Raw genomic sequence first — 114,348 nt, 5'->3', positions numbered from 1 at the left:
GAACCAGTCTTCATCTTCGCCCCGGTCCATCATGACTTGCAGGCAGCCAAGACCGAGGGTGATCAGACTGATACCGATATAATCGACGCTCAGTTTGCCCTTCGCTTTTTTACGTTCCCACGGGGGATCTTCCAGCAGCTGGTAGATCGCCAGCACGCTGAGGATCCCCACCGGAATATTGATAAAGAACACCCAGCGCCAGCTGTAGTTATCCGTGATCCAGCCGCCGAGCGTCGGGCCGAGAACCGGGGCCACGATCACCGCAATCGACGACAGACCGAACGCCTTACCGCGATCTTCGGGCTTAAAGTAGTCCAGCAGCACCGACTGCTGCACGGGCTGTAACCCGCCGCCGAAGAACCCCTGCAATACGCGGAACAGAATGATCTGCCACAGCTCAGTGGCGATGCCGCACAGGAAGGAGCAGACGGTAAACATCACAATACAGATGAGGAAAAACTGTTTACGTCCCAGCAGGCGGCTGAGAAAAGCGGAGATCGGCAGCACAATGCCGTTGGCGACCAGATAGGAGGTCAGCACCCAGGTGGATTCGTCATAACTGGCCGAAAGCGATCCGGCCACATGCGGCAGGGCAACGTTAACGATGGTGGTGTCGAGGATCTCCATAAACACCGCCAGCGTAACGGTCATCGCTACCAGCCAGGGGTTACTGGCCGGTTTCCAGCTCTGGGCGGGATTCATTCCAGCGTGACCTTCGGCTCAACTGACAGGCCAATCGGCAGCGGACGGTTCGGGTCCAGCCCTTTATCAATCACGATTTTCACCGGCACACGCTGAACGATTTTCACGTAGTTGCCGGTGGCATTCTCAGACGGGAAGGCAGAGAAACGTGAGCCGCTACCCATCTGCACGCTATCCACATGCCCTTCCAGCTTCATATCCGGCCAGGCATCCACGCCAATTTCCACTTTGTCACCCGGTTTCATCCGCGCCAGCTGTGACTCTTTAAAGTTAGCCACAATCCATACGTCGGGAGAAACCAGTGAAAACAGTGACGAACCCGCCTGCACCAGCGTGCCGACCTGCACATTACGCTTGGTGACAAAACCATCGTAGGGCGCACGCACCTCGGTGTAGGAAAGATTCAGATTCGCGGTATTGAGCTGTGCCTGCGCTTGTTCCACCTGGCTCTGACGGGCTTCAACATTGGTTTCCTGCTGACGTATTTGCAATGCAACCTGGGAGGCGACTTCAACCTGTGCCTGGGCATTCGCCAGCTCTGCTTTGCCACTGCGCAGCTGCGCATTGGCAGAATCAATATTGCGCTGCGACGTCGCGCGAGGGTCAACGCCGCGCTGGCGTTTATCATCAGCCTGGGCATTGAGGTAATTCGCCTGCGCACGCGCTAACTGCGCCAGTGCCTGGTCTTTCTGAGCCGGATACTGCACTTTGGACAACAATAGCTGCGCCTGCGCCTGATGCAGTTGGGCCTGCGCCAGACCCAGCTGCGCCTGCGCCTGGTCGCGCTGCGCTGCTGCATCACGCGGGTCAATCACCACCAGCAGATCGCCCTTCTTCACCCGCTGGTTGTCTTTGACCCGCAGTTCGGTGACGTAGCCAGACGCTTTCGGCGCGATGGTCACCGCATCGGCTTCAGTAAAGGCATCGTCCGTCGTTTCTATGTTGCGCGTCGTCAGCCAGAACCACAGCGCGACAATCATCATCATGACAACAACGATTGCCAGAATGATCAGCGGCTTTTTGCCGGGGCGTTTACGTGGGGTTTCTTCATTTTGCTCAGCATCAGGCTGATGCAGGGATTCTTCATCGGGTGCAGAAGGGGTTTGATTAGCCATAGTATCCGTCAGTAATGGGCGCCCGGGATCAACGGGCGCAATAATTCAACCTGGTATAACCATAGGGCCAAAATTGACAAATGCCAGGGGTTCCTGACAAATCCAGAATTGCCTGATGTCAGTTCGCATAAATAAACAAGTAGAGCCCCCACCCACTGACTAACGCCCACAGTAGCATCGGCAATGAGTAGAGGTGGAAGTGCCACCAGATGGCGCGATCTTTTGCCATACGCAGCGCAATCAGATTAGCCAGCGAACCGGGCAGCAAACCAAACCCGCCAATATTTACCGCCCACGCCAGCAGCACCGACGGCGGCAGGCTGCTTAACAGCAGGATCGTAGCAGGCACATTACTGATCACCTGCGACAACCCTGCTGCCAGCAAAAACTGCCCGCCAGCCGGAAGCTGCCCGGCCAGATGCAGAGTGGACTGCACCAGCGGAAGCTTCGTCAGCAGGAAGACATCGATAAACATCACGATGAACACCACCAGCAGGCTCCAGTCGATGCTTAACAGGATGCGGCGCGCCAGCACAAGGAAGGTAGCGAAGACCAGCAGCAGCCCCCAAACGGCGAGATCCATCTCCAGCGCCGCAATAAACAGCAGATAAAGCAGTGCGCTGGCAAACAGCAGGCGGCGCTGCCAGGGCGCATCCTCCGACGTCTGGTGCTGTTCAATTTTCTTTGCACGGAAACAGCAGGCGGTCAGTAGCAGCAGGCTGAGCACCAGCCATCCGGCCAGCGGTAACATCTGCCAGATAAAACCAGCAAAACCTGCGTCACCGTGACGCCATAGCAGGATATTTTGCGGATTGCCGATGGGCGTCAGCAGCGAACCGGCGTTCACCGCCAGCGCTTCAAAGATAATTAATCGGGCAATTGGTAACGCGGAATACTTTCGCAGAGAGAGCGTCAGCGGCACCAGAATAAACAGAGCAACATCGTTGGTCAGGAACGTTGAGAGCAACGCCGCCGCAGCCACCAGAAACAGGGCTAACTGGCGCTGATGGCCAAAGCCCTGCACCAGACGACGTCCGAGCACATCAAAATAACCACTGGCCTCTATGCCTTTGGTCAGCATCAACAGGCCGCACAGCGTGATAATGGTGGGCCAGTCGACTGAGCCAGGCAGTTCCGCCAGCCGGAAAGGGACAAAGCAGGCCAGCAACAGCCCCAGAAACACCAACAGATGCAAAAAACGATCGTGCAAAAAAGGTCTGAGCAGAGAGGTCATGCTGGCGCGCCATGTGATACCCCCTTTATCCCTGACGCCGCATCGGCATCAGCCCGATGAACCATCCCCATGTCGGGCAAGGCTCGTCAGGGCTGCCGCAGGCAACGCCCGTGATTGGGGAAAAATAAGGTGATTAACGACTTTCGCTAAATTTTTTGAAGATAGCCAGCGTTTCATCGCTGACGTGATGCTCAATGCCTTCTGCATCGCGACGGGCAGTATCCGGGCTGATACCCAATGCCAGCAGGAAGGTTTCAACAATATGGTGACGCTCGCGGCTCTCTTCTGCCAGCTTTTCCCCTTCCGGTGTGAGGAAAACGCCACGGTAAGGCACCTGCTCCACCAACCCACCAGTGGCGAGACGTTTAAGCATTTTTGCCACCGTTGGCTGCGACACGCCCAGGCGGGCGGCCATGTCCACCTGGCGGGCCTCACCAAACTCGCGGATCAGGTCAGAAATCAGCTCTACATAGTCATCGATTAATTCACGACGGTGCGCTTCACGTACCTGGCGGAAACCCTCGACATGCTCTTCAATTTCTTTCAGTGGCGCGGGCACTGCCACTTTTGCGCGATGACTCATTCAGCTTCCTCTTCTTATCAACCGCAGCATTATAGCGGGACGGCGGTTTGTTGTGTGCCACATTGTAAACGAACCGCAGGCAAGCACAAAATTTAGCGTCTTAGCTATGGCTATAGGGTATAGCCTGTGCTATACCTGATGATAATTCGCGCATATCCTGATTGACCGGAGGGACATCAGATGAAAACACCACTGCTATTAAAACTCTTTTGCCGCTCGCCGTTTACACTCCGGCTGATGCTGCTGGAAATGCTGGTGAATCCGAAGCCTGCCCGTCAGGCTTCTTAATCACTAAACGCTTGTTCCGACTATTTTGTTTGTCACTTCACAGAACTTATTGATGATGCTGGTTGCCTTTCGGCAAAACAGCGATTATCGTGCCAGCCTTTCGTAAAGAGTGCAGGCCGATCGGGCTCCATCCTTCCCCTTCCCCCATGATCTTACGAGTTGTATCAGGCAGTTTGCCATTTCAGCGCCTGGCTGAATGGCCGCTATAGCTTTCCCTAATAAGAACCAATAATGAATCTGACATTAATTAAAACTGCTACAGCAGGCCGTTATCGTGCCTGGATTAGCCCGTACGTTGGGCTGTATTTGCTTTTGTCCGTTCTGATTAACCTGGCATGCGGTTACCCGTTAAGCGGTTTATACAGCCTGGCCTTCACGGCACTGCTGGTACTGCTGGCGGCGGTTGCCCCGAAAACGCAGAAAGTGCTGATTGCCTTCAGTGTACTGATTGCCGGGTTCTATTACCCTTTTGGTCAGGTTTATGGCCCGCCCAATTTTAATACCCTGCTGGCACTGCACGCGACCAACGTTGAAGAAGCCAGTGAAATTATGCTGATCTTCCCGCTGCATGATTATTTTATTGGCCTGGCGATCCTCGCCGTCGGTGTGCTGGCGCTTAAGCGTAAGCCGCTGGCGAAGCAGCGCTGGTGGCATGCGGAAAGTGCCTGTCTTGCCTTTGTGCTGGTGGCATGGATGACACAGCCGGTGATGAACCAGCTGACGGGTGGCGTATTTAATCCGAAGGATACCGGTATCCCGCTGGTGCGCTTTGTGAAAGATACGCTGGAGAGCAAATTGTCGGTCGATAAAGAGATCGACCGAATGAACCAGCTGGCTACGCTGAAAGACAACTGGCATGTATTAAGCGTCAAACCACAGCAGCAGATCTATGTAGTGGTTATCGGGGAAAGCGCGCGACGTGATGCGCTGGGTGCCTTTGGTGGCCAGTGGGATAACACGCCTTTTGCCAGCCAGCTTAACGGGCAGTTTTTCACCCGCTATACCTCAGCGGCCTCTTCCACTCAGAAATCACTGGGCTTGACGCTCAATCAGGTGGTGGACGGTAACCCTGAATATCAGAACAATATTATTACCCTCGCTAACCGCGCCGGGTTTGATACCTGGTGGATGTCGAACCAGGGGCAGATTGGTCAGTACGATACGCCGATTGCCAGCATTGCTCAGCGGGCCAAAAATGTGCACTTCCTGAAAAGCGGGGACTTTGAAGCGGATAAAAACACGCGCGATGAAGACCTGCTGAGTTTTACTCCGGGGGCTTTGGCACGCCCGGTCGATCGTCCGCGCCTGCTGGTGTATCACCTTGTCGGTTCACATCCCAAGGCCTGTGATCGCACGCGTGGTCGCTTCGTCGAACGCGTACACTCGCTGGAAACGTCCTGCTACCTTTACAGCATGACGCAAACTGACGGTTTCCTTCAGCAGCTCTGGCAGCAGTTGCACAGCAGCGGCCTGACCTTTTCGATGATCTATTTTTCCGATCACGGTCTGGCATTTAAAGAGAAAGGGACGCGTAACGAGTATCTGGCTCACGATGATAAATACCGTCAGAACTTTGAAGTGCCGATGTTTATCAGTTCCAGTAATGACAGCCGCCATCAGGTGATGAATACGCCGCGCTCAGCCAATGACTTTCTGATGCTGTTCTCACAGTGGACGGGTATTGAAACGCAGGAAATTAAATCGAACTATCGTTTTGTGTCTGCGGAGAAAGCCCCGCCGATTGAAGTGACTAACTTTGAACTGAAACGCCTGCCGTTCAGCCAACTGCCACAGGATCAATTTGCTAAGTAGATACTCTGGATAAAAAAAATCCGCCCCAGGGGGCGGATTCTTCAACGTCAGTCCGGGTATCCGGACTTGCGGTTAGCAACTTAGAAGCTGTAACCTACGCCAGCAGTCCAGGTGCCAACGTCAACGTTGCGGATACGGCTCTGCTCGTAACCCACGTCCAGAGCGATGTCCTGGATTGGGTTGAACTGCAGGCCAGCACCGTAGGAGAAACCTACGTCGCTAGAATTATAACGCTCACGGTTTGGTTCGTTGTACTGGTATTTGCCGTAGCCGATACCCACAACACCGTAGATGCTCGCCCAGTCATTCAGACGGTAAGCTGGACCACCAGTGATGCCATAGTACTGGCCCTTGATGTAGTCGCCTGCATCGGTACGGTCTTTCTCAGTGTAAGTGAAAGAGCCGATCCAACCCAGAGCATCGCTGCCGTTCTCGTAGCGGTATTTCAAGTTGAAGCCGTTAGCTTTGTTCGCTACGCCCTGGTAGTCGCTCTGAGCGTAACCAGCGGAAACGGTGCTCTGTGCCATTGCTGAACCAGCAGATACTGCCAGTACGCAAGCTAATGCTGAAAGACATGCAATTTTTTTCATAACCACCTCAAATGTGAAAGTACTTCTCTCCTGACAACGCTGAAAATATAACAAAAATCAGCGAGAAACTCTGCCTTGATTTTGTTGTCTAACAGAATGTTTGGTGTAACAGAAAGTTAATGATGCTTTCTATGTCATTCTTTTTTCTTATGATTATTGCCATTCCTATTCTATTTTTACCGACTGTAAAAAAAGCTTCATTGAGATAAATCCTAATCAAATCTGACAATTCTTTACTGAACTGGCCCTGTTTTCTTACAGAGTTTCTGTTTTTTTCACTTATTTTTTTCCCATCTCTGGGTTTAGCAGTGCCTTCCAGTACACTGTCACAGGGCGTTTATCTTCGAAACGGATTAATTAAAGGCTGGAATACAGGATGTCTTCTTCACACGTAAAAAATGCTGTCTGGTTACCCGTACTGGTGCTGCTGATTGCCATGACGTCAATTCAGGGCGGCGCCGCCCTGGCCAAAACACTGTTTCCTGCGGTGGGAGCACCAGGCATTACCGCCCTGCGCCTTGGGCTGGGTACAGTTATTCTCTGCGTGATCTTCAAACCCTGGCGGCTGCGTTTCAACCGTCAGCAGATCCTGCCGCTGGTGATCTACGGTTTGGCGCTGGGGGGAATGAACTATTCCTTCTATTTATCGATACGCACCGTACCGTTGGGTATTGCCGTGGCGCTGGAGTTTACCGGCCCGCTGGTGCTGGCGCTCGCAGGATCACGACGCCCTCTGGATTTTATCTGGGTCGGTCTGGCCGTACTGGGCCTGTTCTTCCTGCTGCCGATCGGGCACAGCATTGACAGTATAGACCCGCTTGGTGCGATGTATGCGCTGATCGCGGGTGCCTTATGGGCGGTGTATATTCTTGCGGGAAAACGTGCTGGCAGCCAACACGGCCCGGCTACCGTGGCGGCAGGCTCCCTGATTGGTGCGCTGGTGTTTGTACCATTGGGCCTGGCGTATGCCAACCCCGGGATCTGGACCTTATCCCTGATCCCCATTGGCCTAGCGATTGCGGTGCTCTCCAGCGCCCTGCCCTATTCACTGGAGATGGTTGCACTGACCCGTCTGCCTGCACGGACTTTTGGCACCTTGATGAGCCTGGAACCGGCGATGGCGGCTATCTCTGGCATGCTGTTTCTGGGTGAAGTGCTGACGCTGGTGCAGTGGCTGGCACTGCTGGCAATTATTGCTGCCTCAGCAGGTTCCACCCTGACAATGCGCCCGGCAAAGCGGGACATTGACCCGGTGGGAGAATTAAGAGAATAAACAGTGCTCTGCCTGCGGGAAATGCACCTCCCGCAGGCGATGGCTTCCCGCCTGATTAATTTCACCGTTCGAATTATGACAATCTGGTTAATTCAATCACCAGAAACATCCAGTTATCATTTTAATAAAAATGAATCATTAAAATGGCAGCAAGAATAATTCACATTTAAAAACAACCAGATAAAACAAAAATCCGAACAACAATCATTCGTATCATTATTTATTTCACACTCCCCAGACTTTATTCAGTCAACAGGCCAGCGCTATCCAATCAATAGGCACTAACTTTCCGGCAGGATGAAAAACCAGTGCTATAATTATTTCCGTATTGAATTTGGACAACCTGACTATCAAGAGGATATTAATGATGAGTACCGCTAAACTGGTTAAAGCAAAATCTTCTGATCTGATTTACACCCGTAACAACGTGGCCGATGACGACAAAAAAGCCACTATTGAGGTGCTTAATCGTCTGGTTATCGAATTTATCGACCTGTCGCTGATCACCAAGCAGGCGCACTGGAACATGCGCGGGGCAAACTTTATTGCCGTGCATGAAATGCTTGATGGCTTCCGTGCCGCGATCACCGACCACCAGGACACCATTGCAGAACGCGTTGTGCAGTTGGGCGGCGTGGCGCTGGGTACCGCGCAGATTGTTACCGACAAAACGCCGCTGAAAAGCTATCCGCTCAATATTCACAGCGTGCAGGAGCACCTGAAAGCGCTGGCTGACCGTTATGCCATCGTTGCCAATGACGTGCGCAAAGCCATCAGTGAAGTGCCGGATGAAGACTCGGCGGACATCTTTACCGCAGCATCACGCGATCTGGATAAATTCCTGTGGTTTATCGAATCTAACATCGAATAACTGTATTAACGCTCGCGCAGATACCTCAGGCAGATGGTTCCCCCCATCTGCTTTTTTTTGCCAGAATGTTGCTAAAGTTAGAAGTCTGTGACATTAAATTAATCCCCTCCGACACTATGTGTTGTTTTTATCCCATAATTTGCTAAAACTGCTGATGCACCACTATAGACACAGCGCACCATAATGGGGCACCAAAATTGTGCACCACCCTGAACCCTGTCAACGAGCTTAAGAAAAATCGTATTTAACTTGCTGTTTTTCATTGTTTTTGCAAAACTGGCACGATTCTTTCATAGGGCTGCGGGCATTTAATCGGAAAAGACCTTTCCCGAGAAGCGATAAGGATAAAATGATGAAGTCAATTTTTAAGGTTTCTCTTGCAGCGCTGACGCTGGCGTTTGCGATGTCTTCCACGGCTGCTGACAAAAAACTGGTTGTTGCTACCGATACCGCTTTCGTGCCTTTTGAATTCAAACAGGGTGATAAATATGTCGGTTTCGATATTGACCTGTGGGATGCGATTGCAAAACAACTGAACATGGAATACACCCTGAAGCCAATGGACTTCAGCGGCATCATTCCTGCACTGCAAACCCGTAACGTAGACCTGGCGCTGGCTGGCATCACCATTACTGAAGAGCGTCAAAAAGCGATCGACTTCTCTGATGGCTACTACAAAAGCGGCCTGTTAGTGATGGTGAAAGCGGGTAACGATGCCATCAAAAGCATCAATGACCTGAACGGCAAAGTGGTTGCAGTGAAGAGCGGCACCGGATCGGTTGACTACGCTAAACAGCACATCAAATTTAAAGATCTGCGTCAGTTCCCGAACATCGACAATGCCTATATGGAACTGGGCACCAACCGTGCTGATGCGGTCCTGCATGACACACCAAACATTCTTTACTTCATCCACACCGCAGGCAAAGGCCAGTTCAAAGCCGTCGGTGAGTCAATTGAAGCACAGCAGTACGGTATCGCTTTCCCGAAAGGCAGCGACGAGCTGCGCGGAAAAGTGAACGGCGCACTGAAAACACTGCGTGAGAACGGCACTTACAATACGCTGTACAAAAAATGGTTCGGCAGCGAACCTAAATAATAATAAATATATAAGATATTTATTAAACGCAGGAGCGTGTTGCTCCTGCGTTTTTTCCACACCAACACAATGTTTTAGATCCGGAGAATAAACATGCAGTTTGACTGGAGCGCCATCTGGCCCGCTATTCCAATCCTGCTTGAAGGTGCCAAAATGACCCTGTGGATTTCGGTCCTCGGTCTGCTTGGCGGCGTGATCATCGGTCTGGCTGCGGGTTTTGCCCGTGCCTACGGTGGCTGGTTTTCACGCAACATCGCGCTGGTTTTCATTGAATTGATCCGTGGCACCCCGATCGTGGTGCAGGTGATGTTTATCTATTTCGCACTGCCAATGGCACTGCCCGATTTCAGAATCGACCCGTTAACCGCTGCGGTGGTGACCATTATGATCAACTCCGGTGCTTACATCGCTGAGATCACGCGTGGTGCCGTGCTGTCGATTAACCGTGGCTTCCGTGAAGCCGGCCTGGCGCTGGGCCTCTCCAGCCGTGAGACGCTGCGCTACGTGATTATGCCGCTGGCGCTGCGCCGTATGCTGCCTCCGCTGGGTAACCAGTGGATCGTCAGCATCAAAGACACCTCACTGTTTATCGTGATTGGTGTGGCAGAACTGACCCGCCAGGGACAGGAAATTATTGCTGGTAACTTCCGCGCACTGGAAATCTGGAGCGCCGTTGCGGTTATCTACCTGATTATTACGCTGGTGCTGAGTTTCGTTCTGCGTCGCCTTGAGAGAAGGATGAAAATCCTGTGATTGAATTTAAAAATGTGTCCAAGCACTTCGGTGCAACTCAGGTTTTGCATGACATCGACCTGAAAATTAACCAGGGCGAAGTGGTGGTGATTATCGGTCCATCAGGTTCCGGTAAATCCACGCTGCTGCGCTGCATCAACAAACTGGAAGAGATCACCAGCGGCGATCTGATTGTTGATGGCAAAAAAGTCAACGACCCGAAAGTGGATGATCGTCTGATCCGCCAGGAAGCCGGCATGGTGTTCCAGCAGTTCCATCTGTTCCCACAGATGAGCGCGCTGGACAACGTTGCCTTCGGTCCTATCCGCGTACGCGGTGCGAAGAAAGCCGATGCGCAGCGTCTGGCGAAGGAACTGCTGGGTAAAGTTGGACTGGCTGAACGTGCTAACCATTTCCCTTCCGAGCTGTCCGGTGGCCAGCAGCAGCGCGTGGCGATTGCCCGTGCGCTGGCCGTGAAGCCGAAAATGATGCTGTTCGATGAGCCGACGTCTGCGCTCGACCCGGAGCTGCGTCACGAAGTGTTAAAAGTGATGCAGGACCTGGCCGAAGAAGGCATGACCATGGTTATCGTCACCCACGAAGTGGGCTTCGCGCGGAAAGTCGCCTCGCGCCTGATCTTTATCGATAAAGGCCGCATTGCGGAAGACGGTAACCCTGACGAGTTGATCTCCAACCCGCCAAGCGACCGTCTGCGTGAGTTCTTACAGCACGTGTCGTAATCCCTTCTGGGGCGAACCCGCGTTCGCCCCTGCTTGCGTCTTTCCCCCCCATACCGCCCTGAAGGCCTGTACTTTTCTGCTGAGCGCTATTACAGGAAAAATGGCATGGACACCGGGGATTTGGTGATCATCGGGCCGATTACCGGCACGGTCGAACGGATGCCGATTCGTTCCGTTGGCGAGCGCCAGGATGCAGGGGTCTATTATAATTATTGACGGGGCAGCCAGCTTTGCAGCGCTGAAGGCCCCGAGATAACCGCTTTTACTTATTCAGCAATTTAGTGCGTTGTGGCTGCTCCATAAAGCTCCACGCAATAAAGCGGCTCTGCTTCTGTCCCTGCGCCATTTCAACAGTGCGCATAGCAGCAACATCGGCCTCTTCCAGCGCACGCCACAGCTCCGGCAGATGCTCTTTGCGTGACACCAGGGTGGTGAACCACACGCACTGACGGCCGAAGCTGGCGCTCTCTTCGATCATACGTTTGATAAACGCCACTTCGCCACCTTCACACCACAGTTCTTCCTGCTGCCCGCCGAAGTTAAGCGGAGAGTGACGATCCAGCCCCAGGTTACGCAGCTTGCGCTGGCTGCCCTGGTGAGCATCGGCTGCCGATGCATGGAACGGCGGGTTGCACAGCACAGCCTGATACAGCTCGCTTTTGTGGATCACGCCGTTAAAAATCGCGCTCGTATCTTTCTGACGACGCAGACGAATGGCGCGGTTAAGGCCTGGGTTGCCAGCGATAATGGCACTGGCAGATGCCATCGCCTGCTCGTTAACTTCACTGCCGGTAAAGCGCCACTGATATTCGCTGTAGCCGATCAACGGATAGATCAGGTTTGCGCCACAGCCAACGTCCAGCACGTTAATCTCACGCGGCACCACGCGGCGGTTATCTTCCGCCAGCAGATCAGCCAGGTGATGAATGTAATCGGCACGTCCCGGCACGGGCGGGCAGAGGAAACCTTCCGGGATATCCCAGTGGGCAATCTGATAAAAATGGCTCAGCAGGGCCTGGTTCAGCGCCTTAACCGCATCGGGATTGCCGAAGTCTATGGACTCGCTGCCCCAGTTGTTGACCGCCACAAACGGCGCAAGCGGTGGGTGGCTGGCAATCAGCGCAGCAAAATCGTAGCGACCGCGATGGCGGTTGCGTGGGTGAAGTACATTTTTTTCAGCAGGGGTTTTCATTGGCCACTCTCTTGTCAGCAGGCGCGTAAGATACCTGCTGCGGTATTAATCGTAAACCATTAGAGGACGATTTCACGCGTGTTCCCTCACGCCAGTTGGCAGAAAGGTATAAAAAAAGGGCCTTTAGGCCCTGGTGAAAACGAACGACGATTATTTCGCCATCGCTTTCATCGCTTCAAGATCGGCCAGCGAGGTAAATTCGCAGCTCAGCAGCGTTTTACCCGGAATACCCTGAGCTTCACGTGCAGTGATCGCCACGCGACCGGCTTCCGGCGAAGGCTGATCCGCATCGGCTAAGACGCGCACGTAGCTTTTGGTCGCCACAATCATCGGGTTCGGCGCTTCTTTCGTCAGCTGATAGGCTTTCGCCAGCTCTTCCGCTTTCAGACCGTCGACCAGCACACCATACGTGGTGCCTGCCAGCACGAAGGCTTTAGCGCTGAAGCCATCTTTCACCACGGCTTCAGGCAGTGGGTAAACGGCCATCATGCCCACCAGCTGATACTTCGTTACTTTTTCTGCTTCATCATAAAGCGCACTGGCCGCTTTAGTGGTGTAGGCTGGTTTGCATAACGCCGCATCAAAAAACGGGCTAGTGTCGGCAGCCGTTGCAACAGCACTGGTCAACAGCGCAGTCGCAGCAATCATTACCGGGGCTGCGCTAACACGGATAAACTTTGCGAACATGAAAAGCTCCTTAAAATCAAAATCCTTAATTAATATAAGGGCATATCTCCATAGATAGCGGGCTTACTCTATAACATGTTTCTAATTATTTCTTCATATTAGTGAATTTGACTTATGTCATTAATAACATTAACGATTAGCCAAGGAGTTCCCCTTTGCGTAAGCGTCATTCGTATCAACCCAAACAGGGCCACGGCCTGCCACACGACCCGCTCAATGCGATTATCGGACCGCGCCCGATTGGCTGGATCAGCTCTCAGAATGCGGCCGGGCAGCGCAACCTCGCGCCTTACAGCTTCTTTAACTGTTTTAACTACCGCCCGCCAGTGATTGGCTTCGCCAGCAGCGGCTGGAAAGATAGCGTGGCGAACATCGTTGAAACCGGGGAGTTCGTCTGGAACCTGGCGACACGTTCGCTGGCCGTGCCGATGAATGAAAGTTCGGCCTCCCTTGCCCACGGCGAGGATGAGTTTGCTTATGCGGGGCTGACCGCCCTGCCCGCCACGCTGGTGAACGTCAGTATGGTGGCCGAAAGCCCGGTTAATTTTGAGTGTCGGCTCTCACAGTGCATCCAGCTACAAACTGCCGATGGCGAGCAGATCCCAACCTGGCTGGTGCTGGGTGAAGTGGTGGCGATCCATATCGATCAGGATCTGCTGGTTGAGGGGATCTATCAGACGGCGAAAGCAGAACCGATCCTGCGTGCAGGCGGCCCCTCCGCGTATTACGGCATCAGTGAAGCATTGAAGTTTGATATGGTCAGGCCGGATGCGCGTGGCTGAATATTGTCCCCCTGCCTTGTAGGGGGACCTTTTGTTTCGGTCCGTACAGATAAGTGCCCGTGGTGTTACCGGTAGTGGACGCATTCCCCGCGCAAGACGCCAATATGCCGCCCGCGTCCTTTTTTGCTATGATGCGTGTTCCAAAAAAACGTTTGTCATGGAGTGATTATGAAACGCATCGCCATCGATATGGATGAAGTCATCGCTGATTTTCATACCAAGATGTTAGCCACCTGGAACGCCCATTTTTCACAGCAGCTGACGCTGGATGAGCTGAACCTGTTTAATCTGCATCAGGACGATCCAGAGAAGCTGGTGGAAATTTTTGAGCTGGTCGGCGACCCCACCTTCTTTGCTGACCTGGGCGTGATCGCCGACAGTCAGCGAGTGATCGCCCGGCTGAGTGAGCATTACGAGATTTTTATTACGACCGCTGCGATGGAAGTGCCGACGTCGTTCAACGCCAAGTTCCAGTGGCTGAAACAACACTTCCCGGCCATCAAACCCAGCCACATCGTGTTTTGCGGCAACAAAAGCATTATCAATGCCGACTATATGATCGATGACAACGTGATTAACTTCGCGAATTTCTGCGGGGAAGGCATTCTCTATTCAGCGCCGCATAACCGCCATGTGACGGGATACCGCCGCGTGGAGAACTGGCAGGACATCGAAGCGCTGTTGCTGTAGTTGCTATCAGGCAGGAAAAATCAGGGCGCAACCCGTGTGCGCCCGCAAGATTAACGCGATGTACCGTAATGCAGCAGCGTCTCGATCAGCTGCTCAAGCAGCGGCTGTAGCGTACTGGCTTTATCCCCTCGCCAGCCAAAGGGCGGCTGCTCATCCATATAATGACACTGCGCCAGCTCCAGCTGCACCGCATGCTGGTTCTCCTGCGGTTTACCGTAAGCGCGGGTAATATAGCCGCCTTTAAATCGCCCGTTCAGCACCCAGCTAAACTGTGACTGCGCATCGCAGCAGGCAGTGAGCTGCTGCGCCAGTTCAGGATGGCAACTGGCACCGTCATTGGTGCCCAGGTTCAGATCCGGCAGTTTGCCATCAAATAAACGTGGGATCACCGACGCTATCGAATGGGCGTCAAATAACAATGCATAACCAAACTGCTGTTTGATCCGCGCCAACTCCTGCTGGAGTTTGTCATGATACGGCTGCCAGATATGGTGCAGATAGCCTTCACGCTGTGCCGCTGTCGGTGTTTTTCCCGGCGCAAACGTTGGAGATCCGTCAAACAGGGTTTCCGGGTAAAGCCCGGTAGTGGCCGTGGTGTATAGCGCCTGATTATCCGACGGACGATTGAGGTCGATAACAAAGCGTGAATAGTTGCCTACCAGCACGCTGACGCCCATTGCTCTGGCAAAGTCGTACAGTTGAGGAATATGCCAGTCGGTATCGGGCAACCCGCGCGCGGCATCGCTTAAGCCGGCCTCTACTTCCGGGGTGAGCTGTGTGCCCGCATGGGGAATACTGAGCAGCAGCGGCAGCGTACCGGCGCTGAATTGATAAGCGTTCATCGTTCTTCTCCACGAAAGACGACCCGGCAGGGCAACTGCCCGCCAAGCCAGTAAACCAGTTCAGCCGGACGCGCCAGCGGCCAGTGAACGAAATCGGCCAACTTACCGGCCTCCAGTGAACCCAGTTGATCGGCCAGACCCAGCGCACGCGCACCGTTCAGCGTCACGCCTGCCAACGCCTCTTCCGGCGTCATACCAAACAACGTACAGCCCATATTCAGCATCAGACGCAATGATAAAGCAGGTGACGTTCCAGGATTGGCATCACTGGCCAGCGCCATCGGCACCTGATAACGGCGGAACAGCTCAACGGGCGGGCGCTGTGTTTCACGTAGCAGATAAAAAGCACCGGGCAACAGCACGGCCACGGTGTTGTGCTGCGCCATTGCAGCAACATCACTTTCAGTGGCGTATTCCACGTGGTCTGCCGACAGAGCATTAAATTCTGCTGCAAGCGAACTGCCGCCCAGCGGCGACAACTGCTCTGCATGCAACTTCACTGGCAACCCGAGCCGCTGTGCAGCGGTGAATACCCGCCGCACCTGATCGGGGGAGAAGGCCAGATGCTCGCAGAAGGCATCCACCGCATCGGCCAGCTCTTCTTCCACCACCTGGGGCAACAGCTGGTCACAAATGACGTCAACCCAGGCATCGGGCTGCTGCTGATACTCCGGCGGCACCGCATGTGCCGCCAGGCAGGTTGCCTGGATCTGTGCAGGCACCTGCTGCGCCAATTGCCGGATAGCCTGCAGCATCCGCAGCTCACTGGCGATTTCCAGCCCATAACCGGATTTAATCTCAACGGTGGTGACGCCCTCGGCCAGATAATGATCGAGGCGCTGACGGGCGCTGGCGACTAACTGCGCCTGGGAAGCGCTACGGGTTGCGCGCACGGTAGACAAAATGCCCCCGCCCTGGGCAGCAATGTCGCTGTAGCTGACCCCGTTCAGACGCTGTTCAAACTCATGGCTGCGGTCGCCCCCGAATACCAGGTGCGTATGACAGTCCACCAGGCCAGGCGTGATAATTCCCCCGCCGAAATCGGTGCGCTGACGGGCCGCAATGTGCGCACTTTGTGCATAAGGCCCCACCCAGACAATCTCGTCCCCGCTGACGGCAATGGCGCCTTGTTCAATGATGCTGTAACGCCCATCCTGCATGGTGACAATATCGGCCCCATACCAGAGATGGTCACAGCTGAGTTGCTGGTTCATCCGTTCTCCCACGTTGCGCACTTTACTGTTGAATCACAAGTATGTATATGTATATACAACCTCATTGCACAGGAAGCAACCATGACACGCTTTTTTGCACCCCGCGCCCTGCTGGCCGATGGCTGGCACCACAATGTCCTGATTGATGTTGACACACAGGGCATGATCACCGCCACCGTCGCCAACAGTACACCTGAGGGGGCACAGCGTCTTAATGGCGTCGTGCTCCCTACGATGGCTAACCTGCATTCGCACGCTTTCCAGCGGGCAATGGCCGGGCTGGCTGAAGTGGCGGGTGATCCGCAGGACAGCTTCTGGACCTGGCGTGACCTGATGTACCGAATGGTGCAATGCCTGTCGCCGCAACAGGTCGGCGCCATCGCCACGCATCTGTATGTTGATATGCTAAAAGGCGGTTATACCCAGGTGGCCGAGTTCCACTACCTGCACCATCAGCCCGATGGCCAGCCCTATCCTGACGACGCGATGTTGCGTCAGTTGATCCACGCCGCCGATCGCAGCGGCATTGGTCAGACGTTGTTACCCGTGCTGTACAGCTATGCCGGATTTGGCAGCCAGCCCGCGCAGCCGGGGCAGAAACGGTTTATTCAGGATACCAACAGCTATCTGGCTCAGCAGCAGCGCCTGCACCAGCTGATTGCCGGGCGACCTCTGTACAACCAGGGGCTGTGCTTCCACTCCCTGCGTGCGGTGAACGAACAGCAGATGCACGAGGTGCTGGAAAACAGCCCTGCTGATCTTCCGGTGCATATTCATATTGCGGAGCAGGAAAAAGAGGTAAATGACTCACTGGCCTGGAGCGGTGAACGCCCGGTGAGCTGGCTGCTGGATCGCTTTGATGTGGATGCGCGCTGGTGCCTTATTCATGCTACACATCTGGATGAGCAGGAGATCCACCGTCTTGCCACCAGCCAGGCCGTTGCCGGTCTGTGTCCGACCACCGAGGCCAATCTGGGAGACGGGATTTTTCCGGCCACCGACTATGTGGCTCAGGGCGGCCGCTGGGGGATTGGCTCTGACAGCCATGTTTCGCTGGATGTGGTGGAAGAGTTGCGCTGGCTGGAGTATGCCCAGCGCCTGCGCGATCGCCGCCGCAACCGTATCGTGACCGCACAGCAGTTGTCAGTGGGTGATGTGCTGTATCAGCAGGCGCTGGCGGGGGGTGCCCAGGCGTGCGGCGTGAAGATTGGCAGCCTCCAACCCGGCTACCGCGCTGACTGGCTGGTACTGGCCGGGGATGCGCTGCTGAACAGCACCCCGGATGCCTCGCTGCTAAATCGCTGGCTGTTTGCCGGGAACCGTAGCCAGATTCAGGATGTGTTTGTTGCCGGGCAGCAGCGTATCCGTTCCGGGCAGCATGCACAGCAGGCAGCCATTGATGCCGATCTGCGTGAAGCCCTGGAGGCATTACAATGATCCATCTGTATGAGAGCAGCCGCCTGCCCGCCAGCCGCTGGCGTAATGGCGGTGGAGAAACGCGGGAAATTGTCAGCTATCCGCCCGGTGCGGCAGATTTTGACTGGCGCATCAGCATTGCCACCATTGCCGCAGACGGCGATTTTTCACTGTTCCCCGGCATCGATCGCATTATTACGCTGCTGAGCGGCGACGTCGTGCTCTATCGTCATGACCAGCTTTATCAGCCGCTGGGACTGCATCAGCCGTTCGCCTTTCGCGGCGAAGAAACCATCAGCGCACGGCTCTCCGGCCAAATCAGTACGGACTTTAATATCATGGCACGGCGCAGTAATTTTCTGCCGGAGGCGGGGATTGCCACCACGCGCTTTGCTCCTGCGGCGACAGATGCTGGCGTGGTGTATGTGATTTCAGGTCAGTGGCAGCACCAGCAAACCCTGCTAACAGAAGGCCAGGGTGCATGGTGGCAGAATAACGCCGGGGCGTTTATGCCGGTGTCAGCAGATGCCCGGCTGCTCTGGGGTACGCTTCACTTAAAACGTCCGAATAACTGATAGCGTGAACCGGGATAGAGCAGGCGCGCGTAAGTCACAATCTTACCGTCGCTCCAGGTCTGGCGGCGGATCAGCAGGCAGGGTTCACTGGCCTCCATCGCCAGATGGCGGCACTGTTGCGCGTCGGGCAAGACCGCTTCCACAATGTGCTCACCCGCCGTCAGTGGTGCTACGCGCATCAGATAGGTATAAGGCGTCTGATGCTCATAGTCCTGTTGCAGGTAATCCGGCGCCATTTGCGGGTTCACCAGGCGCTCTTCCAGCTGTACAGGCTGCTCATTTTCGTAATGCACCATCAGCGAATGAAACAGCGGCTGACCGGTGGTTAATCCCAATACTGCCGCCTGTTCCGGGTCCGCTTTGCATTCGCGCAGCGTCAGGATTTTGCTGCTGTGGCGATGACCACGCTGGGCGATCTCTTCAGCGATATTGTGCACTTCCAGCATGGCCGTGTAGCCCTTAACTTCGGCCACAAAGGTGCCAACCCCCTGCATACGGATCAGATATCCTTCGCTGGTGAGTTCGCGCAGTGCGCGGTTGATGGTCATACGGCTGACGCCGAGTTCATTGACCAGCTCGCTTTCTGACGGCACACGCTGGTTGGCCTTCCACACCCCTTCACGGATCTGGCTGATAATCGCCTGCTTAACCCGCAGGTAAATCGGAGCAGGCTGATCGCTCATGGCTGCGGAAAGTTGTGAAATGGCAGTCTGCACGACCATAGAGGATCCCTTAATTGTCTGATAACGGAAGTTTACGGACTAAAACCTGATATGTATAGACATCCTGGCTGCACCTGAAGAAGGCGGTCCGCCCCAATGCAGTGCAACCCCTTTAGCCCTGCTGTACGCGGGCTGCGGGAAAAAACCTTAATAAACGCACATTTTTGCCCGAAATTGTTTTTGTGACGCAGCTGGCACAACTCTTGCTGGTTGTATAGACAAGACTATACACATGTGATTCACTCGTTAACGTCTTCATAACAAAACACTGCAACCTTAGTTGTCTATACAGGAGTATACCATGTCACTGACTACGCATCATTGCCTGCTAACACCGGGCAAGGTGGACCTGGCCACCCTCAAAAGGATCTATCGCGGGGGTGTCACACTGGCGCTGGACGAAACGTCACGCGGCCGTATTCAGCAGGCGAGTGCCACGGTGGCCGCTATCGTCAAAGAAGGCAAAGTGACCTACGGCATTAACACCGGCTTTGGCAAACTGGCGCAAACCACTATTCCAACGGAACGCCTGGCCGAGTTACAACGCAACCTGGTTCTGTCACACAGCGTCGGGCTGGGTGATCTGCTGCCAGACGACGTGGTGCGCGTGATTATGGCGACCAAAGTCATCAGTCTGGCACGCGGCCATTCAGGAATACGCATTGAACTGGTCGACGCGCTGCTCGCCCTGTTTAACGCCGGCATCATGCCGTGCATCCCGGAAAAAGGCTCCGTTGGCGCCTCGGGCGATCTGGCCCCGCTAGCGCATCTGTCACTGATGCTGCTGGGTGAAGGTGACGTCCGCGTGCAGGGCAAGCTGATACCTGCCACGGAAGGGCTGGCAATCGCCGGGCTGAAGCCTTTTGTACTGGGGCCGAAAGAGGGCCTGGCGCTACTGAACGGTACCCAGGTGTCGACGGCACTGGCGCTGCGCGGTCTGTTCGAAGGGGAGAATATATTTGCCGCCGGACTGGTCGCGGGTGCCCTGTCGCTGGAAGCCATTAAAGGCTCGATCAAACCTTTCGATCACCGTATTCACGAAGCGCGCGGTCAGCAGGGGCAGATAGACGTGGCTGCGGCAGTATCAGCACTGCTGGAAGGCAGTGGCATTCTCACTTCGCACACCAACTGTGGCCGTGTGCAGGATCCTTACTCCATCCGTTGTGTCCCACAGGTGATGGGAGCCTGCCTGGATAACCTCAACCATGCAGCGAACGTATTGCAGATTGAAGCCAACGCCGCCTCCGATAACCCGCTGGTATTTACCGATACCGGCGAAGTGATTTCCGGCGGTAACTTCCACGCCGAGCCGGTGGCTTTTGCCGCCGATATCATCGCACTGGCGATTGCCGAAATCGGCGCTATCTCTGAACGCCGCCTGGCGCTGCTGCTGGATACCAGCCTCTCGGGTCTGCCGCCGTTCCTGGTGAACGATGGCGGGGTAAACTCCGGCTTTATGATTGCCCAGGTGACCGCCGCTGCGCTGGCCTCTGAAAACAAATCCCTGGCCCATCCAGGCAGCGTCGACAGCCTGCCCACCTCCGCCAACCAGGAAGATCACGTTTCCATGGCAACCTACGCCGCTCGCCGCCTGGGCGCGATGTGCTTTAACACCGCTGCCGTGGTTGGCATTGAAGCGATGGCTGCCGCACAGGGTATTGATTTTATTCGTCCGTTGCGCAGTTCCCCTCAGCTGGAACAGGTGCTCGCCGCCATCCGCGAACGCGTACCTTACCTGGAAAAAGACCGCCTGATGGCACCGGATATCGAGCAGATGCGTCTGTGGGCTGGCGCGGATCGCTGGCCAGATATGATCGCCGCCCTGCAACCAGCACGCGCGCGCTAAGCCTAAATTGAGAAGGAATAGACCATGACTAACGCTGTAAAAAATGCCGTATCCCGCACCATTCGCGCCCCGCACGGCAATGAACTGCACTGCGCTAACTGGCTGATTGAAGCTGCTTACCGCATGATCCAGAACAACCTTGACCCGGATGTGGCCGAGCGCCCGGAAGACCTGGTGGTCTACGGCGGCATCGGCAAAGCGGCACGTAACTGGGACTGCTTTGAGCAGATCCTGCGCTCGCTGAAGGCGTTGCAACCGGAAGAAACGCTGCTGGTGCAGTCCGGTAAGCCGGTGGGTGTGTTCCGCACGCACGCCGATGCGCCGCGTGTGTTGATTGCCAACTCCAACCTTGTGCCGCACTGGGCTACCTGGGACCACTTCCATGAACTGGATAAAGCGGGCCTGATGATGTACGGCCAGATGACCGCCGGTTCCTGGATCTACATCGGTGCGCAGGGCATTGTGCAGGGCACATTTGAAACCTTCGTGGAAGCGGGCCGCCAGCATTACCAGGGTGACCTTGCCGGTAAATGGATCCTGACGGCCGGATTAGGTGGGATGGGTGGCGCACAGCCTCTGGCGGGCGTGCTCGCCGGTGCCTCCGTGCTGGCGATTGAGTGCCAGGAGTCACGTATTGATTTCCGTCTGCGCACTCGCTACCTGGATTACAAAGCGTTTAGCGTGGATGAAGCTCTGGCGATTATCGACAAGGCGAACCAGGAGAAACGCGCGATTTCCGTTGGACTGCTGGGCAACGCGGCCGAAATCCTGCCAGAGCTGGTGAAGCGCGCGAAAGCCGGAGGCATGAAACCGGATATCGTCACCGATCAGACCTCCGCCCACGACCCGATTAACGGCTACCTGCCTTTGGGCTGGGATCTGGCGCGTTGGGAGTCCACCCGCAAGACCGATGCAAAAGCCGTAGAAAAAGCCGCCCGTGCCTCCATGGCGGTGCATGTTCAGGCGATGCTCGACTTCTGTCATATGGGCATTCCGACAGTGGATTACGGCAATAATATTCGTCAGGTTGCGCTGGAAGAAGGGGTGAAGAACGCCTTTGATTTCCCTGGCTTTGTCCCGGCCTATATTCGCCCGCTGTTCTGCGAAGGCAAAGGTCCGTTCCGTTGGGTTGCCCTGTCCGGCGACCCGGAAGATATCTACAAAACCGATGCCAAACTGAAAGAGCTGTTCCCGCATCACACCAACCTGCACCGCTGGCTGGATATGGCGCAGGAGCGCATCGCCTTCCAGGGGCTGCCTGCCCGCATCTGCTGGCTGGGGCTGGGAGAACGTCATCTTGCCGGGCTGGCCTTTAATGAAATGGTGCGCAACGGTGAACTGAAAGCACCGGTGGTTATCGGCCGCGACCACCTTGACTGCGGCTCGGTGGCATCACCCAACCGTGAAACTGAAGCGATGATGGATGGGTCGGATGCCGTGTCCGACTGGCCGCTGCTGAACGCCCTGCTGAACACCGCAGGCGGAGCCACCTGGGTCAGCCTGCATCATGGTGGCGGCGTCGGAATGGGCTTCTCACAGCATGCTGGCGTGGTGATTGTCGCAGATGGTACCCCGGAAGCTGATGCCCGCCTTGGCCGCGTACTGTGGAACGACCCGGCCACCGGCGTAATGCGCCATGCGGATGCCGGTTACGAAATAGCCAAAGCCTGCGCCCGCGAGCATGAACTGAATCTCCCGATGATCAAATAACCCCGCACGGGCCTGCTCTCAGGCCCGTTTTTCTCTGCATCTACCCCTTTCTTTCCCGGTTTTATGCTAACTTATTTTCAGCCCGCTACTGGATAGCAACGCCCCTGACAGGAGAAGTAATCTATGGTCATTCCCGTTTCGCTGATTGATGAAGCTACCGGCTGGCGCAGGGCATTTCATGCCCGCCCGGAACTGGGCTATCAGGAGCATCATACGTCGCAAGCAGTGGCGGAACAGCTCACAGCGATGGGGCTTCAGGTGCATCGTGGCCTGGCGGGAACGGGTGTAGTCGGCACCCTGGAAAACGGCCCCGGCCCGACCATTGGTCTGCGCGCTGATATGGATGCGCTGCCAATGACCGAACTGGGCAACCCGCCGCACCGCTCCACGCAGGCGGGCGTGATGCATGCCTGCGGCCACGACGGCCACACGGCGATCCTGCTGGCAACGGCCAGACATCTCAGCACCACCCGATGTTTTAGCGGTACCGTTCACTTTGTCTTCCAGCCTGCTGAAGAGAACCTCGGCGGTGCGCGCCGCATGGTGGAAGATGGCTTATTTACCCTGTTTCCGATGGATGCCATCTACGGCATGCACAACTGGCCGGGCCTGCCTGCGGGTCATGTGGCGGTCAATGAAGGGGCGATGATGGCCTCGCTGGATTCGTTCGAAATCACCCTCAACGGGCGCAGCTGTCATGCAGCAATGCCGGAAAACGGTGCGGACCCGATTGTCGCCGCTGCCCAGCTGATTCTGGCGCTGCAAACCATACCAGCCCGTCGCCTGTCGCCGCTGGCCTCAGCGGTAGTCAGCATTACGCAGATTAACGGTGGTGAAGCGATCAACGTCATCCCGGATACGGTGGTGCTGCGCGGCACGCTGCGCTGCCTGCAGGCGGATGTGCGCGTGCGGGTACGCCAGATGATTGATGAGTTTGTCACCACCTTCACCCGCCCGCTGGGCATTGAAGGCAGCATTATTTATCAGACGGATTATCCGGTTACGGCAAATAATCCGCTGGAAGCGGCGAAGGTGCGCGACTGCGCGCTGACGGTACTTCCCGCAGAGCAGGTGCACTGGAATGTTAACCCGTCGATGGCATCGGAAGATTTTGCCTGCATGCTGGAAGCCTGCCCCGGAGCCTATTTCTGGCTGGGCGCCGACGGTGATACGCCTTCTGCGCCGCTGCACAATGCCCGCTATGACTTTAACGATACGCTGATCGGCCCCGGCATTGCGCTGTGGACCGCGCTGGTCGGACAGTTGCTTCCCGCACGATAATCCGCGGCACGTCGCGCATCACGCGCATCCGGGCTGACCGAAAAAGAAGGTCAGCCCCAACAGAACCCAGGTTGCCCCGAACCGTAGGGGGCGACCATTTTTTCCGGTCGCCCCGTGCCGATGATGGCTACTACGCGTTAATACCCCGCCGAATCGATCTGCGCTAACGCACCATCCAGATCAGTCGCCCGCCCGGTGGCAAGGTAACAACAGGCAATCTGCAAACGCAGCGACTGCGGCACCGGCACTTCGCGATCCAGGCAACGACGGATCCATGCGGCCGTGGTGGCCGCATCTTTGGCGGAAGGCAGATGATCAGCACTCAGCACCAGGTCTTCCTGCCGTGCCAGCAGCGTCTGCGTGTCTTCTCCGGTAATCAGCGTGATCGACGGGCAACGCTGTGGATTCGCGTACACTTCCCCTTCCGTACCGTTCAGCAGCAGGCCACGCCCGCCAATAGCGCTGAAAAACGTCGCCACGCGTGGGATATATTCCGGGTGCGAAACACTGGCCAGCCGCAGCGCCGCATCGGCGGCAAATGGCGTTGCCAGTTTGGCCAGGGTATGCGCGCTGTTACGCACGCCCATCCGCCAGCGCAACGCCAGCTGCTGCTCCATTGGCTGGCACAGCGTGCCGATGGTGATAAACACCAGCTCACCGGCATCCAGCTTCGCCTGCGCGTCTTCCAGGGTAGAAACCGCAGGAATATCCAGCGCAGCAAAGACCGCCTCGCTGGTGATGCGGGTCGGGTCATCGCTGACGCCATGAACCAGCACCGGGAAGCCCAGGCGCGACATTAGCAGCGCCAGCAGCGGGGTCAGGTTTCCCTGACGGCGTGCCCCGTTGTAACTGGGGATCACCACCGGCATCGGCCGCTGTGCTGGCGGCGTCAGGCGCGGCATCTGCTCCTGCATCGCCTGGTAGAAGCCCAGCATTTCCCCCTCGCCTTCGCCTTTAATGCGCAGGGCAATCAGCAAAGCACCCAGCTCAAGATCCGGCACCTCTCCCTTCAGCATCAGGCGATAAAGCTCGCACGCGGTCTCCGCATCAATATCGCGGGCATGATTCTTACCGCGTCCGACCTCTTTAATAATTTTTTTAAAATCCATGCTCATGCTTTTGCTCACTAAAAAGGGTTAACGACGACGGCGCGGTGCGGGTTTCTTCTTCACGGCCGGGGTCACGGCTTTTGGCAGCTCGCCTTCGGGCATCGGAGGCTGCGCGATGGGGAACACCGGCAGCGCGCCCAGCAGACGTGCGCCATAACTTTTGCTGATCAAGCGCCGATCGTAAATCACAATCTCGCCAAAGCAATCATGGCTGCGGATCAGCCGCCCGACCTGCTGGATCAGATTAAACGAGGCGCTGGGCAGGCTTTGCACTTCAAACGGATAGCGTTTGAGGCTTTTCAGCCATTCTCCCTCCGTCAAAATAACCGGACTGTCTATCGGGGGGAAAGCGATTTTATGAATATGTACCTGAGAAAGCAGGTCGCCTTTCAGATCCAGCCCTTCAGCAAAGGACTGTAATCCCACCAGCACGCTGGTTTCCCCCTGCTCCACGCGTTTGCGGTGCAGCGCCACCAGCGCCGGGCGTGGCTTATCGCCCTGCACCAGCATCATCAGGCGCAGCTCGGGCAGGTAAGCGAGGAACTGGTGCATGGCGCGGCCACTGGCGAACAGCACCAGAATCCCCTTATGGGCCGCCAGTTTGATTTGATGACGAAAGAAGTGCGCCATTTCGGCCAGGTGCATCACTTCGTTCGCCAGCATCGGTTCGTACTTCATCTGCGGGATAATCAGCTGACCCTGGGTCACATGATTAAACGGCGAATCGAGGGCAACAAAACGATCCCCGGCTTTTTCACTCAGGCCGGACATCTCCTGCAAACGCTGGAAACTGTTCAGGGAGCGCAGCGTAGCTGAGGTCACCACCACATGTGGGATCTTGCGCCACAGCAGCTTTTCAAGCTGTTCACTGACGCGTATTCCGGCACAGTGAAACATCAGGTGTGCATTGCCGTCGCGGATTTCCCGTGTCGCCCATTTCGACACCGGCGCGCCGGATGCCTGCTCCATCGCCGCCAGCCGCCACAGTTTGCTGCTGGCCTCAAACCAGCCCAGCGCACGGTTCATCTGGATCAACGTGCGGTGCAGGCGCACCACGTCAAACTGCCCGGTTTTCTCGCTGAGGTCGTTCATCATGGCTTCCGCCAGCCCGCGCAGCGCATCGCTGAGTTTGAACAACCGGGCGCAGATCGTCAGGATCTCTTCAGGCAGCAGCCCCATCTCAAAGCGGTATTCCCCCTCCTGCCCTTCCGGCGGCAGATACAGCCCTAAGATCTGCGACAGCATCTGTAGCTGCTCGCGCACCTCTTCGCAGTGGGCTTTGAGCTTATCCGGGTGGCTAAGGGACGGCGGGCGTTTCGGGCGAAACTGCGCCAGACACTGCTCCACCAGGCGGCAGAACAGATCAAGCTGTAACATCGTCCAGCCAGGGGTAATTTCGCCGCTCATCTCCAGCGCATCGCGTGCCACATCGGGCAGATGGTGGCCTTCATCCAGCACCAGCAGCAGGTTTTTCGGCGGCGGCAGCACCGATTCCGTTTCCAGGGCAGCCATCACCAGGGCGTGATTCGCCACCACCACGTCCGCATCTTCGATTTCACGCCGCGCCACATAAAACGGACATTCGCGGAACCAGTTGCAGTTACTGCCGAGGCAGTTGGCTTTATCGGTGCTCAGGCGCTGCCAGAGGGAGTCTTCAATATTTTCCGCACAGTGATCGCGCAGGCCATCCCATTGATAGCGTTTGAGGGATTTTTCCAGTTCGGTGCAGATGGCCCGCTCATCTTTGCTGGCGGTCATATCGTCATCGAGGAACAGCAGCAGATCGCCCTGATTCTCTTCATCCGTCGCCAGCGCTGACAGATTGCGTGGGCAGACGTAACGGCCACGGCCAAACGCCGCCGTAAATTTCAGATCGGGGATAATTTTCTTCAGCAGCGGCAGATCCTTGCTAAAAATCTGATCCTGCAAAGCCACGTTGGCGGTGCTGACCACCAGCGGTTTCTCCTCGGCACGGCTGACGGCAATACCGGGGATCAGGTAAGAGAGGGTTTTCCCCACCCCGGTAGGCGCTTCAATTGCCAGATGACGACCGTCGTCCCCCGCCAGCGTTTTCGCGACCTCGGCAATCATCTGCCGCTGCGGCGCACGCGGAATAAAATCGGGAACTTGCTGTTGCAGGGCTTTATACCACCCGGCAATTTGCGTTTTTAACGCGACAGTTAACGCCATGACAATCACTTCCAGCTAAACAAGGCTGTATTTTTACACAGTATGGCGGCGACGTCAGCCTGCAAACGTTAATCTCCTGCGGCGGCTCGCAGTTTCAGCAGGTCACGCAGGGCGCGGATCGGCACTTCCCGGCTGCGGCCACGGCGAAAAATCAGGGAGAACGCCGCGCGGTAGCTGAACTGTTCCGGCGACAATCGTCGCAACCGGCCCTGCGCCACCCACGGCCGCGCGCAGTGCTCCGGCAGGTAACCAATATACTTACCAGAAAGGATAAGAATCAGCTGCGCTTCAATGCTCTCCACCGAGGCGCTGCTGGCTTTAAAGCCGCGCCGCGCCAGCTCGCTCTGATTCCAGTAGCTGCGGGTTACGAAGCCCACATTTTGCAGGTCATCCGCTGTGTGGCGGGCAAACAGCGAATGGTTGTCGCTGCAGTAGAGCCAGTGTTGTTCATGGTGCAGCGGCACCGTCACCAGATTATTCACGTTCACCGGGAAATGACCGATGGCAAGGTCAAGGCGGTTATCCAGCACCTGTTGCTGCAACTCATTCGGGTCACGCACCGCAAGGCTAAGGTAGATCGCCGGAAAGCGGTCACTGAACTGACGCAGGGTATCGGCCAGTTGCAGCCGGTCATCGGTAGCGGTGGAGTCCACCACGCCCAGCGAAAATACCCCGCCCTGCTCATTCTTCAGCCCATCCACCTGGCGATCGAAGTCCTGCAAGGTATGCAGCAGTTGCAGGCTGTATTGCAGATACTGTTCGCCTTTTTCCGTCAGGGAAAACCCTGCCCGCCCGCGTCGGCACAGCACAAAACCCAGCTGCTGTTCCAGCTCACTCATATAGGCGCTGATGGCAGGCGTGGTCATATTCAGCTCCTGCTGGGCGCGGGAATATCCCTGGCAGCGCGCCACGCAGACAAACACACTCAGCAGTTTCAGATTGGGTAAACGGTTGATGGTCACGCAGCGACAGCCCCGATAGCGAAGGATAAGAAGAAGGTATTAGTTAAGTAATCTATTAACTAATAATCTGCTGTCAATGATTTTTCCCGCTGCCGTTCCGTCAGATGATAGTGCCGACACCCTGCCAGTTAATGAGATCCCTGATGAGCGATAACGACTTCCCCCAGCCACAAAATGGCAATGAGATGCCACGTTTTGCCGGGCATACCACCATGATGCGTCTGCCGCCTGCGGCACAGCCGGACGGACTGGATGCGGCCTTTGTCGGTATTCCACTGGATATCGGCACCTCACAGCGTTCCGGCACCCGTTACGGCCCGCGTGCTATCCGCGCCGACTCGGTGATGATCCGTCCGTACAATATGGCCACCGGGGCCGCGCCGTTTGATTCCCTGCGCGTCGGTGACCTCGGGGACGTGCCGATTAACACCTATAATTTGCTGAAGTCCGTTGAGATTATTGAACGCTATTACACGCGGCTGAACGACTACCCGCTGGTGCCGCTGACCCTCGGCGGTGACCATACCCTGACGCTGCCGATCCTGCGGGCGCTGGTGAAAAAACATGGCCCGGTCGGGCTGATTCATGTCGATGCGCATACCGATACCAACGACGAGATGTTTGGCGAGAAGATTGCCCACGGCACCACATTCCGCCGCGCGGTGGAAGAAGGGTTGCTTGACTGCCAGCGCGTGGTGCAAATCGGCCAGCGCGCTCAGGGCTATGCCGCCGGGGATTTTCAGTGGGGCGTCGATCAGGGCTTCCATCTGGTGCCTGCCGAACAGTGCTGGTATCAGTCAATGGTCCCGCTGATGGCCGACGTTCGCGCCCGCATGGGCAGCGGTCCCGTCTATCTTTCTTATGATATCGACAGCTTTGACCCCGCCTGGGCACCCGGCACCGGCACCCCGGAAGTGGGCGGCCTGACCTCCATCCAGGGGCTGGAAATTGTACGCGGCTGTCGGGGCCTGAATCTGATCGGTGCCGATTTGGTGGAAGTCTCTCCGCCTTACGATATCAGCGGCACCACCTCGCAGCTGGCGGCGAATATTCTCTTTGAAATGCTGTGCGTACTGCCCGGCGTGAAGTACGCATAAGCGTCTTATTACAGCAACACTGAAGGATAAACATGTCACAACAACATCTGATTTTCCCGGCGCGCGTACTGCGTGGCGCTGGCGTCATCAACCAGATCGGCACCCTCAGCCGTGAACTGGGCCAGCGTGTGCTGCTGATCGGCGGCCATCAGGCGCTGGCGGCAGTCAAAGACCGGGTGGCGCAACAGCTGACGGCAGCGGGCTGCACGCTGGTGGGCAGCGAATGGTTTGGCGGTGAAACCTCATTACGTCAGATTGCCCGCCTGGGCGCGCTGGCGCAGGAATATCAGGCTGAGGTAATTATCGCGGTCGGGGGCGGTAAATCGCTGGATACCTGCAAAGCGGTAGGTGCAGAGCAAAATATCCCGGTGATCACCCTGCCCACCATCGCTGCGACCTGTTCGGCGGTAACGCCGTTAACCATTCGCTATGACGATAACGGTAACTTTTTTGATATCTTCCCGCTGCCGCAGGCTCCGGCGGCGGTGATCATCGACAGCCAGTTGCTGACCCAGGCCCCGCTGCGCTGGCTGGCCGCCGGGCTGGGCGATACGCTGGCGAAATGGTATGAGTTCCGTGCGGTGAGCGAACGCCATCCGGCCGTGGATGCCAATGCGCTCTCCTCGCTGGCGCACAGCCGTCTCTGCTACGACGTGATCGCGAAGCACGGGGCGGCAGCCTGTGAAGCCGTGCGCCAGCAGCAGCCTGATCACGCCCTCGATCAGGCGCTGGATGCCATCTTCACCTTTGCCGGGCTGACCTCACTGATGAGCAACGGCGCCCATGCGGCGGCTTCCCATGCCATTTACGAAGGGTTCACGTTCGTCGATAAAACCCGCGAGTTCGGCCACGGCCTGCTGGTCGGCTACGGCAATCTCTGCCTGCTGGCGCTGGAGCAGCGTGACGATGCAGAGCTGCTGGCAGAAATGCGCCTGGCGCGTGACTGTGGCGTGCCGCTCAGTCTGGCAGAGATTGCCGACCTGAATGCGGACGAACTGGCGGTGATTGTGCGCGAATCGGTGCATGCACCGGATATGGCAAATATGCGTGAGACGGTAACGGAAAGCGCGCTGTATCAGGCAATGGCACGCGTGGATGCGCTGGCTGCGACGCTGTAATAAAACCTCCGTAATGGCCGACCTGGCCCGCGATGCAGACCATTAGCACGGGACGACCGGAAAAAAAGGTCATCCCCTGAGGGATCCCCATAAAGTCAGACCGGCATGACGAGCGGTCGACCAGTGACGCGGGTCTGCACGATTGTCCAGGTCAACGTCAAGGGCGTTTCGCTTTCCCGCTGCGCGGGCTGAGCGACCCAGGGTGGGCAGTCGCCCCCTTCAACGTCAAAATCCAGGTCAAGACCCAACCCGAAAACAACTCAGAACCTGTAGGAGCGGACCTTCTGTTTCGGTCCGCCCGTGATGTTGGGCAGGGTGCCGACCCGGCGTTACGGGGCGATCGGAAAAGATGATCGCCCCCTACGCAAGATCGCAATGGCGTCGGGGTTTTAACATTCACAGCGAGCAACGGTTCTGCGGGGATGGGGCCAGTTTGAGTTAAGCCGGACGTCACGCGACAGGACGTCGCGTGCCGAGGCCCGCAGGGATGCGGATTTTGCCGATCCGGCGTACTCAAACTGGCCACGGACCTGAAGCCAGGATATCAGCCAATATTTGTGGGGATCCCTCAGAGGTCGTCCCCTACGCGCCTGGTGCAGGCATAGAACCGTTGTGCTCAATCACCTTATACATGATCGTCGTGGCATCCATTACGCCTGCGGTTGAACGGGCATAGCCGGGGATCTGCCCCGCCACCTGCCAGCCCAGCGAGAGATAAAGCGGTTCCGCCACATCCCCGCTGCGGGTGTCCAGCACCAGCAAACTGCGCCCCTGTTCACCTGCGCGGGCTTCGGCCTGCAACATCAGTTGGCGAGCAATCCCACCGCGGCGCGCATCCGGATGCACCAGCAGCTTGATCACCTCGGCACGATGCACGCCGTTCGCGGGCATGGCCAGCACCAGCATCACCGTGCCAACAATCCGCCCCTCGCGCTTCGCCACCAGCAGCTGTTTATCGCCGCAGGCCAGGCTGAGAACCACATCCTGCCAGAAATTGTGCATAGCCTGCGCATTGCGTTCAACAAAGCCAATACTGGCCCCCTGCGCCACGCAGCCATCCAGCACGTCACACAGCTCAGGCAGTGCCTGCTGCGCCTGCCCGGCGTCCAGCCATTGATAATCAACCTTGTTCATGGGCGGGCCACCACCAGTGCATAATGCGCGCCGCCGGCTTCCGGCGCATAAAAGCGGGTGCGCCCGAACAGATGAAAACGCAGGCAGTCGCCCTGCTCCAGCCGCCAGAAGCGATCATCCATATGAAACTCCAGCACACCATCCAGTATCCAGATATGTTGCTCAAGCCCGGCAATAGGCGGAATGTCGTAGTCAATACGCGCCCCCGCCGCCAGCCGGGCTTCCACCAGCTCGGCATGAAACGCCTGCGCAGGCGGGGAGAGTGAGCGGCGCTCGTAGCCATTTTCCACATCGTGCCAGACGCTTTGCTGCGCAGGCCGCAAAAGTTGTACAGCTTCCTGCTCAACCTCGCTTAACAAACGTGACATCGTTAACCCGTAAGCATTGCACAGACGGTTAAGCAAAGAGGCTGTCGGACTGGTCTCTGCCCGCTCGATGCGGGATAGCGAAGCGCGGCTAATCCCGGTAAGCTCGGCAAGTGACTCCAGCGACCAGCCCTTTTCCAGACGCAGGTCGGCCAGACGCTGTGCCAGCCGCTGTTCCGTGGGGGTTTGTTCCATCGTTATTTCTCATATATGGGAATTAATCTCAAATATGAGATATAGCTGTTTATTTTCATCATTTCAACTTGTACAAGAAATAATACTTTGTACAACCTGATAATATTGGTTAGGCTGATAAAAGGTCTGACAGCCAGCAAGAGGTAACACATGGCACTGTACAGCATCGGCGACGTCGCAGAACGCTGCGGCATTAACCCGGTCACGCTGCGCGCCTGGCAGCGTCGTTATGGTCTGCTTAAACCACAGCGCACTGAAGGTGGTCATCGTCTGTTTGATGAAGACGATATTGCGCGCATTGAAGAGATTAAACGCTGGATCGAGAGCGGCGTGCCGGTCGGCAAGGTCAAAGCGCTGATCGAAGGCGAAAACGTTAATGTTGATGATGGGTGGTTTGCCCTTCAGGAAGAGATGCTGGCGGTGATTCGCCTGGTGCATCCGTCAAAGCTGCGGGTAAAAATCGCGTCAATGGGCAAAGAAAACCCGGCAGAGATGATCATCGACCGTGTCTTTGTACCTATTCGACAGCGCCTTGGTTTGGATCAAAATACCGCGCGGGCAATGTGTAGTTTATTAGATGGTGCTTTAATTGATTACATTGGCTTCTGTTTAACCGGCTCACGCAAGAAAGCAGGCAAAGATGCATTGCTGATTGGCTGGGGCCTGACGGACCGAACCCGATTGTGGCTGGAAGCCTGGCGGCTCTCGCAGCAAGGCTGGCGCATTGACATCCTGGCCGAGCCGCTGGAGTCTCCGCGCCCCGAGCTTTTCCCCGGTCAGCATATTTTTGTGTATACCGGAAAGGCCTTAACCAAACGCCAGCAGGAGCAGATGAGCCACTGGCAGGCGCAAGGGTTTTCGATTACCGCACACGATCACTAAGGAATCAGGCATGACGCAGCAGGTCGCACTTCAGCAGTTAGTGGCGTTCTACCAGACGCTGGACAGCGACAGGCTGACAATGCTGGCGCAGATTTACCACCAGGAGATCTGTCTGAGCGATCCGGTGGGCGAACACCAGGGCCTTGCGGTGGTGGAGCAGTATTTCGCCAGCCTGCTAAAAAACATGCGTTACTGCCGCTTTGTGGTGACCCAGGTGCGTGAGTTTGATACGGACGCGCTGCTGCTGTGGCGCATGGAGTATGCCCACCCCGCACTGCAACGGGGGGCTGACCAGGCGCTGGAAGGCAGCAGTTACCTGCAATTTCGCGACAATAAAGTGATTTTTCAGCGCGATTACTACGACATGGGCGCCATGCTCTACGAGAAGCTACCGCTGCTGGGTGCGATCATCGGCCTGGTCAAAAAGAGGTTGAAATCATGAAACGCGTCTTGATCACCGGCGCCAGCTCCGGCATCGGTCTGCAATTAGCACACGACTATGCGGCAGAAGGCTGGCATGTCACCGCCTGCGGACGCAACCCGGAGCGACTGGACGCACTGCGCCAGCAGTTCCCGCTGATTGACCTTTGCCTGTTTGATATCACCGATCTGGCTGAGACGCGCGCCGCACTCAGCGACAAGCGGGTCGACCTGGCGATCCTCTGCGCAGGCACCTGTGAATACCTTGATCACGGCGTTGTCGATGCTGAAAAAGTCCACCGTGTGATGCTGACCAACTTCAGCGGTCCGGTGAACTGCCTCGACAGCCTGCTCCCGCAGATGCAACCCGGCAGCCGCGTGGCGCTGGTTGGATCCACCGCCAGCATGGTTCCCCTGCCCCGCGCCGAAGCCTACGGTGCCTCGAAGGCCGCGCTGGCCTATTTCGCCCGCAGCCTGGCGCAGGATGTTAAGCGCCAGCAAATTGGCATTACGCTGGTGCTGCCCGGTTTTGTCGACACGCCGCTGACCCAGCGCAACGATTTTGCCATGCCGATGATTGTCGATGTGGTTGAGGCTTCGCGCTTTATCCGGCGCGGGCTGGCAAAAGGAAAGGCCGAAATCGCTTTCCCGGCGCTGTTTGCTTTTATTCTGCGGGTGACCTCGCGGTTGCCCCAGGCCCTTCAGCGTCTTTTAACGCAAAAAATAGCGAGGTAATGCGTGCGCATTGCGATTATTGGCAGTGGTATTGCTGGCCTGAGCTGTGCGTGGAAATTAGCCCCACGCGCCGAGGTTCATCTTTATGAAGCAGGCAGCACACTCGGTGGTCATACCGCCACGGTGGACGTGGAACTGGACGATCAGCACTGGGCGATCGATACCGGGTTCATTGTTTTTAACGATCGCACCTACCCGCGATTTCAGGGATTACTGGCGGAACTGGGGCTGGAAGGCAGGCCCACGGAAATGAGTTTTTCGGTGCGTAATTCCCGCACCGGGCTGGAGTATAACGGCCATACGCTCAGCAGCCTTTTCGCCCAGCGCAGCAACCTGCTCAAGCCTTCGTTTTATCGCTTCCTTGCGGAGATCGTGCGTTTTAACCGCTGTGGAAAGCAGTGGCTGGCGCACCAGCAGGAACAGGGTTCGCTGGATGAGTTTCTCACCGCACAGGGCTTCAGCGATTTTTTTGCCCGGCACTATATTTTGCCAATGGGTGCGGCCATCTGGTCGGTCTCACTGAGTGAGATGCGCCGTATGCCGCTGACCCAGTTCCTGAATTTCTTCCATCATCACGGCCTGCTGGATTTAACCCAGCGCCCGCAATGGTACGTGGTGCCCGGCGGTTCTCGGGAATATATCCGCCGCATGATGCAGCTTATCGGGCAGCAGATGCAGGTGTATCTCGACACCCCGGTTACCCGTGTCACGCGGGATGCAGATGGCATCACGCTGGAGAGCACGCGCGGTGTTGAGCGCTATGACCAGGTCATTTTCGCCTGTCACAGCGACCAGGCGTTGCAGCTGCTGGACGATGCGTCATCCCAGGAGAGTGAGATGCTGGCCGGTGTGCCTTATCGCGCCAATGAAGTGGTGCTGCATACGGACACCCGCTTGTTACCGCAGAATCGCGCGGCCTGGGCGAGCTGGAACTACCGTCTGGATGATAAGGCCAACGACAGCGAACAGCAGGGTGCCAGCGTGACGTACAATATGAATATCCTGCAAGGCATTCAGTCATCACATACGTTCTGCGTCAGCCTCAACCCGACACAACCGATCGATCCGGCCCGCGTGTTACGCCGTTTTGAATACCATCATCCGCAGTTCGGACCGCACTGTCTGCACACTCAGCAGCAGCGCCTGCTGCTGAACGGAAACAACCGCACCTGGTTCTGCGGAGCCTGGAGCTACAACGGTTTTCATGAAGATGGCATCCGCAGCGCGTTAGATGTGACGACGGCGATGGATCAGGCAGGTTTACTGTGAACAGCGTGCTGTACAGCGGCCATGTGCGCCACCGCCGCTTCACCCCGGTGGATCACCAGTTCAGCTACCGCATTTTTATGCCGCTGATTGATCTTGATGAGCTTTCGTTGCTGAAAACCGTTGGCATCGGCCACCACAATCTGCGCGCTGCCAGCTTCAGTGAGGACGACTATCTTGGTGGCGGCAGCGGCATCAAAGAGCGCGCCCAGGCACGCATTGCCGCCCTGACCGGGGAACATCTCACCGGACGCGTGATGCTGTTGACCCAGTTGCGCTACTTTGGCTGTTCGTTTAATCCGGTCAACCTTTACTACCTGTACGATGCCGCCGACACGCTGCGCTGGATGCTGGCCGAGGTGCGTAACACGCCGTGGAATGAGCGCCACACTTACGCGGTGAAACCCGACAGCAGCGAAACGACACAGAAAGCATTTCATGTTTCTCCGTTTAACCCTATGGAGATGGTTTACCACTGGCGGCTGTCCCCGCCGGGTACATCACTGCAGGTGCATATTGAGAACCACCGTGAGGGGCGCGAATTTGATGCCACCCTGCATTTACGCCGTCAGCCGCTGACCCGGCAGACGCTGCGCCATTTTCTCTGGCGCTTTCCCATGATGACCGTTCGTACCGCGCTGGCGATTTACTGGCAGGCGTGGAAACTTTGGCGCAAAGGTGCGCCGGTATATGACCACCGTAAGCCGGAGAAATAACCCATGACTGGCACTGATTTCAGCCTGACGCGCCGTGCGAAAACGGGTAAACGCTTCTCCACATCGCGCCGGGTGATTTTATCCCTGTTGCAGGGCATTAAAGGGGCCGGATTAACCCTGCACGACCCGCATCTTGGCACGTACTTTTTTGGTGATGCGCAGGCCACACTTCAGGCCGAAGTGCTGGTGCATCACTCACGGGCGTATCGCCGCATCCTGCTGGGTGGCAGCATTGCCGCCGCAGAAACCTATATGGATGGCGAATGGGAAACACCAGACTTAACCGCGGTGATCCTGACGCTGGCACAAAATACCCGTGTCGCCGATAAGCTGGAGGCCCGCCTCAGCTGGCTGACCGCGCCGTTTAATCAGCTGCTGCATGCGCTGCGCCGCAACAATGTGCGCCAGGCAAAGCGCAATATCGCCGCCCATTACGACCTCGGCAACGACTTCTACACCACGTTCCTCGATGAGGCAATGCTCTATTCCAGCGCCTGGTTCCAGCAGCCAGAGATGACGCTGGAGCAGGCGCAACAGGCCAAAATGAAACGCCTGTGCGTGAAGCTGGCACTGACACCGAATGACCATCTGCTGGAGATCGGCAGTGGCTGGGGCGCAATGGCCGAGTTTGCTGCACGCGAGTATGGCTGCCGGGTGACCACCACCACTATTTCGCGCGAACAGTATGCCTACTGCTGTCAGCGCATCGCCGCCGCCGGGCTAAGCGATCGTGTCACCGTGCTGTGTGAGGATTACCGTGATCTTAGCGGCCAGTACGACAAAATTGTCTCGATAGAGATGATTGAAGCGGTCGGTAAAGCCTATATTCCCCTGTTTATTCAGCGCTGCCAGCAGTTACTGAAACCGGGCGGCCGCCTGGCATTGCAGGCGATCACCATCAGTGAAGAACGTTTTCACAGTTACGCGCGCGGCGTCGACTTTATTCAGCGTTATATCTTCCCCGGCGGCTTTTTACCCTCCGTCAGCCTGTTACAGAACACCCTGAGTGAAATCAGCGATTTCAGCGAGATTGACCAGTTGGAAATCGGCCCGGACTACGCGCAAACCCTGCAACTGTGGCGGCGACGCTTTGACAATGCCTGGCCGCAGCTGGCAAAGGGGCGCTTTGACGAGCGTTTCCGCCGTATGTGGCTGTTCTATCTCTGCTACTGCGAGGCAGGATTCCGCGCACAGACCATTGGCACCGTCCAGCTCACACTGCAACGCGCATGAGCCGCCTGCGCTTTTGGTTACTCACCCTCGGCTTCGATATTTACTGGGGGCTGGCCGTGGCGCTGCGCGAACGCATCGGGCTGCTGTTGTGTGCCGGGGCGCTGTTTTCCTGGCTGCTTAGCCCGCGTGAGGTGAAGCTGCGCCTGCTGCTGGTCGCACTGGCAGGCATCGCACTCGACAGCCTGTGGCTGAGCCTGGATCTGTTCAGTTTTAGCGGCAGCCACGCGTTTCCCGTCTGGATGCTGGCATTGTGGCTGACGTTCGCCTGCTGGTGGAGAATGATCCTCCAGCGCTTTGCACCGGGCTGGCGCTGGCTGGTCGCGGCGGGCGCCTTGGGCGGACCTTTTTCCTATTTCATCGGTGAGCGGCTCGGTGGCCTGCAATGGCATCAGTCACCTGCCGTAGCGCTGGGTGCGCTGGCCATTGGCTGGGCGATCTGGCTGCCGTTAGCCAGCCGACTGCTGCGGAGAGGCTCATGAAGAAATGGCTGTTATTACTGCTGTTGTTTTCACCGCTGAGCCAGGCCGCTGACTGGCTGCGCTGGCAGAACGTGGGCAAAGCGACGCTGACCTGGGGACCGTTTACGCTGTACGATTCCCAGCTGCTGACGCCCGGCGGACGCTGGCAGCCTGACCAGTGGCCGCTGGCGCTGGTGATCACCTACCGCCGCAACATCAGCCGCCAGGAGCTGCTGGATGCCACGCTGGAACAGTGGCAGGCACAGAATACCGGCAGCAGCGCTCAGCGCCAGCAGTGGCTGCAACAGTTGTCCGCCGTGTGGCCGGGCGTCAGCGATGGCACCCGCCTGGCATTCCAGGCTGATGCGAATGGTGGGCAATTTTACTGGCAGGCTGCCGGTACGCAGGCCGCTATCAACCCGATAGGCCCGCGTTTTGATGCTGCCTTTCGCGATGCTTTTCTCAATATCTGGCTAGCGCCATCGTCGACTTACCCCGATATCCGTCGGGAACTGACCGGAGGTTAATCATGTGGAAATCCCTGTTACTGACGCTCAGCCTGCTGCTGGCGGGCTGTAGTGCCACGCTGGAAGACTATCAGCAGGCGCAACCGAAGATTGATATTTTCAGCTGGTTCAACGGTGAATCCCGCGCCTGGGGGATGGTGCAGAATTACAGCGGTAAGCAGATCCGCCGTTTTGACGTGGTGATCCGCGGCCAGGTGGTGGGCGAGACGCTGACATTAAACGAGCAGTTCGTCTATGACGATGGCGAGAAGCAGACGCGCATCTGGCATATCCGCCGCCTGGCAGACGGCAGCTACACCGGAACGGCCGGGGATATTATTGGCACGGCAACGGGCCACGCCAGCGGCAACGCCTTTAACTGGCGCTACACCATGACGGTAAAAACCGATGACAGCAGCTACAAACTGAACTTTGACGACTGGATTTATCAGCAGGATGCGCAGCACCTGATGAACGTTACCTCGATGAAAAAATTCGGTATTGAAGTGGCACGCGTCACGCTGTTCTTCTCAAAACAGCCCGATTCGGCACAATAAAACGTCTGCTTTGGCTTAATTACGGCGGGCGAAAGCGCTATACTCCGCCCCTGATTAAGTAAAGGGGCTACGTGATGAACTTACAAAAGATTGGTGTGATCTTTATCTTCCTGCTGATGGCGCTGGGTGGGATTGGCGGCGTGATGCTGGCCGGGTATACCTTCATCGTTCGTTCCTGATCGTGCGGCCCGGCGGCAGTCTGTTGCCGCCCCGCCAGCACCTTTGGTTGTAACTTATAACCATACGGAATTTATCTCGACAGGTCAGACAGTTATGCTTTGAGTTTACTCATCAAAATAAAACTCAACATCATGACTGAAATCACTTCTTCGGCGCATGTCGCACTGGCAGGGAACACGCCAACAGGCGATATCGTTACCCTCCGTCAGGCATCGGATGTCTCTCAGCTGGTGAACTCCAGCAATCACTCGGGCAACAATGCACGTATTGTTATCGGTATCGCCCTTGGCGGTGTGTTTCTTGACGCCTACGATCTGGGGGCACTCGCCTTTGGCATGAAAGATGTCACCCGCGAATTTGGCCTCTCCCCGGCAGGCGCGGGCATGATCGCCTCGTCGATTACGCTGGGTGCCATCGTCGGCGCGCTGATTGGCGGCTACCTCACCGATAAAATTGGCCGCTATCGCGTCTTTATGGCGGATATGTTCTTCTTTGTGTTTGCAGCCCTCGCCTGTGCGTTTGCCCCCAATGAGTATGTACTGGCCGGTGCGCGTTTCGTAATGGGCCTGGGCATCGGTATTGATTTACCGGTCGCGATGGCTTTCCTCGCCGAGTTCTCCAAACTGCGGGGTCGCGGCAATAAAGCCGCCAGTATTGCCATGTGGTGCCCAACCTGGTATGCCGCCATCTCCATCTCTTATCTGCTGGTGCTGTTCTTCTGGACGGTATTGCCGGAGAGTCACAGCGACCTGATGTGGCGCATTATTCTTGGCTTCGGGGCCGTTCCGGCGTTGATTATTATTGCCATTCGCAGCCGCTATATGAGTGAGTCTCCGGTCTGGGCCGCCAATCAGGGCGACCTGAAAGGGGCAGCGGCGATCCTGCGCAGCGCCTGGGGCATTAATGCGCACGTCGCCGCCGATGCCGATCTCGCGCCGGTCAAAGCGGTACGCCGCGCCAGCTGGAGCAACTACGGCGCGCTGTTCAAAGGGGTTTACCTGAAGCGCACCGTGCTGGCGACCGTTACCTCAATCGTATCTCCTTTCGCCTATAACGCGGTGGCGTTTGGCCTGCCGGTGATTATCTCCAGCTTCCTCGCCCAGTCGATGCTCAACACTATTCTGCTGTCGCTGGCGCTGAATCTGCTGTTTGCCTTTGTCGGCGGTACGCTGGCCGTGCGGCTGGTGCCACGCTTTGGTGCCTGGAAAATGATGACGCTCGGTTATACGTTCCAGATTGTGGCGCTGGTCGGTCTGGCGCTGGTGGGGCGCCCGGAAGACGGGCAACAGGCGGCGATCTCGATTGGTATGCTGGCGCTGTTCCTGCTGGGACAGGGCTTCGGGCCGGGCGCACATACCATGACCTACGCCTCTCTCAGCTACCCGACGTCCCTGCGCGGCGTGGGTGTGGGCTTTAACCAGACGATGGTGCGCGCAAGCTCGACCGCTTCGCTGTTCCTGTTCCCGGTACTGGCCGCCCTGCTGGGCACCAATGTGTTCTGGGTGATTGGCATGGCACCGATTATCGGTTTGATCGCCCTGCTGGCTATCCGCTGGGAGCCTTCAGGCTACGATGTCGATTCCGAGGATTTTGCTTTTAGTCATCAGTAGAAAAACAGCGTGTGGCGGCATGATTCGTCACACGCTCCCCGCCCACAAGCGATCGATGTTATCAGTAAGCCACCGCGGTAGGCGGTAACTGACTGAACGGCTGATAAAAGATCCCTACTTAGAACCTGCCCCATTAGGTTCACATAAAGACAGCGATGATCTTAGGGAGGGTCCGGATCTTCATCACTATCTTAAACTTTCTTTTACATCTATGTAATTTTCCCCCATCATCTCGTAATAATCTAAATCTATATAAATAGAAAAATCATCCGATATTAACAATACATTATTTAAAACATTATCACCAAAGCTAAAATCATCCCTTAATGAATTTAATGATGAAATTAAAAAAGCACCACAATATTTCCAGTCGTCATCAATAAAAACAAAAAAACCAGAATCATATTTTTTTATTTTATCGAAAAACTCAGAAAGAAGCTTATTTTCTATTTTATTTTTAATGGAACGCCTTTCATTCATTAAGGATTTTTTCAATACATCATCTGTAAACTCTAAAGAAAGTAAATTCAAAGCATCGACATTGCAACAAACTAACGAATTAATTTTAGATAGATATGATTCAAAAACCATTTTTCCATTAGCCTTTCGATATAACAACTCTTTTTTATATTGTGTTGAATTCATATTAACCACCATGCTTTTTATAATAAGCTTTGCTTTTAGGGTTCGCTATTTTCGGTCGCCCATAATCGTTCATGCGTGTATCACCTGTTCTGGGATCAACTTTTACGTTACCCGCTTCCCAATGTGGCTGTTCTGGATGGCTAACATCCATTGTTTGTTGTTGTACTGTCGTAAGAGTAGTACGGCCACCTGATTTTGATACTTCATATCTATACTCCCAACCAGAGCTATTTTTCGACTGGCTGACAGGTTGTTGACTTGTCGGTATTCCTGTTTGTCTCATTGCACTACGTCTGGCTGCACGAGAAGAACTCAATGGATTGTTGTCACGTCCAATTTGACCACCTGCCAACCCCCGCGGATCGATCCGCGTTAACGAATTCAATCTCGCTTTACCTAATCCCGCAGTAATCGAAGCGACCGCAATCGCTGCTCCTTTGGTCGTCTCGTTCAGTACCTGGTCATATCCCTTAACCGCATCGCCACCTAACTGCTCGGCCGTTTTCCTGAATCCCTCGACATTACCATTATACACGCCACCGGCTGCCAGTAACCGCCCGGCCGCTTTGCTGTTAATCGTTTTCCCCTGTGAGGCTTGCTGGTCTGGGTCACCGACATAATGCTTTTTCAGGGTAGGGGCGGGCTTTTTGCCATGATGACGTTTCAGGCATATTTCATAGGCCCTCCTGACTGCCTGCTCGAACGGTGAAGCACGGAGCTCCCTGGAACCGCCGAAAACCAGATTGCTCTCTGCATCGAAATAGAACGGATGGTAAAAAGGATCCCAACGTTCTGACGTATCAATACCGATAATCCCACCACTGTTGAGGCCCCTCTCGGTGGCATCATAAAGGGGATCGTAGCCATTCTTTCCTGAGTATCGGTTGGACGGGTTGAAGCGATCATTATTGGCCGTTTTTCGCTGCGGGAGATCACTGGATATGTCTTGCCTGGCATAGCACCTATAATCCATTTCATAATAAATCCGGGCATTGCTGAACGCCGCGCGGGGCGTCTGAATGAACTGAAAATCCCGTGGGTAAAGCCGCCTTCCAGCATCCTGTACCTGATATAAACAGAACATGAATCCTCGCGTGTTTATCCTTAAACAAGGAAGGAATATCTATGCTTTCATCGTGTAAATATCAATCGCTGTTTATCCATAATTTTCCCAGGACCAGGGAAGATGGGATCAGATGATTGTCGATCTGCTACCGATGAAAAGATCATCGGCGCCATTGTTGAAAAATATGTTTTCAAATAATTGGTGGCATGACCAAAATACGATGAATTTCATATTAGAGAGCCAGCTGGCACTGGCTGACCGGATGGGGATCTATCTGGAGGAGTGATCTGACTGCTGCGCGGTAAAACGAGCAAATTCAGCAGGGATGCGGGCGAACGTCAGCAGGAACCACGGCGTAAATCGTTCCGGGTGGGTGTGTATTTCTTGCTGGATATCGGCCAGTGAAGAGTAACGCCAGTCCTCTGCTTCTTCCGGGTTAATGTCCGGCTGCTCATCGCTGATGGCGAAATAGACGTGGCCATATTCATGTTCGGTCAGGCCATTACTGAGCGGCAGGTAATAACTGAGTTCAAATACCGGTTGCGGCGTCAGGAGCAGCCCCATCTCTTCCCGTAAGCGACGTTCAGCGGCATCCTGAGTCGACTCCTGTGGATAAGGGTGCCCACAGGTGGTGTTGCTCCACAGCCCACCACAGTGGTATTTACCACTGGCACGACGCTGTAACAGCAGTTGATGGTCAGCGTTGAACACGTAAACGGTCACCGCACGATGCAGCAAACCTTTTTCGTGAACTTCCATTTTTTCCATCTTACCGGTAGGACGATCCTGGCTATCGACCAGGATAACTTCAATTGCAGACATGCCGACTCCTCAGAAATGATACGCGCTATTCTGGCATAAGAGGCGGCTGGTGGTCTGCGTAAAATCGTGCTTTATGTGAGGTTCACGGCATTTCCAGCCTGGGATGCGCCAAATCACTCCTCACTATTCACCACCTGCTGGCGGGCGCGGAAAATATGTCCCCCACCGTATTGCAACAGGCGCGCCACCAGATCCAGTCCGCCGTTTTCTTCGGCCTGAGCGAATTCGCGCTCAAGCTGGGTGATCGGCGCCGCCCAGAGCAGATTGACCTTCTCGCCTTCACGTTTTGGCAGCGGGAACTGCCCGCTTTCACGCCCCAGGGCGGAAGAAAGAATAAACCCTTCAAACCCCATTGGGGCGACTGAGGATTCAAGCGTATGCCCTTCCCCCAGCCAGCTGAGGCGCGACCACGGCATATGTGCAAATCCGGCTAACGCGCTGGCCATTTGCACCGCGTTCTCTTCCGTCATCACCTCGGCATCGATAGCCAGCGCCAGTTCCGTCCGGCGGTATTCCGGGGCGAGGTCCTCAAACAGGAAATCCACCCACGGCATCGGTCGGATGCACATGCCCAGCGTGAGGAAATACCAGCAGCCTTCATGGTAATGCTGAGAGATGGCCATCGGCGGCCAGTTGCCCTGATCGATGGAGTAATATTTCAGTGACTCACCGTACTGCGCTTCATAGCATTGCAGCATCTCCTGCTGGAAAGGCTCCCACTGCTGACCGTCCTGCCACTCGCGCAAAAACTGCCGGTGCTGCTGTGCGGCAGCGTAGTTTTTATTGGTCGAGGCTGAACCCAGCGGCGCGGTCAGACGGTTTGCTTTGATGCAGCCCGCCGAAAAACTCACCTGCTGATCCTGATACAGGCTCCAGCCGGGGATCACCGCCAGCAGTTGCCCCTGATACCACAGCGCGGCACCGTCATCTGACGGTTCCCAAATGACCTGAAGTCCGGCCGGGTCAAGCATCGGTTCGGCGGCCAGCGTGCGGCAATACTCGGCGCTCAGCAGCGGGGGCGTACCCTGCTCCATCGCGGCAACATCATCCTGCAAAGGGGCAGGCAACAGGTTACGCAGCCAGCAGCCGCGCACGGCAAACTGTTGACGAAATGCGTCGGTCGGCCAGATATAAAAATACGCGGTGCGCTCATCCTGTTCGACAATTGCGATGAGCGTCTGTTGCTGATTGGTGACTTCAGCAATCTGATAGGGCTGTGTCATAACGCCTCGACGGTGTGTGGCGGGTTCCATTCCCTTGAGAATAGGCCTGGGCAATCAGAAGAGAATGGCGCGTTACATCACATCGGGGCAAGGGTAAAAGTCTCAAAATGCCTTTCGTTAATCGCCCATATGGGTGCTTTCACGCAGTCGGTAGAGATCGCGGGCCTTCTCTTTAATCACATTCAGCTTAGATTCTGACGCCACCAGCCCCCAGAGGGTTCCCTGTTGCTGCTGATAAAAGCGGTTCATTCCCTCGAAATAACTGTCACGGTAGCTGACCCACGCCCGCTGGGCATTTTTCAACGCGGCCTGCGCCTCAGGCGACTGTCCGGCCAGCAATAACTTGTACTGTTTATTCAGCTCGCTATCCCAGGCTTTATTCGCCACCTCATAACACTGAAGATTGTCCTGGGTGCTGACCGCCTGCTGCTGGCAATCCGCGAGGCGGGAATCCAGATCCTGACGTAATATTTCTGCTGCACTGGCTGAGCCACTGAGCAGCAGCAGACTGATAAGAAGTTTCTTCATAATAAGGTTCCTGAACCGTGAAAAAGGATTAACGCCCGACTCGCGTCATGGCCCGCTGATACGCACCACGCGAGATCGCCCAGCGCAATAGCCGGGCAATCACGCCAATACGCAGGCGGATCATGCGCCGCCGCAGCGGAGAAAAATGCAGCCCAAATGCCTGTTGTGCCCACGCAGGCAACAGTTCAATGCCCGCCAGCAGCATGGCATTCATCGCCGGACGCGCCTGCCAGGAGGGCGCAGGCGCATTCAGCAGCAGTGATAACACTTCCTGCGTGCGTGCATCACAGCGCAACTGCGGCCGCATCGCCTCAAGATAAGCCTCAACGGCCGCCACGCTTTTTGGCACGTCCTGCGCCCCCAGCGCTTCGGCCACCAATGCCGCCTCAGCATAGTAACGATCCTGTTCCGCCAGGCTGAGCTGCGGGTTTTTATAGCGCAGATGCGCCGCGAGGAAACTGCGGGTTTCGGCCACATGAACCCAGGTGAGGAGCGCAGGATCGCTGGCGGCATAGGGTTGCCCCTGCGCATCCACACCGCTGACGCGCAGATGAATGCGCTTCACCCGGTCAATCAGGGTGTGAGCATCGGCGGTGTTACCAAAGGTGGTGACGGCAATAAACTGGCTGGTACGGCGTAGCCGTCCCATCATGTCGTCGCGAAAGGTGGAGTGATCCCAGACACCCGCCAGTGCCAGCGGGTGTTGCATCTGTAATAACAGCGCGGCGATCCCGCCGCACAGCATGGAAGAAAAATCACCGTGCACGCGCCATATCACGCTGTCCGGGCCGTACAGACCGGGGTCGTCTGGTGGCTGCGACAGGTCAAATTCATTGAGCGACAGGCCGTTTAAGCGGAAAACCTGCTGCTGAATTTTATCGCGAAAATTGACCATGACTGCGCCCTGTGAAACCGGGCGAGGCATGCCTCGCCCCTACGGGAGATGAATTGAAACCGGGCGAGGCATGCCTCGCCCCTACGAAAAAGGGGGTAGGCATGCCCTGCCCGACCCGCTTTACAGGTAATCAAACTCTGCGTCGACGGTACGCGCGGAATCCAGCCCGATCATCACGCTGAATTTACCCGGCTCGGCCACCTGCTGCATTCTGGCATTCCAGAATTGCAACGCGCTGACGTCAATCGGGAAGGTGACGGTTTGTGATTCCCCGGCCTTCAGCATAATGCGCTTAAAGCCTTTCAGCTCTTTCACCGGGCGGCTGATGCTGGCCACCTGATCGCGCAGATACAGCTGTACCACCGTTGCGCCATCGCGTTTACCGCTGTTGGTCACCGTCACGCTGGCGTTAACCGTGCCGTTACGTGGCATGGTCGCAGCCGACATCTTCACGGGCGACAGCGTGAACGAGGTGTAGCTCAGCCCGTAACCAAACGGGAACAGCGGGCCATTCGCTTCATCAAAATAGTGTGAGGTGTATTTATTCGGTTTTGCGAAGTTATACGGCCGGCCACTGTTGAGATGGTTGTAATAGATCGGGATCTGCCCCACGGAGCGCGGGAAGGACATCGGCAGTTTGCCGGAGGGGTTGTAGTCGCCAAACAGCACATCGGCAATCGCGTTACCGCCTTCGGTGCCGCTGTACCAGCTTTCCAGCATCGCATCGGCCTGCTGCGTTTCATGCACCAGCGTGAGCGCACGCGCATTCATCAGTACCAGCACCAGCGGTTTGCCGGTGGCTTTTAGCGCGTCAATCAGTTTCAGCTGGCTTTGTGGCAGCGTCAGGTCACTGCGGCTGGAGGCTTCATGCGCCATACCCCGCGCTTCACCTATCGCCAGCACCACCACATCGGCTTTTTGGGCGGTGGCAACCGCTTCATCCAGCATCTGCTGCGGTGAACGTGTATCGACGGTCATCGCTTTTTCATACAGGTTGATAAAGTCCTGAATGCCTTTGTCGTCGGTGACGTTCGCGCCTTTGGCATACAGCAGCGTCGCGTTACCGGCCGTGGCATTTTTCATCCCCTGCAACAGGGTGACGGACTGCGCGGCCACACCGGCGGCAGACCAGCTGCCCATAATGTCGATCTGGCTGTCAGCCAGCGGGCCGATTAACGCTACGGTGCCGGATTTTTTCAGTGGCAGCGTGTCCAGACGGTTTTTCAACAGCACCATACTTTTGCGCGCCACATCGCGGGCTTCGCTGCGATGCAGGCGGCTTTCCGCGTTGGTGTCTTCCGGGTCGCTGCCGACCGGGCCAAGGTGGCTGTACGGGTCGTTAAACAGCCCCATATCGTATTTCACATTCAGCACATGGCGCGCAGCATCGTCGATCTCTTTCTCACTGACTTCACCGCGTTTTACCAGGCCTGGCAGGTACTTGCTGTAATACTCATCGCTCATGCTCATGTCGATGCCGGACTTCAGCGCGATGCGCACGGCATCTTCCGGGTCACGCGCCACGCCGTGTTTCAACAGTTCTTTGATCGCACCGTGATCGCTGATGGTGATGCCTTTAAACTTCCAGTCATCACGCAGCACCTCTTTCAACAGCCAGCTGTCAGCACTGGCCGGTACGCCGTTCAGTGAGTTCAGCGCCACCATAACGCCGCCGCTGCCCGCATCCAGCGCCGCTTTGTACGGCGGCAGATAGTCCTGGAACAAGCGCTGCGAACTCATGTCCACCGTGTTGTAATCGCGCCCACCTTCCACCGCACCATAGGCGGCAAAGTGCTTAACGCTGGTCATGACGGAATAGCGATCGGCCGGGCTTTTACCCTGCATCGCCTGCACCATCGTGCGGCCCATCACTGACGTCAGGTAAGTGTCTTCGCCAAAGCCTTCTGAGCCGCGCCCCCAGCGGGGTTCACGGGTGACATCCACCATTGGCGCCCAGGTCATATTCAGCCCGTCATCGGCGGCTTCATAAGCCGCAATACGGCCGACATTAGTGACGGCATCGGTGTCCCAGCTGGCGGCCAGCGCCAGCGGGATCGGGAACTGGGTGCGCTGCCCATGAATCACATCATAGGCAAAGAACAGCGGGATCTTCAGGCGGCTGAGCTGCATCACCTGATCCTGCATTTGACGAATATCGTGCCGGGTAACGGTATTAAAGATCGCCCCCACCTGCCCCTGCTGGATCATATCGCGGATGGCGGATTTCGGATTTTCCGGCCCGACGCTGATCAATCTAAGCTGGCCGATCTTTTCATCCAGCGTCATTTTTTTCAGCAGATCGGTAACGAAAGCATCACGCGCCTGCGGAGTGAGTTGATGTGGGCCGATCAAATCGTCGGCAAAAGCTGGCTGGATCGCCAGAGTAACGGCAAGGCTGACAGAACAAATCCATTTCATCAGATGATTTTCTCTCAAGTGACTGTGGCGTATCTATTTATTTTAGTGCACGTAACAAGCTGGTGCAGTGTGGCATACCTTGAGAATAGCAGCTAGTTTTCAGGTGATGAATCACAGACGCCACAGGCCGGACTTTATTGCCCCGCTGCGAGTGCTACAGTGGGACGGTGATACTGACAAGGACATGACATGCACACTTCCCAACTCGCAGGACAAAAACTGATTGCTGAACTGGGCCGCATTGTGGGCCGCAACCATCTGTTAACGGAACCGGAAAAAACAGAACGTTATCGTAAAGGCTTCCGATCGGGCGAAGGCGATGCGCTGGCCGTGGTCTTCCCCGGCACATTGCTTGAGCAGTGGCGTATCTTGCAGGCCTGCGTGGCCGCCGACGTCATTATCCTGATGCAGGCGGCCAATACCGGGCTGACCGAAGGCTCCACACCGAACGGCAAAGATTATCCGCGCGATATCGTGATTATCAGCACCTTGCGAATGGATAAAATCCAGCTGCTGGATGAGGGGAAACAGGTGCTGGCGTTTCCCGGCAGCACGCTGTACCAGCTCGAAAAAGCGCTGAAACCGCTGGGGCGTGAACCGCACTCGGTGATTGGCTCCTCCTGTATTGGCGCTTCCGTTCTGGGCGGCATTTGTAATAACTCTGGCGGCTCGCTGGTGAAACGCGGCCCGGCTTATACCGAAATGGCGCTGTATGCGCAGATTGATGCCAGCGGAAAATTGCAGCTGGTGAACCATCTGGGGATCAACCTCGGTGTTACCCCGGAGCAGATTTTAGGCAAGCTGGATGACGACAGCTGGCAGCAGAGCGATGTGCTGCACGACCAGCGTCACGCCTCCGACCCGGATTACGCCGAACGGGTACGCGACGTCAATGCCGACACGCCATCACGCTTTAATGCCGATGAACGCCGCCTGTTTGAAGCCTCCGGCTGCGCGGGCAAGCTGGCCCTGTTTGCCGTTCGCCTGGACACCTTTGCCAGCGAAAGCGCCCAGCAGGTGTTTTATATCGGCACCAATGACACGGCGGTGCTCGACCAGCTGCGCCGCCATATGCTGGCGAACTTCCATAATCTGCCCGTGGCCGGGGAGTATATGCACCGCGATATTTTCGATATGGCGGAAACCTACGGCAAAGACACCTTTGTGATGATCGATAAGCTCGGCACCGACAAAATGCCGCAGTTCTTCACACTTAAGGGACGCGCGGATGCCCTGATCGCGCGGATAAAATGGCTGAAACCGCACTTCAGCGATCGCGTGTTGCAGAAAATCTCCGCGTTGCTGCCGTCACATCTGCCGCCGCGCATGAAGCAGTATCGTGACCGTTTTGAACACCACCTGATGCTGAAAATGTCCGGCGACGGCGTGGCCGAAGCGCGCACGTATTTAAACGACTTTTTCAGCAAGGCCGAAGGCGAGTTCTTCGAGTGCGAAGGGAAAGAAGGGGCGCACGCGTTCCTGCATCGCTTTGCCGCTGCAGGCGCGGCGGTGCGTTATCACGCGGTGCATCATAAGGAAGTGGAAGATATCCTGGCACTGGATATTGCCCTGCGCCGCAACGATCGCGACTGGTTTGAAAAGCTGCCGCCTGAGTTTGATGATGCGCTGACCCACCGTCTTTATTACGGCCACTTCCTTTGTCACGTGTTCCATCAGGATTACATTGTGAAAAAAGGGGTGGATGTCCACGCGCTCAAAGAGAAGATGCTGGAAATCCTGCACGCCCGTGGCGCAGAGTATCCGGCAGAGCATAACGTCGGGCATCTGTATAAAGCCAAACCGCAGCTGAAAGCGTTCTATCAGCAGCTCGACCCGACCAACAGCTTTAATCCGGGGATTGGTAAAACCACGCGGGCGAAGCATTGGGGTGAATGCGGGTGCGATAAACCTTAACATCGTGAGAATGGGGGCGAAGCCGAAGCCTCGCCCCCATTTACCTTTCCACTACTTTAGCGTCGCTATCTGAACTTTTTCCAGCCAACTGGCCGGGATGGCCGCTTTCGCCTGCGCCAGTTGCCGTTCTGCTATCAGGACTTTTTGCTGAGCCACCACAACACCCGGCTCGGTGGTAAAGGCCCGCAGCTGTTCGCCCCCCGGCAGCTCAGGCAGCGGAAGCCGGGTTATCTGGTCCAGCACCTCGACCTGCAATGAACGCACTGCGCCCGTGGCCGCCAGCCCGGCCAGAGTTCCCGCCAGGCTTTTTTGTTTAAAGCTCAGCACCACGCCTGTGGCCAGCGTGGCAAATCCCACCAGGTTTCCGGCGATCACCAGCGGCGAGAGGGATTTATTGCAGACATCGGCAAAATAGATCATGCGGTAGCGGAAGTAACCCGCCCACATCTCGCGCGAGCTGAGTGCGGCGTGCATAAACCAGGCGCGTGAGTCGTGCATCTGGTCGTCAAACAGCGCCCGAACCCGTCCGGATGCCTGCTCTGCGTTACTGGCTTCACCGGCGGCAGGAAAGAGGATATCGACCCTTGCCTCACCGTCGGTTTTAATCCGCCGGAACTCCTGCGGTTCGTCGTCGGTATTCAGGACAAAAATCATCGGCTGTAGCACGGTATCCAGCACCACCTGCGCAATGTTATCCGGGATGCGGTAACCATCATGATAATCCTTACCAAACTCCTTCGCGGCTTCAAACAGCTGAGTGCGGGCCATATCCGGGTCAAAATCTTTTATCCCCGGCTTATAGACCAGGTTATCCATTTTGTCGGCAGGCTGGTTCACGAACTGCTCCTGGCGATCCCTCAGTACCTGTTTCTGCCTGGCATTGCGTTTATCTTTGGCTGCCTGACGTGCGGCGGGCAGCGCTTCGCTATCGGTGGCGCGCTGATAGAACGGTGTTTTCAGCATCGTCCCTTTGGCATAGCGGTCAATGCGCCAGGCGGTGATCCACGCAATCTGATTATCGATAACGCTTTCCAGACTGCCGCTGGCGCGGGGCGGGTCGTATTTCGCGGCCTCTTCAGCGGTGATATTTGCCGGGGTGGGCAGGTTGAGGGTGAGTTCGCGCCAGGCGTTGAAGCGAGTGACCAAGTCCGTTGAGACGTTGTATGATTCTTCGAGATCAACTGGCATTGTTCTCCAATAATCATGTTTCATTTTTTCTGATAAAGAGTATGCCGGCACTTTCAACGGAGCTCCAATTTCAAAAGCCGAAGCATACATATCATGCAAAGCTATTTGCGACAGCAATAAGCTGTCATCCTCAGCATTCGCCTTACCCTGATCCCCCGGCGGATAACCGCCACCAATATCGGAGTGCATCCCCGGATAAACCACCTCGGTGGCATAAGGGGGATACTTGCCGTTAGCCCGGCGCACCGAGTCCAGCGGGAAGCACAACCGCTGCTCGTGACCGGACACCAGATGCACACATTTCTTAATCAGCCCCGGATAAATCTCATCGCTGGGCAACTCCATGGTGCCGTCGGCCCAGGCCATATGGCCGGAGGCAAGCGGTGCCACATGCGCTACCCCAACCGAGGCTACGGTATCCAGCAGCCCGAGAAACTCGATGCGGATCGGCAGCTGTAACTCGCCAATTTGCAGGCACTGCGGCGGTTTTTCCCCTTCCCCTGTCGGTGGGGGCAGCAGCTCACTTAGCCAGCGTACAAAGGTGCGCGCCTCCGCCGCACCGCGCGAAAAACCATAGATATACAGCTTGATGCCCAGCAGTTTAGGCTTACCCGGCTCCGGCTGGGTGATCAACGGTTTCAGCGGCCGCGATAACGTTTGCAATAACCGGTTAAATTCTTCATAGCGGTTATGGCTGCCGCCCACCCACAGTCGGCTCCAGCGGGAGCCCATTTTATCAATCGACTTGCGGCTGTCACCTTCTGAAAGTTTTACGCTGTTATTGACCTGGTCTTTGCTCACGCGCATTAACACATCAATAATGCGTAACAACGCCCAGTTGATGCGCTCCTCGCCCATCGCCGCCCCCACCAGCCCTTCGATGGAGTACTCAAGGTCGTTCACTTCCGGGAACGGGGTGCCGACGCCGGGTATATAAAATTTAAAATACTGACCACCGCTGTCAGCGGCCGCATCCAGCGGCACCTGACGGGTATCAGGCACACCGCCCGCCGTGCCGTCGCCGATAGCCGCGCGGAACAGGCGGGCAATATTGCTCGGGTGTTTCGGATCGGACAGGACAAAATCATTGTTCAGATTATTGCCGGTGCCGTCGAAAAACAGGCTGATATGCAACGTTTTACAGCAGGGCGGCGCAACACGCCGTCCGGCGGCCAGGCACAGTGCCTCACGGTAGTGGCGCTCGTTGCTATTCTGCTGGTGGTAGTGTTTCCCTACCAGCAATGGTTCAGCAGGCAAGCGACCTTGCGCCGGGAACGGCGGCGGGTTCCATGCTAAATCGGTTTCTTTTATCTCGGACATATTGTTGGCTCCTTCATCCTGATGGGCTCTTTTATCGGGTAGGCCGGGCTGCCGTAGGTGTAACAGCTGGTGGTGACCTTCACGTCATCGCACGGCAGAAAATGCACCGTGATACCGCAGGTGTCCTGACCGTTGTAGTCAGGGACGGGTACGGTTTTGCTATGTTGCTGCTTTAAAGCATTGATTTTTTTGTACCAAACTCTTTTTTGTTGGTTATATTTTGATATTTCTTCAGTCCACACCTTATTATTTTGGCCGCGCTGGATGGGTCGCGCTGGCGCAGGTATTTCAGGGACATCGCTGGCATAGGCTACCCCCGTCTCCCAGTCAATATGCACCGTCATCCCCGGCTTCCACTGTGCCGGAACGCCATAGCAGCACCCGCCGCCGCCGCCCTGAAAGGGACCAATAATATCGATGCCCGACTGACCGTCCACGCTGAAGTTGTTAATCGCCCATTTGGTGTGGTTGATGGCATCAATGGTGCCACCGCCCCCGCTGCGGCTCCGGGTTTCAGCGGCAGACTGCGTGCAGCCGGATAACAGCAACAGTCCCGCTAATAGCGGGCTTAATAATGAGAGTTTCATCTGACGTTCCTTGTTGGAAAAGTAAGCTAACGTTGGTGTTGGGCGAAAGTGTGTCACTGCGTCGGGCGCGGATACCCGGTGATAAAATATCGACGGCTTCGCGTTTTCAGGTCATGGATCTGATAAGAGGCACTCATATTTACTCCTGTTAAAACGAGTGTAGAAAGCAGGTATTAGGCACATTTTCCTTGTGCATACAGAGGCGACTATATAGTAGCTCATTGATAATGAGCAACATACAGATGACGAGAATGGGACTTGAGTTATAACGGGGTTTTCCTGATCAACCGGGATTAATATCAGAGAAAATTAATGGTTCATGCAATACAGAGGGGGGACATAACGCGGCTACATTGGTACGGGAAGACCAAAACAACCGGTCGTCCCGTACGACGCTGATGATTACTCTTTTTCCTGCAATACCATCTGACCGTTTTTACGTTCAATGATCATGGTCTGCGGCGTCGACAGCATCACCCCTTCTTTGCGTAAGCGGGTCAGGATATCAAACAGCAGATCGCTTTTAACACCGCTGACCTGACGCGGGCTGGCAACGTTACCGGTGACCGACAAAATAATCCCGGTGGAAGTCAGATCTTTAAACGATACCGACGGCTCCGGGTTCTCCAGAATACGCTCGTTATCGTTATACACATCAAGCAGTAACTGGCGCACCTGCTGCGGGTCAATATCCAGCGGGAAGGTCAGTGTGATAGTCGCTACCCCCTGCGCATTACCCATCGTGGCGTTACGTACGTTCTGCGAAATCAGCTGCGAATTTGGCACAATCACGGTGGATTTATCGCTGAGCTGGATTTCGGTGGCGCGCACATTGATACGGCGGATATCGCCCTCAATACCGCTGATACTCACCAGATCGCCCACTTTTACCGGACGCTCCGTCAGCAGGATCAGGCCGGAAATAAAGTTCTTCACAATTTCCTGTAAACCAAAACCGATACCCACCGACAAGGCGCTAACGATCCATGCCAGCTTGTTCCATTGCAGGCCCATAATCGACAGCGTCATCAGGATGACCAGCACAAAACCGATATTGCTGAACAGGGTGATCAGCGACAAGCGCATTCCCTTATCCATCATGGTTTTGGGCAGGAAATCATGCTCCAGCCAGCGTTTTACCGAGCGCAGTACCCAGATGCCGACCACCATACAGATCAGCGCATTGACCATATGCGCCGGGACAATATTCAGGGATTCGAGGCCTTTCCCCCCCCAGAACTCAATCGCTTTCTGCACCAGTTCAATCGGCGTTGAACTGCCGAAGGTGCCATTCAGCAACGCCATCGCGGCAGCCAGCACCAGGAAGGTTTTGCCTATCGCACCCAGCACAGCAGCCACCTGCCCCAGATGACGCTCATCGATATTCAGCGATGTCTGAATGCGTTTGCCGGAGGCATTATTGGTGGAAAACAGGCTTTCGCAGCCGTCCGCCACCAGCTGGCTGAGAATATAGAATGAACCGAAGACAATCCCCATCCAGATCAACTCATAGCTGAGGAAGCGTGCCAGGGTGATATAGCCAATCACCAGCGCAATCATAATCGCCACGCCAATCAGCGTCAGCGCCATCTGGATCAGACCGACCAGAGTGGATTTGACTTCCGGCTGATTGCCTTCCTGGATCATACGGCGACGCACACGGTTGGTGCGCATGCTGATCGACAGTGCCGTGGCACCAATCAGCAGTGCGGTCAAACCGTTGGCAAAGATGGTAGTGCCGACGCTGGTACTGGCGCTGCTATTAAAGATTTCCACCGTCTGGAAGATAAACACCAGCGCAGCGGTGAGCGGCGGGAAGGGTTTTAACGCCAGCGCCACTTCATTCGAGATATTCGGCAAACGCCACGACGGGCGGCGGGTGGAGAGGAAAGCACGCCCCAGTCCGGCAATCAGCCCACAGAGCACACTCAGCCCGACCAGCTTATCCGCGAAGTCCCGCACTTCGTCCACCACTTCATCGTGACGGGTAAAGGCCAGGTCGAGGAAGTTAAAGGCCAGCACCACCGCTGCCAGAGTAGTGATCGCCGTTGCTGCCGCAAGGAAACTGCGGCGCAAACGCCCTTCCGGCAGATGGTGAATCCCCACCCAGGCCAGAAACTCTTCCAGATAGCGACGACCCAGGGTAGCGACCAGACCGGCGGCCAGCACCCAGACGATGGTGCCAAAGCGCCAGCCTGACTCCCAGGAGAGCGCCGCCGTGCCGGTCAGCTCATCGACAAAATCGCTGATTTTGGTGCTGTCGCCGCTTTGGGTGTTAAACAACGGCGCCCAAAAACGCGGGCCAAAAATGCTGCCTGCGTTGAGCGCCAGCTGGGTTTTCAACGCGTCACGACGCAGGTTGACGATCTGCGCGGAGAGGTTTATCGCCCCGGATTTGATCGCCTCGGCCTGTTTTATCTGGTCATCCATTTTGCCTTTCTGGTTTTCCAGCTTATTGCGCTTGCTGGTCACCTCGGCGGTCTCTTTCACGCCAGTGCTGGCTTCCGGGGCCGGGCCGAGCACCGCCAGCTGCGCCTGTAACTGCGCCCGCTGCGGGATAATGCTTTGCATCAGGGTGTCAGCATCACCGGACAATTCCAGCGCCAGATCGTTGAGCGCATTCAGTTTACTGTCGTTGGTTTCGCCGGAAACCTGCTGCTTTATCTTGTCCAGCACCTTCTGCATCTTTGGCAGTTCAACGGAGGCGTTGACTTTAGGGGGAGCATCATTTTGCTGAGTGTTGTCGTTATCCGCCGCCAGGACAAACTGGGGCGACAGTGCCACCAGCGCCAGCAGACAAACACGAAGAAAAGTTAACAAGCCAGACATGTGCAGGTTCCTGAGACTAAGGGCAGCGCCGGGCGGCGCCTGTCAATTTTCCGGCTAGTTTAAGCTTTTGACCTGGCCGGGACTATAGGATTCGTGATGGAAAAATGAGGTCGCTGCCATAAGAATATTCTATGACCTCACCCTCCTGGTGTTATGGCAAATTATCCAAAAACGCATGGAGCAAACAATGTCCCTTCCCTCTTCTGAGCCAGTCGTCCGTGACGCGACGGTTGCTGATATCGACGCGATTACCCGTATTTATGCCTGGCATGTGCTGCACGGCTGCGGTTCCTTTGAAGAAACGCCGCCTGATGCCACAGAGATGGCCGCCCGACATCAAAAAGTTTGTTCGTTCGATCTGCCCTGGCTGGTTGCTGAGATCGGTGGACAGGTGGTGGGCTACTGCTACGCCACACAATATCGTCCACGCCCAGCCTACCGTTTTACCGTTGAAGATTCTGTCTACATTGATGCGGAAATGGGGGGCCGGGGCATCGGCAGCGCCCTGCTGGACGCGCTGATCGTCCGCTGCCAGCAAGGCCCCTTCCGTCAGATGCTGGCGATTGTCGGCAACGGCGAGCGCAATGTCGGATCGCTCAATCTGCATAAAAAGATGGGATTTGAGGTCGTCGGTAATTTCCACGCCGTCGGTTTTAAACATGGCGAATGGCGCGATACGTTACTGATGCAACGGGCGTTATAAACGGGGCGACTGGAAAAAAGGTCGCCCCAACGGCGCAGATTATTCGACTGCGCTGTCATCAACGGCCTGGTTAGTGGCTACCTGTGAGGCTTTCTGCTTCTTATAACTCAGCGCCGCCGGAGGAACCGGCGAGATTTTTCCGGTTTCCATCCATTTACGCAGACGGTTGGCGTCCGCAAAGTGGGTGTATTTGCCAAAGGCATCCAGCACCACCAGTGAAACCGGACGCTTATTGATCACCGTGCGCATCACCAGGCAGTGCCCTGCCTCATCGGTATAACCCGTTTTCGTCAGCTGAATATTCCAGTCCGGGCGATACACCAGATGGTTGGTGTTACGGAACGGCAGCGTGTAATTCGGGTTACGGAACGTCGCCATATCTTCATGGGTGGTGCTGAGCTCACCCAGCAGCGGGTAACGTTTGGTGGCGATCAGCAGTTTGCTCAGATCGCGCGCCGTCGAGACGTTCTTGATCGACAGCCCGGTCGGCTCCACGTAATGCGTGTTGCTCATGCCCAGTGAACGCGCTTTGGCGTTCATGGCGCGAATAAAGGCATCATAGCCGCCCGGATAGTGATGCGCCAGGCTGGCCGCCGCGCGATTTTCCGAGGACATCAATGCCAGTAGCATCATGTTCTTACGGCTGATTTCACTGTTAAGACGCACGCGCGAATAGATGCCGCGCATTTCTGGCGTATGGCTGATATCGACCGTCAGCATTTCGTCCATCGGCAGATGGGCATCCAGCGTCACCATCACCGTCATCAGCTTGGTGATCGAGGCAATCGGACGGACCAAATCCGGGTGACTGGCGTAAATCACATTCTGGGTGGTCAGGTCGACAATCATTGCGCTGCCTGAGGCAATGTCAGGCTGGGCCGATGAAGCTTCTGCGGCTGGCGGATGAGTACGGGCCACGGCCTGATTCAGGATGGCCTGACCAGAAAACAGCATAACCACACTTAATAGAGACAAACGAATTTTTGCAGGCATTGTAAACTTAGCGGCTGATAATGAGGGTGTGGGGACCACACACCGCGTCCCGCAGCGTTGCGGGGGCTGGCGCAGGCATAATACGCCGGAAGTTAAGGATTATCCTACAGGATATTCGTTTCTGAGCGTTACCAAAACACCGCCGGTTTCCCGGCGGTATCAACGGTCAGAACATCTGATAGCCATAACCCCACATCAGCACGGTGATCGCCAGTAACACTTCAAATACCAGGATACCGATGGCGAGCGTGGAGCCGGATAAACGTAAGCTCTCTTCACGGTCAATATTAAGGAACAGCGGGATGCCGACGTACAGCAGATAGCCGGTATAAGCCAGCGCCAGTGCGCCAACCAGGACACAAAGCCACACCAGCGGATACAGTGCCACCAGCCCGCTGAGAAACAGCGGTGTTGCCACGTAACCGGCAAAAACCCGGCAGCTTGAGAGCGACGGGCGCTGCGGGTAGTCACGCGCCATCCACCAGACTACCCTTCCCATAACGGCCACACCCAGCAGGATCAGCGCATAGAACAGGATCGCCAGCGAGAACGCACTGAATAACGACAGAGGAATGGTACGTTCAATACCGATATCCCAGCCGATTTGTGTGGTGCCAACGAAGGCGCAGACCACCGGGATCAGCGCCATCAACAAAACGTGATGCATGTAATGATGCGAGAGCGTTTCATTCTCTTGCTTAATGTCGCGCATTTCCCGACCCGGGTGCGCAAGAAGTCCCCAGACATGATTCATATCTTCACTCCTCTGTACAACGGACCGCCAGCAGGCACAGTCTCGGGCGGCATCTCTTCAAGTATAAGCGGCCCTGACCTGTTTGTTTTTTATCCAGCAGGTGAATGCGTTAAGCGCTTCATTTTCCGTTAAAAATAAACCCTGACAGGGACCTTCCTGCTGCAACTTTTATCAAAAGGGTTAGACTTAGCCCTAAAAGCAACATGAGGAACGGGTTTAACAGATGGATGTGAATGCGCTGATTTCCCAGTATGGCTACTGGGCACTGTTTGTGGGTTGTCTGGCTGAAGGCGAGACATTTACGCTATTGGGCGGCGTCGCCGCACATGAAGGCCTGCTGCGCTATGGCTGGGTGGTGCTGGTAGCGATGTGCGGCGGTGTGCTGGGGGATACCGCGCTATTTTTCATTGGCCGCCGCTACGGTGAACCAATCCTCCAGCGTTTCAAAAAACACCAGCAACAGATTGAGCGGGCTAACCGTCTGATCCACCACCGCCCGGTGCTGTTTGTGATCGGCGTGCGCTTTATGTACGGATTGCGCATTGTCGGGCCGATTATTATCGGCGCCAGCCAGCTTTCCCCCCGTAAGTTCCTGCTGTTTAACGTGATTGGCGCCGCGCTGTGGGCGCTGATTTTTGTCTCGCTCGGCTATCTCGGCGGCCAGGTGATTGCGCCGTGGCTACATCAGCTTGATCATCATCTCAAGCACCTGTTCTGGCTGCTGCTGGCGGTGGCGCTGGTGTGGAGCGTTCGCCTGGCGGTGAAGCACCGGCGAAAGTAGTGGTCGACCCCTGAGGGATCCCCACAAAAATGAATGGCTGGCAGTCTGGCTTCAGGCCCGGGGCCAGTTTGAGCACGCCGGATCGGCAAAAGACGCATCCATGCGGGCCTCGGCACGCGACGTCCTGTCGCGTGACGTCCGGCTTACCTCAATCTGGCCCCATCCCCGCAGAACCGTTGCTCGCTGTGGGTTTTAAAACCGCCACGTCATAATGATCTCTGCGGATTGCTTTGTGTTTTGACCTGGGTTTGGGTTTTGACGTTGAGGCGGCATTCAGCAGCGCTGAGGAAGCGCAGTGAACCAGGACGAACCGCCAGGACGGCGGTGAGAGGGAGAGCCGGCACAGGGACGTGCCGTCACGACCGATCCGTCGGTGAACGGAGCTTGCGAAGGCATCCACGCAGTGGACGCAGCGCCTGCCGCAAAGCCCGGGTCCCCAGGGCGGCGGCGACTGGCCGCCTTGGGTCGCTCAGCCCGCGCAGCGGGAAAGCGAAACGCCCTTGACGTTGACCTGGCCCCCCGTGCAGACCAGCGTCACTGGTCGACCGGAACAGAATATCTACCACGGCTAATGCCGGTCTTGTTTTATGGGGATACCTCAGTGGTCGACCCTCTGTTTCGGTCGGCCATTGGCCCCTATTCCCACCACGGTAACTGTCGGAAAAAATCCGCGTAGGTGGGGGCACGCACCTGCTCCAGCACCTCCGCTAACTGCGCCAGCGGTGCATCCGACCAGTCAACACGCACATCAATATCGGCATAAGCACGGCGTTCCCACACCTTTAGCGCCGCAGAGCGAATCCCGCGCTCATCCCCTCCGGCCTGCTGTGCGGCATTGAGCGCCGCCAGCATTCGATCGGCCAGCGGCAGACGGTGCGCCTCTTTAAACGCAGCCTCCATCGCCGTCAGCACCTGTTCACTGACCAGCATATTGCCTGCCACCGCCAGCTGCGGCCCTGCCATGCTGCTGAACCAACGGCCGCACAGGCTGCCGCTCCAGTGCGCGGTAGCCCCGGCATTATCGATAATCAGCAGTTGCCGCCGCTCGCGTGCGTCATCTTCCTTCAGCAGCAGATGCAGAGTCTGTTCTGCCGTCAGTCCCTCCGCCAGCAATGCCAGCCCGCGACTGCCGTAAAGCGGATTGGTCAGCGCCTGCGTGGCAATGGCTCCGGTGCGGGTGCGGCCGTGGATCACCAGCGCCCCCACTGCCGGGCCGCCCGTGGCGGTGGCTGCCGCCAGTGCGCCGCTCTGTGGATCGCGTGCCACAATAGAAAAGGTCATTGCGCCCTCCTTCTGTCCGCCAGATCAAATTTATATGGATAAATTATTGCACTTAACGCTATTTATACGCATAAATAACAAACAGGACAAACTTTGTTCATCCGCACGTCACACTGTGCGCTAACCACTCTGCTTAACGAGGACCGACCATGTTCACATCGCTACGCACCGGGTTGCACTGTCTTTCCCTCTGCCTTGGCCTGCTGGCCCTGGCACCCCTGGCCTCGGCGGAATCGCCTCCCGGCGTGCTGATCATCGGCCAGGTGGCTGAACCGCAATCGCTCGATCCTCAGGTGGCGACGGCCGCTAACGATTCGCGCATCCTCGTCAATATTTACGACGGTCTGGTGCGTAATGCGCCGGGATCACTCTCTATTGAACCTGCGCTTGCCAGCCGTTGGGAAATCAGCCCGGACGGCCTGCGCTACACCTTCCATCTGCGTGAAGGCGTCACATTCCACGATGGCACGCCATTCAATGCCGACGCGGTGAAATTTACCTTTGAACGGATGCTGAACAAGCAGCATCCGTACTATCACACCGGTCCCTTCCCGCTAAGTTTCTTCTTCTCGTCCATTGATACCCTCACCACCCCGGATGCACAGACGGTGGTGTTTACACTGAAACAGCCCTTCGCTCCCCTGCTCTCCAACCTCGCCACCCCTGCCGGGCTGATTGTGTCTCCGGCGGCGGTAAAGAAGTATGACAAAGACGTGGGTCGCCATCCGGTGGGTACCGGGGCCTTTCGTTTTGGTGAGTGGCAGGCCAATCAGCGCGTGGTGCTGACCGCCAATAAAAACTACTGGGACGGCGCGCCGAAGCTGGAAGCCGCCGTGTTCCGTCCGATTACCGATGGCAACACCCGCACGGCTGAGATGCTCTCCGGCGGGATTGATGCGATGGTGGAAGTGCCGCCGGACACGGTGAAAACCTTCGCCGATAACCCACAGTTCCAGATGCACCAGGCGGTCGGCCCGCATGTCTGGTTCCTGTTGCTGAATACCAAAGAGAAACCCTTTAACGATAAGCGCGTGCGCCAGGCGGTGAACTACGCCGTCAATAAGCAGGCGCTGGTCGATAAGGTGTTGCAGGGTTCAGCCCAGGTCGCCGATGGCCCAATCCCGTCGGCGTTTGACTGGGCGACGAATACAGAGGTCAGCCCGTATCCTTACGATCCGGCGAAAGCCCGTGCGCTGCTAAAAGAAGCGGGCGCAGAAGGCGCTACGCTGAATTTCTACGTGACGGAAGGCGGGTCAGGAATGCTTGATCCGATCCCGATGGCGACCGCCATTCAGGCCGATCTGAAAGCCGTGGGCCTTAACGTCACCATTCAGACCTGGGAGTGGAACACCTACCTGGCCAAAGTGAATGCCGGGCTGACCCCGCAAACCCAGATGGCCGAGATGGCGTGGATGACCAATGACCCGGATACCCTGCCGTTCCTCACCCTGCGGCGCGATGCCTGGCCAGATAAGGGCGGGTTTAACTCCGGTTACTACAGCAATCCCGAGGTCGATAAGCTGCTGGATCAAGCCCGCAGCAGCAGCGACCAACAGACGCGTGGCGCACTGTATCGCCAGGTGCAGGCCCTCGTTCACGATGATGCGCCCTGGCTGTTTGTCGCCAACTGGAAGCAAAACGCGGTGACCACACGCCAGGTGCAGAACTTTGCCCTGCAACCCAACTTCAACCTGATCCTGCATCAGGTCAGCAAACCCTGACGGAGGCCGCCTGCCATGTGGAACTATTTACTGCGGCGATTGACTGGCATCATCCCGGTGATTATCGGCCTGTCGCTGATTGTCTTCCTGCTGATGGCGATGATCCCCGGCAACCCGGCCCAGGCGCTGCTTGGTGCCTTTGCCACGCCGGAAAATGTGGCTCGCGTCAGTGCGGAACTGGGGCTGGACAAGCCGCTCTGGCAACAATATTTCATCTGGGTCAACAACCTGCTGCACGGCGATTTTGGCCGCTCCTATGTGCTGAACCGCCCGGTGATCGATGAAGTGCTGGAGCGCCTGAGCGCCACCCTGTTACTGGGTGGCTGCGCACTGCTGCTGAGCGTGGTTCTCGGCCTGCTGGCGGGCGTGACCTCGGCGGTGCGCCAGTTTGGCTGGGGGGACAGGCTGATCACCCTGCTGGTGCTGATCGGCATTTCACTGCCCTCGTTCCTGATCGGCCTGCTGATGATCATGCTGTTTGCCGTCAGCCTGCGCTGGTTCCCGGCCTCGGGCATGTTCGCGATTTATGGCGGCGGCGATGCGCTGGACTTGTTGCATCATCTGACGCTGCCCGCTATCACGCTGGCGATTGTCGCCACCGGGGTCATCGCCCGCCTGACGCGCACCGCGATGCTGGAAGTGCTGCGCCAGGACTATATCCGCACCGCCCGCGCCAAGGGCGTCAGCGAGCGCCGGGTGATCTGGCGTCATGCCTTTCGCGTCGCGCTGGTGTCGGTGATCCCCGCCATCGGGATTCAGGCCGGTTTTGTGCTGGGCGGCGCGGTGTATATCGAAACCGTGTTCCAGTGGCCGGGCCTGGGGGCGATGCTGGTGAAGGCCGTTTCAACCCGCGACCTGCTGCTGGTGCAGGGGGGCGTACTGGTCGCTGCCATTGCTTACGTGCTGATTAATCTGCTGACCGACATCGTTCAGGCCTGCCTCGACCCGAGGGTAAAATCATGACGACATCCACTACCCTGCCCACGCGCCGCTCCGGCTGGTCGCTGTTACTGCACAATCGCCTCGCCGCGCTGGGATTACTGCTGCTGGTGATCACCTTAACGGCAGCCTTTATTGCCCCGCTGCTGCCGCTGCCGGACCCGGATGCCACCGACCTGCTGCAACGCCTTGCTCCGCCGCTGACGCCAGGCCACCTGCTGGGCACCGATGCACTGGGCCGCGATATGCTATCGCGCCTGCTGTGGGGCACGCGGGTTTCCGTTGCCGTAGGCCTGAGTGCCACCCTGCTGGCCGCGGTATGCGGCACGTTGATAGGTCTGATTGCCGGTTATGCCGCCGGGCGCACCGACGGCATCCTGATGCGGCTGATCGATATGATAATGGCCTTTCCCTATATCCTGCTGGCGCTGGCGATTGTCGCGGTGCTCGGGCCGGGGCTGCTGAATGCGCTGTATGCCATCGCGCTGGTCAATATTCCCTTCTTTGCGCGTAATGTGCGCGGCCTGACGCTCGGCCTGCGCGGGCGTGATTTTATTCAGGCGGCAAAGCTGTCGGGGAAAAACCCTACGCAGATCCTGTTAAGCGAAGTGCTGCCTAACGTACTGCCGCTGATCGTGGTGACGCTCTCCACCACCATCGGCTGGATGATCCTGGAAACCGCCGGACTCTCCTTCCTCGGCCTCGGCACGCAGCCACCGAATGCCGACTTAGGATCAATGCTCGGTCAGGGGCGCAACCAGCTGTTTATCGCACCCCATGTTGCCTTAGTGCCGGGCGTGATGATCTTCCTGCTGGTGATCGGCTTTAACCTGTTGGGCGATGGCGTGCGTGACCTGCTGGACCCGCGCCTGAAGTCCGGCGCCCTGCTGCGCTCACAGGCGATGACCACGGTGGATCGCGCGGCGGTCGCCCCGCGTGCTCATCCTGAAGCGCTGCTGGAAGTGGTGGATTTACAGGTGGCGTTCAGCCGTGGCAACCATCGGGTGCCCACGGTCAAAGGCGTCAGCTTCCATCTGCAGGCAGGTGAATGCCTGGGCCTGATTGGCGAAAGCGGCTCGGGTAAAAGCGTCAGCGCACTGGCGATTATGGGCCTGGTGGCTTCGCCGCCCGGCGTCATTACCGGCGGCAGCGTGTGGCTGGAGAATGAGGAGCTGCTGTCCCTCACGGCAACACAGATACAGCAGCGGCGCGGCGTACGCGTTGCCTATATCTTCCAGGATCCGCTGACGTCGCTGCATCCGCAGATGCGCATCGGCCAGCAACTGGTCGAGGCCATTCAGTGCCACCAGCCGCTGAACGCCGCCGCCGCGCGCGCCAAAGCCATTACGCTGCTGGAAGATACCGGCATTCAGCAGGCGGCAGAACGCTTTGATGCGTGGCCCCATCAGCTTTCCGGTGGGCAGCGTCAGCGCGTGGGGATTGCCATCGCGCTGGCCAACGATCCGCAGGTGATTATTGCCGATGAACCCACAACGGCGCTGGATGTAACGGTGCAGGCGCGTATCCTCGCCCTGCTGAACGAGCTGCGCCAAAAACGCGGGCTGGCGCTGCTGTTTATTACGCATGATTTTGCCGTGGTCAGTGAGATGTGTGACCGCGTGGCGGTGATGCGCCAGGGCGAGATCGTGGAAAGCGGGATCACCGCCACGGTATTACAGGCCCCCCAACACGACTACACCCGACGACTGATTGCCAGCGTGCCGCAGCGCGGTCAGGGCCGCGCCTTCCTGCAACAAATCCGCCAGCTGCAACAGCAGGAGACCTCTTCATGAAGAACGTGATTGAAGTGAAAAATCTGAAAAAAACCTATCCGGGTCAGGGAGGCTGGTGGCGGCGCAGCGGCGACGTTGACGCGGTGAAAGGCATCAGTTTTGCACTCGGCCAGGGGGAAACTCTGGCCGTGGTCGGCGAAAGCGGCAGTGGAAAAAGCACCCTCGCGCGTATTCTGGTCGGGCTGGAATCCCCCACGTCGGGCAGTCTGACAATACAGGGGGAAGAGGCCAGCCTGCTGGCACAGCGTGGCGTGCAGGCCTTGGGCAAAACGATTCAGTATGTGTTTCAGGACCCGGTGGCGTCACTCAATCCGCGTAAAACCATTCGCCAGATCCTCAGCGTGCCGCTGCGGCGGCTGTGTGGCTACGCTGCCCGCGACTGTCTGCCGCGTATGCAACAGCTGCTGGCATCGGTCAATATGCCCTTTGACGCCCTGAACTGTTATCCCCATGAGTTTTCCGGCGGCCAGGCGCAGCGGCTGGCGATTGCCCGTGCGCTGGCGGCCGAGGCACAGATTCTGGTGCTGGATGAGCCTGTCTCAGCGCTTGACGTCTCAGTGCAGGCACAGGTTCTGCTGCTGCTTGAGGACCTTAAACAGGAGCTGAGTCTCTCTTATCTGTTTATCAGCCACGATCTGGCGGTGGTGGAGTCGATTGCAGACCGCGTTGCGGTGATGAATTCTGGTACTATCGTTGAATGCGCCGCCACGCAGACGTTGTTCAGTGCGCCAGAGCACGAATACAGCCGTCAACTGCTGGCAAGCGCACCGACATGGCAGGCTACATCGCCCATCGTTCAGCCCACTCTCTGACACACAGGTGACCATGTCTTCAGTATCAACGCCCCCCGAGGCGGTAAAACGTAAACGCACCGACACCATCATTGATGCTATCAAGCAGAGCATTGTGGATGACAACCTGCTGCCCGGCGACCGCCTGCCGCAGGAGAAAGATCTGATGGTGCGATTTTCCGCCGGTAAAAGTACGGTACGTGAAGCACTGAAAGCGCTGGAAGCACAAGGTCTGATCCGCACACGTACCGGGCCAGGCGGCGGCGCATTTATCGACTCGATGCCGGAAAACCGTGCCATGAGCCTGCTGTCGAATTACCTGTTTACCCGCGAACTGAGCATCAGCCATATCTATGCGCTGCGCAAAACGCTGGAACCGCAGGTGGCAGCCAGCGCCATCGGCCAGATTGATGAGGCGGGTTTTCAGCAGTTGCATCAGTTGATTCGCATCTACGACCACCCGCCAGCCAGTGAAGAGGAGCGCTGGGAACAGCGCATGGCCGAGCTGGATTTTCACAGTCTGGTGGCCAGCTATTCGACCAATCCGCTGCTGGCCTTTTTCTGTCGTTTTCTGCAACGTCTGCTGAAAGATCTGGCGGTGTGCAAAGATATTTATCAGCAGCCGCAGCCCGTTGATCGCCGCCAGGGCATCGAATATCAATATCAGCTGATTGATGCGCTGCGCCGTGAGGATGCCAGCGGCGTGGAACGCATCATGCGCGACCATATGCAGCATGCCGAGCAGGCGATGCTGTCATTGCAGGCGACGCTGGAAGAGCGTTTTTTACGGGATGATAGTTGAGTTTTTGACTGACGCCAGCCGGAACATGCATCTTTGCTGCCCGCTCATTCTGATACGTCGAGTGCCAGCCGCGTGCTGGACGCACAGATGAAGCACACGTTGAATTTGAGAAGCTGCTAAATTACGCCCATCGCCTCGGCTGTACGCGGAGGAGAGTGACCGTCGCGGGTCACGCGTTGGGCAATACGCGCCAGGCGCTTACCCATCTGCCGCTGATCAGCACCGCGTTTTTCCCCGACCGGACGCTAAGTGGGAAAGATCCACTCTGGCCCCCCTGAAAACAGGAGGATGCATCGCTAAAATGGTCGGATTGCAGACAATTTATCGTAAAGATAGTTCAACAGGGAAAATCCTGGTTTCATCCGGGACCATAATGCACATATAATGTGCAGCCGGTCACAGTTGGCCAGTATTGGGTCGTTTATCAACAGTCTACATGGCGCTACACCTGAAATTACTATGAAAAAGAACATCCGTGCGTTAGTCACCTTGATTCTGGCCGCTGCGGCTTTCAGCCACTCAGCCTTCGCTGTGGTTTACCCTCTTCCGGCCGCCAACAGCCGCCTGACCGGGGAAAATCTGGAAATTACCATCCCGGAAGACAGCAAACTTCCGCTGGAAGCTTTCGCTGCTCAGTACCAGATGGGTCTGAGCAACGTTATGGAAGCGAACCCAGGCGTGGACGTTTATCTGCCGAAAGCGGGCAGCAAACTGATCATTCCTCAGCAGTTGCTCCTGCCTGACGCGCCGCGTGAAGGCATTGTGATCAACAGTGCGGAAATGCGCCTGTATTACTACCCGAAAGGCAGTAAAACGGTGGTTGTGCTGCCGATCGGCATCGGTGAACTGGGCCGTGATACACCGGTTAACTGGACGACTACCGTTCAGCGCAAAAAAGATGGCCCGACCTGGACCCCAACCAAGAAGATGCATGAAGAGTACGCCGCACGCGGTGAATCTATGCCTGCGGTCTTCCCGGCTGGCCCGGATAACCCGATGGGTCTGTATGCGCTGTACATCGGCCGTCTGTATGCCATCCACGGCACCAATGCCAACTTTGGTATCGGCCTGCGCGTGAGTCACGGCTGTGTGCGTCTGCGTGCTGACGATATCAAATGGCTGTTCAAAAATGTGCCAGTGGGGACACGCGTTCAGTTCATCGACCAGCCGATCAAAGCATCGGTAGAGCCGGATGGTTCGCGCTACGTGGAAATCCACAACCCACTGTCGCAGACCGAAGAGCAGTTTGCTTCACGCGAGCCGGTTCCATTGACACTGACCAACGCGGTGAACAAAGTGGTTTCAGACGCCAGCGTTAACACCACTGCGATGGAAGACGCGCTGAAAACCCGTTCTGGTATGCCAACCAAAGTGAACGGCGCAGCGGATAGCCAGCCTTCAGCTCCGGTAGTGGTGCCTCAGCAGGCAGCTGCTCCGCTGGCAGAACCCGCAGCTGTTGCTGCCCAGAGTGCAGAAGCACCGGCGACAACGGAAGCCCCTGCCGCCGCTGAAGCACCAGCGACAACGGAAGCCCCTGCCGCTGCTGAAGCACCGGCAACAACGGAAGCACCCGCAGCGACCGATGCGCCAGCGCAGGCAGTTCCCGCTCTGACTCAGCCAGGCCCGATCTACAACACGCCGAAATCTTAATTTCGCGCTGTCGATCAAAAACCCCGTACCGATAAGGTGCGGGGTTTTTTATTGGTGCAGAATAACGCCTCAGGGCTTATCACGCCGCCGCAACACCAGCCAGGCCGCAACGCAGGTGAACAGGGTCACCAGCATCACCAGCAGAAAGAAGCCGTGGGGATTATTGGCCAGCGGCACCCCGCCCACATTCATCCCGAAGAACCCCGCCACCAGATTGATCGGCAGGGCCAGCACGGTGATCAGCGTCAGGGTAAATAAGGTGCGGTTGCTCTGCTCCAGCTGCTGCGCGGCAATCTCTTCCTGCAACAGCCGAATACGTTCAGTCAGCCCATTCAGGTCGTTGAGCACCACGGTAAACTCTTCAGTAAACTGACGCAGATCCTGCACCACATGATGATGCAACCAGCCCGGCGGCCGATTGATCAGGCGAAACAGTGCCGCCGGTTCCGGTGCCAGCAGACGCTGAAAGCGCAGTAACGTTCGCCGCAGACGCCCCAGCTCACCACGATTACTTTTTATATGCTGGCCAAGCAGGCGCTCTTCTATCTGATCCACATACTGATTCGACTGTCGCACTATCAGCGCCAGCACCTCTTCCTGTTCCGCCAGTAACTGGGCCAGCAGCCCGGTCGACGAGCGCAGTTCCAGCTGGTCCAGCTTGCCGACTAATCGCTCAACCAGCCGCAGCGGTTTAAAGCGGGCGCTAACCACCAGTCCATCGCGGCACCAGATCCACAGCGTGGCGCTTTCGTCGCTGGTTTCCCGCGCATTGAAGGTGACATCGTTCAGTACCGCCATCAGCGCATCGTTCTGTCGTTCGATACGGGTACTGTGCGAGCCTTGCTGGATTTCGTCGAAGAAGTCTTCATCGACGCCAAAATGGGTTTTCAGCCAGCGGGCGGCGGCGGCATGGTTAAGGTTAACGTGCAGCCAGAGAAAGCTGCCCTCAACGGCACCACGGGTCCAGGCCTCGCAAGATTGCTGGACGGTCAGACTTTCGGGTGCCTGATCCTGAACAAAGCGATAGCCATAAATCAGGCCGGAAACATCATCACTAAAATCCGGTTTTTGCCGCAGTAACGGCAGGTGTTGCGTCATCGTTTTATCCGGTCCGGGCGCGTTATGGCGATAGTCCTATCCTGCCGTATGCAGATGACAGTTTTGTTACCGCGGTGACAGTTCGCGCAGAAATCCCTCTCGGATGTCATTTTCCTGTCACACAGAGTGCGTATTACCAGAGGATAAATTGATGAACCTGCCTTAATGGCGATTTTCACCACCTGACCGGGAGAATAACGTATGGCGATGCAAGGTAATGATTTCTCTGCTGAGAATATTCACCATCGTCTGCTACAGGAATTTTACGACAGCTACGACGAAGAGCTGGAAATGGAGCTGGACGATCTGCGTTTCGGTGATGACAGCAAAATGGAAGAAGGCGAGAAAGCCTGGCGTAAACACTATTTCCGCGAGCTGCTGAGGCTGCAAGGCGAACTGGTGAAGATGCAGGACTGGGTGATGCGCACCGGGCACCGCATGGTGATTATCTTTGAAGGCCGTGATGCCGCAGGCAAAGGTGGGGTGATCAAACGTATTACGCAGCGTCTGAACCCCCGCACCTGCCGCGTCGCTGCCCTGCCTGCCCCCAACGACCGTGAACGGACGCAATGGTACTTTCAGCGCTATATTGCGCACCTGCCTGCGGCGGGTGAAATGGTGCTGTTCGACCGCAGCTGGTACAACCGCGCAGGCGTTGAGCGGGTGATGGGTTTTTGTAATGAACAGGAAGTGGAAGAGTTTTTCCGCAGCGTACCGGAGTTCGAAAAGATGCTGACGCGCAGCGGCATTCAGATCGTTAAATACTGGTTCTCGATCACCGATGAAGAGCAGGAACTGCGTTTTCTCAGCCGCATTCACGATCCGCTGAAGCAGTGGAAGCTCAGCCCGATGGATCTGGAGAGCCGCCGCCGCTGGGAAGATTACACCGAAGCCAAAGAGATTATGCTGTCGCGCACCCACATTGATGAAGCACCGTGGTGGGTGGTCCAGGGCGTGGATAAGAAGAAGGCGCGCCTGAACTGCATCAGCCATCTGCTGCGCCAGGTGCCATATGAAGACAGCGCCTTAAAACCGATTACCCTGCCCAGCCGCGAGCGCAATGAGGATTATCACCGCACGCCGGTGCCGGACGATATGATCGTACCGGAAGTGTACTAAGGCAAGCGGGGTGACGCGGTGTTGCCCCTACCCCCTAAAATCATCATGATCATCACCGCCAGCAGCCCACCTGCCTTAGCCAGCGTATTTATTACCTTATTACCCCTGAAGGAATAACAATTATCGGTATTGATCAGAGTCGCTTGCCCGATCATCTGCGGAAAAGAGCTGAGACGTTTACTGATCAATAATCGCCACGCTGTCTATCACCCGCGCAATATCTCCCGAGGTCTGCTGCACGCGCACCTGCATAAACAACGGCGAGGCTTCGTCGTACTCTTTTCGCAGATACCCCAGCCACTGTTTGATGCGCGCCACGTGATACAGGCCGGTATCGCCCTGCTTCTCCAGACGCACATACTTTTTCAGCAGCTGCACGACCTGCGGCCACGGCATCCGCGCTTCGTTGTACTTGATCACCCGGCTGAGGTTGGGCACATTCAGCGCGCCACGCCCGATCATTACGGCATCGCATCCCGTTGCCTGCATGCAATCCTGCGCACTCTGCCAGTCCCAGATTTCACCGTTGGCAATCACCGGGATCGACAGCCGCTGACGGATCTCGCCAATCGCCGCCCAGTTGATCGCCTCGGCGCGGTAGCCGTCCTCTTTGGTGCGGCCATGCACCGCCAGCTCCGTGGCACCCGCCTGCTGCACCGCATCGGCAATCTCAAACTGCCGCGCACCGGAATCCCAGCCCAGACGGATTTTCACCGTAACGGGAAGGTGAGCAGGCACGGCGGCGCGCATCGCCTTCGCCCCCTGATAAATCAGTTCGGGATCTTTTAATAACGTTGCTCCGCCGCCACTGCCGTTCACCGTTTTGGATGGGCAGCCGCAGTTGAGATCCACGCCCCAGGAACCGAGTTCCACGGCACGGGCGGCATTCTCAGCCAGCCATTGCGGATACTGCCCCAGCAGTTGAATACGCACACGCGTGCCTGACGGCGTGCGGCTGTCATGATCGAGTTCGGGGCTGAGGCGTTGGAAGCATTTCGCTGGCAGCAGTGTATCCACTACGCGAAGAAATTCGGTAATACAGAGATCGTAGTCGTTGACGTCGGTCAGCAGTTCACGCACCAGCGAATCGAGAACGCCTTCCATCGGGGCAAGTAATACGCGCATGGTAAACCTGTGGGATAGATGAGCAAAGGGGGAAGCGGGCGCTTCCCCCCAGATTAATTAGCCGTTGTTCGACGGGGTAGAACGACGTGGACGGGTTTTGTTGACGCGTGGTGCGCCACCGTTACCGCCTTCAGGGCGGGCGCCGCGTGGGGCTCCTGCACTGCTGCCGTTCGCATTACCCTGACGACGTTCGCCGCCATTACCGCCGCCGTTACCGGTACGGCTGCCACTGGCACTGCGATCGCCACCGCTGTTGCTGCGCTGACCCTGGCCAGGTGCGCCACGACCGCGTCCACCGCCGCCACCGGCTCCGCCACGCTGCTGCTGGCGACCGTTGATGATCGGTTCTGCTTTGATGCTTGGGTCTGGCTCGTAGCCGTCAATCGCCATACGCGGGATTTCACGCTTCAGTACGCGCTCAATATCACGCAGCAGCTTCAGCTCATCCACGCAGACCAGTGACAACGCTTCACCCACCGCGGCCGCACGACCGGTACGACCGATACGGTGTACATAGTCTTCCGGCACGTTTGGCAGTTCGTAGTTCACGACGTGTGGCAGCTCTTCGATGTCGATACCACGGGCAGCGATATCCGTTGCCACCAGCACGCGAATTTTGCCGTCTTTAAAGTCGCTCAGTGCGCGAGTACGTGCGCCCTGGCTCTTGTTACCGTGGATCGCAGCAGACATGATGCCGTCTTTATTCAGCTGCTCAGCCAGATGGTTAGCACCGTGCTTGGTACGGGTAAACACCAGCACCTGCTGCCAGTTGTCACGACCGATCAGGAACGATAACAGCTCGCGCTTACGTTTCTTATCAACCATATGCACATGCTGCGTCACCTGCTCAGAAGCGGTGTTGCGGCGCGCCACGGAAACCTGTTCCGGGTTGTGCAGCAGTTTTTCTGCCAGGGTTTTAATCTCATCAGAGAAGGTGGCAGAGAACAGCAGGTTCTGACGTTTTGCAGGCAGTTTTGCCAGCACGCGACGGATGTCGTGGATGAAGCCCATATCCAGCATACGGTCCGCTTCGTCCAGCACCAGGATTTCTACCTGAGACAGGTCAAGCGCGTTCTGGTGTTCAAGATCCAGCAGACGACCCGGGGTCGCTACCAGCACATCCACACCACCGCGCAGTTTCATCATCTGCGGGTTAATGCTCACGCCGCCGAAGACCACCAGCGAACGCATATCCAGATATTTACTGTATTCCTGCACGTTTTCGCCCACCTGAGCCGCCAGTTCGCGGGTCGGGGTCAAAATCAGTGCGCGCACCGGGCGACGGCCTTTAGGGTGCGGATTGTTGCTGCTTAACAGTTGCAGCAGTGGCAAGGTGAAACCCGCCGTTTTACCAGTACCGGTCTGTGCGCTGGCCATCAGGTCGCGGCCCGCAAGGACTACCGGGATAGCCTGGCGCTGAATAGGCGTCGGCTCGTTATAGCCCTGTTCTGCAACAGCGCGCAAAATATCGGCGTTAAGGCCGAGAGAATCAAATGACATAAAGTTGACTGACTCCGGATCCGCCCTGACCGCATAGCGGTGTAGTTTCCAGGGGGAGAGTTGACACCAGGAACATTCCTGACGCTTGAATGAGAGCACAAACCACGGTGCGTAAGCCGGGCATTATAACAGATCCCTACGCTCTACAGGGAGTTATTCTTAACGTGTTATCCGAAAATGCGCTACAGGCTGTAACAGGGGGACATCGCGGCATAGAGGGTTATCACAGGGCGGCGGAGGTGACATTAATGAGAGGCAATAAAACAAACGGGCCACCGAAGTGGCCCGTTGGGGTTTAGCGTGGGCGCTGACTCGGTTGCACACGCTCTTTCACCAGCAGGGAAACCAGCGCAGGGCCGGCTAGCATGACGATGCCTGCGGCACACAGCAGCAGGTTATTATGGATGACCCGTGACAGCACCAGCAGCACCAGCATCGCAGCACCAAAATAGTAGGTGGTGGTCACGTCTTCCAGGAAATCGCCAATGCGCCGCAAACGCGGCAAACGCTGGGTCAGTAACATCGCGGCAAACACGCTGACATACATCGCCAGTAAAATCGTGCTGACCTGTAGCAGGGCCTGATGTTTCCACCCCCACACCAGGGCTGCAATCAGCAGCAGGTGCAGTGCGATATGTACGCAGTTTTGTCCGGTGACAATCTGAATACGATTAGACCATTTCATGCTCTTCTCCTGGCAACCTCCGTCAAAGGTTACCCAGCGGGTTACTGACACAGGTCAGTAACGAATTTCCTCAGACTAACGTAGTTTTCGGATTATGCTGCAAATTAACGCACATCCCGCCACACTTTTGTGACAAAGACTACACTTTACCCTTCATAAATTATGAAGGCAGCGTCATCAGTATGTCACAAAAAGCGCAAGGATTTTCATTTAAAGTCCTGACGATCAACACACACATGGGTTTTAACGCCTTTAACCGTCGCTTTATTTTGCCTGAACTGCGCGATGCTATTCGCGACACCGGGGCTGATATTGTGCTGTTACAGGAAGTGATGGGCAGCCATGCATTGCATCAGTTACGCGTCGCTGACTGGCCTGAAACCCCTCATTACGAATTTCTGGCGGATACCATGTGGGAAGATTTTGCCTATGGGCGCAACGCGGTCTATCCAGAGGGGCATCACGGCAACGCCGTGCTGTCACGTCTGCCGATCGTCGATTATCAAAACCGGGATATCTCCGTTGAGGGCACGGAAAAACGCGGCATTTTGCATTGCCAGATTCAGGTGCCGGACTCCCCTGTTACGCTGCATATTCTCTGCGTACACCTTGGCCTGCGCGAGGCACATCGTAGGGCGCAGCTGCGGATGATGTGTCAGTGGGTCAATGAACTGCCGCCGGAAGCGCCGGTGGTGATCGCGGGCGATTTTAATGACTGGCGCCAGCGGGCGAATGCCATTCTGCAGCGTGAGGCAGGGATGAAAGAGGTGTTCAGCCGCAAAAATGGCCGTCCGGCACGCACCTTCCCTGCGCGCTTTCCTCTGCTGCGCCTTGACCGTATCTATGTGCGCAATGTGAGAATCAGTCATCCGCAAACTCTCCCGTTACGCCCGTGGTCACAACTCTCCGATCATGCCCCGCTTGCCGTGGAGATCCACCTATGAACCTGAACTGGCGAGAAGGCAACCAGATTACGCTACTGGAGAACGGTGAAGAATTTTTCCCGCGAGTCTTTGGAGCGATCCGCCGCGCACAACACAGCCTGCTGCTGGAGACGTTTATCCTGTTTGAGGATGAGGTCGGCAACGCCCTGCATAAGGCGCTGCTGGCGGCCGCGCAGCGCGGGGTGAAAATTGAAATGACGGTGGATGGTTATGGTTCGCCGGATCTGTCTGATGAGTTTGTTCACAGCCTGACGTCGCTGGGGGTACGTTTTCTCTATTACGATCCGCGTCCGCTGGTGCTGGGGATGCGCACCAACCTGTTTCGCCGCCTGCATCGTAAAATCGTGGTCGTCGATGGCGTGATCGCTTTCGTCGGTGGCATCAATTATTCCGCAGATCACAATGCCAGTTTTGGCCCGCAGGCCAAGCAGGATTATGCCGTTGAGGTGAAAGGCCCGATTGTTGACGATATTGCGCATTATGTGCAGCAGGAGATTGGCAGCGAACAAAAATCGCACCGCTGGTGGGGCCGCCGCGCTCATCGCCCGGCGCACAATGCCACGCCGGGGGATGCCCAGGCGCTGCTGGTTTATCGTGATAATCATCAGCATCGCGACGATATCGAGCAGCATTATATCAAGATGCTGAAAAGCGCCAGACAGGATGTGATCATCGCCAATGCCTATTTCTTTCCCGGCTATCGTCTGCTGCGTGAGATGCGTCAGGCTGCCAGGCGCGGGGTGCGCGTGCGTCTTATCGTGCAGGGCAAACCGGATATGCCGATTGTTAAAGTGGGCGCCGAGCTGCTGTACAACTATCTGGTGGAGGGCGGCGTGGAAGTGTATGAGTATCGCCGTCGTCCGCTGCATGCCAAAATTGCCGTGCAGGACGGTCAGTGGGCAACGGTCGGGTCCAGCAACCTCGATCCGTTGAGTCTGTCGCTGAATCTGGAAGCCAATCTGATGATCCACGATCGTGGGTTTAATCAGCAGGTGCGCGATAACCTGGAGGGCTTGCTGTCAGCCGACTGCCAGCGCGTGCAGGAAAGCCAGCTACCGCCACGCAGCTGGTGGCAGCTCAGTAAAAACGTGGTGGTGTTCCACTTTCTTCGCCACTTCCCGGCGATTGCGGGCTGGCTGCCTGCCCATACGCCGAAACTGGCTCAGGTGCCTGCACCGGTTCAGCCGGAGATGGAAACTCAGGATCGCGTTGAACCCGAAAAAGAGGGAGCGAAACCCTGATGGCAACTTCCTCTTTACTCTGGAAACGGTCGCGAAAAGTCCTCACCTGGCTGTTTTTTATCGCAGTGATTGCGCTGCTGGTGGTCTATGCCCGCCAGGTCAACTGGCACGACGTCTGGGATGTGGTGGTCAACTATAACCGGCTGGCGATTTTTGGCTCCGTGGCGCTGGTGGTGGTCAGTTACCTGACTTACGGTCTGTATGACCTGATCGGCCGCGCTTACTGCGGGCATAAACTGGAAAAACGCCAGGTGATGCTGGTGTCATTTATCTGTTACGCCTTTAACCTGACGCTCAGTACCTGGGTGGGCGGCGTAGCCATGCGCTATCGCCTCTACTCACGGCTGGGGCTGGACGGCAGCACCATTACGCGCATCTTCTCACTGAGCATCGCAACGAACTGGCTGGGTTATGTGCTGGTGGCTGGCGTGGTGTTCAGCGCCGGCATGGTCAGCGTGCCAGGCGGCTGGTTTATCGGTGCCGGGACCCTGCGTATTACGGGCATCGCCCTGCTGGCATTTGTGGTGGTTTATCTGGCGCTGTGCGCATTCTCGAAAAAACGCCGCTGGACGCTCAAAGGGCAGACGCTGGCACTGCCGTCACTGCGAATGGCGCTGATTCAGTTTGTGGTATCCAGTGCCAACTGGCTGGTGATGGGCGCCATTATCTGGCTGTTGCTGATGCAGAAAGTGGATTTCCCGCAGGTGCTGGGCGTACTGCTGATCAGCAGCATTGCCGGGGTAATCATTCATATTCCGGCCGGAATTGGCGTGCTGGAGGCGGTGTTTCTGGCGCTGTTGAGCGGGGAACCGATTTCACATGGCGCGATCATCGCCGCGCTGCTGGCCTATCGGGTGCTCTATTTTATTGCCCCGTTGCTGCTGGCGCTGGTGTTGTATTTGTGGCTGGAAGGGCGGGCGAAATCACTGCGGGCAAAGAATCTGGCGGGATGAGGTTTTCCGGATAACCCAGGGGCGGACCCGTTTTACCGGTCCGCCCACTTTGTTGCCCGGTTAACGGCGGTTGCCGAAAATCCGCAGCAGCATCAGGAACAGGTTAATAAAGTCGAGATACAGCGTCAGCGCGCCCATAATGGAGAAGCGGCGCAGGTTCTCTTTATCATCAACGTCAATCCCTTCACCGATGTTTTTCAGCTTCTGGGTGTCATACGCCGTGAGACCAACAAACACCACCACCCCAATGTAGGTCACTGCCCACATCAGCGCGGTGCTCTTCAGCCAGATATTCACCAGCGATGCCAGTACGATGCCGATCAGTGCCATAAACAGCATGCTGCCCATTCCGCTCAGATCGCGTTTCGTGGTGTAGCCCCACAGACTCATGGCACCAAACATCCCGCCGGTAACCAGGAAGGTGCTGGCAATGGAGGAGTAGGTATACACCAGGAAGATACTGGCCATCGTCAGTCCGGTCAGCGCCGAATAGAGCATAAACAGCCCGGTGGCAACGGTGCCGCTGAGTTTATGCACCATCCCCGACAGCACAAACACCAGCCCCAGCTGCACGATAATCAAGCCAAAGAAAGTGATACGGTTGGCAAACACCAGTTCCATCACCTGCGGCGTATTGGCCGCATACCAGGAGATAAAGGCGGTTAACAGCAGTCCACAGGTCATCCAGCCGTAAACCTGTGCCATATACACAGACAGGCCGGTGCTGGCACGCTGTACGATTGAATCACTGGAACGTGGATATCGGTCCATGATGCTCCCCTTAAGAGGTGAATTAAATGACGGTTGTCCGGCCCTAAGTCTGGCACAGAGCGGGTCACTTCCGCCACCCTGCAACCGTGCTCTTTTTGCCCGATTGATTGCCCGTTGAACTTATTACAGGGTGAGAGAATAAGCGGATAAAGATTGTGCTGCTTCTGCCGATAGATCGCTCACAGGGAAATTTAGTTACAGGAAGTCACATAGCGTTCACATTACTGCCACATCGGGGGAAGTCACATGCAAAGTCAGTCGGTTCCAAAAAAGAAAATGAGCACCCGTACACTGATGTTGCTGACCGGGGTGCTGACGATTACCCTCGGTTTCAGCGTGACCATTGGCCTGCTCAGCTGGCAGTCCAGCCAGCAGCAAAGAAAACTGGCAGAGGAATATCTCGGTCAGATCGCCCAGAGCCAGGCACTGGGGATACAGAATGAACTGGATTATGCCCGTACTGTTGCCACCTCTATGGGTCAGAGCCTGGTCGCCCTGCGCGCCTCCGGCATCAGCGATCGTGCTGTTGCAGAGCAGCAGATGATCTACTCCCTGAAACTTAACCCAAACTACCTGTCGATGTCGGTGGTGTTTGAACCCGATGCTTTTGACGGGCGCGATGCCGAGTTCGCCAGCCAGCCAGACTCACCGCCCGGCGGGCGTTTTGCCCGTTTTGTTGACCGTGACCAGGCCGGAAACTATAAATCGCACTTGATGGGATCCTTCCTGACACCCGGACAGGGTGAATATTATCTGGTGCCGCGCAAACTTGAGCGCGACACCCTGACCGAACCCTACAGCTACGCCTACAACGGCATCCCTACCCTGCTCACCTCGGTTTCTGCGGTGATTATCGATGACGGTAAATTAAAAGCGATTACCACCTCTGATATCTCTCTCGCCTCGCTGCAAGAGCGTGTCAGCAAAATCAAACCCTGGGAAGGCAGCGGCTATGCCATGCTGATTTCCACCGCCGGTAAAGTGGTTTCCAGCCCCAACAAAGCGGATGCCGGAAAGCAGTACAAAGGCGAAACGGACGGGTTTACCACCAAAATGATCGAACGTTTTGACCCGGTACTGGGCGAAAAGGTGCTGCAAACCTGGCGTCCGGTGACTATCGGTAACAGCAAAGCCTCCTGGTATCTCAGCGTGGTCGCTCCGGTTGATCTGGTGATGGCTGCCGCTAACCGCCAGCTGATGTACGCACTGGCGATGATGCTGATCAGTATTTTTGTGGTGTGCGGTGTGCTGGGCCTGATCTTCAGCCGCAAAGTAGCAACGCCTATCGGCGGTGAACCCCGTCAGGCGGCCGATATCGCCCTGGCCGTGTCGGAAGGCGATCTCAGCGCCAACATCCCGGTAAAAGAGAACGATCAGCAAAGTATCTTCTTCGCCATGCAGACCATGCAGCATCAGCTGCGCAATATGGTCGGTGAGATTATCTCGGCCAGCGATTCCGTGCGCCAGGGTGCAGAAGAGATTGCCAGCGGCAACCTTGATCTCGCCTCCCGTACCGAACAGCAGGCGGCTGCGCTGGAAGAGACAGCGGCCAGCATGGAACAGTTAACGGCAACGGTAAAACACAACGCCGATAACGCCCATCAGGCCACGGCACTGACCGAAAATGCCACGGATATTGCCCAACGCGGTGAGCATCTGGTGTCGCAGGTGGTGCAGATCATGCAACAGATCGATGAAAGCTCGCAGAAAATCGGTGCCATCACCAGCATTATCAACAGCATTGCCTTCCAGACCAATATCCTGGCGCTGAACGCGGCGGTTGAAGCCGCACGTGCCGGGGAACAGGGGCGTGGTTTTGCCGTCGTTGCGGCAGAAGTACGCAGTCTGGCCCAGCGCAGTGCCAACGCAGTGAAGGACATTTCTGCCCTGATCAGCGAATCAACCCAGCGTGTTAATCACGGGGTAACGCTGGTGCAGAGCGCCGGGAAAACCATGCAGGAGATGACCCAGGCCGTTAACTCAGTGAAAACGATTATCGGGGAGATCGTGCATGCCTCAGATGAGCAATCACAGGGTATTGGTCAGGTGACGGTCGCTGTGAACCAGATGGACGGCGCAACGCAGCAGAACTCCGCGCTGGTTCAGGAGATGTCCGCAGCCGCTGCTTCGCTGGAAGATCAGGCGAAGACGCTGGCGCAGACGGTACAGATTTTCAAACTGCAATCGGTGTGAGATCGGTGATTACGGGCTGACCGAAAAAGAAGGTCAGCCCCTACGCAAAACAGTTGGGGACGGGCATGTCCGTCCCTGTTAATGACGATCAATACAACTTTGATATCGACTGTTCACCCGCTGGGCAAACCACGCGGTGGTGAGATTACGGGTAATCTTCGGACTCTCCAGCTTGATGCCCGGCAACACTTCGCGCGGCAACTTTTTACCGGCATCTTTCTCAGCAAGGGCAAACACGGATTTCCACAGATCGGTTTTCTCGAAATCGATGCTGTTGCCCTTTTCCAGCGCCCGGCGAATCGCCCGGTCACTGTAATCCAGCCGCTTACCCAGGGTACGTACCGCCTTCTCGGTCGAGCCTGCACTGTCAGATCCGTAGTTGATCAGGTCACCATCCAGCGCCAGCTTAATACCACTTAAGCGGGACACCGCTGCCTGAAATGCCGCATTGCGGCTGGCGTACCAGCCGGCATTAAAGTCAGCAAAGCGGTACAGCGGAGACGGATAGTTGGCGGGATAGCCGAGCAGGTGCCGGGTGCCAAACCACATGCCTCCCCGACGGGAAAAGACTTCGCGACGGATAGCGCCCTCCACCTGATACGGATACCCTTTGGCGTTGGCTTCCGCGAAGGCAATACTGACCTGCATCGGCCCGCCCGTGTGGATCGGGTTCAGGTTGCCAAACAGCTTCTGCCCCATCGGCACCATATCGATAAAATCATCAAACACCGCACTCAGCTCTTTCTCACTTTTAACGTGATCCAGACGCCAGACGTAACTTTTGCCGGTCGGTGAGTTGATCATCAGCGCGGTGCGCACCAGGAAGGACGGAATGTGCAGTTGCCCGGCACGGCGATCAATCTCCGCCCAGGCAATATTGGGCAGACCCGGCACGGTGGCATCGGCACTGAAGTTAGATTCCTGCCCGGTCACCGCAATGACTGCGCAGATATTGCTGACGTCAGGCGCAATATTCTGACTGTTAAAGGCCACGAAAATATCCTGCGCCCAACCCTGGCGATCGCTGATGCCAGCAGGTAACAGGCGGGCAATATCGGCTTTTACATCGGTCGGGCGCGGCTGAGAGGCCTTGTCCGTTGGCTGATGGCTACAGCCCGCCAGCACCAGCAGGGCCAGCGGCAGAAGATGATGCAGGGAAAAACAACGCATGAAAATCCTCAAGGCAGGTCAAAGTGATAAACGCGCTATTTCCAGCGGTCGGCAGCCTGATGGTCGCTGTCACGCGCGGCGACCCAACGGTCACCTTCGGCGGTAGCTTCCTGTTTCCAGAATGGGGCACGGGTTTTTAGCTGATCCATAATAAATTCGGCGGCGGCAAAGGCCGCGCCGCGATGCGCACCGCTGACGCCCACCAGCACGATTTCATCGCCAGGGAACAGCTCACCGATCCGATGGATCACCGTCACACGCTGCATCAGCCAGCGCGCTCGCGCCTCATCGACAATCTCAGCCAGCGCTTTTTCGGTCATTCCGGGATAGTGCTCCAGCCTCAGGGCGCTAACGTTATCCCCCAGATTGTGGTTGCGCACCTTGCCCGTGAATGTCACTACGGCACCGTCGAGGTCGGATTCTGCCAGCCACTGATACTCATCACTCATGCTGAAGGGCGCGCTGCCCACACGAATACGGGTGTCCATTTCAGCCTCCGGTGACCGGCGGGAAGAAGGCGACTTCATCCCCGGCACGAACAGGATGCTGCATCGATACCAGCGTCTGATTGACCGCCGCCAGCAGCTTGCCGGGCTCCAGCGCCAGCGCCCAGCGATCGCCCTGCTGTGCCAGCTGGCTGCGCAGGGCTTCTACATTGTGATATTCCGCTGGCAGCTCAAGACGGTCAGTGCCGATCAGCTCGCGCACCTGGGCGAAAAACAGCACGTTAATCATGGGGCACCACCTGGAAATCACCGGATTTGCCGCCACTTTTGCTTAACAGGCGACACTGCTCAATGGTGATATCTTTCTGCACGGCTTTACACATATCGTAAATCGTTAATGCAGCGACCGATGCGGCGGTCAGCGCTTCCATTTCGACTCCGGTTTTCCCCGTCAGGCGGCACAGCGATTCAATGCGCACCCGGTGATGTTCAGGCTCAGCGCTTAACGACACTTCGACCTTGCTCAGCAGCAGCGGATGGCACAGCGGGATCAGCTCCCAGGTGCGTTTGGCCGCCTGAATCCCGGCGATGCGCGCCGTGGCGAACACATCCCCTTTGTGGTGGCTGCCGTCGATAATCATTTGCAACGTTTCAGGGCGCATGACGACATACGCTTCCGCCCGTGCTTCGCGCACGGTTTCCTGTTTGGTGGAAACATCCACCATATGCGCCTCTCCGGCGGCATTAATATGCGTTAACTGAGACATTTACGGCTTCTTCACATGCGAAACAAAGTGGCAGGGACGGGTGCGGGCATCGAGCTGATCCTGAATGATGCGCTCCCATGCGAGCTGACAGGCTCCGGTTGACCCTGGTATGGCGAAGATCAGCGTGTTATTGGCCAGGCCCGCCACCGCACGTGATTGCAGGGTGGAGGTGCCAATATCCTCATAGGAGATCATGCGGAACAATTCGCCAAAGCCTTCAATCTCACGGTCGAACAGCGGCAGCAGCGCTTCCGGCGTGGTATTTTTCTCGTTAAACCCCGTGCCGCCGTTAATCAGCACCACCTGCACATCGTGGCTGGCGATCCAGCGCGAAACGTCGGCACGGATCTGGTAGCGGTTATCCGCCACAATGCCGCTTTCCACCGCGTGGTGCCCGGCCTCGGCCAGCGCTTCACGCAGGTAGTCACCAGAGCTGTCAGTCTCAGCAGTATGGCGATCGGAGACGGTCAGCACCGCCACATTAAGGGGGATAAAATCTGTTGATCCTTTGCCCATATAAACTCCTTAGGTTAACCACCAATAAATGAGAGATTCTGGGTAATGCCGGTATTCCCCTGATGGAGAAAGTGCGTCTCTTTTTTGGTCGTCAGGCTACCGGCAATGCGCGCCTGTAATTCAGCCTGCTGGCTGTCATCAGCCAGCAAATAGCGCAGCGGCACGCCGCCATCACCAAACAGGCAGAGATGAAGATTTCCCGTGGCAGAGACGCGCAGACGGTTGCAGCTGGCGCAAAAATCTTTTTCATACGGCATGATCAGGCCAATTTCACCCTGATAATCCGCATGACAAAATACCTGCGCCGGGCCGTCGCTGCGGGCGCGCAGCTGCTGCACCCAGCCCTGTTGCAGTAACTGGTCGCGGATCACCTGGCCGGAAACATGGTGTTTGCGGAACAGCGCGCCACCGTCGCCGGTTTCCATCAGTTCGATAAAGCGCAGCTGGATCGGGCGGGTGCGGATCCAGTCGAGGAAGGTATCAAGGCTTTGATGATTAACGTCACGCATTAGCACGGTGTTGACTTTGACCTTGCTGAATCCGGCGTCGAAGGCCGCATCAATGCCGCGCATTACGTCATCAAATTTATCCTGCCCGGTGATGGCATGAAACTGGCGTGCATCCAGACTGTCGATACTGACATTCAGCGCCGTCAGCCCGGCAGCCCGCCATTGCGTGATATCGCGCTTCAGGCGATAACCGTTGGTGGTGAGGGCTATCTGGCGAATGGAGGGATTTTCACGCACGGCCGCAATGATCTCGGTAAAATCACGGCGCATCGACGGTTCACCGCCCGTCAGACGCACTTTTTCAGTACCCGCTGCGGCAAAGGCGCGTGTGACGCGACGGATTTCATCCAGCGACAGGAAGCTTTTGTTCTGCGCGCCCTGCGGTTTGTAACCGTCGGGCAGACAGTAAGTGCAACGAAAATTGCACACGTCGGTGATCGACAGGCGCAGGTAATAAAACCTGCGCGCGAAGTTATCAGTAAATTGTGGCACCTGTGACACCTTTCCAGATAGGGAGATGCAGTCATTTCTTTCTGCACCCTGGCAACTCAGCGGTTGCGGCCAGGACACCATATCCATGAGGACACAGGTATCAGGGCTTAAGTGTGATTTACCGAACATCGGTAAACCGTGGTAGGGCAAATGTTAGCGCTAATACAACAGGGTTACCAGCGCAGTGTTTCGCTATATATTATTATACATAACGTATTTTCCCGGCATTTTCGCGGACGTATAGCGTAAAATAGTGCTCATAACAGTTTCATCATCATGACGAATGGATATTATGCGAAATCGCACTTTAGCTGACCTCGACCGTGTAGTGGCATTAGGGGGAGGACACGGTCTGGGCCGTGTGATGTCAGCCCTTTCACCTCTGGGTTCCCGCCTGACCGGGATTGTCACCACCACCGATAATGGCGGTTCCACCGGGCGTATACGGCGCTCGGAAGGCGGTATCGCCTGGGGTGATATGCGTAACTGCCTGAATCAACTGATCGCCGAACCGAGCGTTGCCTCTGCGATGTTTGAGTACCGTTTTACCGGTAATGGCGAACTGGCGGGGCATAACCTCGGTAATCTGATGCTGAAAGCGCTCGATCACCTCAGCGTCCGGCCGTTTGAGGCCATCAATCTGATCCGCAATTTGCTGAAGGTCGATGCGTTCCTGATCCCGATGTCCGAGCAGCCGGTTGACCTGGTGGCGATGGATGATGAAGGCCATCTGGTATACGGCGAAACCGAAATTGACCAGATGATACGGCCGCCGCAGGAGCTGATGCTGGCCCCCACCGTCAGCGCCACGCGTGAAACGGTGGAGGCGATTGGCGAAGCCGACCTGATCCTGATTGGTCCGGGCAGTTTTTACACCAGCCTGATGCCGGTACTGCTGCTGCCAGAAATTGCTCAGGCCCTGCGCCGCACACCTGCCACGATGGTGTTTATTGGTAATCTCGGGAAGGAACTCAGCCCGGCAGCCGCGAAGCTGACGGTTGCCGATAAGCTGGTGATGATGGAGAAGGCGATAGGTAAACGCGTGATTGATGCGCTGGTGCTGGGGCCGAAAGTCGACAGCAGCCAACTTGACGGGCGACTGATTATTCAGGAGCCGCTGGAGGCCGGGGATATTCCCTATCGCCACGATCGCCAGCTGCTACGTCAGGCGCTGGAGCACGCGGTGCAGGCTATGGTGTAAGGCACGGGGCGACCGGAACAAATGGTCGCCCCCTACGGGACCGTGGTTTTACGATGCCGCGATAAACAGTTCGCGCACCTTGTGCAGCTGGTCGCGCACCTGGGCGGCTTCTTCGAATTCCAGATTCTGTGCGTGTTTTTGCATCTGTGCCTCCAGCTGATGGATGCGTTTTTGCAATCCACCCGGCGACAGATCAACATACTCGGGATCGTCTTCCACAATGTTGCGCCCTTTCATGCTGCGCACCTTCGCTTTGTTCTTCGCCAGCCCCTGGCCCAGCTCCAGAATATCGGCAATCTTCTTATTCAGGCCCTGCGGGACAATGCCGTTCTCAAGGTTGTGCTGTTCCTGTTTTTCACGACGCCGTTCCGTTTCACCGATCGCACGCGCCATCGACGGGGTGATTTTATCACCGTAAAGGATCGCCTTACCGTTCAGGTTACGCGCCGCACGACCAATGGTCTGGATCAGTGAGCGCTCGGAACGCAGGAATCCCTCTTTATCCGCATCGAGGATCGCCACCAGTGACACTTCGGGCATATCCAACCCTTCACGCAGCAGGTTAATCCCCACCAGCACATCAAACTTACCGAGGCGCAGGTCGCGGATAATCTCCACGCGCTCCACGGTATCGATATCCGAGTGCAGGTAACGTACGCGCTCACCGTGCTCTTCCAGATACTCGGTGAGATCCTCGGCCATACGTTTGGTCAGCACGGTGACCAGTACGCGCTCGTTAATCAGCACGCGTTTGCGGATCTCAGACAGCAGATCGTCAACCTGCGTCCCCACCGGGCGCACCTCAATGGTCGGGTCAAGCAGGCCGGTGGGACGCACCACCTGATCCACCACGTCCCCACCCGATTTCTCCAGCTCATAGTTGCCAGGGGTAGCGGATACATAGATGGTTTGCGGAGCCAGCGCTTCAAACTCTTCAAACTTCATCGGGCGGTTATCCAGCGCTGATGGCAGGCGGAAACCGTACTCCACCAGCGTCTCTTTACGCGCCCGGTCACCGCGATACATCCCGCCAATTTGCGGGATCGTCACGTGGGACTCATCAATGACCAGCAGGCCATCGGCAGGCAGATAGTCAAACAGCGTAGGCGGTGCTTCACCTGGGCCACGCCCGGAAAGATAGCGGGAGTAGTTTTCAATGCCCGAGCAGTAACCCAGCTCGTTCATCATCTCCAGGTCAAACTGGGTTCGCTGGCTGATGCGCTGCTCTTCCAGCAGCTTATTGCTGGCCAGTAGCACCTGCTTACGGTCGACCAGCTCCACTTTGATCTCTTCCATCGCCTGCAGAATGCGCTCACGCGGGGTCACATAGTGGGTTTTCGGGTAGATGGTGTAACGCGGCACCACCGATTCAATCTGCCCGGTCAGCGGGTCGAAAACGGATAAGCGCTCGACTTCTTCATCAAACAGCTCAATGCGCAGCCCGTAGTCGTCAGACTCCGCCGGGAAGATGTCGATCACTTCACCGCGCACGCGGAACGTGCCGCGCTGGAAAGCCTGGTCGTTGCGGGTGTATTGCAGCTCGGCCAGACGACGCAGGATAGCGCGCTGGTCAATCACCATGCCACGCGACAGGTGCAGCATCATCTTCAGATAGAGGTCCGGGTCACCCAGGCCGTAAATCGCAGATACCGAGGCCACCACAATCACATCGCGCCGTTCGAGCAGGGCTTTGGTGGCAGAAAGACGCATCTGTTCAATATGTTCGTTTACCGAGGCGTCTTTCTCGATAAAGGTGTCAGAACTGGGGACATAGGCTTCAGGCTGGTAATAATCGTAGTAAGAGACAAAGTATTCCACCGCGTTGTCGGGGAAAAACTCTTTCATCTCGCCGTAAAGCTGTGCGGCGAGTGTCTTATTCGGAGCCAGCACCATAGTCGGCCGATTGAGGTCAGCAATCACGTTGGCAATAGTAAACGTTTTGCCTGATCCGGTGACGCCCAACAGCGTTTGATGCGCCAGGCCATCTTCCAGCCCCTCTTCAAGGCGACGAATCGCTTCCGGCTGATCGCCAGAAGGTTTGAAATCGGAGTTGAGTTTAAAAACTTTGCTCATAACAGGCTACCTGATGAAGAGGGACGCGAACCGGACTGTAATTCTACTCTGCCGTGACGATTTTGCCAGAAAAAAAGGCTGGATAAAATCCCAGGTATTTCTCACACGACCTGAGAGAAAAGCCACGCTGCACTTTTGCCGCCCGTTGCGCAAACGTATGCGGAAAGTGCCGGAAAGGCTTATCCCCAGATAGTTTAGCTTTTTAACATTTGTCAATAGCCCCCAGGCAAAAGCGCTGACGGAGCAACCCAGGGTATTTACCTGTATTGATTTTAAATAAACTATTGATTTAAATGAATTTTACCAACAAGCCGAGTTTCGCACCAACCCGAGCCGAAGCCCCGTCCGCTCTCGCATTGCGCAGGTTTTCAGACGTTAATGCACAAGGTTATCCACAGGAATAGTGGATAACTGTTTTCAGCGCCTGACCCGTCTGATGTGTATAAATCGTCCCCACGTACCCTTTCGGCTGCCAAATATTTTTTTTTGCTTTTTTTTCGTCACGGAAAGGGGGCAGTTGCGAGGATAAAAGGGCAAGTTATGCACCGTTTTGACCCACCAGCCCCTTCCGTTTTATCGCTCGCCATTTTTGCCTCTGCCATTTTACATGGCAGTTGCACCATGACCGTTTCACCTGCGGCACTGACCCGGTGCAGTGCGCTGTTTGCCGTCCGTCATTGTTTAGCGCCGCTGACCAATACGGGCCGTAAATGTTACCACTTTGTGTGTTTTTGGCCTTTTTCCGAACTGGCCTGCTATTTGCAAGCTATATCCGTGCCGCCTCACGCGTTCATTACGCCAAAGCGAGAAGCACTAAGCCGCGGGCATTTTTTTCAATGCCGGACTTGTTTGCCTGACGACAAAGAGCGTAAGCAAAACAGGTGCGATCGATAACTGTCTGAAGGAGAGTGTCAGATGCTCAGTTTACGTTCTATTAATCAATTTTATGGGCAAAACCACATTCTGTGGGACGTTGACCTGGATCTGCAACCCGGCACCTGCACCGGTATTATCGGTCAGCCGGGAATGGGTAAAACCACGCTGGTGAACTGCATTATGGGGCACCTGCCCATCAACAGCGGCTCCATGATCTGGCAGGAAGATAACGGCCCGCCGCAGGATCTGTTGCTGCAACCGGTGGAGAAACGTGCCTCACTGGGGATTGGCTATGTCCCGCAGGGGCGTCATATCTTTTCGCAGATGACCGTTGAAGAGAACCTGCAAATCGCCCTGCTGGCCGGTGCAGGTATGGAGCGCCACCGTGCGATCCCGCCGATGGTTTACGATCTGTTCCCGGCGCTTTACTCTTTGCGCCACCAGCGCAGCGGCGAACTGCCGATGGGTCAGCAACAGCAGCTGGCGCTGGCACGTGCGCTGGTACTGCAACCGAAGCTGCTGATTCTGGATGAACCGACGGAGGGGATGTCACCCTGGCTGGAGGAGGAGATGGGCAATCTGATCCATCGTCTGAATCACGACTTCGGCATGACGATTTTGCTACTGGAGCAACGTCTGTCGTTTATTCGCCGCGTGGCCGACTACTTCCTGTTGCTGCATCGCGGGCGCAATGTCGCTCATGGCAAAGTGGCCCAACTGGACGAAAGCATGGTGAATACATGGCTGACGGTGTAATAACGGCGGGTCGACCGCGAAAAAGGGTCAATCCCAGCAAGGTAGATTAGGGGCGGACCTTCTTTTCCGGTCCGCCCGCAAGCCTCAAGGCAACGTAATATACCGCCCTAAATCCTCTCTCCCCTGCCCGGTCAGGTGCGGGATCTCACCGAGTAACGGTGCGTGAATGCGCTGTGTCAGCGTAGCCAGATACTCCTGATGCCGTTTGCCCGGCGGCTGAATGCCGTTCGCAATCCATCCTGCCAGCGGTAACCCGGCCGACTGTACCGCCTGCGCGGTCAGCAACGCATGGTTGATACACCCCAGCTTCACCCCCACCACCAGAATCACCGGTAGCTGCATCTGCTGCACCCAGTCGGCAAACGTCAGGCTGTCCGACAGCGGCGTAAACCAGCCGCCTGCGCCCTCCGTCAGCACCCAATCCGCCTGCTGTGCTACTGCCTCAAGCCCGGCAGAGAGCTGCTGTGCGCTAATCGGCCGCTGCTCCTCGGCGCTGATAATATGCGGTGAGGTGGGTTCAACAAAAGCCAGCGGATTCACCACGTCGTAGGGCAGCCTGACCGCACTGTAGCGTTGCAATGCCAGGGCATCTTCGTTACGCACCCCTTCCGGGGTCATCTCACAGCCGGACGCAACCGGTTTATAGCCCGCACAGCGATAGCCCGCGGCCTTTGCTGCCTGAAGCAGCGCGCAGCTGGCGACGGTTTTTCCCACTTCGGTATCGGTTCCGGTCACAAACCAGCGTTTACTCACGTTCAATCACTCCTGAAACCAGTTGATAGCTGAGCAGGCAGCCGAGCACATCGCGCGGCCAGACCAGCTCAAGCTGTTGCAGTTGCCCGCGGCTCAGTGGCCGTTCTTCGCGCCCCTGATGCAGATGGGTGGCACCGATGCCTTTTAACGAACGCAGCAGACTCAGGACATCCGGGAAAGCCAGCGTCAGTCGGTAAGGGACCAGCGTCAGCCCACTCCCCACCGCCGCCTGTTCAATGCTGTTCAGGCTGGCAAACGCGTTAACCGGTGCTGCACGCCCGAGCACCTGCCAGGCTTGCTGCACCTCAGCCAGCGATCCGGCGGCAAGCGTGGAGAACAGCACCTGCCCGCCCGGTTTCGTTACCCGTTGCAGCTCACGCAGCGCCTGAGGTAAATCGCTGCACCACTGGACGGCCAGATTGCTCCAGCTGCGGTCAAAGCTGGCATCGGCAAACGGCAGCGCCTCGATATCACCGCGCTGGTAATGGTCAGCTGCGTGGTGGTTCGCCGCCTGCTGGAGCATTTTTTCCGACAGATCCAGTGCAGTGACCTGATGCCCGGCAGCACGCCAGCGCTGACTGAACCAGCCGGTACCACAGCCAGCATCCAGCACCTGCAAGGCATGACCGGGACGTGCCAGCGCCATCAGTTGCTCGCCGCACTGACGCTGGAGTTCCGCATGTTGGTTATAGCAATGAGCCGCGCGCCCAAAGGCGGCCGCCACAGCGTGCTTATCAACGGTTTGCAGCATGCAGGGCCTCCAGAAGCCGATCGATATCCTCAGTACGATGCGCCGCGCTGAGGGTTATACGCAGACGTGATGTTCCCGGCGGTACGGTTGGAGGACGAATGGCGCTGACCCAGCAGCCGCGATCGCGCAGCCGCTGCGACAGCCTCAGTGCCGCCTGTTCATCGCCAACCATCAGCGGCTGGATGGCGCTGTCGGACGCTGCCAGCGACCAGGGCAAACCGGCCGCCTGCTGACGGAAGTAGCGAATGTTGACCGCGAGCTGCTCACGCAGATCGTCACCTTGCCGGATGCAGCCGAGGGCCGCCTGCAGTGCGCAGACCTGCGCAGGCGGCATCGCGGTGCTGTAAATCAGATGACGGGCAAACTGCAACAGGTACTCGGCGGTCTCTTCATTGCACAGCAGCGCTGCGCCGCTGACGCCAAAAGCTTTGCCGAAGGTGACGATAAGCAGCTCCGGTTTCACGCCCTGCTGCCAGCAGCTGCCACGCCCCTGCTCGCCGCAGACGCCGATACCGTGTGCATCATCCACCAGCAGCCAGCCGCCCTGCGCCTGAGAGAGCTGGTGCAGTTCAGCCAGCGGGGCACGGTCGCCGTCCATGCTAAAAATCCCCTCCGTCACCACCAGCGTTTCACCGTTCGCAGGCAGAGCCAGCAACGGCGCCAGCGCCGACGGCTGATTATGGGCGAAGCGCCGCAGCGTGGCCGGGTTAAGGCTGGCGGCTTCCAGCAACGAGGCATGGCACAGCTTATCGGCGAAGATCCTATCCTCCTTCGCCATCATCGCTGTGATAACGGCCTGGTTCGCCGCAAATCCGGAAATAAACAGCAACCCGCGCTCGTATCCCAGCCAGTCGGCCAGCTCACTTTCAAGTTCAGCCTGAGGGGCACGATAGCCGGTCACATGTGCCGAGCCGCCAGCGCCAACGCCATAGCGCGCAGCGCCCTGCTGCCAGGCGCTGATGATGCGGGCATCGTGGCTAAGCCCGAGATAATCATTTGCTGAGAAATTCAGATAATCCTGCCCCGCGACCCGCAGGCTGCGCGCATCCCCTTGCTGGCTGAGGTGCCGCTGGCGGTACTGCCCGCTGCTGCGCCGGGCGGTCAGCGCCTGTTCAATACGTTGTGACCAGCTCATTACAGCGCCGCGTTGTAGAACAGATCGGTATCGGCAGTCATCAGCTGGGCTGCCAGCGCCTGCTGCTGCTCGTTATCCCCATTTTCCGTCTCCGTATGCTGCGGGTTCAGGCCCAGCTTACGGAACAACACCCGGTCTTTATCCTCTTCGGGGTTCGGCGTGGTCAGCAGCTTGCAGCCGTAGAAAATCGAGTTAGCTCCGGCCATAAAGCACATCGCCTGGGTTTGCTCACTCATCTGTTCACGCCCGGCAGAAAGGCGCACATGGGAACGCGGCATCATGATGCGCGCCACGGCAATGGTGCGCACGAAGTCGAAGGGATCGACATCATCGTTATCCGCCAGCGGCGTACCTTTTACTTTGACCAGCATATTGATCGGCACGCTCTCCGGCGGGGTGGGCAGATTTGCCAGCTGCACCAGCAGGCCAGCACGATCGCTGACCGTTTCCCCCAGCCCGACGATGCCGCCGGAACAGACTTTGATCCCGGCATCGCGCACTTTGCCCAGGGTATCCAGCCGCTCCTGATAGCTGCGGGTGGTGATAATGCTGCCGTAAAACTCCGGCGAGGTATCGAGGTTATGGTTGTAAAAATCCAGCCCGGCATGCGCCAGCCGCTGCGCCTGCTGCTGGCTCAAGGTGCCCAGCGTCATACAGGTTTCCATCCCCATCGCTTTCACCCCCTGCACCATCTGCTCGAGGTAAGGCATATCGCGCTCGTGCGGATTTTTCCATGCGGCACCCATGCAGAAACGCCCGGACCCGGCCGCTTTGGCTTTGCGCGCCGAACTGAGCACCTCCTCCACTTCCATCAGGCGTTCGGAGGTTAGCCCGGTTTTATAACGCGAGCTTTGCGGGCAGTATTTACAGTCTTCCGGGCAGGCCCCGGTTTTGATCGACAGCAGCGTGCTGACCTGCACCTGACGTGGGTCAAAGTGCTGGCGATGCGTCTGCTGCGCCTCAAACATCAGTTCGAGAAAAGGTTTATCAAACAGCGCCTGTGCCTGAGAAAGGGTCCAACGAGTTGCCATTGCTTGCTCCAAAAAAGTCTGTCATTTGTCTTCACGGCCTGGTTATACTTGTAAACTAAATTTTTTATTTTTGGTTTACAAGTGATTTTATGACCCCTGACGATCTCGCCTTTGACCGTGAGCATATCTGGCACCCTTACACGTCCATGAGCCAGCCGCTGCCCTGTTACCCGGTGGTCGCCGCCGCTGGCACCTCGCTGGAACTGGCGGATGGCCGCCAGCTGGTGGACGGTATGTCCTCGTGGTGGGCGGCGATCCACGGCTACAACCATCCGCGTCTCAACCAGGCCTTGCAGACGCAGATGGCGCAGATGTCCCATGTGATGTTTGGCGGGATCACGCATCCGGCGGCAGTTGCGCTGTGTCGTCGTCTGGTGGCGATGACGCCACAGAACCTGGCGTGCGTATTCCTGGCGGATTCGGGATCCGTGGCCGTTGAAGTGTCGATGAAAATGGCGTTGCAGTACTGGCAGGCGAAGGGCGAAAAACGCCAGCGTTTCCTCACCCTGCGCAACGGCTATCACGGCGATACCTTTGCGGCAATGTCAGTGTGCGACCCGCAAAACTCGATGCACAGTCTGTATCAGGGTTATCTGCCTGAACATCTTTTCGCACCCGCGCCGCCGCGTTTCGATCACCCCTGGCAGGCACAGGATGCCGATGCGCTGGAATCGCTGATTGTTGAGCATCATCGCCAGCTGGCGGCGGTGATCCTCGAACCCATCGTGCAGGGTGCAGGCGGTATGCGCTTCTACCATCCGCGCTACCTGCAACGGGTACGCGAGCTGTGCGACCGCTATCAACTGTTGCTGATCGCCGATGAAATCGCCACCGGGTTTGGCCGCACCGGCAAACTGTTTGCCTGTGAACATGCGGCCATCAGCCCGGATATTCTCTGCGTAGGGAAAGCGCTGACCGGCGGCACCATGACGCTCTCCGCCACCCTGACCACGCGCGAGGTGGCAGACACCATCAGCAACGGTGCCGCAGGCTGCTTTATGCATGGTCCGACGTTTATGGGCAATCCGCTGGCTTGCGCCGTGGCATCCGAGAGCCTCGCGATATTGCAGGAGCACCACTGGCAGGTGCAGGTGGCCAACATTGAGCGGCAGCTACGCACGGCGCTGTTACCACTGAGCACGCAGCCAGGGGTGGCTGATGTGCGGGTGCTGGGGGCAATTGGCGTGGTGGAAACGCACAAAAGCGTCAATATGGCGGCGATGCAGCAGTTCTTTGTCGAACAGGGCGTGTGGATCCGTCCGTTTGGTCGATTGATTTATCTGATGCCGCCTTACGTGATCACGCCACAGGCGCTGACACAGCTTACCGACGCCGTCAGTGCTGCCGTAGCACATTCGTCTCTGTTTAATTGTTAACAATGGAGGCGGTCTCCAGGCAGCCTTCAGCGCGATGCGCTACGCTTTTACCTGGTTTTGCGCGGCCTGCTGCCGCAAACAGGAGATAACATGCCACAAGATAAACAGACCAACCGTCGGCTGCTGCTGGCTTCCCGCCCGCACGGTGCACCGACCACGGCGAATTTCCGCCTCAAGGCGCAGCACGTTCCTGAACCCGCTGCCGGACAGGTACTGTTGCGTACCGTCTGGCTGTCGCTCGATCCGTATATGCGTGGACGAATGAGCGATGCCCCTTCCTATGTCCCGCCGGTCGCCCTTAATGAGGTGATGTGTGGCGGAACCGTATCGATTGTCGAGCGTTCTGAGCACGCGGATTTTTCCGCCGGAGACTGGGTGCTCAGCTACAGCGGCTGGCAGGACTTCGCCCTCTCCAACGGCGAGGAGCTGGTGAAACTCAGCGGCCCGGTGCTGAAGCACCCGTCCTGGGCGCTGGGAATGCTTGGAATGCCGGGCTTCACCGCCTATATGGGGCTGCTGGATATCGGTAATCCACAGGCGGGGGAAACGGTGGTGGTGGCTGCTGCGACGGGTGCCGTTGGGTCCCTTGTTGGCCAGATTGCCAAACTGAAGGGCTGCCACGTAGTGGGTATTGCCGGTGGTGCGGAGAAATGCCGCTACGCCGAAGAGGTGCTGGGCTTTGATCGCTGCCTCGATCACCGCGATGACAACCTGGCCCAACAACTGAGCCGCCATTGTGCCGATGGCATTGACGTCTATTTCGAAAGCGTTGGCGGCAAAGTGTTTGATGCCGTGCTGCCGCTGATGAACACCAAAGGACGCATTCCGGTCTGTGGCCTGATTGCCGACTATAACAGCACCGGGCAGCACGCCGGACCGGACCGCCTGCCGCTGCTGCAAGGCGCCATCCTGAAAAAACGCCTGCGCGTTGAAGGCTTTATCATCACGCAGGATTACGGTCATCGCTTTGATGAGTTCTTCCGCCAGATGAGCCAGTGGGTCGCTGAAGAGCGGCTGGTGTTCCGTGAAGATATTATCGACGGACTGGATAATGCGCCTGAGGCGTTTATCGGGATGCTGGAAGGGAAAAACTTCGGCAAGCTGGTGGTACGTGTGGCAGGAGATAAACCGTCATGAAACTGTTAATGGTATTAACCTCACACGATAAACTGGGCGATACCGGCCATAAAACCGGTTTCTGGCTGGAAGAGTTTGTCGCGCCTTATTATGTGTTCCTTGATGCCGGGATCACCGTGGTGCTGGCTTCGCCGCTGGGCGGGCAACCCCCGCTCGACCCGGTGAGCGATGAGCCGGATGCACAGACCCGTGACACCGAACGTTTTCGCAGCGATCGGGAGGCGCAGCAGGCGCTGGCCCATACGCAACGTCTGGATACGATCGACGCCAGCGAGTTTGACGGGGTGTTCTATCCTGGCGGGCACGGCCCGCTGTGGGATCTGGCCGAAAGTGCCGACAGTATTCAGCTGATCGAAACGTTGTTTGCCAACGGCAAACCGGTGGGTGCCGTCTGCCATGCGCCGGGCGTGCTGCGCCATACCAAAAAACCCGACGGCACACCGATTGTTGCCGGAAAACGGGTGACCGGGTTTACCAACAGCGAAGAAGCCGCCGTTGGCCTGACGAATGTGGTACCTTTTCTGGTCGAGGACGAGCTGAAGAAGCTTGGCGGTCAGTTTGAACACACTGATAACTGGGGTGTTTATGTACTGACCGATGGCCATCTGGTCACCGGACAAAATCCAGCCTCTTCGGCAGCGGCAGCCGAAGAGCTGCTGAAGTTACTACACCAATGATTAGGGGATGACATGAAATTAAACAGCCAGAATTTTAACGACGGAGATAAGTTGCCGGAACGTCAGGTGCTGAATGCCATGGGTTACCAGGGTGATAATCTGTCGCCACATCTGGCCTGGGACGATGTTCCCGCAGGGACCAAAAGTTTTGTGGTGACCTGTTACGATCCTGATGCCCCTACCGGTTCTGGCTGGTGGCACTGGGTGGTAGCGAACCTGCCAGCAGACACGCGTGAACTGCCAGAAGGTGCAGGTTCTGGCAAAGTGGATCTGCCAACAGGCTCAGTGCAGACGCGCACGGATTTCGGCAGCGCGGGCTACGGCGGCGCAGCACCACCAAAAGGCGAATCCCACCGCTATATCTTCACCGTTCATGCCATTGACGTTGAAGCGCTGGAAGTGGATGAGAATGCCAGCGGCGCGATGGTCGGTTTTAACGTGCATTTCCATTCACTGGACAGTGCATCCATTACGGCGATGTACTCGTAATTTTCGCTTAAGAGGCAGGGATATTGTCATTCAGGCGCAATACCCCTTCCTCTCCTTTACTCCAGTGCTTTCACTATTTGCATAGCGGCTTTTACGCGTAAGGTGTTGGGATAGTTTTTATTTGCCAGCATAACAATACCGATCTGCTGTTGCGGGATAAATGCCACATAGGCTCCAAAACCTCCCGTTGCCCCCGTTTTATGTACCCATGATTTCTTCACCCGCAGCGCTGACCGAGCATCCAGTACCTGCTGCGGCCCGAGAGCCACTGGACTATCAGCGCCCTGAATTGCCAGTGCTGACTGCTCAGGCCAGTCCAGCATTTCCCAGCCAAGCCCCTGATATAACGCATGGGTACGATAATAACGCGTCTGCGCCAGCCCCAATGCCTGCTGTAACGTTGCATCCCCAATCTGTTGCGGATTCATATTGGCCTGCATCCAGAGCTGCATATCTTTTATTGACGACTTCACTCCGTAGGATTCTGCATCAAGCATACCTGGCGATACATGTACCGGTTTCCCATCTTTATAACCCCACGCATAAGCACTTTTGGCGCTATCGGGTACGGTGATAAATGTGTGGGTGAGTTTTAGCGGCGTCAGTACGCGCTGTTGCATGGCCTGCTCAAACGACAATCCCGCTGGTTTTACTGCCAACAATCCAAACAGTCCGATACTACTATTCGCATACTGCCGCATCTTTCCGGGGGCCCACTGAGGTTGCCACTGTTTATAGAAGTTGATTAACCCTTCTTCGTCAGTCACGGCATCCGGAACCTGTAAAGGCAAGCCACCTGCCGTATAGGTTGCCAGCTGCAGTAGCGTAATGTCCCGCCACTGCGGCAGGTTAAGTACCGGCCAATATTTGCTGGCGCGATCGTTAAGCGCAATCTCTCCTTTTGCTACCGCCACACCACCCAGCACGCCTGTGAAGGTTTTACTCAACGAGCCCAGTTCAAAAAGAGTGTCTTGAGTCACCGGGAGATGTTGCTCTTTATCTGCCATACCCCAGGTAAAATAATAAGATTTGCCTTTAACGAAAACCGCTACCGCCATACCGGGAATATTCTGCTGTTCCATAAGGGGCTTAATGGCCTGATTCACGGTACTTTCCACATCAGGAGCCGCAAATGCGCCTGATGAGTATCCCGCTGCCAGTACAGCCACCATTAAAGCTTGAAAACGTAATTTCACTATTTTTAATCTTCCGTGTTGTTAATTAACCGGCAGTTTGCCCAATTTGACAAACAGCAACAAACTGTTAATTATTACACCTGATAAAAGAAAATCTTACAGGTGAGCTTGTGGCACGTCCTTATATTCCCCTCAATGCGTTAAGAGCGTTTGAAGCCGCTGCCCGCCATCTAAGTTTTACTAACGCAGCAATTGAACTGAATGTGACCCATGCGGCCATTAGCCAGCAGGTTAAATTGCTTGAGCAGCAACTGAACAGCCCGTTATTTATCCGTATTTCTCGCGGTCTGATGCTGACCACTGCAGGCGAAAATTTGCTGCCCGTTTTGAATGATTCTTTCGATCGTATTGCCAATACGCTGGAACGTTTTTCTGCGGGTAAAGTGCGCGAAAAATTAAAAGTGGGGGTCGTTGGCTCATTTGCCATCGGTTTGCTGTTACCGCGGCTGGATGATTTTAACCGCCACCATCCGCATATCGAGTTACAGCTATCCACACACAATAATCGCGTCGACCCCGCAGCCGAAGGTCACGATTACACCATCCGCTTCGGTAATGGTGCCTGGCACGGCACCGGTGCATCGTTAATTTGCGATGCACCATTCTCACCGCTCTGCCATCCCGAGATTGCCCGCCAGTTAAAGCAACCGGTTGACGTGCATAAATTTACGCTGTTGCGATCTTTTCGTCGCGATGAATGGAGTCACTGGTTGCAAAGCATTCACGAATCCCCTCCCTCGCCCTTGCATCCGGTGATGATATTTGACTCCTCGCTCACCATGATAGATGCCGCCTTGCTGGGGGCTGGTATTGCGCTTGCACCGGTTAAGATTTTTGATCATCTGCTACAGGCAGAGAAAATTGTTCGCCCTTTTACCTCGGAGATCAACCTCGGCGGCTATTGGCTGACACGATTGCAGTCCCGGCCTGAAAGTGAGGCTATGATCATGTTCTCCGACTGGCTTGGCAGACAGTTTAAAGAGGGGTAATCAGGCGTTAGCAGGCCTGCCAGATGGCCATCACCCGCAGGATAAGCACTCTTTTTTTGGTCAGCGTTAACCACATTTTTAATCTGATTTTGTTTTGACGATCAGACCATTTTTCTTAAGGACGTAAACTCCATCATCAACAGTGAAATCTGTAACGCTATATTTATCGCGACTGATTGTCATCAGTGCATTTTTATCTACACAGTTTAGTGGCGGCTTCATATCATCAAAACATAGACTGTCATATCCATCGTCCTCTTTATACCCTTCATCGAAATCCCATAATATCACGTTATAACTCCCATCTGCTTCAGGATGAGGAACAGCATATTTAGCTTTCAGCATCGATTTATTTTTTAGCCACCATTCGATTTTACCTTTATCCGTGAAGGGATAATCTTCGACTAAAATAATGCTATAGTATTCCATGTGATGAACGGCGATTATTTTCATTGGGCGGAAGAACAGCCATAATAAAAACCCAGCAATAACTGCCAGTAAAATAATGATTTTATTATGTTTTTTTGACATCACGATCACCTGTAATCTCAATAGTAGCTTCCATATTGGTCATAAATGGTTTAAAAGCGAACTGACTATAGCGCTGAAGCACAAACCAGATGCGAAATAATCTGATCTCCCTAAATTTCCAGTTTTGTATATCCTGGTTATCCAATCCGAAATGGTCCTGAACTTTATAATGTACAACGGCACGAAAGCGATTACCTTCTATCCTTAGCGACTTAATACTTATTTTTGTGGCCCAGGTATCATGCACGCTAATCCCCATGCCATTAAACCGATCCTGGATGCGATCAAATTTTGGAAGTCTGCTTTTTCCAATAGCTTCAGTGAGTTTTCCTTTATTTTTCAAGGGATAGTAATAATTTTCCCAGTCAATATTTTTTGTTAGCGCCTTTTGTAATAACAACCACGAACTACTTTCTCTTGATTGGTCTGTCAGTATCTGCTCTCTCAGTGCCGTATCCAGCCTCGAGCTGCTAAAATCCAGCCCCTTTTTATGCTGCATATGGGTGATCATCTCGATAATGTTATCGCGATACGGACCATAAAAAGAGAAGGCTTTTGCGTAATCACGAAGCTCGTCAAAGAGTATATTGGTGCATTCCTGTTTACTAATCGACTTCATATTCCAGGCTGATGCACGGTAAGCGGGCACTTGCAGGTAATTTTTTCTCGTCAGCGTAAAGGGATCCACCCGGTAGGAAACATCTGACAATTGAAAATCTCTTTTTAACTGCTCCGCGCTTAAATCACCACAGCACATATCCTTAGCGCCGAAGTCATCCATACGGTTTTTGGTAGTGAAAATGGTGCAGGGAAAAGATAATGCAGACATTGAAAACACTCCTTTTTTACAAAATAGTCATCCTGACGCTGACTTCCTGTCAGTACTGATACGGTGCCAGAGCAGAGATATGCCTGTTAGCGACAACGTAATTTATCGCTCGCCATCAGTGTTTCCAAATCAATATGATGATAAAAACTAAAACTGCAATACAGATCATGGTTATTGATAAATAGTAAAAATACCATTAGTAACATTTAGTATTATCATCTTGCCCTATCACAGTTAGTCATAATAAAATTCTTGTGAAGATCATTGCCAACAGGATACCTGTTTTTTACTAATTTTAATAACGTTCCATTCAATCCATCTTTCTTTTGACGATCAGACCATTTTCCTGAAGGACATAAATTCCGTCATCAACAGTGAATTTTGTTTCTTTATTTTTACTGTAGCTAATTATAACTAAAGATTTTTTATCTACGCAGTTTTTTGGCGAGGTCATATCATCAAAGCATAAGCGATCATATTTACCCTCTTCTTTATAACCATCACCAAAGTCCCATAGTATAACATTATAGCTTCCATCTTTTTCTGGCCTAAGAATATTATATTTTTCCTGCACTTCATTTTTGTTTTTTATCCACCATTCCATTTTACCTATATCAGTTATTGGATAATTTTTTACTAAAATAATGGTGTAATATTTCATCTGGTGCACAGCAATTACATTCATCGGTCGACATAAAAAAAACAATAAAAACCCACCTAGAACCATCGCCACCAACAGGATAAACCTTCTTTTTTTAGGGTTATTTAACATCACGTTCACCTAAAATCTCGATTGTGGCTTCCATATTGGTCATAAATGGTTTAAAAGCAAACTTACTGTAGCGCTGAAGGACAAACCAGATACGGAATAAATTAAAATTCCTGTATTTCCAGTTTTGGATATCCTGGCTATCCAACCCAAAATGGTCCTGGATTTTATAATGTACAACAGCGCGAAAACGATCACCTTCCATTCTTAGTGACTTAATACTTATCTGGGTGGCCCAAGTATCATGCACACTAATTCCCATTCCGTTAAATCTGTCTTGAATGCGATCAAATTTTGGAAGTATTCCTTTACCAATAGCTGCGGTGAGTTTATCTTTTTCTTGTAATGGATAGCAGCCATCTTCCCAATTAATATATACACTCAAACCCTCCTTTAATAATAGCCTTGAACTATTTTTCCCTGAATTATCAGTCAATATCTGCTCCCTCAGTGCCGAATCCAACCTCGAACTGCTAAAATCCAGACCTTTTTTATGCTGCATATGGGTGATCATCTCAATGATGTTATCCCGATACGGCCCGTAAAAAGAGAACAATTTCGCGCACTCACGGAACTCATCAAACAGAATATTAATGCACTCTTGTTTGCTAATAGACTCCGCCTTCCAGGTGGATGAGGATGCAGGATAAGTGGGCACTTGCTGGTGCTTTTTTCGTGCCAGCGTCCAGGGAATCAACCCTGTCAGAGACAGTTGAAAGGCCAAAATCCTTTTTCAGCTGTTCCGCGCTTAAATCACCGCAGCACATATCCTTAGCGCCGAAGTCATCCATGCGCTTCTTAGTAGTAAAAATGATGCAGGGAAAAGATAATGCAGACATTGAAAACACTCCTTTTTTACAAAATAGTCATCCTGACGCTGACTTCCTGTCAGGACTGATACGGTGCCAGAGCAGAGATATGCCTGTTAGCGACAACGTAATTTATCGCTCGCCGTCAGTGTTTCCAAATCAATAGGATGATAAAAACTAAAACTGCAATACAGCTCATAGTTATTAATAAATAGTAAAAATACGATTGAAAATAAATGCGTCATTTTGGTTATATTTATTTTTATCAGAGTCCGTTAGGTGAAGCGGTAATAAATTATCTTGATTAAAACGTTAGGTTATATCGTTCTTGTCAGTAAAAAAGGGCCAGCCAAATATGGCCGACCCTTGATATTAACTGCCTGAGCAATTAACGCGATTAATCCAGCTGGTGAACCACCACCCACATTGGCCCCTGCCCTACTGCATAGCGTGCCAGCGGTTGTAACAGGCCACGGTCAGCGGTGATTTTATACACTTCAATATGGTGCGATTTCTGCCCTGCCGCCACCAGATACTGGCCGCTGTGGTCGATATTGAAACCACGTGGCTGCGTTTCCGTAGGCGTATGGCCTTCAACGGTCAGGGTGGCGCCCTCGGCGCTGATGCTGAACGCGGTAATAATGCTGGCGGTGCGGTCGCAACTGTACAGATGACGGCCATCCGGCGTGATATGAATATCGGCCGCCCAGCGGGTATCGCTGAAACCTTCCGGCATCATATCCAGGCTCTGCACTTTCTCCACTTCACCTTGACTGATATCCCAGACGTCAACCGTGCTGTCCAGTTCATTCACACAGTAGGCATAACGCTGGTTCGGGTGGAACACCATATGACGCGGACCGGCCCCTTTGGTGGTTTTCAGCTCAGACTGGGCACGTGGCGTCAGTTCGCCGCTGTCAGACAGGCTGAACAAGGCGATACGATCCTGCTTCAGTGCCGGAACAAACAGCGTCTGATTGGTCAGATCGATATTGGCGGAATGGCAGCCTTCCAGACCGTTCACGATCTGTGTTGGCGCACCCGGCAGGCCATCAGCGCCAATCGGGCTGACGCTGACGAAAGCATCGTTATAAGAACCGACGAAAATAAAGCGCCCCTGACGGTCGGTAGAGATATGCGTCGGGCTGCCTGTCAGCGGTGCATGGCCCGCTTCTTTCAGTTTACCTTCGGCATCAATGCGATAGGCAACCACACGGAAGTCCGGGCGCACCCCCACATAGAGAAACTTTTTGTCCGGGCTGACAACCATCGGCTGCACCTGGCCTGGCGCATCAACCACCTGTAACAACGTCAGTGCGCCGTCATCATTCAGCTGCCAGGCGTGGATCTGATGGCTCTCAGGGCTGGCGGTATAAACAACTTGTTTCATGAATGCTCCTTGTTCTGAATGGGAAATCGGTGTGTGACTGATGTCACAGGGTGTACACTTATTGACATCTTTTGAGCCACGGGAACTGTTATGAGCTATCGCATCATCGCCCTCGATCTGGACGGCACGCTGTTAACCCCTTCCAAAACCATCCTGCCAGAATCACTGGAAGCGCTCAAAAAAGCGCAACAGGCCGGCATAAAAATCCTGATCGTGACGGGTCGCCATCATGTGGCCATTCATCCTTTTTATCAGGCACTGGCGCTGGATACACCTGCAATCTGCTGTAATGGCACTTATTTGTATGATTATCAGGCAAAAACAGTCCTGGAAAGTGACCCGTTGCCGAAAGAACAAGCACTGCGTGTGATCGAGATGCTCGACGCAGCAGGGATCCACGGTCTGCTTTACGTCGATGATGCCATGCTGTACCAGACAGAAACCGGCCATGTGACGCGCACCATTAACTGGGGTCTGTCACTGCCTGAAGCCCAGCGTCCGACATTCTTACAGGTCAACAGCCTGGCAGATGCGGCAAGAAGTGCGCAGTCGATCTGGAAATTTGCCCTGTCTCATGCAGACACCGCTGCGCTGCAACAGTTCGCTGAAAAAGTGGAAGCCGAGATGGGTCTGGCCTGTGAATGGTCATGGCACGATCAGGTGGATATCGCCAAAGCGGGCAACAGCAAGGGCAGACGTCTGGCGCAGTGGGTGGAAGCCAACGGTTACCAGATGAGCGACGTGATCGCCTTTGGCGATAACTATAACGACCTCAGCATGCTGGAAACCGTGGGGTTAGGCGTGGCGATGGGCAACGCCGACGAGGCGATTAAAGCGCGGGCAAAACGCGTGATTGGCACCAATCTGGAAACCGGGATTGCCGACACTATCTATAAGGAAGTGCTGTAATCAGGTGGTGATTGAGACGCTTTTGATTTGAGCAAACAGCCACATATTGGGTTTTATCATCAGTTCATCGCGAGCCCAGGGCGTGATACGCGCCCACAGCTCGCTTTGCCCCACCAGCAGTTTCACTTCCACCTGATTATCAATCTCCAGCAGTTCCGCCACCTGTGCCGGAATAACGTTGCGGATGCTGCTGTTCACCGGGGGCTTAAGCACCAGCGACACATCTGCCGCCTGAATGCGGATACGCAATGGTGTGCCTGCGGGAGAATCAACCCGATTCACCCAGATATGCTGATCGCCCAGCGACAGCGCCGTCATCTGATAATGCGGATGCTGTTCCAGCACCTGCACGCGCAGAATGCTGCTCTGATCACTTCTTGGCAGCCACGGACGCATGGCGCTGCTGGCCCAGACTCTCTCCAGAACACCAAAGGCTTTGACCTTCCCCTCATCAAGCACCATCACGTTATCGGCCAGATGCAGCAGTTCATCGAGGCTGTGGCTGACGTAGAGGATGGGTGTCGAAACCTGGCGCGCCAGCGTTTGCAGCCAGGCCAGCAGTTCACGCTTCCGCGGTAAGTCGAGGGACGCCAGAGGTTCATCCATCAGCAGCATATCCGGGGCGGTCAGCAACGCGCGGCCAATGGCAACGCGCTGTTTTTCACCGCCGGATAATGACCACGGAAAACGATCGAGCAGGGATTCAAGGCCCAGCAGCTTGACCAGCGCATCGAACTGCGGCCGCATGCTTTTTGCCATGCCGTATTCCAGATTGCCGCGCACCCGATAATGTGGGAACAGGCGGGCATCCTGGAAGACATAGCCAATACGTCGCTGCTCCGGCGGCAGCCAGATACCGGTGGCCGTATCACTCAGTACCCGATCGTTCAGCGTTATGCTGCCCTGATCAGGGACGGTCAGGCCGCCAATGGCATTAATCAGTGAGGTTTTTCCCGCACCGGATACGCCAAAGATGGCGGTGACGCCGCTGGCGGGCAAGTTGGCCTTTACGGTCAGGGTGTGGTCGCCCTGCTGTTGAGTAAAATCGAGGATCAGCATCAGAGACCTAAACGCTTACGACCCCAACGGGTCAGCCATTCGGAAAGGAGCAGGGAAAGCAGCGCCAGCAGGATAGCGATCACGCACAGGCGTGCTGTCGCCCCTTCGGCCCCCGGCGTTTCAATCAGCGTATACATCGCCGAAGGCAGGGTGCGGGTTTCGCCCGGAATATTGGAAACAAAAGTGATAGTGGCGCCAAACTCACCCAGCGATCGGGCAAAGCCCAGCACCGTACCGGCAATAATCCCCGGCAGCGTCAGCGGCAGGGTGATGGTGAAAAAGACCCGCCAGCGTCCGGCCCCGAGGGTACGTGCCGCCTGTTCGAGTTTGGTATCCACGGCCTCCAGCGCCAGACGGATAGCACGTACCATCAGCGGAAAGGCAATCACAGCAGAGGCCAGCGCGGCACCGCGCCAGCTAAAAGCAAAGCTGAAGCCGAACCAGTCATAAAGATATTCGCCAATGAAACCGCGACGCCCGAACCCCAGCAGCAGTAAATAACCGACCACCACCGGTGGCAGCACCAGCGGCAGATGGATAATGCAGTCGAGCAGGGTTTTTCCTGGGAACTGACGGCGCACCAGTAGCCATGCCATCAGGATCCCGAAAGGCAAACTACAGGCGACGGCGACCAGAGAAACTTTAAGACTTAGCGCCACGGCCTGCCATTCGGGATCACTTAAAAACATCGTTTTAACCTTTATCTTTTAACCTGCAGCGGTGTTGGCTGCACTCCCTCCCCCCAGTCACTGACTTCAGTCAGCTCCTGGGGACTCACTCACTTGCCGCCTTGCTGCAGCTTAAAATATTTTGGTTAATTTATCTTTTAACCTGCAACTAGAGCGGTGCGAACCCGTACTTTTTGAACACCAACGCCGCTTCCGGCCCTTTCAGATAGTCATAAAACGCCTTCACGCGGGCATTGTTATGATCGGTGACGATCGCCAGCGGATACTCAACCGGTTTATGGCTCTCTTTCGGGAAGATGCCCACCACCGTCACTTTCTTACTGGCGATGGCGTCAGAGCCGTAAACAATCCCGTAGGGGGTTTCATCACGTTCCACCAGCGCCAGCGCCGCACGCACGCTGTTGCTGCGCGCCATCGCTGGAGAAAGCTGCTCCCATACGCCCAGGTTCTGCAACGCTTCTTTCGCGTAAATGCCCGCAGGAACATGGTCCGGGTCACCGACCGCCAGACGCTGGCCTTTCAGCAGGCTTTTCCAGTCGGTGGTTTTACTGATGTTCACCGGCTGTGGCTTGCTGGCCGTCGGGGCCACCAGCACCAGATCGTTGCCCAGCAGGGTTACACGGCTGCCATTGTCGATGGTTTTCTTCTCGCTGGCGTAATCCATCCACTGCTGATCGGCAGAGATAAAAAGATCGGCCGGTGCGCCCTGCTCAATCTGGCGTGCCAGCGTTGAGGAGGAGGCAAAGGAGGACACGATCTTCACATCTGTGCCCTTCTCATACTCGCTGGCAATGTCCTGCAGCGCATTGGTCAGTGAGGCCGCCGCAAACACGGTAATGTTTTCCGCCGCAATGGCATGACCGCCAACGCTCAGGCTGACGGCCGCTGCTGCCAGCCAGTGATTCCATTTTACAGACATGTTTTCTCTCCAGTGATTTCGTTATGTACTGAATACTATAACGATGTACTGGGATCTGTAACCGTTATTATCGGCATGCGAGACGAGAAGTTTAGCGGCACAGAAACGACAACGCCCGGCAAAGCCGGGCGCTGATCATAAAACAGGAGAGATTTACTGGGTAGTGTGGCTCTTTTTCGCTGGCTGGTCTTTGTGACCAATTTTGGAAATAACGTTGAACACTTCGCCCAGACCCCAAATCAGACCGAGGATAATCGCCATGACGATTGGCACCATGATAATGGCAACGGCAAGGCCTTTTAATAACTCGAGCATGGAAACCTCATCTTACGGGACAAAAGAATCATTGTAGCGGGCACGGTTAAGAAAGCACTGACCTTTTGTGCCTTCGTGCGCATTTTATTTGCCGCGCACTGATAGAATCAACCCAGACCCTTTATGTTGATCCCTTCCGGAGTTCCTATGCAGGCCGATATTTCCCTGATCCTGAAACTGCAACAACGGCTGTTTGCCGACCCGCGACGTATTGAACTGCTGCGCCAGGTGAAAGAGAGTGGCTCGATCAGCCAGGGTGCAAAGCTCGCGGGCATCAGCTATAAAAGCGCGTGGGATGCCATTAATGAAATGAACCAGCTGGCCGACCGGACGCTGGTGGATCGCGCCACCGGTGGGAAAGGCGGCGGCGGTGCGGTGGTGACGGCCTACGGCGAGCGTCTGCTCCAGCTCTACGCCCTGCTGGAGCAGATTCAGCAAAAAGCGTTTGATGTCTTACAGGATGACGCACTGCCAGGCAGTCTGTTAGGTGCCATTGCGCGCTTTTCACTGCAAACCAGCGCACGCAATCAGCTTTTCGGCACAATCATCACCCGCGATGACCGCCCGGTGCAGCAGTACGTGACGGTACAACTGGCCGACGGGCAGACACACATTCAGGTCTCCCTGACGGAAGTGAGTGCGAATCGCCTGCAACTGATCAGCGGAAAAGAAGTGCTGGTGCTGATTAAAGCGCCGTGGATTGAGGTCACTTGCGCTCCGACACAGGCTGATAATCAGCTGGCCGGACGCGTGAGCCAGATTGAGCAGGGAGAAACCCACAGCGAGGTGCTGATTGCCGTGGGGGGCGGTGAAACCCTGTGCGCGACCGTGGATAACCTACATATTGTGCAGCAAAAAATCGAACCGGGCGCTACTGTGACCGCCAGTTTTAATGCCGACCGCGTCATCATCGCGACGCTACTCTGAATTGAAAAGGGAAACGAGAATGCCAGTATTGCAGATTCGCCAGGGTATCTTCCGCCTGAACGATACCCGGGTGCTTAACCTGAATGACCTGACCCTGACCGCCGGTGAAAGCTGGGCGGTTGTCGGCGCTAACGGCAGCGGCAAGTCCTCACTGGCACGCGCCCTCTCCGGTGAACTGCCCCCCTCAAAAGGCAGCGTGACCAGCCAGTTTCAGCGCCCCATCCGTTTGTCGCTGGAGCAGTTACAAAAACTGGTTGCCGATGAATGGCAGCGTAATAACACTGATTTGCTGAGTGCCGATGAAGACGATACCGGCCTCACTGCCAGTGAAATTATCCAGGAAGCGGTACGCGATAGCGTTCGCTGCCAGCAACTGGCCGCTCAGTTTGGTATTGAGCACCTGCTAACCCGCCGTTTTAAGTACCTTTCGACCGGGGAAACCCGCAAAACACTGCTCTGCCAGGCGCTGATGGCGCAGCCCGACCTGCTGATCCTCGATGAACCCTTTGACGGCTTAGATGTGGCGTCACGCGCCAACCTGGCCGATGTCCTTGGTGGCCTGCAACAGCAGGGATTAACCGTGGTGCTGGTGCTTAACCGTTTTGATGATATCCCTGATTTTATCGATCGGGTGGGCGTGCTGGCGGAATGTACCCTGACCCACACCGGGGAACGCCAGGCCATTCTGGCGGAGGCGCTGGTGGCACAGCTGGCGCACAGTGAACAGCTGGCGGGAATGATGCTGCCGGAAGCCGATGATGCCAGCGCGATCCCGCGACTGGCAGAGGACGCACCGTTGATCACGCTGCGCGATGGCGTGGTGTCTTACAACGATCGACCCATCCTGCACCGTCTCAGCTGGCAGGTGGAACGCGGCCAGCACTGGCAGATCACCGGCCCTAACGGTGCCGGAAAATCGACGTTACTCAGCCTGGTCACCGGCGATCATCCTCAGGGGTACAGCAACGATCTGACGCTGTTTGGCCGCCGTCGTGGCAGCGGGGAAACCATCTGGGATATCAAGCAGCATATTGGCTATGTCAGCAGCAGCCTGCATCTCGATTATCGCGTCAGCAGCAGCGTGCGCAATGTGGTGATTTCCGGCTATTTTGACTCCATCGGGATTTATCAGGCCGTTTCCGACCGGCAGCAGGCACTGGCAAAACAGTGGCTGGCGCTGCTGGGCATGAGCGGCGCGGTGGCGGATTCGCCTTTCCACGATCTCTCCTGGGGCCAGCAGCGGCTGGTACTGATCGCCAGGGCGCTGGTGAAACATCCGGCGCTGTTGATCCTGGATGAACCGCTGCAAGGCCTGGACCCGATCAACCGCCTGCTGGTACGCCGCTTTATTGATGTGTTGATTGGTGAAGGTCGCACTCAGCTGCTGTTTGTTTCGCACCACGCGGAAGATGCGCCGCAGTGTATTACCCATCGGTTGAGTTTTGTTGCCGATGGCGAGGGGTATCGGTACACGCAGGAAACGTTGTAACGCTGGCTTTTCGGGGCGATCGGAAAAAATGATCGCCCCCACGCATGGTGTAACCGCTACCATTATTTATCCCACCCCGCCTGATAATTCTCCAAGTCCGCACTATTTTTATTGATACTTAGGAATATTCAACTTGTGTAAACGATTCCATTTATACAGACTTGATCACGCTTTCAGCGCGAACATTGTGCTATTTTCCTTTGCAGTTCAGAAATGCATAAAACAGGTTATCAGGACTCAACATGCAGAAATTTAATCCGGTAGATCACCCTCATCGCCGTTATAACCCGCTGTCCGATCAGTGGATTCTGGTTTCCCCTCACCGTGCCAAACGACCATGGCAGGGCGCACAGGAAACACCGTCGCAGGAAAAACTGCCTGCACACGATCCCGACTGCTTCCTTTGCCCGGGAAACACCCGCGTCACCGGGGATAAAAACCCCGATTACACCAGCACGTACGTTTTCACTAACGACTTCGCGGCGTTGATGACAGACACCCCGGATGCGCCAGAAAGCGACGATATCCTGATGCGCTGCGAGAGCGCACGCGGGACCAGCCGGGTGATCTGCTTCTCACCGGATCACAGCAAAACGCTGCCCGAGCTGACGCTGGCAGGCCTGGTCGATGTGGTGAAGACCTGGCAGGAGCAAACCGCCGATCTGGGCCAGCAGTATCCCTGGGTACAGGTGTTCGAGAACAAAGGCGCCGCGATGGGCTGCTCTAACCCGCACCCGCATGGACAGATCTGGGCCAACAGTTTTCTGCCAAATGAAGCAAAACGCGAAGATGATCTGCAACGGGCGTATTTTGCAAAACACGCCTCACCGATGCTGGTTGATTACACCACGCGCGAGCTGAACGATGGCAGTCGTACCGTGGTGGAAACCGAGCACTGGCTGGCCGTGGTGCCGTGGTGGGCCGCCTGGCCGTTCGAAACGCTGCTACTGCCGAAAGCCCACGTGAAACGTCTGCCCGACCTGAGCGATGCACAACGTAGCGATCTGGCGCTGGCGCTGAAAAAGCTCACCAGCCGCTATGACAATCTGTTCCAGTGCTCTTTCCCCTATTCCATGGGCTGGCATGGCGCACCGTTTAATGACGATGCCAATGACCACTGGCAGTTGCATGCTCATTTCTATCCACCGCTGCTGCGTTCAGCGACGGTACGCAAATTTATGGTCGGCTATGAAATGCTGGCTGAAACCCAACGTGACTTAACAGCCGAGCAGGCAGCAGAACGTCTGCGCGCCGTCAGCGATATTCATTTCCGTGAGGCGGAATAACCATGAGCTTACAGACCGCGACCCAACAGATTTTCAGTACCGCATTCGGCTACGCACCGACCGACACGCTTCAGGCGCCAGGCCGCGTTAATCTGATCGGTGAACACACCGACTACAACGACGGTTTTGTGCTGCCCTGCGCCATTGACTACCAGACGGTGATCGCCTGTGCGAAACGCAGCGACCGTCAGGTGCGGGTGATTGCCGCCGACTACGACAATCAGCAGGATATCTTCTCGCTGGATGAGGCGATCGTCAGCCACCCGGACCAGATGTGGTCTAACTATGTGCGCGGCGTGGTGAAACACCTGCTGAAGCGGGCACCGGGTTTTGGCGGTGTCGATATGGTGATCAGCGGCAATGTGCCGCAGGGTGCCGGATTGAGTTCATCGGCGTCGCTGGAAGTGGCGGTCGGCACCGTGTTCCGTCATCTGTACGAACTGCCTCTGGACGGCGCCGCCATCGCGGTAAACGGCCAGGAAGCAGAGAATCAGTTTGTTGGCTGTAACTGCGGCATCATGGATCAGTTGATCTCAGCGCTGGGTGAGAAAGATCACGCCATGCTGCTCGATTGCCGTACCCTGGGCACGCGCCCGGTACCGATGCCATCCGATATCGCCGTGGTCATCATCAACTCCAACTTCCGCCGTAGCCTGGTGGGCAGCGAATACAACACGCGCCGCCAGCAGTGTGAAGCTGGGGCGCAGTTCTTTGGCGAAACCTCGCTGCGTGATGTGGAACTGAGCCAGTTTACCGCGCAGCAGGATCAGCTTGATCCGCTGGTGGCAAAACGTGTTCGCCATGTTCTGACTGAAAACGCCCGGACCCTTGAAGCCGCCGATGTCCTGGCGCGCGGCGATCTGGCGCGCATGGCCGTGCTAATGGCAGAGTCGCACGCCTCAATGCGTGATGACTTCGAAATCACCGTGCCGCCTATCGACCAGCTGGTTGAGATTGTCAAAGCAACGCTTGGCGATCGCGGCGGTGTGCGCATGACCGGCGGTGGTTTCGGCGGCTGCATCGTGGCCCTGATGCCGTTTGATCTGGTGGATGAAGTCAAAGCCGCCGTGGCAGAGCAGTACGAAGCAACATCCGGCATTAAAGAGACCTTCTACGTCTGCAAAGCCTCACCAGGAGCGGGCGTATGCTAACCTCAAACTCTCACGCGCCTGATGGGCAACCGTGGCGTATCACCACCCTGCGCAATAGCAACGGGATGGTCGCAACGTTTATGGACTGGGGCGCCACCTGGCTCTCTGCCCGCGTACCGATGGGCGATGGTCACGTTCGTGAGGCGCTGCTCGGCTGTGCCACGCCATCCGACTATCTGCAACAGAGCGCTTATCTGGGCGCAACGGTGGGCCGCTATGCCAACCGCATTGCCCAGGCGCAGTTGCAGCATGACGGCCAGCGCATCGCACTCACGGCCAATCAGGGTGCGCATCAGTTGCACGGAGGCCCGGAGGGCTTCCACAATCGTCGCTGGCAGATTGTCTGCCAGAGCGACAGCGAAGTGGAATATCGCCTGGACTCTCCCGATGGCGATCAGGGGTTTCCTGGCACGCTGCTGGTGTCGCTGCGCTACCATCTGGACGACGACAATATGCTGTCGATTCATTACGACGCCACCGTGGATAAAGCCTGCCCGGTTAACCTGACGAATCATGCTTATTTCAATCTGGATGCAGAACACGGCGACGCGCGTCAGCATCGTCTGCAGCTGAATGCCGATCATTATCTGCCCGTCGATAGTGAAGGGATCCCCAATGCGCCGCTGAAAGCCGTAGCAGGGACCAGTTTTGATTTCCGCCAGGCAAAATCGATCGCCCAGGACTTCCTGAGTGATGCCGATCAGCAGACGGTAAAAGGCTACGATCACGCTTATCTGCTCAATGACAGTGCGGCACAGCCCGCTGCTACGTTGTGGTCTGCCGACGGCAAGCTGAAACTGAACGTCTTTACCAGCGCCCCGGCATTACAACTTTATAGCGGGAATTATCTGGAAGGCACTCCGGCTCGCGAGCAAGGCGTCTATACTGCTTTCCAGGGTATTGCGCTGGAGAGCGAGTTCTTACCTGACTCGCCTAACCATCCTGAGTGGCCTCAGCCAGACTGCTGGCTGCAACCGGGTGAATCGTATCAGTCGATAACGCGTTATCAACTGACTGTGGTTTGACAAAGCGCATGAAAATCGCGCATCGCGAGCGTTATGGACTTACGCGCTGCGCAGAATTCAGCTATGGTAATGCACATTAAAATTGCCGCGTTGTCGTCTCCGGCAGTTTACCGGTCACCATTATCATAGAAACGTAAAGTTATTAAGGAGTTAAGCTATGGCTGTAACTAAGCTGGTTCTGGTACGTCACGGCGAAAGCCAGTGGAACAATGAAAACCGTTTCACCGGTTGGTATGACGTTGATCTGTCAGACAAAGGCCGCACGGAAGCGAAAGCGGCCGGTCAGCTGCTGAAGAAAGAAGGCTTCACCTTCGATTTCGCTTACACTTCTGTGCTGAAACGTGCCATCCACACGCTGTGGAACATCCTGGATGAAGTGGATCAGGTGTGGTTGCCAGTAGAGAAATCCTGGCGCCTGAACGAGCGTCACTACGGTGCGCTGCAGGGTCTGGATAAAGCTGAAACCGCCAACAAATACGGCGACGAGCAGGTTAAGCAGTGGCGTCGTGGTTTTGCCGTGACCCCACCAGAGCTGGATCGTGCTGATGAGCGCTTCCCTGGCCACGACCCACGTTATGCGTCACTGACCGCTGAACAGTTGCCAACGACTGAAAGCCTGGCGCTGACCATCGATCGCGTGCTGCCTTACTGGAATGAATCTATTCTGCCACGCATGAAAAGCGGCGAGAAAGTGATCATCGCGGCCCACGGTAACTCCCTGCGTGCGCTGGTGAAATACCTGGACAACATGAGCGAAGAAGAGATCCTGGAACTGAACATCCCAACTGGCGTGCCGTTGGTGTATGAGTTCGATGAAAACTTCAAGCCTGTCAAACACTACTACCTGGGTGATGCTGACGAGATTGCTGCGAAAGCCGCTGCCGTTGCAAACCAGGGCAAAGCGAAGTAATCATTTAGCAATAAATGGTTCGCTGATATAAAAAAACCCGCCATCTGGCGGGTTTTTTATGCGCGTGTACGAATTAGCCGCGACGCGTTTTCACCGCATCTGCCAGCTGACGCAGCACGGTTTCAGTATCTTCCCAGCCAATACAGGCATCGGTAACACTTTTGCCGTAGACCAGCGGTTCACCGCTTTCCAGGCTCTGATTTCCTTCAACCAGATGGCTTTCAATCATCACACCAATAATCGCGCGATCGCCACCCGCAATCTGCTGTGCCACATCCGTTGAAACCTCCAGCTGCTTTTTAAACTGCTTGCTGCTGTTGGCATGGCTGAAGTCGATCATAATTTGCGGATCCAGACCGGCTTTTTCCAGCCCGACTTTCACGGCGCTGACGTGGTGAGCGCTGTAGTTTGGCTCTTTGCCGCCACGCAAAATAATGTGACAGTCTTCATTGCCGCCAGTCTCAACAATCGCTGAATGACCGTATTTGGTCACCGACAGGAAGCAGTGAGGAGCACTGGCTGCGCCGATGGCGTCAATGGCGACCTTGATGGTGCCGTCGGTGCCATTTTTGAACCCCACCGGGCAGGAAAGACCGGAAGAGAGTTCACGGTGAACCTGAGACTCCGTGGTCCGTGCGCCAATCGCGCCCCAGCTCATCAGGTCGGCCACATACTGCGGGGTGATCATATCGAGGAACTCCCCCGCCGCTGGCAGGCCGCTGTCATTGATTTCCAGCAGCAGCTGACGTGCGATGCGCAGGCCGTCGTTGATCTGGAAGCTGCCATCCATATGCGGATCGTTGATCAGCCCTTTCCAGCCCACCGTGGTGCGCGGTTTTTCAAAATAGACACGCATCACCACTTCCAGCGAGTCACTCAGTTCTTCACGCAGCATTAGCAGGCGAGTGGCGTACTCTTTGGCTGCCACGGTGTCGTGAATCGAGCAGGGACCAATCACCACTAACAGACGGTCATCCTGCTTTTTCAGAATATGATGAAT

At 56.1% G+C, this 114,348-nt stretch carries 110 protein-coding genes, 2 pseudogenes and 1 riboswitch (2 of these 113 running past the window's edge); of the genes and pseudogenes, 56 read left to right on the top strand and 56 right to left on the bottom strand.

Annotated elements, in window-relative coordinates; genetic code table 11:
* The 4 genes from ACFL9S_RS02695 to mntR all read right to left on the bottom strand — a co-directional run.
* Positions 1-702: the start of a DHA2 family efflux MFS transporter permease subunit gene (locus ACFL9S_RS02695; RefSeq protein ID WP_405260159.1), read on the bottom strand. 867 nt of this gene lie to the left of the window's left edge; 702 of the gene's 1,569 nt are visible here — the first part of the coding sequence; its start codon is at positions 700-702; its stop codon lies off the left edge, out of view.
* Positions 699-1,817, bottom strand: coding sequence for an HlyD family secretion protein (locus ACFL9S_RS02690; RefSeq protein ID WP_405260158.1), 1,119 nt, complete (start codon positions 1,815-1,817; stop codon positions 699-701). The genes ACFL9S_RS02695 and ACFL9S_RS02690 overlap by 4 nt, the downstream gene beginning before the upstream one ends.
* 118 nt (positions 1,818-1,935) lie before the next feature.
* Entirely contained in the window at positions 1,936-3,051 is a 1,116-nt protein-coding gene (locus ACFL9S_RS02685; RefSeq protein ID WP_405260157.1) for an SLC13 family permease, read from the bottom strand.
* Between the two features lie 133 nt (positions 3,052-3,184).
* Positions 3,185-3,634: a manganese-binding transcriptional regulator MntR gene (gene mntR / locus ACFL9S_RS02680; RefSeq protein WP_405260156.1), complete on the bottom strand. Its 450-nt coding sequence runs from the start codon at positions 3,632-3,634 to the stop codon at positions 3,185-3,187.
* Positions 3,635-4,153: 519 nt separating this feature from the next.
* On the opposite strand from mntR, the gene ACFL9S_RS02675 reads away from it, so the two are divergent.
* Positions 4,154-5,734: a phosphoethanolamine transferase gene (locus tag ACFL9S_RS02675; RefSeq protein WP_405260155.1), complete on the top strand. Its 1,581-nt coding sequence runs from the start codon at positions 4,154-4,156 to the stop codon at positions 5,732-5,734.
* A gap of 80 nt (positions 5,735-5,814) precedes the next feature.
* Here ACFL9S_RS02675 and ompX read toward each other — a convergent pair whose 3' ends face one another.
* Positions 5,815-6,324, bottom strand: a complete 510-nt coding sequence (gene ompX / locus ACFL9S_RS02670) for an outer membrane protein OmpX (protein WP_405260154.1) — start codon at positions 6,322-6,324, stop codon at positions 5,815-5,817.
* Between the two features lie 376 nt (positions 6,325-6,700).
* Between ompX and rhtA the strand changes: the two genes are divergently transcribed.
* The 6 genes and pseudogenes from rhtA to ACFL9S_RS02640 form a co-directional block, all read left to right on the top strand.
* Positions 6,701-7,597, top strand: a complete 897-nt coding sequence (gene rhtA, locus ACFL9S_RS02665) for a threonine/homoserine exporter RhtA (RefSeq protein ID WP_405260153.1) — start codon at positions 6,701-6,703, stop codon at positions 7,595-7,597.
* Positions 7,598-7,964: 367 nt separating this feature from the next.
* Complete coding sequence (dps, locus tag ACFL9S_RS02660) at positions 7,965-8,468, top strand: DNA starvation/stationary phase protection protein Dps (RefSeq protein WP_405260363.1); 504 nt, start codon at positions 7,965-7,967, stop codon at positions 8,466-8,468.
* Positions 8,469-8,820: 352 nt separating this feature from the next.
* Positions 8,821-9,567 (top strand): glutamine ABC transporter substrate-binding protein GlnH, encoded by a 747-nt coding sequence (gene glnH, locus ACFL9S_RS02655; RefSeq protein WP_405260362.1) that lies wholly within the window; start codon positions 8,821-8,823, stop codon positions 9,565-9,567.
* Positions 9,568-9,660: 93 nt separating this feature from the next.
* A complete protein-coding gene (gene glnP / locus ACFL9S_RS02650; protein WP_405260152.1) occupies positions 9,661-10,320 on the top strand; it encodes a glutamine ABC transporter permease GlnP in 660 nt (219 codons plus the stop codon).
* Positions 10,317-11,039 (top strand): glutamine ABC transporter ATP-binding protein GlnQ, encoded by a 723-nt coding sequence (glnQ, locus tag ACFL9S_RS02645; protein ID WP_405260151.1) that lies wholly within the window; start codon positions 10,317-10,319, stop codon positions 11,037-11,039. The genes glnP and glnQ overlap by 4 nt, the downstream gene beginning before the upstream one ends.
* Before the next feature lie 96 nt (positions 11,040-11,135).
* A pseudogene (locus tag ACFL9S_RS02640) lies at positions 11,136-11,246 on the top strand (mechanosensitive ion channel domain-containing protein); the annotation flags it as partial.
* Between the two features lie 55 nt (positions 11,247-11,301).
* Here ACFL9S_RS02640 and rlmF read toward each other — a convergent pair.
* Both rlmF and ACFL9S_RS02630 read right to left on the bottom strand, forming a co-directional pair.
* Entirely contained in the window at positions 11,302-12,231 is a 930-nt protein-coding gene (rlmF, locus tag ACFL9S_RS02635) for a 23S rRNA (adenine(1618)-N(6))-methyltransferase RlmF (RefSeq protein WP_405260150.1), read from the bottom strand.
* Between the two features lie 150 nt (positions 12,232-12,381).
* A complete protein-coding gene (locus ACFL9S_RS02630) occupies positions 12,382-12,918 on the bottom strand; it encodes a hypothetical protein (RefSeq protein ID WP_405260149.1) in 537 nt (178 codons plus the stop codon).
* 155 nt (positions 12,919-13,073) lie between these two features.
* Here ACFL9S_RS02630 and ACFL9S_RS02625 point away from each other — a divergent pair, with 155 nt between their 5' ends.
* Positions 13,074-13,700 (top strand): flavin reductase family protein, encoded by a 627-nt coding sequence (locus tag ACFL9S_RS02625; protein ID WP_405260148.1) that lies wholly within the window; start codon positions 13,074-13,076, stop codon positions 13,698-13,700.
* A gap of 168 nt (positions 13,701-13,868) precedes the next feature.
* Positions 13,869-14,390 carry a 5' nucleotidase, NT5C type gene (locus ACFL9S_RS02620; RefSeq protein ID WP_405260147.1) on the top strand — a complete coding sequence of 174 codons (522 nt, stop codon included), beginning with the start codon at positions 13,869-13,871 and terminating at the stop codon, positions 14,388-14,390.
* A gap of 50 nt (positions 14,391-14,440) precedes the next feature.
* Here ACFL9S_RS02620 and hutG read toward each other — a convergent pair whose 3' ends face one another.
* Positions 14,441-15,232 carry an N-formylglutamate deformylase gene (gene hutG, locus ACFL9S_RS02615; RefSeq protein WP_405260146.1) on the bottom strand — a complete coding sequence of 264 codons (792 nt, stop codon included), beginning with the start codon at positions 15,230-15,232 and terminating at the stop codon, positions 14,441-14,443.
* Positions 15,229-16,446, bottom strand: coding sequence for an imidazolonepropionase (hutI, locus tag ACFL9S_RS02610; RefSeq protein ID WP_405260145.1), 1,218 nt, complete (start codon positions 16,444-16,446; stop codon positions 15,229-15,231). The genes hutG and hutI overlap by 4 nt, the downstream gene beginning before the upstream one ends.
* Positions 16,447-16,527: 81 nt before the next feature.
* Here hutI and ACFL9S_RS02605 point away from each other — a divergent pair, with 81 nt between their 5' ends.
* Together ACFL9S_RS02605 and ACFL9S_RS02600 are read left to right on the top strand one after the other, a co-directional pair.
* Positions 16,528-17,883 (top strand): formimidoylglutamate deiminase, encoded by a 1,356-nt coding sequence (locus tag ACFL9S_RS02605; RefSeq protein ID WP_405260144.1) that lies wholly within the window; start codon positions 16,528-16,530, stop codon positions 17,881-17,883.
* Positions 17,880-18,437, top strand: a complete 558-nt coding sequence (locus tag ACFL9S_RS02600) for a HutD family protein (protein ID WP_405260143.1) — start codon at positions 17,880-17,882, stop codon at positions 18,435-18,437. Before ACFL9S_RS02605 ends, ACFL9S_RS02600 begins: the two co-directional genes overlap by 4 nt.
* Here the strand turns inward: ACFL9S_RS02600 and hutC are convergent.
* Positions 18,413-19,159: a histidine utilization repressor gene (gene hutC / locus ACFL9S_RS02595; protein ID WP_405260142.1), complete on the bottom strand. Its 747-nt coding sequence runs from the start codon at positions 19,157-19,159 to the stop codon at positions 18,413-18,415. The genes ACFL9S_RS02600 and hutC overlap by 25 nt on opposite strands.
* A 301-nt stretch (positions 19,160-19,460) precedes the next feature.
* On the opposite strand from hutC, the gene hutH reads away from it, so the two are divergent.
* The 3 genes from hutH (at position 19,461) to ACFL9S_RS02580 (ending at position 23,996) form a co-directional block, all read left to right on the top strand.
* Complete coding sequence (hutH, locus tag ACFL9S_RS02590) at positions 19,461-21,005, top strand: histidine ammonia-lyase (protein WP_405260141.1); 1,545 nt, start codon at positions 19,461-19,463, stop codon at positions 21,003-21,005.
* A 24-nt stretch (positions 21,006-21,029) separates the two neighbouring features.
* Positions 21,030-22,715: a urocanate hydratase gene (hutU, locus tag ACFL9S_RS02585; protein WP_405260140.1), complete on the top strand. Its 1,686-nt coding sequence runs from the start codon at positions 21,030-21,032 to the stop codon at positions 22,713-22,715.
* Between the two features lie 123 nt (positions 22,716-22,838).
* Positions 22,839-23,996, top strand: a complete 1,158-nt coding sequence (locus ACFL9S_RS02580) for a M20 aminoacylase family protein (protein WP_405260139.1) — start codon at positions 22,839-22,841, stop codon at positions 23,994-23,996.
* 137 nt (positions 23,997-24,133) lie between these two features.
* On the opposite strand, the gene ybiB is transcribed toward ACFL9S_RS02580, so the two are convergent.
* The 3 genes from ybiB to ACFL9S_RS02565 all read right to left on the bottom strand — a co-directional run bounded on the left by ybiB (position 24,134) and on the right by ACFL9S_RS02565 (position 28,257).
* On the bottom strand, positions 24,134-25,105 hold the full coding sequence (ybiB, locus tag ACFL9S_RS02575) for a DNA-binding protein YbiB (RefSeq protein WP_405260138.1): 972 nt from the start codon (positions 25,103-25,105) through the stop codon (positions 24,134-24,136).
* Between the two features lie 27 nt (positions 25,106-25,132).
* Positions 25,133-27,295 carry an ATP-dependent DNA helicase DinG gene (dinG, locus tag ACFL9S_RS02570; protein ID WP_405260137.1) on the bottom strand — a complete coding sequence of 721 codons (2,163 nt, stop codon included), beginning with the start codon at positions 27,293-27,295 and terminating at the stop codon, positions 25,133-25,135.
* Positions 27,296-27,363: 68 nt separating this feature from the next.
* Complete coding sequence (locus ACFL9S_RS02565) at positions 27,364-28,257, bottom strand: LysR family transcriptional regulator (protein ID WP_405260136.1); 894 nt, start codon at positions 28,255-28,257, stop codon at positions 27,364-27,366.
* Positions 28,258-28,400: 143 nt separating this feature from the next.
* Between ACFL9S_RS02565 and speB the strand changes: the two genes are divergently transcribed.
* Both speB and ACFL9S_RS02555 read left to right on the top strand, forming a co-directional pair.
* A complete protein-coding gene (speB, locus tag ACFL9S_RS02560; protein WP_405260135.1) occupies positions 28,401-29,354 on the top strand; it encodes an agmatinase in 954 nt (317 codons plus the stop codon).
* Between the two features lie 32 nt (positions 29,355-29,386).
* The gene (locus ACFL9S_RS02555) at positions 29,387-30,472 is read left to right on the top strand and encodes an iron-containing alcohol dehydrogenase family protein (RefSeq protein ID WP_405260134.1); all 1,086 of its coding nucleotides are present in this window, start codon (positions 29,387-29,389) and stop codon (positions 30,470-30,472) included.
* 582 nt (positions 30,473-31,054) lie between these two features.
* Here the strand turns inward: ACFL9S_RS02555 and ACFL9S_RS02550 are convergent.
* Together ACFL9S_RS02550 and ACFL9S_RS02545 are read right to left on the bottom strand one after the other, a co-directional pair.
* Entirely contained in the window at positions 31,055-31,606 is a 552-nt protein-coding gene (locus tag ACFL9S_RS02550) for a GNAT family N-acetyltransferase (protein WP_405260133.1), read from the bottom strand.
* Positions 31,603-32,166 (bottom strand): helix-turn-helix domain-containing protein, encoded by a 564-nt coding sequence (locus tag ACFL9S_RS02545; protein ID WP_405260132.1) that lies wholly within the window; start codon positions 32,164-32,166, stop codon positions 31,603-31,605. The genes ACFL9S_RS02550 and ACFL9S_RS02545 overlap by 4 nt, the downstream gene beginning before the upstream one ends.
* Positions 32,167-32,316: 150 nt before the next feature.
* Here ACFL9S_RS02545 and ACFL9S_RS02540 point away from each other — a divergent pair, with 150 nt between their 5' ends.
* From ACFL9S_RS02540 to ACFL9S_RS02490, 11 genes are all read left to right on the top strand, one after another.
* Entirely contained in the window at positions 32,317-33,048 is a 732-nt protein-coding gene (locus tag ACFL9S_RS02540) for a MerR family transcriptional regulator (protein ID WP_405260131.1), read from the top strand.
* Between the two features lie 10 nt (positions 33,049-33,058).
* Positions 33,059-33,490: a nuclear transport factor 2 family protein gene (locus ACFL9S_RS02535; protein ID WP_405260130.1), complete on the top strand. Its 432-nt coding sequence runs from the start codon at positions 33,059-33,061 to the stop codon at positions 33,488-33,490.
* Complete coding sequence (locus ACFL9S_RS02530) at positions 33,487-34,203, top strand: SDR family NAD(P)-dependent oxidoreductase (RefSeq protein WP_405260129.1); 717 nt, start codon at positions 33,487-33,489, stop codon at positions 34,201-34,203. The genes ACFL9S_RS02535 and ACFL9S_RS02530 overlap by 4 nt, the downstream gene beginning before the upstream one ends.
* A 3-nt stretch (positions 34,204-34,206) precedes the next feature.
* The gene (locus ACFL9S_RS02525) at positions 34,207-35,472 is read left to right on the top strand and encodes an NAD(P)/FAD-dependent oxidoreductase (protein ID WP_405260128.1); all 1,266 of its coding nucleotides are present in this window, start codon (positions 34,207-34,209) and stop codon (positions 35,470-35,472) included.
* On the top strand, positions 35,469-36,185 hold the full coding sequence (locus ACFL9S_RS02520; RefSeq protein ID WP_405260127.1) for a DUF1365 domain-containing protein: 717 nt from the start codon (positions 35,469-35,471) through the stop codon (positions 36,183-36,185). The genes ACFL9S_RS02525 and ACFL9S_RS02520 overlap by 4 nt, the downstream gene beginning before the upstream one ends.
* Before the next feature lie 3 nt (positions 36,186-36,188).
* The gene (locus tag ACFL9S_RS02515; protein WP_405260126.1) at positions 36,189-37,418 is read left to right on the top strand and encodes a class I SAM-dependent methyltransferase; all 1,230 of its coding nucleotides are present in this window, start codon (positions 36,189-36,191) and stop codon (positions 37,416-37,418) included.
* Positions 37,415-37,897, top strand: coding sequence for a DUF2878 domain-containing protein (locus tag ACFL9S_RS02510; RefSeq protein WP_405260125.1), 483 nt, complete (start codon positions 37,415-37,417; stop codon positions 37,895-37,897). Before ACFL9S_RS02515 ends, ACFL9S_RS02510 begins: the two co-directional genes overlap by 4 nt.
* Positions 37,894-38,403 carry a hypothetical protein gene (locus ACFL9S_RS02505; RefSeq protein WP_405260124.1) on the top strand — a complete coding sequence of 170 codons (510 nt, stop codon included), beginning with the start codon at positions 37,894-37,896 and terminating at the stop codon, positions 38,401-38,403. The genes ACFL9S_RS02510 and ACFL9S_RS02505 overlap by 4 nt, the downstream gene beginning before the upstream one ends.
* Before the next feature lie 2 nt (positions 38,404-38,405).
* Positions 38,406-38,939, top strand: a complete 534-nt coding sequence (locus ACFL9S_RS02500) for a DUF3833 domain-containing protein (protein ID WP_405260123.1) — start codon at positions 38,406-38,408, stop codon at positions 38,937-38,939.
* Positions 38,940-39,013: 74 nt separating this feature from the next.
* Complete coding sequence (locus tag ACFL9S_RS02495; protein WP_133841139.1) at positions 39,014-39,118, top strand: protein YohO; 105 nt, start codon at positions 39,014-39,016, stop codon at positions 39,116-39,118.
* 132 nt (positions 39,119-39,250) lie between these two features.
* Positions 39,251-40,729, top strand: coding sequence for an MFS transporter (locus tag ACFL9S_RS02490; RefSeq protein WP_405260122.1), 1,479 nt, complete (start codon positions 39,251-39,253; stop codon positions 40,727-40,729).
* 186 nt (positions 40,730-40,915) lie between these two features.
* Here the strand turns inward: ACFL9S_RS02490 and ACFL9S_RS02485 are convergent, their stop codons facing one another.
* From ACFL9S_RS02485 to bglX, 7 genes are all read right to left on the bottom strand, one after another.
* Positions 40,916-41,374, bottom strand: coding sequence for a hypothetical protein (locus ACFL9S_RS02485; RefSeq protein WP_405260121.1), 459 nt, complete (start codon positions 41,372-41,374; stop codon positions 40,916-40,918).
* A gap of 1 nt (position 41,375) precedes the next feature.
* Complete coding sequence (locus ACFL9S_RS02480; protein ID WP_405260120.1) at positions 41,376-42,458, bottom strand: hypothetical protein; 1,083 nt, start codon at positions 42,456-42,458, stop codon at positions 41,376-41,378.
* A gap of 252 nt (positions 42,459-42,710) precedes the next feature.
* Complete coding sequence (gene idi / locus ACFL9S_RS02475) at positions 42,711-43,262, bottom strand: isopentenyl-diphosphate Delta-isomerase (protein WP_405260119.1); 552 nt, start codon at positions 43,260-43,262, stop codon at positions 42,711-42,713.
* A 113-nt stretch (positions 43,263-43,375) separates the two neighbouring features.
* Positions 43,376-44,485 (bottom strand): suppressor of fused domain protein, encoded by a 1,110-nt coding sequence (locus ACFL9S_RS02470; RefSeq protein ID WP_405260118.1) that lies wholly within the window; start codon positions 44,483-44,485, stop codon positions 43,376-43,378.
* Positions 44,486-44,602: 117 nt separating this feature from the next.
* Positions 44,603-45,013: a lysozyme inhibitor LprI family protein gene (locus tag ACFL9S_RS02465; protein ID WP_405260117.1), complete on the bottom strand. Its 411-nt coding sequence runs from the start codon at positions 45,011-45,013 to the stop codon at positions 44,603-44,605.
* Positions 45,014-45,041: 28 nt separating this feature from the next.
* On the bottom strand, positions 45,042-45,908 hold the full coding sequence (locus ACFL9S_RS02460) for an oxygenase MpaB family protein (RefSeq protein WP_405260116.1): 867 nt from the start codon (positions 45,906-45,908) through the stop codon (positions 45,042-45,044).
* 120 nt (positions 45,909-46,028) lie between these two features.
* A complete protein-coding gene (gene bglX, locus ACFL9S_RS02455; protein WP_405260115.1) occupies positions 46,029-48,326 on the bottom strand; it encodes a beta-glucosidase BglX in 2,298 nt (765 codons plus the stop codon).
* A 189-nt stretch (positions 48,327-48,515) separates the two neighbouring features.
* Here bglX and dld point away from each other — a divergent pair, with 189 nt between their 5' ends.
* The gene (gene dld / locus ACFL9S_RS02450; protein ID WP_405260114.1) at positions 48,516-50,240 is read left to right on the top strand and encodes a D-lactate dehydrogenase; all 1,725 of its coding nucleotides are present in this window, start codon (positions 48,516-48,518) and stop codon (positions 50,238-50,240) included.
* 51 nt (positions 50,241-50,291) lie between these two features.
* Here dld and ACFL9S_RS02445 read toward each other — a convergent pair whose 3' ends face one another.
* The 3 genes from ACFL9S_RS02445 to ACFL9S_RS02435 all read right to left on the bottom strand — a co-directional run bounded on the left by ACFL9S_RS02445 (position 50,292) and on the right by ACFL9S_RS02435 (position 56,164).
* Positions 50,292-52,748: a T6SS phospholipase effector Tle1-like catalytic domain-containing protein gene (locus ACFL9S_RS02445; protein ID WP_405260113.1), complete on the bottom strand. Its 2,457-nt coding sequence runs from the start codon at positions 52,746-52,748 to the stop codon at positions 50,292-50,294.
* Entirely contained in the window at positions 52,736-53,335 is a 600-nt protein-coding gene (locus ACFL9S_RS02440) for a DUF3304 domain-containing protein (RefSeq protein WP_405260112.1), read from the bottom strand. Before ACFL9S_RS02440 ends, ACFL9S_RS02445 begins: the two co-directional genes overlap by 13 nt.
* A 402-nt stretch (positions 53,336-53,737) precedes the next feature.
* The gene (locus ACFL9S_RS02435) at positions 53,738-56,164 is read right to left on the bottom strand and encodes a DUF3772 domain-containing protein (protein ID WP_405260111.1); all 2,427 of its coding nucleotides are present in this window, start codon (positions 56,162-56,164) and stop codon (positions 53,738-53,740) included.
* A gap of 175 nt (positions 56,165-56,339) precedes the next feature.
* Between ACFL9S_RS02435 and ACFL9S_RS02430 the strand changes: the two genes are divergently transcribed.
* Entirely contained in the window at positions 56,340-56,867 is a 528-nt protein-coding gene (locus ACFL9S_RS02430) for a GNAT family N-acetyltransferase (RefSeq protein WP_405260110.1), read from the top strand.
* Positions 56,868-56,906: 39 nt separating this feature from the next.
* Here the strand turns inward: ACFL9S_RS02430 and pbpG are convergent, their stop codons facing one another.
* Complete coding sequence (gene pbpG / locus ACFL9S_RS02425) at positions 56,907-57,860, bottom strand: D-alanyl-D-alanine endopeptidase (protein WP_405260109.1); 954 nt, start codon at positions 57,858-57,860, stop codon at positions 56,907-56,909.
* Between the two features lie 166 nt (positions 57,861-58,026).
* Complete coding sequence (locus tag ACFL9S_RS02420) at positions 58,027-58,614, bottom strand: Yip1 family protein (RefSeq protein WP_405260108.1); 588 nt, start codon at positions 58,612-58,614, stop codon at positions 58,027-58,029.
* Between the two features lie 223 nt (positions 58,615-58,837).
* Here ACFL9S_RS02420 and ACFL9S_RS02415 point away from each other — a divergent pair, with 223 nt between their 5' ends.
* A complete protein-coding gene (locus tag ACFL9S_RS02415; protein WP_405260107.1) occupies positions 58,838-59,395 on the top strand; it encodes a DedA family protein in 558 nt (185 codons plus the stop codon).
* A gap of 636 nt (positions 59,396-60,031) precedes the next feature.
* Here ACFL9S_RS02415 and ACFL9S_RS02410 read toward each other — a convergent pair.
* Complete coding sequence (locus tag ACFL9S_RS02410) at positions 60,032-60,676, bottom strand: DUF1028 domain-containing protein (protein ID WP_405260106.1); 645 nt, start codon at positions 60,674-60,676, stop codon at positions 60,032-60,034.
* A 149-nt stretch (positions 60,677-60,825) separates the two neighbouring features.
* Here ACFL9S_RS02410 and ACFL9S_RS02405 point away from each other — a divergent pair, with 149 nt between their 5' ends.
* The 7 genes and pseudogenes from ACFL9S_RS02405 (at position 60,826) to ACFL9S_RS02375 (ending at position 68,372) form a co-directional block, all read left to right on the top strand.
* Complete coding sequence (locus ACFL9S_RS02405) at positions 60,826-62,397, top strand: ABC transporter substrate-binding protein (RefSeq protein ID WP_405260105.1); 1,572 nt, start codon at positions 60,826-60,828, stop codon at positions 62,395-62,397.
* 15 nt (positions 62,398-62,412) lie between these two features.
* Positions 62,413-63,360: an ABC transporter permease gene (locus ACFL9S_RS02400; RefSeq protein ID WP_405260104.1), complete on the top strand. Its 948-nt coding sequence runs from the start codon at positions 62,413-62,415 to the stop codon at positions 63,358-63,360.
* Positions 63,357-65,129, top strand: a complete 1,773-nt coding sequence (locus tag ACFL9S_RS02395; protein WP_405260103.1) for an ABC transporter permease subunit — start codon at positions 63,357-63,359, stop codon at positions 65,127-65,129. The genes ACFL9S_RS02400 and ACFL9S_RS02395 overlap by 4 nt, the downstream gene beginning before the upstream one ends.
* A complete protein-coding gene (locus ACFL9S_RS02390) occupies positions 65,126-65,941 on the top strand; it encodes an ATP-binding cassette domain-containing protein (RefSeq protein WP_405260102.1) in 816 nt (271 codons plus the stop codon). Before ACFL9S_RS02395 ends, ACFL9S_RS02390 begins: the two co-directional genes overlap by 4 nt.
* A gap of 13 nt (positions 65,942-65,954) precedes the next feature.
* A complete protein-coding gene (locus tag ACFL9S_RS02385) occupies positions 65,955-66,722 on the top strand; it encodes a FadR/GntR family transcriptional regulator (RefSeq protein WP_405260101.1) in 768 nt (255 codons plus the stop codon).
* Positions 66,723-66,775: 53 nt separating this feature from the next.
* A pseudogene (locus ACFL9S_RS02380) lies at positions 66,776-67,000 on the top strand (glycoside hydrolase family 15 protein); the annotation flags it as partial.
* 181 nt (positions 67,001-67,181) lie between these two features.
* Entirely contained in the window at positions 67,182-68,372 is a 1,191-nt protein-coding gene (locus tag ACFL9S_RS02375) for a L,D-transpeptidase family protein (RefSeq protein WP_405260100.1), read from the top strand.
* Between the two features lie 69 nt (positions 68,373-68,441).
* Here ACFL9S_RS02375 and ACFL9S_RS02370 read toward each other — a convergent pair whose 3' ends face one another.
* Positions 68,442-69,470 carry a transporter gene (locus ACFL9S_RS02370; protein WP_405260099.1) on the bottom strand — a complete coding sequence of 343 codons (1,029 nt, stop codon included), beginning with the start codon at positions 69,468-69,470 and terminating at the stop codon, positions 68,442-68,444.
* A gap of 201 nt (positions 69,471-69,671) precedes the next feature.
* Here ACFL9S_RS02370 and ppk2 point away from each other — a divergent pair, with 201 nt between their 5' ends.
* Positions 69,672-70,589 (top strand): polyphosphate kinase 2, encoded by a 918-nt coding sequence (gene ppk2, locus ACFL9S_RS02365; protein ID WP_133841162.1) that lies wholly within the window; start codon positions 69,672-69,674, stop codon positions 70,587-70,589.
* A gap of 177 nt (positions 70,590-70,766) precedes the next feature.
* On the opposite strand, the gene dusC is transcribed toward ppk2, so the two are convergent.
* From dusC to ACFL9S_RS02350, 3 genes are all read right to left on the bottom strand, one after another.
* Entirely contained in the window at positions 70,767-71,714 is a 948-nt protein-coding gene (dusC, locus tag ACFL9S_RS02360; protein WP_405260098.1) for a tRNA dihydrouridine(16) synthase DusC, read from the bottom strand.
* 57 nt (positions 71,715-71,771) lie between these two features.
* Entirely contained in the window at positions 71,772-73,214 is a 1,443-nt protein-coding gene (rhlE, locus tag ACFL9S_RS02355; protein ID WP_405260097.1) for an ATP-dependent RNA helicase RhlE, read from the bottom strand.
* A gap of 295 nt (positions 73,215-73,509) precedes the next feature.
* Positions 73,510-73,899 (bottom strand): YbhQ family protein, encoded by a 390-nt coding sequence (locus ACFL9S_RS02350; RefSeq protein WP_405260096.1) that lies wholly within the window; start codon positions 73,897-73,899, stop codon positions 73,510-73,512.
* A 182-nt stretch (positions 73,900-74,081) separates the two neighbouring features.
* On the opposite strand from ACFL9S_RS02350, the gene ACFL9S_RS02345 reads away from it, so the two are divergent.
* From ACFL9S_RS02345 to ACFL9S_RS02335, 3 genes are read left to right on the top strand one after another with little or no spacing between them, the layout of a single operon-like run.
* The gene (locus tag ACFL9S_RS02345; RefSeq protein ID WP_405260095.1) at positions 74,082-74,843 is read left to right on the top strand and encodes an endonuclease/exonuclease/phosphatase family protein; all 762 of its coding nucleotides are present in this window, start codon (positions 74,082-74,084) and stop codon (positions 74,841-74,843) included.
* Positions 74,840-76,084 carry a cardiolipin synthase ClsB gene (gene clsB, locus ACFL9S_RS02340; protein ID WP_405260094.1) on the top strand — a complete coding sequence of 415 codons (1,245 nt, stop codon included), beginning with the start codon at positions 74,840-74,842 and terminating at the stop codon, positions 76,082-76,084. The genes ACFL9S_RS02345 and clsB overlap by 4 nt, the downstream gene beginning before the upstream one ends.
* Positions 76,084-77,037, top strand: coding sequence for a lysylphosphatidylglycerol synthase domain-containing protein (locus ACFL9S_RS02335; RefSeq protein ID WP_405260093.1), 954 nt, complete (start codon positions 76,084-76,086; stop codon positions 77,035-77,037). Before clsB ends, ACFL9S_RS02335 begins: the two co-directional genes overlap by 1 nt.
* Positions 77,038-77,097: 60 nt before the next feature.
* On the opposite strand, the gene ACFL9S_RS02330 is transcribed toward ACFL9S_RS02335, so the two are convergent.
* Entirely contained in the window at positions 77,098-77,808 is a 711-nt protein-coding gene (locus ACFL9S_RS02330) for a Bax inhibitor-1 family protein (RefSeq protein WP_405260092.1), read from the bottom strand.
* A 246-nt stretch (positions 77,809-78,054) separates the two neighbouring features.
* On the opposite strand from ACFL9S_RS02330, the gene ACFL9S_RS02325 reads away from it, so the two are divergent.
* Positions 78,055-80,001: a methyl-accepting chemotaxis protein gene (locus tag ACFL9S_RS02325; RefSeq protein WP_405260091.1), complete on the top strand. Its 1,947-nt coding sequence runs from the start codon at positions 78,055-78,057 to the stop codon at positions 79,999-80,001.
* 78 nt (positions 80,002-80,079) lie between these two features.
* Here the strand turns inward: ACFL9S_RS02325 and ACFL9S_RS02320 are convergent, their stop codons facing one another.
* The 6 genes from ACFL9S_RS02320 to moaA all read right to left on the bottom strand — a co-directional run bounded on the left by ACFL9S_RS02320 (position 80,080) and on the right by moaA (position 83,901).
* Positions 80,080-81,171 (bottom strand): DUF1615 domain-containing protein, encoded by a 1,092-nt coding sequence (locus tag ACFL9S_RS02320; RefSeq protein ID WP_405260090.1) that lies wholly within the window; start codon positions 81,169-81,171, stop codon positions 80,080-80,082.
* Between the two features lie 35 nt (positions 81,172-81,206).
* Positions 81,207-81,659 carry a molybdopterin synthase catalytic subunit MoaE gene (moaE, locus tag ACFL9S_RS02315; protein ID WP_405260089.1) on the bottom strand — a complete coding sequence of 151 codons (453 nt, stop codon included), beginning with the start codon at positions 81,657-81,659 and terminating at the stop codon, positions 81,207-81,209.
* A 1-nt stretch (position 81,660) separates the two neighbouring features.
* Positions 81,661-81,906, bottom strand: coding sequence for a molybdopterin synthase sulfur carrier subunit (gene moaD, locus ACFL9S_RS02310; RefSeq protein WP_405260088.1), 246 nt, complete (start codon positions 81,904-81,906; stop codon positions 81,661-81,663).
* Positions 81,899-82,384 (bottom strand): cyclic pyranopterin monophosphate synthase MoaC, encoded by a 486-nt coding sequence (moaC, locus tag ACFL9S_RS02305; protein ID WP_405260087.1) that lies wholly within the window; start codon positions 82,382-82,384, stop codon positions 81,899-81,901. The genes moaD and moaC overlap by 8 nt, the downstream gene beginning before the upstream one ends.
* A complete protein-coding gene (gene moaB / locus ACFL9S_RS02300) occupies positions 82,385-82,900 on the bottom strand; it encodes a molybdenum cofactor biosynthesis protein B (RefSeq protein WP_405260086.1) in 516 nt (171 codons plus the stop codon).
* Positions 82,901-82,914: 14 nt separating this feature from the next.
* Entirely contained in the window at positions 82,915-83,901 is a 987-nt protein-coding gene (moaA, locus tag ACFL9S_RS02295) for a GTP 3',8-cyclase MoaA (protein WP_405260085.1), read from the bottom strand.
* Positions 83,892-84,027: riboswitch (molybdenum cofactor riboswitch) on the bottom strand. Its footprint overlaps the gene before it by 10 nt.
* A gap of 166 nt (positions 84,028-84,193) precedes the next feature.
* Here moaA and yvcK point away from each other — a divergent pair.
* Entirely contained in the window at positions 84,194-85,102 is a 909-nt protein-coding gene (gene yvcK, locus ACFL9S_RS02290; protein ID WP_405260084.1) for a uridine diphosphate-N-acetylglucosamine-binding protein YvcK, read from the top strand.
* A gap of 48 nt (positions 85,103-85,150) precedes the next feature.
* On the opposite strand, the gene uvrB is transcribed toward yvcK, so the two are convergent.
* On the bottom strand, positions 85,151-87,175 hold the full coding sequence (gene uvrB, locus ACFL9S_RS02285; protein WP_405260083.1) for an excinuclease ABC subunit UvrB: 2,025 nt from the start codon (positions 87,173-87,175) through the stop codon (positions 85,151-85,153).
* 915 nt (positions 87,176-88,090) lie between these two features.
* On the opposite strand from uvrB, the gene ACFL9S_RS02280 reads away from it, so the two are divergent.
* Complete coding sequence (locus ACFL9S_RS02280; RefSeq protein WP_405260082.1) at positions 88,091-88,807, top strand: ABC transporter ATP-binding protein; 717 nt, start codon at positions 88,091-88,093, stop codon at positions 88,805-88,807.
* Between the two features lie 84 nt (positions 88,808-88,891).
* Here ACFL9S_RS02280 and bioD read toward each other — a convergent pair whose 3' ends face one another.
* From bioD to bioB, 4 genes are read right to left on the bottom strand one after another with little or no spacing between them, the layout of a single operon-like run.
* A complete protein-coding gene (gene bioD, locus ACFL9S_RS02275; RefSeq protein WP_405260081.1) occupies positions 88,892-89,560 on the bottom strand; it encodes a dethiobiotin synthase in 669 nt (222 codons plus the stop codon).
* Complete coding sequence (gene bioC, locus ACFL9S_RS02270; RefSeq protein ID WP_405260080.1) at positions 89,553-90,311, bottom strand: malonyl-ACP O-methyltransferase BioC; 759 nt, start codon at positions 90,309-90,311, stop codon at positions 89,553-89,555. Before bioC ends, bioD begins: the two co-directional genes overlap by 8 nt.
* Positions 90,295-91,446, bottom strand: a complete 1,152-nt coding sequence (gene bioF / locus ACFL9S_RS02265; RefSeq protein ID WP_405260079.1) for an 8-amino-7-oxononanoate synthase — start codon at positions 91,444-91,446, stop codon at positions 90,295-90,297. The genes bioC and bioF overlap by 17 nt, the downstream gene beginning before the upstream one ends.
* On the bottom strand, positions 91,446-92,477 hold the full coding sequence (bioB, locus tag ACFL9S_RS02260) for a biotin synthase BioB (protein ID WP_405260078.1): 1,032 nt from the start codon (positions 92,475-92,477) through the stop codon (positions 91,446-91,448). The genes bioF and bioB overlap by 1 nt, the downstream gene beginning before the upstream one ends.
* Positions 92,478-92,566: 89 nt before the next feature.
* Here bioB and bioA point away from each other — a divergent pair, with 89 nt between their 5' ends.
* The 4 genes from bioA (at position 92,567) to ACFL9S_RS02240 (ending at position 96,156) form a co-directional block, all read left to right on the top strand.
* The gene (bioA, locus tag ACFL9S_RS02255) at positions 92,567-93,853 is read left to right on the top strand and encodes an adenosylmethionine--8-amino-7-oxononanoate transaminase (protein WP_405260077.1); all 1,287 of its coding nucleotides are present in this window, start codon (positions 92,567-92,569) and stop codon (positions 93,851-93,853) included.
* 90 nt (positions 93,854-93,943) lie between these two features.
* Entirely contained in the window at positions 93,944-94,990 is a 1,047-nt protein-coding gene (locus ACFL9S_RS02250) for an NADP-dependent oxidoreductase (protein ID WP_405260076.1), read from the top strand.
* On the top strand, positions 94,987-95,667 hold the full coding sequence (locus ACFL9S_RS02245) for a type 1 glutamine amidotransferase domain-containing protein (protein WP_405260075.1): 681 nt from the start codon (positions 94,987-94,989) through the stop codon (positions 95,665-95,667). Before ACFL9S_RS02250 ends, ACFL9S_RS02245 begins: the two co-directional genes overlap by 4 nt.
* Before the next feature lie 12 nt (positions 95,668-95,679).
* Positions 95,680-96,156, top strand: a complete 477-nt coding sequence (locus tag ACFL9S_RS02240) for a kinase inhibitor (RefSeq protein ID WP_405260074.1) — start codon at positions 95,680-95,682, stop codon at positions 96,154-96,156.
* 56 nt (positions 96,157-96,212) lie between these two features.
* On the opposite strand, the gene ampC is transcribed toward ACFL9S_RS02240, so the two are convergent.
* The gene (gene ampC, locus ACFL9S_RS02235; protein WP_405260361.1) at positions 96,213-97,328 is read right to left on the bottom strand and encodes a class C beta-lactamase; all 1,116 of its coding nucleotides are present in this window, start codon (positions 97,326-97,328) and stop codon (positions 96,213-96,215) included.
* A gap of 134 nt (positions 97,329-97,462) precedes the next feature.
* On the opposite strand from ampC, the gene ampR reads away from it, so the two are divergent.
* Positions 97,463-98,341 (top strand): LysR family transcriptional regulator AmpR, encoded by an 879-nt coding sequence (gene ampR / locus ACFL9S_RS02230; protein WP_405260073.1) that lies wholly within the window; start codon positions 97,463-97,465, stop codon positions 98,339-98,341.
* A gap of 78 nt (positions 98,342-98,419) precedes the next feature.
* Here ampR and ACFL9S_RS02225 read toward each other — a convergent pair whose 3' ends face one another.
* The 6 genes from ACFL9S_RS02225 to pgl form a co-directional block, all read right to left on the bottom strand.
* Positions 98,420-98,872: a DUF943 family protein gene (locus ACFL9S_RS02225; RefSeq protein ID WP_405260072.1), complete on the bottom strand. Its 453-nt coding sequence runs from the start codon at positions 98,870-98,872 to the stop codon at positions 98,420-98,422.
* Complete coding sequence (locus ACFL9S_RS02220) at positions 98,856-99,701, bottom strand: YPO3983 family protein (RefSeq protein WP_405260071.1); 846 nt, start codon at positions 99,699-99,701, stop codon at positions 98,856-98,858. Before ACFL9S_RS02220 ends, ACFL9S_RS02225 begins: the two co-directional genes overlap by 17 nt.
* Positions 99,702-100,011: 310 nt before the next feature.
* On the bottom strand, positions 100,012-100,473 hold the full coding sequence (locus ACFL9S_RS02215) for a DUF943 family protein (protein ID WP_405260070.1): 462 nt from the start codon (positions 100,471-100,473) through the stop codon (positions 100,012-100,014).
* Complete coding sequence (locus ACFL9S_RS02210) at positions 100,463-101,128, bottom strand: YPO3983 family protein (RefSeq protein ID WP_405260069.1); 666 nt, start codon at positions 101,126-101,128, stop codon at positions 100,463-100,465. Before ACFL9S_RS02210 ends, ACFL9S_RS02215 begins: the two co-directional genes overlap by 11 nt.
* Positions 101,079-101,309 (bottom strand): DUF3289 family protein, encoded by a 231-nt coding sequence (locus ACFL9S_RS02205; protein ID WP_405260068.1) that lies wholly within the window; start codon positions 101,307-101,309, stop codon positions 101,079-101,081. Before ACFL9S_RS02205 ends, ACFL9S_RS02210 begins: the two co-directional genes overlap by 50 nt.
* 367 nt (positions 101,310-101,676) lie before the next feature.
* The gene (gene pgl, locus ACFL9S_RS02200; RefSeq protein ID WP_405260067.1) at positions 101,677-102,669 is read right to left on the bottom strand and encodes a 6-phosphogluconolactonase; all 993 of its coding nucleotides are present in this window, start codon (positions 102,667-102,669) and stop codon (positions 101,677-101,679) included.
* 90 nt (positions 102,670-102,759) lie between these two features.
* Between pgl and ACFL9S_RS02195 the strand changes: the two genes are divergently transcribed.
* On the top strand, positions 102,760-103,578 hold the full coding sequence (locus ACFL9S_RS02195; RefSeq protein ID WP_405260066.1) for a pyridoxal phosphatase: 819 nt from the start codon (positions 102,760-102,762) through the stop codon (positions 103,576-103,578).
* On the opposite strand, the gene modC is transcribed toward ACFL9S_RS02195, so the two are convergent.
* From modC to ACFL9S_RS02175, 4 genes are all read right to left on the bottom strand, one after another.
* Positions 103,579-104,637 (bottom strand): molybdenum ABC transporter ATP-binding protein ModC, encoded by a 1,059-nt coding sequence (modC, locus tag ACFL9S_RS02190; RefSeq protein ID WP_405260065.1) that lies wholly within the window; start codon positions 104,635-104,637, stop codon positions 103,579-103,581.
* The gene (gene modB, locus ACFL9S_RS02185) at positions 104,637-105,326 is read right to left on the bottom strand and encodes a molybdate ABC transporter permease subunit (RefSeq protein ID WP_405260064.1); all 690 of its coding nucleotides are present in this window, start codon (positions 105,324-105,326) and stop codon (positions 104,637-104,639) included. Before modB ends, modC begins: the two co-directional genes overlap by 1 nt.
* A 148-nt stretch (positions 105,327-105,474) precedes the next feature.
* A complete protein-coding gene (modA, locus tag ACFL9S_RS02180) occupies positions 105,475-106,245 on the bottom strand; it encodes a molybdate ABC transporter substrate-binding protein (protein ID WP_405260063.1) in 771 nt (256 codons plus the stop codon).
* Positions 106,246-106,398: 153 nt separating this feature from the next.
* A complete protein-coding gene (locus ACFL9S_RS02175; protein WP_405260062.1) occupies positions 106,399-106,560 on the bottom strand; it encodes an AcrZ family multidrug efflux pump-associated protein in 162 nt (53 codons plus the stop codon).
* 147 nt (positions 106,561-106,707) lie between these two features.
* On the opposite strand from ACFL9S_RS02175, the gene modE reads away from it, so the two are divergent.
* The 6 genes from modE (at position 106,708) to gpmA (ending at position 113,348) form a co-directional block, all read left to right on the top strand.
* On the top strand, positions 106,708-107,487 hold the full coding sequence (gene modE, locus ACFL9S_RS02170; RefSeq protein WP_405260061.1) for a molybdenum-dependent transcriptional regulator: 780 nt from the start codon (positions 106,708-106,710) through the stop codon (positions 107,485-107,487).
* A gap of 19 nt (positions 107,488-107,506) precedes the next feature.
* Positions 107,507-108,976, top strand: coding sequence for a molybdate ABC transporter ATP-binding protein ModF (gene modF / locus ACFL9S_RS02165; RefSeq protein WP_405260060.1), 1,470 nt, complete (start codon positions 107,507-107,509; stop codon positions 108,974-108,976).
* Between the two features lie 242 nt (positions 108,977-109,218).
* The gene (gene galT, locus ACFL9S_RS02160) at positions 109,219-110,262 is read left to right on the top strand and encodes a galactose-1-phosphate uridylyltransferase (protein WP_405260059.1); all 1,044 of its coding nucleotides are present in this window, start codon (positions 109,219-109,221) and stop codon (positions 110,260-110,262) included.
* Positions 110,263-110,264: 2 nt separating this feature from the next.
* Positions 110,265-111,413 carry a galactokinase gene (gene galK, locus ACFL9S_RS02155; RefSeq protein WP_405260058.1) on the top strand — a complete coding sequence of 383 codons (1,149 nt, stop codon included), beginning with the start codon at positions 110,265-110,267 and terminating at the stop codon, positions 111,411-111,413.
* Complete coding sequence (gene galM / locus ACFL9S_RS02150) at positions 111,407-112,438, top strand: galactose-1-epimerase (protein ID WP_405260057.1); 1,032 nt, start codon at positions 111,407-111,409, stop codon at positions 112,436-112,438. Before galK ends, galM begins: the two co-directional genes overlap by 7 nt.
* Before the next feature lie 157 nt (positions 112,439-112,595).
* Complete coding sequence (gene gpmA, locus ACFL9S_RS02145; RefSeq protein WP_105591107.1) at positions 112,596-113,348, top strand: 2,3-diphosphoglycerate-dependent phosphoglycerate mutase; 753 nt, start codon at positions 112,596-112,598, stop codon at positions 113,346-113,348.
* A gap of 73 nt (positions 113,349-113,421) precedes the next feature.
* Here the strand turns inward: gpmA and aroG are convergent, their stop codons facing one another.
* Positions 113,422-114,348, bottom strand: the 3' portion of a protein-coding gene (gene aroG, locus ACFL9S_RS02140) for a 3-deoxy-7-phosphoheptulonate synthase AroG (protein ID WP_405260056.1). It continues 126 nt past the right edge of the window; the window shows 927 of its 1,053 coding nt (coding positions 127-1,053); the start codon falls outside the window, past its right edge; its stop codon occupies positions 113,422-113,424.

Source organism: Erwinia sp. AnSW2-5, from assembly GCF_045107195.1.
Classification (GTDB): domain Bacteria; phylum Pseudomonadota; class Gammaproteobacteria; order Enterobacterales; family Enterobacteriaceae; genus Erwinia.
This window is presented reverse-complemented; position numbering and strand designations above follow the sequence as displayed.

Coding starts and splice junctions, on each gene's coding strand:
- ACFL9S_RS02690 (WP_405260158.1), bottom strand. CDS start 1,817: ATGGCTAATCAAACCCCTTCTGCACCCGATGAAGAATCCCTGCATCAG.
- ACFL9S_RS02685 (WP_405260157.1), bottom strand. CDS start 3,051: ATGACCTCTCTGCTCAGACCTTTTTTGCACGATCGTTTTTTGCATCTG.
- mntR (WP_405260156.1), bottom strand. CDS start 3,634: ATGAGTCATCGCGCAAAAGTGGCAGTGCCCGCGCCACTGAAAGAAATT.
- ACFL9S_RS02675 (WP_405260155.1), top strand. CDS start 4,154: ATGAATCTGACATTAATTAAAACTGCTACAGCAGGCCGTTATCGTGCC.
- ompX (WP_405260154.1), bottom strand. CDS start 6,324: ATGAAAAAAATTGCATGTCTTTCAGCATTAGCTTGCGTACTGGCAGTA.
- rhtA (WP_405260153.1), top strand. CDS start 6,701: ATGTCTTCTTCACACGTAAAAAATGCTGTCTGGTTACCCGTACTGGTG.
- dps (WP_405260363.1), top strand. CDS start 7,965: ATGAGTACCGCTAAACTGGTTAAAGCAAAATCTTCTGATCTGATTTAC.
- glnH (WP_405260362.1), top strand. CDS start 8,821: ATGAAGTCAATTTTTAAGGTTTCTCTTGCAGCGCTGACGCTGGCGTTT.
- glnP (WP_405260152.1), top strand. CDS start 9,661: ATGCAGTTTGACTGGAGCGCCATCTGGCCCGCTATTCCAATCCTGCTT.
- rlmF (WP_405260150.1), bottom strand. CDS start 12,231: ATGAAAACCCCTGCTGAAAAAAATGTACTTCACCCACGCAACCGCCAT.
- ACFL9S_RS02630 (WP_405260149.1), bottom strand. CDS start 12,918: ATGTTCGCAAAGTTTATCCGTGTTAGCGCAGCCCCGGTAATGATTGCT.
- ACFL9S_RS02620 (WP_405260147.1), top strand. CDS start 13,869: ATGAAACGCATCGCCATCGATATGGATGAAGTCATCGCTGATTTTCAT.
- hutG (WP_405260146.1), bottom strand. CDS start 15,232: ATGAACGCTTATCAATTCAGCGCCGGTACGCTGCCGCTGCTGCTCAGT.
- hutI (WP_405260145.1), bottom strand. CDS start 16,446: ATGAACCAGCAACTCAGCTGTGACCATCTCTGGTATGGGGCCGATATT.
- ACFL9S_RS02605 (WP_405260144.1), top strand. CDS start 16,528: ATGACACGCTTTTTTGCACCCCGCGCCCTGCTGGCCGATGGCTGGCAC.
- ACFL9S_RS02600 (WP_405260143.1), top strand. CDS start 17,880: ATGATCCATCTGTATGAGAGCAGCCGCCTGCCCGCCAGCCGCTGGCGT.
- hutC (WP_405260142.1), bottom strand. CDS start 19,159: ATGGTCGTGCAGACTGCCATTTCACAACTTTCCGCAGCCATGAGCGAT.
- hutH (WP_405260141.1), top strand. CDS start 19,461: ATGTCACTGACTACGCATCATTGCCTGCTAACACCGGGCAAGGTGGAC.
- hutU (WP_405260140.1), top strand. CDS start 21,030: ATGACTAACGCTGTAAAAAATGCCGTATCCCGCACCATTCGCGCCCCG.
- ACFL9S_RS02580 (WP_405260139.1), top strand. CDS start 22,839: ATGGTCATTCCCGTTTCGCTGATTGATGAAGCTACCGGCTGGCGCAGG.
- ybiB (WP_405260138.1), bottom strand. CDS start 25,105: ATGGATTTTAAAAAAATTATTAAAGAGGTCGGACGCGGTAAGAATCAT.
- dinG (WP_405260137.1), bottom strand. CDS start 27,295: ATGGCGTTAACTGTCGCGTTAAAAACGCAAATTGCCGGGTGGTATAAA.
- speB (WP_405260135.1), top strand. CDS start 28,401: ATGAGCGATAACGACTTCCCCCAGCCACAAAATGGCAATGAGATGCCA.
- ACFL9S_RS02555 (WP_405260134.1), top strand. CDS start 29,387: ATGTCACAACAACATCTGATTTTCCCGGCGCGCGTACTGCGTGGCGCT.
- ACFL9S_RS02550 (WP_405260133.1), bottom strand. CDS start 31,606: ATGAACAAGGTTGATTATCAATGGCTGGACGCCGGGCAGGCGCAGCAG.
- ACFL9S_RS02545 (WP_405260132.1), bottom strand. CDS start 32,166: ATGGAACAAACCCCCACGGAACAGCGGCTGGCACAGCGTCTGGCCGAC.
- ACFL9S_RS02540 (WP_405260131.1), top strand. CDS start 32,317: ATGGCACTGTACAGCATCGGCGACGTCGCAGAACGCTGCGGCATTAAC.
- ACFL9S_RS02535 (WP_405260130.1), top strand. CDS start 33,059: ATGACGCAGCAGGTCGCACTTCAGCAGTTAGTGGCGTTCTACCAGACG.
- ACFL9S_RS02530 (WP_405260129.1), top strand. CDS start 33,487: ATGAAACGCGTCTTGATCACCGGCGCCAGCTCCGGCATCGGTCTGCAA.
- ACFL9S_RS02515 (WP_405260126.1), top strand. CDS start 36,189: ATGACTGGCACTGATTTCAGCCTGACGCGCCGTGCGAAAACGGGTAAA.
- ACFL9S_RS02510 (WP_405260125.1), top strand. CDS start 37,415: ATGAGCCGCCTGCGCTTTTGGTTACTCACCCTCGGCTTCGATATTTAC.
- ACFL9S_RS02505 (WP_405260124.1), top strand. CDS start 37,894: ATGAAGAAATGGCTGTTATTACTGCTGTTGTTTTCACCGCTGAGCCAG.
- ACFL9S_RS02500 (WP_405260123.1), top strand. CDS start 38,406: ATGTGGAAATCCCTGTTACTGACGCTCAGCCTGCTGCTGGCGGGCTGT.
- ACFL9S_RS02495 (WP_133841139.1), top strand. CDS start 39,014: ATGAACTTACAAAAGATTGGTGTGATCTTTATCTTCCTGCTGATGGCG.
- ACFL9S_RS02490 (WP_405260122.1), top strand. CDS start 39,251: ATGACTGAAATCACTTCTTCGGCGCATGTCGCACTGGCAGGGAACACG.
- ACFL9S_RS02485 (WP_405260121.1), bottom strand. CDS start 41,374: ATGAATTCAACACAATATAAAAAAGAGTTGTTATATCGAAAGGCTAAT.
- ACFL9S_RS02480 (WP_405260120.1), bottom strand. CDS start 42,458: ATGTTCTGTTTATATCAGGTACAGGATGCTGGAAGGCGGCTTTACCCA.
- idi (WP_405260119.1), bottom strand. CDS start 43,262: ATGTCTGCAATTGAAGTTATCCTGGTCGATAGCCAGGATCGTCCTACC.
- ACFL9S_RS02470 (WP_405260118.1), bottom strand. CDS start 44,485: ATGACACAGCCCTATCAGATTGCTGAAGTCACCAATCAGCAACAGACG.
- ACFL9S_RS02465 (WP_405260117.1), bottom strand. CDS start 45,013: ATGAAGAAACTTCTTATCAGTCTGCTGCTGCTCAGTGGCTCAGCCAGT.
- ACFL9S_RS02460 (WP_405260116.1), bottom strand. CDS start 45,908: ATGGTCAATTTTCGCGATAAAATTCAGCAGCAGGTTTTCCGCTTAAAC.
- bglX (WP_405260115.1), bottom strand. CDS start 48,326: ATGAAATGGATTTGTTCTGTCAGCCTTGCCGTTACTCTGGCGATCCAG.
- dld (WP_405260114.1), top strand. CDS start 48,516: ATGCACACTTCCCAACTCGCAGGACAAAAACTGATTGCTGAACTGGGC.
- ACFL9S_RS02445 (WP_405260113.1), bottom strand. CDS start 52,748: ATGTCCGAGATAAAAGAAACCGATTTAGCATGGAACCCGCCGCCGTTC.
- ACFL9S_RS02440 (WP_405260112.1), bottom strand. CDS start 53,335: ATGAAACTCTCATTATTAAGCCCGCTATTAGCGGGACTGTTGCTGTTA.
- ACFL9S_RS02435 (WP_405260111.1), bottom strand. CDS start 56,164: ATGTCTGGCTTGTTAACTTTTCTTCGTGTTTGTCTGCTGGCGCTGGTG.
- ACFL9S_RS02430 (WP_405260110.1), top strand. CDS start 56,340: ATGGAGCAAACAATGTCCCTTCCCTCTTCTGAGCCAGTCGTCCGTGAC.
- pbpG (WP_405260109.1), bottom strand. CDS start 57,860: ATGCCTGCAAAAATTCGTTTGTCTCTATTAAGTGTGGTTATGCTGTTT.
- ACFL9S_RS02420 (WP_405260108.1), bottom strand. CDS start 58,614: ATGAATCATGTCTGGGGACTTCTTGCGCACCCGGGTCGGGAAATGCGC.
- ACFL9S_RS02415 (WP_405260107.1), top strand. CDS start 58,838: ATGGATGTGAATGCGCTGATTTCCCAGTATGGCTACTGGGCACTGTTT.
- ACFL9S_RS02410 (WP_405260106.1), bottom strand. CDS start 60,676: ATGACCTTTTCTATTGTGGCACGCGATCCACAGAGCGGCGCACTGGCG.
- ACFL9S_RS02405 (WP_405260105.1), top strand. CDS start 60,826: ATGTTCACATCGCTACGCACCGGGTTGCACTGTCTTTCCCTCTGCCTT.
- ACFL9S_RS02400 (WP_405260104.1), top strand. CDS start 62,413: ATGTGGAACTATTTACTGCGGCGATTGACTGGCATCATCCCGGTGATT.
- ACFL9S_RS02395 (WP_405260103.1), top strand. CDS start 63,357: ATGACGACATCCACTACCCTGCCCACGCGCCGCTCCGGCTGGTCGCTG.
- ACFL9S_RS02390 (WP_405260102.1), top strand. CDS start 65,126: ATGAAGAACGTGATTGAAGTGAAAAATCTGAAAAAAACCTATCCGGGT.
- ACFL9S_RS02385 (WP_405260101.1), top strand. CDS start 65,955: ATGTCTTCAGTATCAACGCCCCCCGAGGCGGTAAAACGTAAACGCACC.
- ACFL9S_RS02375 (WP_405260100.1), top strand. CDS start 67,182: ATGAAAAAGAACATCCGTGCGTTAGTCACCTTGATTCTGGCCGCTGCG.
- ACFL9S_RS02370 (WP_405260099.1), bottom strand. CDS start 69,470: ATGACGCAACACCTGCCGTTACTGCGGCAAAAACCGGATTTTAGTGAT.
- ppk2 (WP_133841162.1), top strand. CDS start 69,672: ATGGCGATGCAAGGTAATGATTTCTCTGCTGAGAATATTCACCATCGT.
- dusC (WP_405260098.1), bottom strand. CDS start 71,714: ATGCGCGTATTACTTGCCCCGATGGAAGGCGTTCTCGATTCGCTGGTG.
- rhlE (WP_405260097.1), bottom strand. CDS start 73,214: ATGTCATTTGATTCTCTCGGCCTTAACGCCGATATTTTGCGCGCTGTT.
- ACFL9S_RS02350 (WP_405260096.1), bottom strand. CDS start 73,899: ATGAAATGGTCTAATCGTATTCAGATTGTCACCGGACAAAACTGCGTA.
- ACFL9S_RS02345 (WP_405260095.1), top strand. CDS start 74,082: ATGTCACAAAAAGCGCAAGGATTTTCATTTAAAGTCCTGACGATCAAC.
- clsB (WP_405260094.1), top strand. CDS start 74,840: ATGAACCTGAACTGGCGAGAAGGCAACCAGATTACGCTACTGGAGAAC.
- ACFL9S_RS02335 (WP_405260093.1), top strand. CDS start 76,084: ATGGCAACTTCCTCTTTACTCTGGAAACGGTCGCGAAAAGTCCTCACC.
- ACFL9S_RS02330 (WP_405260092.1), bottom strand. CDS start 77,808: ATGGACCGATATCCACGTTCCAGTGATTCAATCGTACAGCGTGCCAGC.
- ACFL9S_RS02325 (WP_405260091.1), top strand. CDS start 78,055: ATGCAAAGTCAGTCGGTTCCAAAAAAGAAAATGAGCACCCGTACACTG.
- ACFL9S_RS02320 (WP_405260090.1), bottom strand. CDS start 81,171: ATGCGTTGTTTTTCCCTGCATCATCTTCTGCCGCTGGCCCTGCTGGTG.
- moaE (WP_405260089.1), bottom strand. CDS start 81,659: ATGGACACCCGTATTCGTGTGGGCAGCGCGCCCTTCAGCATGAGTGAT.
- moaD (WP_405260088.1), bottom strand. CDS start 81,906: ATGATTAACGTGCTGTTTTTCGCCCAGGTGCGCGAGCTGATCGGCACT.
- moaC (WP_405260087.1), bottom strand. CDS start 82,384: ATGTCTCAGTTAACGCATATTAATGCCGCCGGAGAGGCGCATATGGTG.
- moaB (WP_405260086.1), bottom strand. CDS start 82,900: ATGGGCAAAGGATCAACAGATTTTATCCCCCTTAATGTGGCGGTGCTG.
- yvcK (WP_405260084.1), top strand. CDS start 84,194: ATGCGAAATCGCACTTTAGCTGACCTCGACCGTGTAGTGGCATTAGGG.
- uvrB (WP_405260083.1), bottom strand. CDS start 87,175: ATGAGCAAAGTTTTTAAACTCAACTCCGATTTCAAACCTTCTGGCGAT.
- ACFL9S_RS02280 (WP_405260082.1), top strand. CDS start 88,091: ATGCTCAGTTTACGTTCTATTAATCAATTTTATGGGCAAAACCACATT.
- bioC (WP_405260080.1), bottom strand. CDS start 90,311: ATGCTGCAAACCGTTGATAAGCACGCTGTGGCGGCCGCCTTTGGGCGC.
- bioF (WP_405260079.1), bottom strand. CDS start 91,446: ATGAGCTGGTCACAACGTATTGAACAGGCGCTGACCGCCCGGCGCAGC.
- bioB (WP_405260078.1), bottom strand. CDS start 92,477: ATGGCAACTCGTTGGACCCTTTCTCAGGCACAGGCGCTGTTTGATAAA.
- bioA (WP_405260077.1), top strand. CDS start 92,567: ATGACCCCTGACGATCTCGCCTTTGACCGTGAGCATATCTGGCACCCT.
- ACFL9S_RS02250 (WP_405260076.1), top strand. CDS start 93,944: ATGCCACAAGATAAACAGACCAACCGTCGGCTGCTGCTGGCTTCCCGC.
- ACFL9S_RS02245 (WP_405260075.1), top strand. CDS start 94,987: ATGAAACTGTTAATGGTATTAACCTCACACGATAAACTGGGCGATACC.
- ACFL9S_RS02240 (WP_405260074.1), top strand. CDS start 95,680: ATGAAATTAAACAGCCAGAATTTTAACGACGGAGATAAGTTGCCGGAA.
- ampC (WP_405260361.1), bottom strand. CDS start 97,328: ATGGTGGCTGTACTGGCAGCGGGATACTCATCAGGCGCATTTGCGGCT.
- ACFL9S_RS02225 (WP_405260072.1), bottom strand. CDS start 98,872: ATGTCAAAAAAACATAATAAAATCATTATTTTACTGGCAGTTATTGCT.
- ACFL9S_RS02220 (WP_405260071.1), bottom strand. CDS start 99,701: ATGTCTGCATTATCTTTTCCCTGCACCATTTTCACTACCAAAAACCGT.
- ACFL9S_RS02215 (WP_405260070.1), bottom strand. CDS start 100,473: ATGTTAAATAACCCTAAAAAAAGAAGGTTTATCCTGTTGGTGGCGATG.
- ACFL9S_RS02205 (WP_405260068.1), bottom strand. CDS start 101,309: ATGTCTGCATTATCTTTTCCCTGCATCATTTTTACTACTAAGAAGCGC.
- pgl (WP_405260067.1), bottom strand. CDS start 102,669: ATGAAACAAGTTGTTTATACCGCCAGCCCTGAGAGCCATCAGATCCAC.
- ACFL9S_RS02195 (WP_405260066.1), top strand. CDS start 102,760: ATGAGCTATCGCATCATCGCCCTCGATCTGGACGGCACGCTGTTAACC.
- modC (WP_405260065.1), bottom strand. CDS start 104,637: ATGCTGATCCTCGATTTTACTCAACAGCAGGGCGACCACACCCTGACC.
- modB (WP_405260064.1), bottom strand. CDS start 105,326: ATGTTTTTAAGTGATCCCGAATGGCAGGCCGTGGCGCTAAGTCTTAAA.
- modA (WP_405260063.1), bottom strand. CDS start 106,245: ATGTCTGTAAAATGGAATCACTGGCTGGCAGCAGCGGCCGTCAGCCTG.
- ACFL9S_RS02175 (WP_405260062.1), bottom strand. CDS start 106,560: ATGCTCGAGTTATTAAAAGGCCTTGCCGTTGCCATTATCATGGTGCCA.
- modE (WP_405260061.1), top strand. CDS start 106,708: ATGCAGGCCGATATTTCCCTGATCCTGAAACTGCAACAACGGCTGTTT.
- modF (WP_405260060.1), top strand. CDS start 107,507: ATGCCAGTATTGCAGATTCGCCAGGGTATCTTCCGCCTGAACGATACC.
- galT (WP_405260059.1), top strand. CDS start 109,219: ATGCAGAAATTTAATCCGGTAGATCACCCTCATCGCCGTTATAACCCG.
- galK (WP_405260058.1), top strand. CDS start 110,265: ATGAGCTTACAGACCGCGACCCAACAGATTTTCAGTACCGCATTCGGC.
- galM (WP_405260057.1), top strand. CDS start 111,407: ATGCTAACCTCAAACTCTCACGCGCCTGATGGGCAACCGTGGCGTATC.
- gpmA (WP_105591107.1), top strand. CDS start 112,596: ATGGCTGTAACTAAGCTGGTTCTGGTACGTCACGGCGAAAGCCAGTGG.